125 protein-coding genes (2 of these 125 only partly in view) are annotated in these 114,535 nt (G+C 40.3%); 32 read left to right on the top strand and 93 right to left on the bottom strand.

What is annotated here, in order from left to right:
* Positions 1-1,159, top strand: partial view of a sporulation integral membrane protein YlbJ gene (ylbJ, locus tag EKQ44_RS02535; RefSeq protein WP_237661942.1) — the 3' portion only. Its footprint begins 83 nt before the window's first position; 1,159 of the gene's 1,242 nt are visible here — the last part of the coding sequence; its start codon lies off the left edge, out of view; its stop codon occupies positions 1,157-1,159.
* 29 nt (positions 1,160-1,188) lie between these two features.
* Here the strand turns inward: ylbJ and coaD are convergent, their stop codons facing one another.
* From coaD to EKQ44_RS02520, 3 genes are all read right to left on the bottom strand, one after another.
* Positions 1,189-1,674, bottom strand: a complete 486-nt coding sequence (gene coaD / locus EKQ44_RS02530; protein ID WP_237661941.1) for a pantetheine-phosphate adenylyltransferase — start codon at positions 1,672-1,674, stop codon at positions 1,189-1,191.
* Between the two features lies 1 nt (position 1,675).
* Positions 1,676-2,248, bottom strand: coding sequence for a 16S rRNA (guanine(966)-N(2))-methyltransferase RsmD (gene rsmD, locus EKQ44_RS02525; protein ID WP_237662544.1), 573 nt, complete (start codon positions 2,246-2,248; stop codon positions 1,676-1,678).
* Positions 2,249-2,795: 547 nt separating this feature from the next.
* Complete coding sequence (locus EKQ44_RS02520; protein ID WP_237661940.1) at positions 2,796-3,116, bottom strand: hypothetical protein; 321 nt, start codon at positions 3,114-3,116, stop codon at positions 2,796-2,798.
* 107 nt (positions 3,117-3,223) lie between these two features.
* Between EKQ44_RS02520 and EKQ44_RS02515 the strand changes: the two genes are divergently transcribed.
* Positions 3,224-3,613 (top strand): DUF7147 family protein, encoded by a 390-nt coding sequence (locus EKQ44_RS02515; RefSeq protein WP_237661939.1) that lies wholly within the window; start codon positions 3,224-3,226, stop codon positions 3,611-3,613.
* Between the two features lie 220 nt (positions 3,614-3,833).
* Here EKQ44_RS02515 and EKQ44_RS02510 read toward each other — a convergent pair whose 3' ends face one another.
* The gene (locus EKQ44_RS02510) at positions 3,834-4,109 is read right to left on the bottom strand and encodes a YlbG family protein (RefSeq protein ID WP_237661938.1); all 276 of its coding nucleotides are present in this window, start codon (positions 4,107-4,109) and stop codon (positions 3,834-3,836) included.
* A 146-nt stretch (positions 4,110-4,255) separates the two neighbouring features.
* Between EKQ44_RS02510 and EKQ44_RS02505 the strand changes: the two genes are divergently transcribed.
* Positions 4,256-4,591, top strand: coding sequence for a hypothetical protein (locus EKQ44_RS02505; protein WP_237661937.1), 336 nt, complete (start codon positions 4,256-4,258; stop codon positions 4,589-4,591).
* A gap of 38 nt (positions 4,592-4,629) precedes the next feature.
* Here the strand turns inward: EKQ44_RS02505 and EKQ44_RS02500 are convergent, their stop codons facing one another.
* The 4 genes from EKQ44_RS02500 to ylbD all read right to left on the bottom strand — a co-directional run bounded on the left by EKQ44_RS02500 (position 4,630) and on the right by ylbD (position 6,349).
* Complete coding sequence (locus tag EKQ44_RS02500) at positions 4,630-5,079, bottom strand: YlbF/YmcA family competence regulator (protein WP_237662543.1); 450 nt, start codon at positions 5,077-5,079, stop codon at positions 4,630-4,632.
* A gap of 70 nt (positions 5,080-5,149) precedes the next feature.
* Entirely contained in the window at positions 5,150-5,575 is a 426-nt protein-coding gene (locus tag EKQ44_RS02495) for a hypothetical protein (protein WP_237661936.1), read from the bottom strand.
* A 117-nt stretch (positions 5,576-5,692) separates the two neighbouring features.
* Positions 5,693-5,932: a YlbE-like family protein gene (locus EKQ44_RS02490; protein WP_063561234.1), complete on the bottom strand. Its 240-nt coding sequence runs from the start codon at positions 5,930-5,932 to the stop codon at positions 5,693-5,695.
* 15 nt (positions 5,933-5,947) lie between these two features.
* Entirely contained in the window at positions 5,948-6,349 is a 402-nt protein-coding gene (ylbD, locus tag EKQ44_RS02485) for a YlbD family protein (protein WP_237661935.1), read from the bottom strand.
* Positions 6,350-6,487: 138 nt separating this feature from the next.
* On the opposite strand from ylbD, the gene EKQ44_RS02480 reads away from it, so the two are divergent.
* Together EKQ44_RS02480 and EKQ44_RS02475 are read left to right on the top strand one after the other, a co-directional pair.
* On the top strand, positions 6,488-6,973 hold the full coding sequence (locus EKQ44_RS02480; RefSeq protein WP_237661934.1) for a PaaI family thioesterase: 486 nt from the start codon (positions 6,488-6,490) through the stop codon (positions 6,971-6,973).
* Positions 6,974-6,987: 14 nt separating this feature from the next.
* Positions 6,988-7,365 (top strand): hypothetical protein, encoded by a 378-nt coding sequence (locus tag EKQ44_RS02475; protein ID WP_237661933.1) that lies wholly within the window; start codon positions 6,988-6,990, stop codon positions 7,363-7,365.
* Positions 7,366-7,386: 21 nt separating this feature from the next.
* On the opposite strand, the gene EKQ44_RS02470 is transcribed toward EKQ44_RS02475, so the two are convergent.
* Positions 7,387-8,448: a CAP domain-containing protein gene (locus EKQ44_RS02470; protein ID WP_237661932.1), complete on the bottom strand. Its 1,062-nt coding sequence runs from the start codon at positions 8,446-8,448 to the stop codon at positions 7,387-7,389.
* Between the two features lie 367 nt (positions 8,449-8,815).
* Positions 8,816-9,229, bottom strand: a complete 414-nt coding sequence (locus EKQ44_RS02465) for a CBS domain-containing protein (RefSeq protein ID WP_237661931.1) — start codon at positions 9,227-9,229, stop codon at positions 8,816-8,818.
* Positions 9,230-9,466: 237 nt separating this feature from the next.
* On the opposite strand from EKQ44_RS02465, the gene EKQ44_RS02460 reads away from it, so the two are divergent.
* Positions 9,467-9,823 carry a YugN family protein gene (locus tag EKQ44_RS02460; protein WP_237661930.1) on the top strand — a complete coding sequence of 119 codons (357 nt, stop codon included), beginning with the start codon at positions 9,467-9,469 and terminating at the stop codon, positions 9,821-9,823.
* A gap of 64 nt (positions 9,824-9,887) precedes the next feature.
* Here EKQ44_RS02460 and EKQ44_RS02455 read toward each other — a convergent pair whose 3' ends face one another.
* Positions 9,888-10,229: an Asp23/Gls24 family envelope stress response protein gene (locus EKQ44_RS02455; RefSeq protein WP_237661929.1), complete on the bottom strand. Its 342-nt coding sequence runs from the start codon at positions 10,227-10,229 to the stop codon at positions 9,888-9,890.
* A 208-nt stretch (positions 10,230-10,437) separates the two neighbouring features.
* Here EKQ44_RS02455 and ytvI point away from each other — a divergent pair, with 208 nt between their 5' ends.
* A complete protein-coding gene (gene ytvI, locus EKQ44_RS02450) occupies positions 10,438-11,496 on the top strand; it encodes a sporulation integral membrane protein YtvI (protein ID WP_237661928.1) in 1,059 nt (352 codons plus the stop codon).
* Between the two features lie 40 nt (positions 11,497-11,536).
* On the opposite strand, the gene EKQ44_RS02445 is transcribed toward ytvI, so the two are convergent.
* From EKQ44_RS02445 to cyoE, 7 genes are all read right to left on the bottom strand, one after another.
* Positions 11,537-12,004, bottom strand: a complete 468-nt coding sequence (locus tag EKQ44_RS02445; RefSeq protein ID WP_237661927.1) for a DUF420 domain-containing protein — start codon at positions 12,002-12,004, stop codon at positions 11,537-11,539.
* A gap of 40 nt (positions 12,005-12,044) precedes the next feature.
* Positions 12,045-12,953 (bottom strand): cytochrome c oxidase assembly factor CtaG, encoded by a 909-nt coding sequence (gene ctaG / locus EKQ44_RS02440; protein WP_237661926.1) that lies wholly within the window; start codon positions 12,951-12,953, stop codon positions 12,045-12,047.
* A gap of 201 nt (positions 12,954-13,154) precedes the next feature.
* Complete coding sequence (ctaF, locus tag EKQ44_RS02435) at positions 13,155-13,487, bottom strand: cytochrome c oxidase subunit IVB (RefSeq protein WP_237661925.1); 333 nt, start codon at positions 13,485-13,487, stop codon at positions 13,155-13,157.
* 6 nt (positions 13,488-13,493) lie between these two features.
* Positions 13,494-14,117 carry a cytochrome (ubi)quinol oxidase subunit III gene (locus EKQ44_RS02430; RefSeq protein ID WP_237661924.1) on the bottom strand — a complete coding sequence of 208 codons (624 nt, stop codon included), beginning with the start codon at positions 14,115-14,117 and terminating at the stop codon, positions 13,494-13,496.
* A complete protein-coding gene (gene ctaD / locus EKQ44_RS02425; protein ID WP_237661923.1) occupies positions 14,117-16,000 on the bottom strand; it encodes a cytochrome c oxidase subunit I in 1,884 nt (627 codons plus the stop codon). The genes EKQ44_RS02430 and ctaD overlap by 1 nt, the downstream gene beginning before the upstream one ends.
* Positions 16,001-16,025: 25 nt before the next feature.
* Positions 16,026-17,090 carry a cytochrome c oxidase subunit II gene (gene coxB, locus EKQ44_RS02420; protein ID WP_237661922.1) on the bottom strand — a complete coding sequence of 355 codons (1,065 nt, stop codon included), beginning with the start codon at positions 17,088-17,090 and terminating at the stop codon, positions 16,026-16,028.
* A gap of 282 nt (positions 17,091-17,372) precedes the next feature.
* Positions 17,373-18,314 (bottom strand): heme o synthase, encoded by a 942-nt coding sequence (gene cyoE / locus EKQ44_RS02415; RefSeq protein ID WP_414491239.1) that lies wholly within the window; start codon positions 18,312-18,314, stop codon positions 17,373-17,375.
* A 492-nt stretch (positions 18,315-18,806) separates the two neighbouring features.
* Between cyoE and EKQ44_RS02410 the strand changes: the two genes are divergently transcribed.
* On the top strand, positions 18,807-19,745 hold the full coding sequence (locus EKQ44_RS02410) for a COX15/CtaA family protein (protein WP_237661921.1): 939 nt from the start codon (positions 18,807-18,809) through the stop codon (positions 19,743-19,745).
* Between the two features lie 186 nt (positions 19,746-19,931).
* Here the strand turns inward: EKQ44_RS02410 and EKQ44_RS02405 are convergent, their stop codons facing one another.
* The 4 genes from EKQ44_RS02405 to glsA form a co-directional block, all read right to left on the bottom strand.
* The gene (locus EKQ44_RS02405; protein ID WP_237661920.1) at positions 19,932-21,359 is read right to left on the bottom strand and encodes a cryptochrome/photolyase family protein; all 1,428 of its coding nucleotides are present in this window, start codon (positions 21,357-21,359) and stop codon (positions 19,932-19,934) included.
* 145 nt (positions 21,360-21,504) lie between these two features.
* Positions 21,505-24,948 carry a pyruvate carboxylase gene (gene pyc, locus EKQ44_RS02400; protein WP_237661919.1) on the bottom strand — a complete coding sequence of 1,148 codons (3,444 nt, stop codon included), beginning with the start codon at positions 24,946-24,948 and terminating at the stop codon, positions 21,505-21,507.
* A gap of 360 nt (positions 24,949-25,308) precedes the next feature.
* Positions 25,309-25,590 (bottom strand): Fpa/YlaN family protein, encoded by a 282-nt coding sequence (locus EKQ44_RS02395; protein WP_237661918.1) that lies wholly within the window; start codon positions 25,588-25,590, stop codon positions 25,309-25,311.
* A gap of 92 nt (positions 25,591-25,682) precedes the next feature.
* On the bottom strand, positions 25,683-26,612 hold the full coding sequence (gene glsA, locus EKQ44_RS02390) for a glutaminase A (RefSeq protein ID WP_237661917.1): 930 nt from the start codon (positions 26,610-26,612) through the stop codon (positions 25,683-25,685).
* Positions 26,613-26,745: 133 nt separating this feature from the next.
* Here glsA and EKQ44_RS02385 point away from each other — a divergent pair, with 133 nt between their 5' ends.
* On the top strand, positions 26,746-27,246 hold the full coding sequence (locus EKQ44_RS02385) for a peptidyl-prolyl cis-trans isomerase (protein WP_237661916.1): 501 nt from the start codon (positions 26,746-26,748) through the stop codon (positions 27,244-27,246).
* Between the two features lie 65 nt (positions 27,247-27,311).
* Here EKQ44_RS02385 and EKQ44_RS02380 read toward each other — a convergent pair whose 3' ends face one another.
* Entirely contained in the window at positions 27,312-28,640 is a 1,329-nt protein-coding gene (locus tag EKQ44_RS02380) for a PhoH family protein (protein ID WP_237661915.1), read from the bottom strand.
* 228 nt (positions 28,641-28,868) lie between these two features.
* Between EKQ44_RS02380 and EKQ44_RS02375 the strand changes: the two genes are divergently transcribed.
* Complete coding sequence (locus EKQ44_RS02375) at positions 28,869-29,498, top strand: YhcN/YlaJ family sporulation lipoprotein (protein ID WP_237661914.1); 630 nt, start codon at positions 28,869-28,871, stop codon at positions 29,496-29,498.
* A gap of 586 nt (positions 29,499-30,084) precedes the next feature.
* Here the strand turns inward: EKQ44_RS02375 and EKQ44_RS02370 are convergent.
* Positions 30,085-30,543 (bottom strand): pyridoxamine 5'-phosphate oxidase family protein, encoded by a 459-nt coding sequence (locus EKQ44_RS02370; RefSeq protein ID WP_237661913.1) that lies wholly within the window; start codon positions 30,541-30,543, stop codon positions 30,085-30,087.
* 160 nt (positions 30,544-30,703) lie between these two features.
* On the opposite strand from EKQ44_RS02370, the gene EKQ44_RS02365 reads away from it, so the two are divergent.
* Entirely contained in the window at positions 30,704-30,904 is a 201-nt protein-coding gene (locus EKQ44_RS02365) for a YlaI family protein (RefSeq protein ID WP_237661912.1), read from the top strand.
* Positions 30,905-30,907: 3 nt separating this feature from the next.
* Entirely contained in the window at positions 30,908-31,342 is a 435-nt protein-coding gene (locus tag EKQ44_RS02360) for a hypothetical protein (RefSeq protein WP_237661911.1), read from the top strand.
* Positions 31,343-31,386: 44 nt separating this feature from the next.
* On the opposite strand, the gene EKQ44_RS02355 is transcribed toward EKQ44_RS02360, so the two are convergent.
* The 3 genes from EKQ44_RS02355 to typA all read right to left on the bottom strand — a co-directional run bounded on the left by EKQ44_RS02355 (position 31,387) and on the right by typA (position 34,096).
* A complete protein-coding gene (locus tag EKQ44_RS02355) occupies positions 31,387-31,671 on the bottom strand; it encodes a hypothetical protein (protein ID WP_237661910.1) in 285 nt (94 codons plus the stop codon).
* A 14-nt stretch (positions 31,672-31,685) separates the two neighbouring features.
* Positions 31,686-32,000 (bottom strand): YlaH-like family protein, encoded by a 315-nt coding sequence (locus tag EKQ44_RS02350; RefSeq protein WP_237661909.1) that lies wholly within the window; start codon positions 31,998-32,000, stop codon positions 31,686-31,688.
* A 260-nt stretch (positions 32,001-32,260) separates the two neighbouring features.
* On the bottom strand, positions 32,261-34,096 hold the full coding sequence (gene typA / locus EKQ44_RS02345) for a translational GTPase TypA (RefSeq protein WP_237661908.1): 1,836 nt from the start codon (positions 34,094-34,096) through the stop codon (positions 32,261-32,263).
* Between the two features lie 128 nt (positions 34,097-34,224).
* Between typA and EKQ44_RS02340 the strand changes: the two genes are divergently transcribed.
* Entirely contained in the window at positions 34,225-34,410 is a 186-nt protein-coding gene (locus tag EKQ44_RS02340; RefSeq protein ID WP_237661907.1) for a YlaF family protein, read from the top strand.
* Positions 34,411-34,559: 149 nt separating this feature from the next.
* Here EKQ44_RS02340 and EKQ44_RS02335 read toward each other — a convergent pair whose 3' ends face one another.
* Positions 34,560-35,357 (bottom strand): inositol monophosphatase family protein, encoded by a 798-nt coding sequence (locus tag EKQ44_RS02335; protein WP_237661906.1) that lies wholly within the window; start codon positions 35,355-35,357, stop codon positions 34,560-34,562.
* Between the two features lie 154 nt (positions 35,358-35,511).
* Positions 35,512-35,700: a hypothetical protein gene (locus tag EKQ44_RS02330; RefSeq protein WP_237661905.1), complete on the bottom strand. Its 189-nt coding sequence runs from the start codon at positions 35,698-35,700 to the stop codon at positions 35,512-35,514.
* A gap of 217 nt (positions 35,701-35,917) precedes the next feature.
* Between EKQ44_RS02330 and EKQ44_RS02325 the strand changes: the two genes are divergently transcribed.
* Positions 35,918-36,559 (top strand): YktB family protein, encoded by a 642-nt coding sequence (locus EKQ44_RS02325; RefSeq protein WP_237662541.1) that lies wholly within the window; start codon positions 35,918-35,920, stop codon positions 36,557-36,559.
* Positions 36,560-36,618: 59 nt separating this feature from the next.
* Here EKQ44_RS02325 and EKQ44_RS02320 read toward each other — a convergent pair whose 3' ends face one another.
* Positions 36,619-36,894: a UPF0223 family protein gene (locus EKQ44_RS02320; RefSeq protein WP_237661904.1), complete on the bottom strand. Its 276-nt coding sequence runs from the start codon at positions 36,892-36,894 to the stop codon at positions 36,619-36,621.
* Between the two features lie 122 nt (positions 36,895-37,016).
* Positions 37,017-37,976, bottom strand: coding sequence for an NAD(P)H-dependent flavin oxidoreductase (locus tag EKQ44_RS02315; RefSeq protein ID WP_237661903.1), 960 nt, complete (start codon positions 37,974-37,976; stop codon positions 37,017-37,019).
* A 211-nt stretch (positions 37,977-38,187) separates the two neighbouring features.
* Between EKQ44_RS02315 and EKQ44_RS02310 the strand changes: the two genes are divergently transcribed.
* A complete protein-coding gene (locus EKQ44_RS02310; RefSeq protein ID WP_237661902.1) occupies positions 38,188-39,669 on the top strand; it encodes an aminotransferase class I/II-fold pyridoxal phosphate-dependent enzyme in 1,482 nt (493 codons plus the stop codon).
* 64 nt (positions 39,670-39,733) lie between these two features.
* Here EKQ44_RS02310 and EKQ44_RS02305 read toward each other — a convergent pair whose 3' ends face one another.
* Together EKQ44_RS02305 and EKQ44_RS02300 are read right to left on the bottom strand one after the other, a co-directional pair.
* Positions 39,734-39,859 carry a GapA-binding peptide SR1P gene (locus EKQ44_RS02305; RefSeq protein ID WP_082380950.1) on the bottom strand — a complete coding sequence of 42 codons (126 nt, stop codon included), beginning with the start codon at positions 39,857-39,859 and terminating at the stop codon, positions 39,734-39,736.
* 232 nt (positions 39,860-40,091) lie between these two features.
* Positions 40,092-40,391 (bottom strand): DUF3055 domain-containing protein, encoded by a 300-nt coding sequence (locus tag EKQ44_RS02300; protein WP_237661901.1) that lies wholly within the window; start codon positions 40,389-40,391, stop codon positions 40,092-40,094.
* 154 nt (positions 40,392-40,545) lie between these two features.
* Here EKQ44_RS02300 and EKQ44_RS02295 point away from each other — a divergent pair, with 154 nt between their 5' ends.
* A complete protein-coding gene (locus tag EKQ44_RS02295) occupies positions 40,546-40,971 on the top strand; it encodes a DUF1885 family protein (protein WP_237661900.1) in 426 nt (141 codons plus the stop codon).
* Positions 40,972-41,013: 42 nt separating this feature from the next.
* Here the strand turns inward: EKQ44_RS02295 and EKQ44_RS02290 are convergent, their stop codons facing one another.
* Both EKQ44_RS02290 and EKQ44_RS02285 read right to left on the bottom strand, forming a co-directional pair.
* The gene (locus EKQ44_RS02290) at positions 41,014-41,955 is read right to left on the bottom strand and encodes a polysaccharide deacetylase family protein (protein ID WP_237661899.1); all 942 of its coding nucleotides are present in this window, start codon (positions 41,953-41,955) and stop codon (positions 41,014-41,016) included.
* Positions 41,956-42,085: 130 nt separating this feature from the next.
* The gene (locus EKQ44_RS02285; protein WP_063561270.1) at positions 42,086-42,331 is read right to left on the bottom strand and encodes a hypothetical protein; all 246 of its coding nucleotides are present in this window, start codon (positions 42,329-42,331) and stop codon (positions 42,086-42,088) included.
* A gap of 234 nt (positions 42,332-42,565) precedes the next feature.
* On the opposite strand from EKQ44_RS02285, the gene EKQ44_RS02280 reads away from it, so the two are divergent.
* Complete coding sequence (locus EKQ44_RS02280) at positions 42,566-42,958, top strand: YbbN family protein (protein WP_237661898.1); 393 nt, start codon at positions 42,566-42,568, stop codon at positions 42,956-42,958.
* Between the two features lie 146 nt (positions 42,959-43,104).
* On the opposite strand, the gene lpdA is transcribed toward EKQ44_RS02280, so the two are convergent.
* From lpdA to EKQ44_RS02255, 5 genes are all read right to left on the bottom strand, one after another.
* Positions 43,105-44,517, bottom strand: a complete 1,413-nt coding sequence (lpdA, locus tag EKQ44_RS02275; protein WP_237661897.1) for a dihydrolipoyl dehydrogenase — start codon at positions 44,515-44,517, stop codon at positions 43,105-43,107.
* A 3-nt stretch (positions 44,518-44,520) separates the two neighbouring features.
* Positions 44,521-45,897, bottom strand: a complete 1,377-nt coding sequence (locus EKQ44_RS02270) for a dihydrolipoamide acetyltransferase family protein (protein WP_237661896.1) — start codon at positions 45,895-45,897, stop codon at positions 44,521-44,523.
* 362 nt (positions 45,898-46,259) lie between these two features.
* Complete coding sequence (locus tag EKQ44_RS02265) at positions 46,260-47,237, bottom strand: alpha-ketoacid dehydrogenase subunit beta (protein ID WP_237661895.1); 978 nt, start codon at positions 47,235-47,237, stop codon at positions 46,260-46,262.
* Between the two features lie 3 nt (positions 47,238-47,240).
* Positions 47,241-48,356: a pyruvate dehydrogenase (acetyl-transferring) E1 component subunit alpha gene (pdhA, locus tag EKQ44_RS02260; RefSeq protein WP_237661894.1), complete on the bottom strand. Its 1,116-nt coding sequence runs from the start codon at positions 48,354-48,356 to the stop codon at positions 47,241-47,243.
* 587 nt (positions 48,357-48,943) lie between these two features.
* Positions 48,944-49,609 (bottom strand): YkyA family protein, encoded by a 666-nt coding sequence (locus EKQ44_RS02255; protein ID WP_237661893.1) that lies wholly within the window; start codon positions 49,607-49,609, stop codon positions 48,944-48,946.
* A 211-nt stretch (positions 49,610-49,820) separates the two neighbouring features.
* Here EKQ44_RS02255 and def point away from each other — a divergent pair, with 211 nt between their 5' ends.
* Entirely contained in the window at positions 49,821-50,375 is a 555-nt protein-coding gene (gene def / locus EKQ44_RS02250) for a peptide deformylase (protein WP_237661892.1), read from the top strand.
* Between the two features lie 117 nt (positions 50,376-50,492).
* On the opposite strand, the gene EKQ44_RS02245 is transcribed toward def, so the two are convergent.
* Entirely contained in the window at positions 50,493-51,290 is a 798-nt protein-coding gene (locus tag EKQ44_RS02245) for a Cof-type HAD-IIB family hydrolase (protein ID WP_237661891.1), read from the bottom strand.
* A gap of 19 nt (positions 51,291-51,309) precedes the next feature.
* On the bottom strand, positions 51,310-52,215 hold the full coding sequence (locus EKQ44_RS02240; protein ID WP_237661890.1) for a DMT family transporter: 906 nt from the start codon (positions 52,213-52,215) through the stop codon (positions 51,310-51,312).
* Positions 52,216-53,041: 826 nt separating this feature from the next.
* Between EKQ44_RS02240 and EKQ44_RS02235 the strand changes: the two genes are divergently transcribed.
* On the top strand, positions 53,042-53,251 hold the full coding sequence (locus EKQ44_RS02235) for a DNA-dependent RNA polymerase subunit epsilon (RefSeq protein ID WP_237661889.1): 210 nt from the start codon (positions 53,042-53,044) through the stop codon (positions 53,249-53,251).
* Between the two features lie 6 nt (positions 53,252-53,257).
* Entirely contained in the window at positions 53,258-54,925 is a 1,668-nt protein-coding gene (rnjA, locus tag EKQ44_RS02230; protein ID WP_237661888.1) for a ribonuclease J1, read from the top strand.
* A 374-nt stretch (positions 54,926-55,299) separates the two neighbouring features.
* Here the strand turns inward: rnjA and EKQ44_RS02225 are convergent, their stop codons facing one another.
* Positions 55,300-55,980: a potassium channel family protein gene (locus EKQ44_RS02225; RefSeq protein WP_237661887.1), complete on the bottom strand. Its 681-nt coding sequence runs from the start codon at positions 55,978-55,980 to the stop codon at positions 55,300-55,302.
* Positions 55,981-56,137: 157 nt separating this feature from the next.
* Between EKQ44_RS02225 and EKQ44_RS02220 the strand changes: the two genes are divergently transcribed.
* Complete coding sequence (locus EKQ44_RS02220; protein WP_237662540.1) at positions 56,138-56,602, top strand: helix-turn-helix transcriptional regulator; 465 nt, start codon at positions 56,138-56,140, stop codon at positions 56,600-56,602.
* A gap of 404 nt (positions 56,603-57,006) precedes the next feature.
* On the opposite strand, the gene EKQ44_RS02215 is transcribed toward EKQ44_RS02220, so the two are convergent.
* The 4 genes from EKQ44_RS02215 to EKQ44_RS02200 form a co-directional block, all read right to left on the bottom strand.
* Positions 57,007-58,854 (bottom strand): ABC transporter ATP-binding protein, encoded by a 1,848-nt coding sequence (locus EKQ44_RS02215; protein WP_237661886.1) that lies wholly within the window; start codon positions 58,852-58,854, stop codon positions 57,007-57,009.
* Between the two features lie 16 nt (positions 58,855-58,870).
* Positions 58,871-60,625, bottom strand: coding sequence for an ABC transporter ATP-binding protein (locus tag EKQ44_RS02210; protein WP_237661885.1), 1,755 nt, complete (start codon positions 60,623-60,625; stop codon positions 58,871-58,873).
* Between the two features lie 307 nt (positions 60,626-60,932).
* Positions 60,933-61,382: a TlpA family protein disulfide reductase gene (locus EKQ44_RS02205; protein ID WP_237661884.1), complete on the bottom strand. Its 450-nt coding sequence runs from the start codon at positions 61,380-61,382 to the stop codon at positions 60,933-60,935.
* A gap of 85 nt (positions 61,383-61,467) precedes the next feature.
* Positions 61,468-62,010, bottom strand: coding sequence for a peroxiredoxin (locus EKQ44_RS02200; protein WP_010192747.1), 543 nt, complete (start codon positions 62,008-62,010; stop codon positions 61,468-61,470).
* 376 nt (positions 62,011-62,386) lie between these two features.
* Between EKQ44_RS02200 and EKQ44_RS02195 the strand changes: the two genes are divergently transcribed.
* Positions 62,387-63,226, top strand: a complete 840-nt coding sequence (locus tag EKQ44_RS02195; RefSeq protein ID WP_237661883.1) for a mechanosensitive ion channel family protein — start codon at positions 62,387-62,389, stop codon at positions 63,224-63,226.
* 222 nt (positions 63,227-63,448) lie between these two features.
* On the opposite strand, the gene EKQ44_RS02190 is transcribed toward EKQ44_RS02195, so the two are convergent.
* The 5 genes from EKQ44_RS02190 to EKQ44_RS02170 form a co-directional block, all read right to left on the bottom strand.
* Positions 63,449-63,694, bottom strand: a complete 246-nt coding sequence (locus EKQ44_RS02190; RefSeq protein WP_063561288.1) for a YkuS family protein — start codon at positions 63,692-63,694, stop codon at positions 63,449-63,451.
* Between the two features lie 71 nt (positions 63,695-63,765).
* Complete coding sequence (locus EKQ44_RS02185) at positions 63,766-64,887, bottom strand: N-acetyldiaminopimelate deacetylase (RefSeq protein WP_269151551.1); 1,122 nt, start codon at positions 64,885-64,887, stop codon at positions 63,766-63,768.
* Positions 64,888-64,961: 74 nt separating this feature from the next.
* The gene (dapD, locus tag EKQ44_RS02180; protein WP_237661881.1) at positions 64,962-65,672 is read right to left on the bottom strand and encodes a 2,3,4,5-tetrahydropyridine-2,6-dicarboxylate N-acetyltransferase; all 711 of its coding nucleotides are present in this window, start codon (positions 65,670-65,672) and stop codon (positions 64,962-64,964) included.
* Between the two features lie 110 nt (positions 65,673-65,782).
* Positions 65,783-66,616, bottom strand: coding sequence for a DUF368 domain-containing protein (locus EKQ44_RS02175; protein ID WP_237661880.1), 834 nt, complete (start codon positions 66,614-66,616; stop codon positions 65,783-65,785).
* Between the two features lie 82 nt (positions 66,617-66,698).
* Positions 66,699-67,583: a LysR family transcriptional regulator gene (locus tag EKQ44_RS02170; protein WP_237661879.1), complete on the bottom strand. Its 885-nt coding sequence runs from the start codon at positions 67,581-67,583 to the stop codon at positions 66,699-66,701.
* A 108-nt stretch (positions 67,584-67,691) separates the two neighbouring features.
* On the opposite strand from EKQ44_RS02170, the gene EKQ44_RS02165 reads away from it, so the two are divergent.
* Positions 67,692-68,435: a sulfite exporter TauE/SafE family protein gene (locus EKQ44_RS02165; protein WP_237661878.1), complete on the top strand. Its 744-nt coding sequence runs from the start codon at positions 67,692-67,694 to the stop codon at positions 68,433-68,435.
* A gap of 243 nt (positions 68,436-68,678) precedes the next feature.
* Here the strand turns inward: EKQ44_RS02165 and EKQ44_RS02160 are convergent, their stop codons facing one another.
* From EKQ44_RS02160 to EKQ44_RS02130, 7 genes are all read right to left on the bottom strand, one after another.
* Positions 68,679-70,187: an MDR family MFS transporter gene (locus tag EKQ44_RS02160; RefSeq protein ID WP_237661877.1), complete on the bottom strand. Its 1,509-nt coding sequence runs from the start codon at positions 70,185-70,187 to the stop codon at positions 68,679-68,681.
* Between the two features lie 114 nt (positions 70,188-70,301).
* A complete protein-coding gene (cbpB, locus tag EKQ44_RS02155) occupies positions 70,302-70,763 on the bottom strand; it encodes a cyclic-di-AMP-binding protein CbpB (protein WP_237661876.1) in 462 nt (153 codons plus the stop codon).
* A gap of 186 nt (positions 70,764-70,949) precedes the next feature.
* Positions 70,950-71,120: an antirepressor AbbA gene (gene abbA / locus EKQ44_RS02150; RefSeq protein ID WP_237661875.1), complete on the bottom strand. Its 171-nt coding sequence runs from the start codon at positions 71,118-71,120 to the stop codon at positions 70,950-70,952.
* A 32-nt stretch (positions 71,121-71,152) separates the two neighbouring features.
* A complete protein-coding gene (locus tag EKQ44_RS02145; RefSeq protein WP_237661874.1) occupies positions 71,153-71,671 on the bottom strand; it encodes a ribonuclease H-like YkuK family protein in 519 nt (172 codons plus the stop codon).
* 191 nt (positions 71,672-71,862) lie between these two features.
* Entirely contained in the window at positions 71,863-72,006 is a 144-nt protein-coding gene (locus tag EKQ44_RS02140) for a hypothetical protein (protein WP_237661873.1), read from the bottom strand.
* 15 nt (positions 72,007-72,021) lie between these two features.
* Positions 72,022-72,408, bottom strand: a complete 387-nt coding sequence (locus EKQ44_RS02135) for a YueI family protein (protein ID WP_237661872.1) — start codon at positions 72,406-72,408, stop codon at positions 72,022-72,024.
* Between the two features lie 45 nt (positions 72,409-72,453).
* Positions 72,454-72,693 (bottom strand): YkuJ family protein, encoded by a 240-nt coding sequence (locus EKQ44_RS02130; protein WP_237661871.1) that lies wholly within the window; start codon positions 72,691-72,693, stop codon positions 72,454-72,456.
* A gap of 214 nt (positions 72,694-72,907) precedes the next feature.
* Here EKQ44_RS02130 and EKQ44_RS02125 point away from each other — a divergent pair, with 214 nt between their 5' ends.
* A complete protein-coding gene (locus EKQ44_RS02125) occupies positions 72,908-73,144 on the top strand; it encodes a glutaredoxin domain-containing protein (RefSeq protein ID WP_237661870.1) in 237 nt (78 codons plus the stop codon).
* Between the two features lie 579 nt (positions 73,145-73,723).
* Here EKQ44_RS02125 and EKQ44_RS02120 read toward each other — a convergent pair.
* The 5 genes from EKQ44_RS02120 to fadH form a co-directional block, all read right to left on the bottom strand.
* Positions 73,724-74,410: a DUF3993 domain-containing protein gene (locus EKQ44_RS02120; protein ID WP_237661869.1), complete on the bottom strand. Its 687-nt coding sequence runs from the start codon at positions 74,408-74,410 to the stop codon at positions 73,724-73,726.
* A 215-nt stretch (positions 74,411-74,625) separates the two neighbouring features.
* The gene (locus tag EKQ44_RS02115; protein WP_237661868.1) at positions 74,626-74,886 is read right to left on the bottom strand and encodes a hypothetical protein; all 261 of its coding nucleotides are present in this window, start codon (positions 74,884-74,886) and stop codon (positions 74,626-74,628) included.
* A gap of 44 nt (positions 74,887-74,930) precedes the next feature.
* Complete coding sequence (locus EKQ44_RS02110) at positions 74,931-76,148, bottom strand: EAL domain-containing protein (protein WP_237661867.1); 1,218 nt, start codon at positions 76,146-76,148, stop codon at positions 74,931-74,933.
* Between the two features lie 106 nt (positions 76,149-76,254).
* On the bottom strand, positions 76,255-76,827 hold the full coding sequence (locus tag EKQ44_RS21535; RefSeq protein WP_237661866.1) for a LysM peptidoglycan-binding domain-containing protein: 573 nt from the start codon (positions 76,825-76,827) through the stop codon (positions 76,255-76,257).
* Between the two features lie 313 nt (positions 76,828-77,140).
* Positions 77,141-77,905 (bottom strand): 2,4-dienoyl-CoA reductase, encoded by a 765-nt coding sequence (gene fadH / locus EKQ44_RS02100; RefSeq protein ID WP_237661865.1) that lies wholly within the window; start codon positions 77,903-77,905, stop codon positions 77,141-77,143.
* Between the two features lie 207 nt (positions 77,906-78,112).
* Here fadH and EKQ44_RS02095 point away from each other — a divergent pair, with 207 nt between their 5' ends.
* The 4 genes from EKQ44_RS02095 to EKQ44_RS02080 all read left to right on the top strand — a co-directional run bounded on the left by EKQ44_RS02095 (position 78,113) and on the right by EKQ44_RS02080 (position 80,437).
* The gene (locus EKQ44_RS02095; protein WP_237661864.1) at positions 78,113-78,973 is read left to right on the top strand and encodes a metallophosphoesterase; all 861 of its coding nucleotides are present in this window, start codon (positions 78,113-78,115) and stop codon (positions 78,971-78,973) included.
* 106 nt (positions 78,974-79,079) lie between these two features.
* Positions 79,080-79,280: a hypothetical protein gene (locus EKQ44_RS02090; RefSeq protein WP_237661863.1), complete on the top strand. Its 201-nt coding sequence runs from the start codon at positions 79,080-79,082 to the stop codon at positions 79,278-79,280.
* 80 nt (positions 79,281-79,360) lie between these two features.
* Positions 79,361-79,861, top strand: coding sequence for a L,D-transpeptidase family protein (locus EKQ44_RS02085; RefSeq protein ID WP_237661862.1), 501 nt, complete (start codon positions 79,361-79,363; stop codon positions 79,859-79,861).
* A 93-nt stretch (positions 79,862-79,954) separates the two neighbouring features.
* Positions 79,955-80,437, top strand: coding sequence for a YkyB family protein (locus EKQ44_RS02080; protein WP_237661861.1), 483 nt, complete (start codon positions 79,955-79,957; stop codon positions 80,435-80,437).
* Between the two features lie 41 nt (positions 80,438-80,478).
* On the opposite strand, the gene EKQ44_RS02075 is transcribed toward EKQ44_RS02080, so the two are convergent.
* From EKQ44_RS02075 to EKQ44_RS01970, 22 genes are all read right to left on the bottom strand, one after another.
* Positions 80,479-81,381 (bottom strand): chemotaxis protein, encoded by a 903-nt coding sequence (locus EKQ44_RS02075; protein WP_269151515.1) that lies wholly within the window; start codon positions 81,379-81,381, stop codon positions 80,479-80,481.
* A gap of 119 nt (positions 81,382-81,500) precedes the next feature.
* The gene (pepF, locus tag EKQ44_RS02070; protein WP_237661859.1) at positions 81,501-83,312 is read right to left on the bottom strand and encodes an oligoendopeptidase F; all 1,812 of its coding nucleotides are present in this window, start codon (positions 83,310-83,312) and stop codon (positions 81,501-81,503) included.
* 158 nt (positions 83,313-83,470) lie between these two features.
* Entirely contained in the window at positions 83,471-84,178 is a 708-nt protein-coding gene (treR, locus tag EKQ44_RS02065; protein WP_237661858.1) for a trehalose operon repressor, read from the bottom strand.
* A 27-nt stretch (positions 84,179-84,205) separates the two neighbouring features.
* Positions 84,206-85,897 carry an alpha,alpha-phosphotrehalase gene (treC, locus tag EKQ44_RS02060; RefSeq protein WP_237662539.1) on the bottom strand — a complete coding sequence of 564 codons (1,692 nt, stop codon included), beginning with the start codon at positions 85,895-85,897 and terminating at the stop codon, positions 84,206-84,208.
* Positions 85,898-85,939: 42 nt separating this feature from the next.
* Entirely contained in the window at positions 85,940-87,622 is a 1,683-nt protein-coding gene (locus EKQ44_RS02055) for a glycoside hydrolase family 13 protein (protein WP_237661857.1), read from the bottom strand.
* Positions 87,623-87,704: 82 nt separating this feature from the next.
* Positions 87,705-89,120 (bottom strand): PTS system trehalose-specific EIIBC component, encoded by a 1,416-nt coding sequence (treP, locus tag EKQ44_RS02050; RefSeq protein WP_237661856.1) that lies wholly within the window; start codon positions 89,118-89,120, stop codon positions 87,705-87,707.
* A gap of 181 nt (positions 89,121-89,301) precedes the next feature.
* Positions 89,302-89,811 carry a PTS sugar transporter subunit IIA gene (locus EKQ44_RS02045; RefSeq protein ID WP_237661855.1) on the bottom strand — a complete coding sequence of 170 codons (510 nt, stop codon included), beginning with the start codon at positions 89,809-89,811 and terminating at the stop codon, positions 89,302-89,304.
* A gap of 163 nt (positions 89,812-89,974) precedes the next feature.
* Complete coding sequence (locus tag EKQ44_RS02040; protein ID WP_237661854.1) at positions 89,975-90,403, bottom strand: CBO0543 family protein; 429 nt, start codon at positions 90,401-90,403, stop codon at positions 89,975-89,977.
* 639 nt (positions 90,404-91,042) lie between these two features.
* Positions 91,043-91,525, bottom strand: a complete 483-nt coding sequence (locus tag EKQ44_RS02035) for a hypothetical protein (protein WP_237661853.1) — start codon at positions 91,523-91,525, stop codon at positions 91,043-91,045.
* 87 nt (positions 91,526-91,612) lie between these two features.
* Entirely contained in the window at positions 91,613-92,878 is a 1,266-nt protein-coding gene (locus EKQ44_RS02030) for an MBL fold metallo-hydrolase (RefSeq protein ID WP_237661852.1), read from the bottom strand.
* A gap of 63 nt (positions 92,879-92,941) precedes the next feature.
* Positions 92,942-95,152, bottom strand: a complete 2,211-nt coding sequence (locus EKQ44_RS02025) for an alpha/beta hydrolase (protein ID WP_237661851.1) — start codon at positions 95,150-95,152, stop codon at positions 92,942-92,944.
* 44 nt (positions 95,153-95,196) lie between these two features.
* Positions 95,197-96,660 carry a sodium/pantothenate symporter gene (panF, locus tag EKQ44_RS02020; RefSeq protein ID WP_237661850.1) on the bottom strand — a complete coding sequence of 488 codons (1,464 nt, stop codon included), beginning with the start codon at positions 96,658-96,660 and terminating at the stop codon, positions 95,197-95,199.
* The gene (locus EKQ44_RS02015) at positions 96,657-96,956 is read right to left on the bottom strand and encodes a YhdT family protein (RefSeq protein ID WP_237661849.1); all 300 of its coding nucleotides are present in this window, start codon (positions 96,954-96,956) and stop codon (positions 96,657-96,659) included. The genes panF and EKQ44_RS02015 overlap by 4 nt, the downstream gene beginning before the upstream one ends.
* 20 nt (positions 96,957-96,976) lie before the next feature.
* Positions 96,977-98,146, bottom strand: coding sequence for an acyl-CoA dehydrogenase family protein (locus EKQ44_RS02010; protein WP_237661848.1), 1,170 nt, complete (start codon positions 98,144-98,146; stop codon positions 96,977-96,979).
* A 261-nt stretch (positions 98,147-98,407) separates the two neighbouring features.
* On the bottom strand, positions 98,408-98,947 hold the full coding sequence (locus EKQ44_RS02005) for a DUF6241 domain-containing protein (RefSeq protein ID WP_237661847.1): 540 nt from the start codon (positions 98,945-98,947) through the stop codon (positions 98,408-98,410).
* A gap of 129 nt (positions 98,948-99,076) precedes the next feature.
* On the bottom strand, positions 99,077-99,523 hold the full coding sequence (locus tag EKQ44_RS02000; RefSeq protein ID WP_237661846.1) for a pyridoxamine 5'-phosphate oxidase family protein: 447 nt from the start codon (positions 99,521-99,523) through the stop codon (positions 99,077-99,079).
* A gap of 147 nt (positions 99,524-99,670) precedes the next feature.
* Positions 99,671-100,912 carry a D-alanyl-D-alanine carboxypeptidase family protein gene (locus tag EKQ44_RS01995; RefSeq protein ID WP_237661845.1) on the bottom strand — a complete coding sequence of 414 codons (1,242 nt, stop codon included), beginning with the start codon at positions 100,910-100,912 and terminating at the stop codon, positions 99,671-99,673.
* A gap of 413 nt (positions 100,913-101,325) precedes the next feature.
* Positions 101,326-102,918: a M2 family metallopeptidase gene (locus EKQ44_RS01990; protein WP_237661844.1), complete on the bottom strand. Its 1,593-nt coding sequence runs from the start codon at positions 102,916-102,918 to the stop codon at positions 101,326-101,328.
* Between the two features lie 47 nt (positions 102,919-102,965).
* Positions 102,966-103,865 carry a GNAT family N-acetyltransferase gene (locus tag EKQ44_RS01985; RefSeq protein ID WP_237661843.1) on the bottom strand — a complete coding sequence of 300 codons (900 nt, stop codon included), beginning with the start codon at positions 103,863-103,865 and terminating at the stop codon, positions 102,966-102,968.
* A 151-nt stretch (positions 103,866-104,016) separates the two neighbouring features.
* Positions 104,017-104,571, bottom strand: coding sequence for a GNAT family N-acetyltransferase (locus tag EKQ44_RS01980; protein ID WP_237661842.1), 555 nt, complete (start codon positions 104,569-104,571; stop codon positions 104,017-104,019).
* Between the two features lie 8 nt (positions 104,572-104,579).
* Positions 104,580-104,918 carry a hypothetical protein gene (locus tag EKQ44_RS01975; RefSeq protein ID WP_237661841.1) on the bottom strand — a complete coding sequence of 113 codons (339 nt, stop codon included), beginning with the start codon at positions 104,916-104,918 and terminating at the stop codon, positions 104,580-104,582.
* A 10-nt stretch (positions 104,919-104,928) separates the two neighbouring features.
* Positions 104,929-105,435, bottom strand: coding sequence for a GNAT family N-acetyltransferase (locus tag EKQ44_RS01970; protein WP_237661840.1), 507 nt, complete (start codon positions 105,433-105,435; stop codon positions 104,929-104,931).
* Between the two features lie 199 nt (positions 105,436-105,634).
* Between EKQ44_RS01970 and nagA the strand changes: the two genes are divergently transcribed.
* Genes nagA through EKQ44_RS01950 form a run of 4 tightly spaced genes read left to right on the top strand, consistent with a single transcriptional unit; the run spans position 105,635 to position 109,060 of the window.
* Positions 105,635-106,825 (top strand): N-acetylglucosamine-6-phosphate deacetylase, encoded by a 1,191-nt coding sequence (gene nagA / locus EKQ44_RS01965; protein ID WP_237661839.1) that lies wholly within the window; start codon positions 105,635-105,637, stop codon positions 106,823-106,825.
* A 5-nt stretch (positions 106,826-106,830) separates the two neighbouring features.
* Positions 106,831-107,568 carry a glucosamine-6-phosphate deaminase gene (nagB, locus tag EKQ44_RS01960; protein ID WP_237661838.1) on the top strand — a complete coding sequence of 246 codons (738 nt, stop codon included), beginning with the start codon at positions 106,831-106,833 and terminating at the stop codon, positions 107,566-107,568.
* Between the two features lie 19 nt (positions 107,569-107,587).
* Positions 107,588-108,319, top strand: a complete 732-nt coding sequence (locus tag EKQ44_RS01955) for a GntR family transcriptional regulator (RefSeq protein ID WP_237661837.1) — start codon at positions 107,588-107,590, stop codon at positions 108,317-108,319.
* A gap of 12 nt (positions 108,320-108,331) precedes the next feature.
* On the top strand, positions 108,332-109,060 hold the full coding sequence (locus EKQ44_RS01950) for an SIS domain-containing protein (protein ID WP_237661836.1): 729 nt from the start codon (positions 108,332-108,334) through the stop codon (positions 109,058-109,060).
* A gap of 228 nt (positions 109,061-109,288) precedes the next feature.
* On the opposite strand, the gene safA is transcribed toward EKQ44_RS01950, so the two are convergent.
* From safA to EKQ44_RS01915, 7 genes are all read right to left on the bottom strand, one after another.
* A complete protein-coding gene (safA, locus tag EKQ44_RS01945; protein WP_237661835.1) occupies positions 109,289-109,909 on the bottom strand; it encodes a SafA/ExsA family spore coat assembly protein in 621 nt (206 codons plus the stop codon).
* Positions 109,910-110,137: 228 nt separating this feature from the next.
* The gene (locus tag EKQ44_RS01940) at positions 110,138-110,881 is read right to left on the bottom strand and encodes a threonine/serine exporter family protein (protein WP_237662538.1); all 744 of its coding nucleotides are present in this window, start codon (positions 110,879-110,881) and stop codon (positions 110,138-110,140) included.
* Between the two features lie 12 nt (positions 110,882-110,893).
* Entirely contained in the window at positions 110,894-111,361 is a 468-nt protein-coding gene (locus EKQ44_RS01935) for a threonine/serine exporter family protein (RefSeq protein ID WP_237661834.1), read from the bottom strand.
* A 261-nt stretch (positions 111,362-111,622) separates the two neighbouring features.
* Entirely contained in the window at positions 111,623-112,201 is a 579-nt protein-coding gene (locus tag EKQ44_RS01930; RefSeq protein WP_237661833.1) for a YdcF family protein, read from the bottom strand.
* A gap of 337 nt (positions 112,202-112,538) precedes the next feature.
* Positions 112,539-113,183: an SDR family oxidoreductase gene (locus EKQ44_RS01925; RefSeq protein ID WP_237661832.1), complete on the bottom strand. Its 645-nt coding sequence runs from the start codon at positions 113,181-113,183 to the stop codon at positions 112,539-112,541.
* Positions 113,184-113,321: 138 nt separating this feature from the next.
* On the bottom strand, positions 113,322-114,158 hold the full coding sequence (locus tag EKQ44_RS01920) for a nucleotidyltransferase domain-containing protein (protein WP_237661831.1): 837 nt from the start codon (positions 114,156-114,158) through the stop codon (positions 113,322-113,324).
* Between the two features lie 282 nt (positions 114,159-114,440).
* A protein-coding gene (locus EKQ44_RS01915; protein ID WP_237661830.1) for a hypothetical protein crosses the window boundary here: on the bottom strand, positions 114,441-114,535 show its 3' portion. 67 nt of this gene lie beyond the right edge of the window; the window shows 95 of its 162 coding nt (coding positions 68-162); its start codon lies beyond the right edge, outside the window — the gene reads right to left on this strand; its stop codon occupies positions 114,441-114,443.

The following is a 114,535-nucleotide window of genomic DNA, read 5'->3' as shown; positions in this document are numbered from 1 at the left end:
TTCTTTTCAAGCGAGTGTTAGGGGACTTAATATGTGGTGGGATATTGTATTCCCCTCCCTCCTTCCATTCTTGATCATCAGTGAACTACTGATCGGTTTTGGGGTAGTGGCATTTATCGGGGTCCTGCTCGAGCCATTTATGCGTCCTCTTTTCCGGGTACCGGGAGTAGGAGGCTTTGTTTGGGCGATGGGAATGGCATCCGGCTATCCTTCCGGGGCAAAACTCACTGTAAGGCTACGGCAGGAAAATCAGATCACTCAGGTGGAAGGGGAAAGACTTGTGTCTTTTACCAACTCATCCAATCCCCTTTTCATATTCGGTGCAATTGCAGTGGGTTTTTTTCATAACCCCAAGGTGGGAATCATTCTGGCTGCTGCGCATTACATCGGGAATATTTGTGTTGGACTGGTCATGAGGTTTCATGGGCCATATTATAAGTCTAAACGGCAAGATGAACTATCTAGGACCAGACAGAGGGTTTCTTTGAGAAAGGCCTTCTCAGAGCTTCATAGGACCCGTTTAAAGAACAATAAACCTTTAGGGAAACTGCTTGGTGATGCAGTTCTGTCGTCAGTACAGACATTGCTCATGGTCGGAGGCTTCCTTATCCTGTTTTCCGTTCTGAACAGTATGCTGTCACTCATATCTGTTACCGCTATACTTGCTGGCATCATCAGTCTATTGCTGACAGTGTTTGATATTTCAAAGGATCTCAGCTATCCGCTCATTTCCGGTCTTTTTGAAATCACACTAGGAGGCAAGCTGACAAGTGAGGTGAAAGGTGTAAGCTTGATGGAGCAGATCATCGTGACGAGCTTCTTCCTTGCCTTCAGTGGATTCTCCGTTCAGGCACAGGTCGCAAGTATATTGGCAGAGTCCGATATCCGATTTAAACCTTTCTTCTTTGCACGTATACTGCACGGGACATTTGCAGCAGTCATTACTTTTATCTTATGGCATCCCCTGGATCGGAAGCTGGAGGGCTTTGAAACTGTCAGCGGAGATATACCGGTTTTTTCTCCATTGATACCTGATGGTTTTTGGGAAAACATGTTGAAACTTTTTCAAGTGTACGGCCCGCTTTTCACCTTATCCATGTTATGGATCTACCTTTTTCTGTTATTTAGAAAGAGGAAAAATGTAAAAAACCAGCACTGAGAAGTTCAACAGTGCTGGTAATGTGCTTTCTATTCTTTTCGGAACTTTTTACGTAACGCCTCTTCCACAGTTGGCGGCACCAACTCCGATACAGATCCATCATATTTCGCTACTTCTTTCACAATACTTGAACTCAGGAAAGAGTATTGATTGTTGGTCATCATGAACAAGGTTTCAATACTTTCATCGAGCACCCTGTTCATCGAAGTAATCTGCATTTCGTATTCAAAATCAGAGACCGCACGCAGTCCTCTGACAATGGAACTCGCATTTTTACTGTGGGCATAGTCTATCAAGAGACCATGAAACTCTTCCACTTCTACATTACCGAACTCTCTTGTCACTTCTTGTATCATTCCTACCCTCTCATCTACTGTAAAAAGAGGCTTTTTAGATGAATTGTTCAATACACAAACATATACCTTGTCGAAGACTTTCGATGCTCTCTTGATAATATCCAAATGACCAAATGTGACCGGATCAAAACTGCCCGGACAGACCGCTACACTTGCCACATTAATTTCCCCCTTCTTCTACACGGCTAGGTCGATAAACGGAAATGACCGTCAACCCATAATCCTCCTGCCTTGTTCTAATGAATCCCCCCATATGTTCAGGCAGTTTGACGTCATTGCTATGCTCTGCCATGATAAGTCCTGTCGGGGACAATAGTCCATATTCACTTATTTTATGTATTAGATCTTCCAAATGATGTTTTTTATAAGGTGGATCTAAAAGAATAAGATCAAATTGAATTTCCCGTTTTTTCAATGCATTCAGTGCTCTTATTGCGTCATTACGGTAGACTTCAACCTGTTCATTCAAGTCAAAAGCCTCTACATTCTGCTTGATTGTCTGTATGGCTTTTCCATCCTTGTCCACAAAAATCGCCTTATCCATTCCCCTGCTGATCGCTTCAATACCGAGTGACCCGCTTCCACCAAAAAGGTCTAAAGCAAGTCCGCCGTCAAAATACGGACCGATAATATTAAAAACCGCCTCTTTTACTTTATCAGTTGTCGGTCTAGTATTCATCCCTGGAACCGCTTTCAACTGTCTACCTTTCCATTTCCCCGAAACAACTCTCATTGTATCACCATACTTTAATTCTAGTTTGTCAATCATGAATATCCTATCATATTCGACAAGAAATTCAAAAGTATTTCTCAAGCACCATGAAAGGAGACTCCCGAGCACAAGTAATGATTAAACCAATTTCTATAAGATTAAACTAATGTGTATAGCATTCTCTAATTCTGTTCATACTAAGTTTTAACAACATCCTTTCGTGTGATGTTGTTGCCAACCGCGGAGAAGACTTACGTTTCCCCATAAGTTCTTCCTCCGGTTTCTCCTCTCCCTTTGCCTTCTTAACCTTGATTATGTCAAGGGATGGAAGGACCCTGCCCGGACATCCGAGCAGGGTTTTTTTTTGGGCTCTTTTCTTAAAGATTGTTGCTATTCAATAGTAAAAAGTCGGCAGTTGGACTTTTTACTGCTTAGATACCTAAAAAAAGCAGCAGTGAATGTTGTATCACAGGGAAAAGAGCACGACAATTAGATATATAACGGTTGGTTTATGAGTACGTAAAAGCAACAAAGTTTACGAAAAAAGCCTTTTTATATTTCGAATAAATTAAGCCAGGCTGTCAAAATCGAAGCCACCATCCTGTTGTGCTTCACAAAGGTTCAAGCAAATCTCGCTCCATTCCAGTTCAGTCATTACACCCATTTTGAAAACATAGCTTTCTATTTCTTCTATGCTCTTATCTTCCAAGAGCTTTTCCTCTTCTTTTGAGAGTAACCCTTTTGAAACCAGATAATATAGAATGCCTGTGACAAGCATTCCTTTAATCGGCAACCCATGATTCTTATCTGTAGACTTTTTACCATAGAAATGATCATAGACATACATTATAATCATGCTTGCAATGAGTATCAGGGTAAACCACATCATTAGCAAACCTCCTTCTTCATTTGGATTCTCTTCAAATTTTCAAGGTTACATGGTAAAGTATGTTTGAGTATAAATAAGAGTAAGAGCTGCTTTGAGAGGAGAAGAAAATGATACAACGTTTTATAGAACTTGGTGAAGGTTATTCTGATATATATGAACTCATGGAGTTGACAAGAAGCAATAAGGGTCGTCTACAACACCTTATCATGCTACATACAGTAAAAAACGGAAGGGATATGTCTTCCTTTGTGGCTGTGATGAAACCCACAAACCCTGGGGATTTCCAAGCCCTTTATATCTGTTTGGAGGGGATTCCCAATCACAAGTTCCAACCGAATAAGCGGGCCGAATTATTTCAAGAGGTTGCAAAAGAACTTGGCAAGGAAATCATACAGTTCGATGTAAAACCGACAGAAACCTTTGCTGAAAAGGAGCTGTATTTTCAATATTTAATTGGGATACTTCGGTTAAACCATTATATTCCCGCATTAAGATAATCATGAAACATAAAAAAGCAGTACAAAACCTAATTTCTTAAGTTTGTACTGCTTTTTTATTATAACCTGTTTCCAACTGTTGATTGGAGCATAATGGTTATCCTCCAGCCGGTGAGTAGCGACAATCTTGAGAGACCTCCATTGATGCAAAGAGACAACGGTCGCCAATCAACAAGCGAAGTCTTACTGCGGAAAGCAACAGCAACGTTTACAAAACTTGTTATAGACCCATTTTATAATCATATTCCTTCGCTTTATCCGGTCTTGAATTTTCATAATGCGTTTTAATGGAAGGTTTATGGGAAACCTCCACTTTCTTCACATAGGATTGCCTGTTCAGCTTTTCCACAAGTGAATCTGTATCTTCGCTGTTACAATAGAACAGGACATATTTTAATTTCTTGGATATATATATGACATTTCCATAACGTCTTAATAATTTGGCTTGTTTTAGAGAATGAAGCCATACGACAATGCCTTGTCTTTGTGATAGCATAGAATTTACCCCTTTATCATGAATCTTTCACTTTTATACAAACGTATTATTTTATAGTTTAGCATGAATGGAAATATTATGACATAGTTAAAGCAACGGAAATATGAGAATATTCCTTCACTAATGTTTAGGAAAGGGTGTTTGTGGTGGAACTGGAGCAGATCTGGGATACATTTCTGGAAGAACTAAATAAAAATGATCTAGTAGTTCATTGTTTTCGTAAAAAAGTAGCCGGCATTCCTTTTTTATATGTGCAAATCGATTCTGACCATATTTACGACTGGGAGGAGAAGGGGCAATCTTTTATACATGTTTGTTCCAAAAAAGCGATGTTCAAGAAAAAGGTAACGGTGGAGACTCATTTTTTTCGGTGTCAGGATAATCTTTTTGTTTACCGCCATCGGTTCTATGTACCCCAGGAAAAGATGTTCTGCTGTGGTAACCTGTGTGAAGATTGTATCCGATTGAAGAAAAAAGCCTAAAAAAGAAGCTGCAAATGTGCAGCTTCATGGGTAACAATCTAGCTTGCTTTGCAGCCACATCCGCCACCGGAACCACAGCCACCACCGCAGCTTGTCATGGAGTCGAAAAACGGATTGCCTGTAGGCACTTTTACGTTCTTTGAAACCGCTTTTCCAATCATGACACTGATTTCATCCAAAGTTTTTTGGATGGCATCCTCTGCTTGCTTGAACGCGTGAATAGTCTCGTGGAGATCCACTTTCCGCTTCAATTCACGAGTTTCGAGGGTTACTTTACGATAATCAGGATGATACTTCCCGAATCTCTGTACTTCCTCATATCTTTCTTTTATAGAATCAAAAGCACGTATAAGTTCTTGTGCTTCTTGGTCATGTTGTAAATTATATAGACAGCGATGATAGTCTTCAGCAAGTTCGGACTGCCAAATCATCTTCGCTAATTCTTCCGCTTTTTCGACCATTTGAACATGCTCAAAAGTAGCAATCATCATGGAATACACCTCCAAGACCATCATACCATGTTTTACTACGGAAGTGTAATGCTCTGTTTAAGGGAAATCAGATTTCTACTTGGAAGCCTTCTTCAATACCATACTCTGATCGATCATTATGAAGCAGCTTCACCTTGATCTCATGCCTGCCTTGTGGAACTCCCTTTAGTATGAAAGCTCCACTTGTAAAAGTTTCCCATCGTTTATTATCCAGGTAAACTGCCACCTGTCCCTCTCCGTGTTTCTTTCCGCTAGCAGTAGACTGGAAGTGAAAATTAGGTGTAACGATGCATTCCATATAGATGTTAGTACCTTTAATTTGATGATGAACAGTCATGGATAAAGCGTTTTGTTTGGTTAAGGTTGAATGGGAGAGTACCTCCATCACTTCCCCATTGGAACCCACTTCACTCTCTGGTTTTTGCTGCTCTTCCTTGCATCCACCTAGTACCAACGTAAATAGACAGATAAATAAAATTGCCATTTTTTTCACTGCGTATTCTCCTTTCTTATACTTGTTTAGCTTTAGTTTGAGAAAGGAGGTATCATTCTATTCGAATCGAAATCAAAATAATACGCCCCCACTACATTTGGGAGCGTAATGATGCTATTAATCCATGTTTTTCATTGTTTGAAACATATGAACCATCATGGAAGCCATTTGAACGGAATTTTGAAATTTCTCCACTTTATGAGGGATTGTCTGCTTGTAATAATGCATAGAAGATAATTCAAAGTCATTCAGTTTCTCGGGGTTCCTTGTCAATGTCCGATACCACACTGGCTGTTCTCTTAAGTAGCTCTTCAACGTCTTCTTTTTTTGAATGTATTCATAGATATCTTTTCGCATGTATCTCATCCATTCCTAATCTTTTCGAAACGAAAACGGATTCTTTGCTCCTTGGGAAGGAGAACTTCCTTTTGATGCGTTGGGGAGGAATTGTTGGATCAGTTGTTGAATATTTCCGATAGCTGAATTGACATTTGTTAGATGATATTGCATTTGGTTCATATCCATCTTCTTCAATGATTGCAGCAATTGAGGAATAACATCAGATTTTGCCCCTTTGTCAACCTTATCAACTTGGGCCGCACCGTCCTGCCGGAAGCTCTTCCAACTCTCATCCTCTTCCCCGAGCAAATACCATTCCTCGAACAAATCCTGCCAAGTCTTTTTCTTGTTTCTTACTTCCTCTGACAGCTTAGGGTGCCTTTTTACAAAGTCCTTGAACTTTTCAATACTTGGATGTTTTTGTTTAGTTGCCATTCTCTCACCTCTTTTCTGCATATATGCCTAGTTTATTTTATTGTAAAAAAGAAAAAGCGTTCGCCTATTTTTCTTTTCTTCCGTGCTTTCCATTGTTAAGATGTAGATAGACTTTTGAGTAGAAAGAAGGACAAGAGAATGGATATCAGTCAGCAATGGGAAGATTTTTTAAGAGATGCAACCGAAGAGGAGCGCGATGTGGCTTCTTTATTCCTTCATAGTCTAAAAAGGAAAAGAGATGGAGTCAACGGTACTCATATCGGGGCACTTATGGAAATTAAGAGTGAGTTTCAAGAACCTGACACGTTAACAATGGAAATCCCGAATACATCACTGTTACAAAACTCCCTGGACATATTGCATGGGGGCTTGACGGCGACTTTGCTTGATTCGGCAATGGGAACACTCGCCTTCAAATTGATTCCGGAGGACAAGGCGGCTGTTACCACCGAAATGAAGGTGAATTATGTAGCAAAAGGAGTAGGCGATCATTTTACCTGTGTGGCCACAGTGATACACAAAGGCTCTAAGCTGCTTGTCATGGAAGGGAAGGTCTATCGTAGTGACGGTACTCTAATTGCACATGCTACCGGAAGTTTCTTTGTCATTCCCAAAAGAAGTTAGAAAGGGAGGGGAAAATGGTTACTGCTATTGTCATTCCTGTTCTGATCTTATATTTTTATTGGATAACAAGAAAAGAGGCAGCCAAACAGAAGGAACGTTGGGAAAACCTTTGCGAAATCCCCCTTGAATCGAGGGTGGAAGGCAAAGTGGTAGATCTGCATACGGAAAAGAAGCGGTTTTACCATCAATTATTTACCCAGGACACAATTATCCGGATACAGAATAATAATAAGATCATCAACATTGTCTACAAACAGCCCTATACAGAGTCCAATAGCCCCCCCTCCCTGATGCCTGGAGATGAGATAAGGATACATGGCATGTGGGAGGATGACTTGTTTCGGGCAGGAGAGATCCTTACAATCAAGAGAAAAGACAGCCCTGGGGAATAAGGCTGTCTTCTTTCTATATTCTTACCATGTTTCAATAAAATTCTGGGTATAATATTTCTCATTAACACCTACACCCAAATGAGTAAACCGAGAATTTAGTAATGTGTTTCTGTGACCTTCACTATTGAGCCAACCTTCAACAGCAGCAACCCCGTCCACATATTTTGCAGCAATGTTCTCTCCGGCAAGGCGAAACGTTATCTGCCCTTCCATTAACCTATCCGTCAACGTTCCTCTAGTAGGGGAGGTATGTGAAAAATAATTGCCCTCCCTCATGTCCTTACTATGTAAGTAGGCGACTTCAGCAGTATCTCCATCCCACTCCACAGCTTCAAGGTCAAAACGGGCTCTGATGATGTTGGTAAAATCAATGATTTGCTGTGCATTGCCTTCTTCAACCCTTGTCCACTCCTCTTCTGTCAGCTCTTTGGCATCAAGTAAAGGACCTCTATACACAAGCTCGTACGGTCGTTGTTTGATCAATGTTTCATCATTCATATATCGTACACTCGACAGCTGTTGTTCAAAATCGTCAAAATATAATTGAACATAAATATCCTCCACCTTTATCAAGGGGCGGGTCTTCATTTCTTCAGGCTTCAGCTGAAACTGATAGGAACCTTCCTTATGATCCACTGTTACACTATCAGGAAAATCATATTTTTCGTTCAATGATTCATAGGATTGTCCTATTTCAAATAGTTCATGTTTGCTCTCATTTCCTGTCCCAAAGACGGTCACTACTTTCCCATCACTTACACCAAATTGCATGTAATTTTCTAGATTCTTGTTGTATATCCACCATTCATAATCATAAGAAGATAAATCTTTTCGGTTAGGGTCACCAAAAGTATCTAGCAGTTCATTCGCATCTTTTCCCACAAAGGAGGCTAAACCTTCTATATTATCATTCATCTGAATTTCAGATTGAACAAATGCTTTTTCTTCAGATTCTCTTTTTTCCGGAGTAATCTGTCCGCTAAGAGGTTGTTCCTTTATGAAACTCTCTATTTCGTGAGGTTCAACATTTACAAATAGATACAAACAAAAAGCAATAAATAGCAAGAAAAATAAACCTCTCATCCACTGTTTCCCTCCCTTTTCTATCATTATATTTAATAGGAATCTTTTCATTCCACTTTTACGATTTACTAGACACTGGTAGAGTTATCCTATGTATACCCTTTTTGAAAAAAATGAATACTTCATAAGCATAATTAATAAAAGGTTCGTCCGTTAATCCACCGCTGTTTGATTCCAAAACGGCCTCCGTTTTCCACTGGACGCATGCGGAGCCTCTTTGGCATGCTGGGGGGTCTCCATTAGGCGCTACCTTCCGCAGGAGTCTTCCCCCATTACTACCATCAACATAGAATATTCGTAACCATCCAAATGCCTGACAGAACATAAAAAAAACTGGATTCTTTAACAATCCAGCTTTCCTTAGATGCTATTTTTCTGATATGTCACTAAGCGCTTCTCCTGCTTGATCATCGGAATAGTCGCGTATTGCCAAATCACCCAGTGAAACAATTCCGATTAGTGCTCCATTCTCCACTACAGGCAGCCTTCTTATCTGATGCTCAGCCATCTTATGAGCGGCTTCTTCAATAGAAGCATCGGGTCCGATGGTAATTAAGTGGTCACTCATGACATTGGTTACAGAATTGGAACCGGGATGCTTTTCAGCAATCCCTCTAACCACAAGATCTCTATCCGTAATCATTCCAAGTAGCTCATTGTTTTCAACAATCGGAATTGCTCCTACATTTAGATCTTTCATTTTGGTTGCGACCTCAAAAACATTATCAAGCGGTGTGCAAAAATCAACATTTGTTGTCATGACTTCACGTACAGTTTGCATAATCTGACCTCCATTAATATTCATACATAGCAGTTCATTAAATAGAGGAGGATAAGAGTATCCCTTCTCTCATCCTTAGGTTCACCATTTTCTACAAAATCATGACTTTTTCCAAAAAACTTTCTATGACAAGGATAGTTATTCTATTCCTTATTGAAAGTTATCCGCTTTCGTACTATTATTAACAGGGAGCATACTTATTTCGAGATGTAGAGATAGAAAAAGGAGTGTACATACATGAAAATTGAAAATACAGGTTTTGAAAATGAAAAAGTAGAATTATCCCGTTTAACGGACATTTTTGAGGATTTAGGCTTTGACCTTGCTGGTCAGTGGGATTACGAGCGAGTTACATTCGACCGTAAATTCGAAACAAAAGAAGGTGTATTTTACCTTCGCGTTCAAGGGTTTGCAGTAGAAGGTGATATTGGTGGTTCCCATGCCATGATCAACTTGCTTACACCGCTTTTAGGCAAACATTACTACCCACATGGTGTGGAATACGGTGAAGGTGAAACATTCCCATCCAATGTTGTTTCCACTTCTAAATCATTGTTAAAACAAGCGAAAGAACGCATGGATGCATTAAAATAATACAAGCTGCGAATGAAGGTGATTTGCTGGTATAAAACCTGCTGTCACCTTTTTTATTTGGAATTTATTTAACCCAGATTCCATCTACGTACACGTTCACTTCTTTTACTGTGTACCCGGTAATTACTTCAATTTCTTTTTTTATTAACTGCTGGAGTTCCTGAACCTTCATCGGTATACGTTGGTTATATTCGACTTCAATAAAGATATCGATGATAATATTATTATCCATGTCATATTGGATAACAGCATTATTCAATTGATCCTTGCTAAGTATGGAATAGAATTTACCCAGCAACCTTGGAGGAAGGCTTTTTATTCCACCGATATCAGTGACACATATGGATATGACTGTTTGGAGCAACATATTACTCATGTCTGTTTGACTTTTCTTAAGCTCCAACATATGATGAACCTCCTTTTTGTGGTTTTATTATTTTATGTGCATACACTAAACATGGTGCCTGTATGACTTATCTTTCCCATTTCCCTTTCTTTATCAAAAAAATCATAATTACGATCTAGACACATATTTATTTTCTTACATACTGTTATTTCAATAAAATCCGTACTATAATTAATATAGGAGTATGGTATTAGAAAGGAGACATCCATTGTCAACGCTGTTTAGTATTCGAACACTTTTTATTCTAATCATCATTGCGGTAATAGCCGTAATTGCATTTTTTATATTGCCTGTTTCCATTCCCATTATCATTGCGTTAATTACTGCTCTTTTTCTTGAACCTCTTGTAAGGCTGATTCAAGAACGTGCCAAACTAAAAAGGAACCTTTCTGTTTTTATCGTATTTTTGATGTTTGTCACGAGCATTGGAATCATGGGCTACTTTCTGACAACTAAAGTGATTACAGAAGCAATCAACCTAGTAGAAAATGCACCATCCTACATAAATGAAGTGAATCGGGTATGGAGGGATTTCCAGGAAGATATGACTAATGCTTCTGAAGACCTACCACCTGAATTTGTCAGTGAAATTAGCCTGCAGGTAGATAAATTGCTTTATGATCTGAGGATATACTTAACTGACCTTTTCAATATCCAAAATGTAAAGAATATCTTTACCAACATACCGAATTATCTCGTCAGTTTCATTGTCTACTTGATAGCCTTGTTTCTGTTTCTTCTGGATATGCCTCGCTTGAAAGCCGGCCTCTATTCACATTTGAAAGAAGAAACGGCAGATAAGGTCCACTTTATGAGTTCCAGGTTATCTTATGTAATTTTCGGATTTTTTAAAGCCCAGTTTTTAGTGAGCATTATCATATTTTTCATTACACTTATAGGTTTACTATTCATAGCCCCTGAGGTTGCTTTACTCATGGCCTTCATAATCTGGGTCATTGATTTCATTCCGATTATCGGCTCAATTGTCATACTAGGACCATGGGCATTGTTCCACCTTATAACAGGTGATATCAGTCTCGGGACGCAGTTGGCTATACTAGCAGTCGTATTGCTAATCATCAGAAGGACAGTTGAACCGAAAGTGATGGGCAGCCATATTGGTCTTTCACCATTAGCTACACTGATTGCCATGTATTTAGGTTTAAAGTTGATTGGTATCTTAGGATTCATTGTCGGTCCACTCTTGTTGATTGCGTTCAACTCGGCCCGTGAGGCAGGAATTATCAAAATGAACTTTAAGATATAACTTAAAAAAGGTGTTCGGACATTTGTCCAAACACCTTTTTTTATAGTCCCAGTATTGCTTTGAAAACAGATGTGGTTTCTCCACCTTGATAGATAACGTATAACAATAGGTATACGGCAACTCCTGTGATAGCTGTCGTAAACCATATAATACTGGTAATAGGCCCAAGCTTTCTGTGTCTATCCAGACGATTTTTATATCCTGTCCATAATGTAATGATTCCCATCACAGCACCTACTGTCGCAAGTGTAATATGGAACAGAAGAAAAATAGTATAATACACTTTTATATCATCAGGTCCTCCAAAGCTAGTGTTTCCGACAAAAATGGTCCTTGAAGCATATATAATAAAGAAGATGATAGCAAAGATTGCTGCTAAAAACATCACTTTTTTATGCGCTTCAATCTTTCTTTTAATAATCAGATACCAGCCTATCGCAACAAAAATTGCACTCAGTACAATAAAAAACGTACTGATTGTTGGCATAATTGGAATTGAATAATCCATTTCTTTCTCCCCTCGTACTAACTTGTTGCTGTCTATCCAGTCATTCTGCTACTTTTGGATGCATTGCCTTGTTCAGATCCATTTCATCCTTTTCACGCTCTCGTCTGGCCCATCCAAAGAAAACATAGGCAAGTATGCTTCCATACATGATTTCCTGAATGATCTTCATGATGACACCGCCGAGCTGTTGATCTTCCACCAGTGGCAACGCATTAAATAACTCAGGGCCTCCAAGGTCAAGGCCTGCCAACGTTCCCGCCGGCACACACAATTCAAGCGCAGCAAGCCAAGCCGTCATCTCTGAGTAGGTTGCATATAAAGGCTGATCCGCGAAAATGATCAGCGCACACGCAGGCGTAAGCAGCATCCCGTCAGCCATGATATATCCAATCTTTTTAATTCCGGATAAACGTTGCTCCTCAGGTAGCGGATTGACAAGCGGCCACCACATGATAAATGCTCCAACGAACATAACGGTTGTATAGGTTGTATGATAGACCATGTCGACTTTTATTGTATCAAATACAACAGGTATATGGTAAAGAGAGAAAAGCACATTAAACACCAATAATGCTATCAGTGGCTTGGAGATAAATCTGAATACCGGCTTAACAACCGGTAGATTGATGACTTTTCTTAATATCCATGCGGGCATTCCCATCAACAAGATAGGAGGTATTACCAGATAGAGTATGGCCATTTGTGTCATATGTGCACTAAGCATCAAATGGCTTAACAGATCCACCGGGGAACCTTTTACCAAGTAGAACAAGATCATACTGCTTAGAAAAAATGCACGTTGCTTATTAGATATCTCTTCCGAATCCTTGAAGCGGTGTCGTCCTTTTCCAGTAATATAAAAATACAGAATTGTTATAAGTATGGTTGTCGCCAATAAATATGGACTCCATAACGCTTGAAATCCAAACATATCCAAGTTGCCGATCATTATGCTGTCACCTCAATTTTTTAAAGCTTCATCACTTTCACTTTACATACATATTATACTATACAAGGATAAGCCCATTCAATGAAGTGTGAAAAAGGATGGTTCCATAAACAGTAAGTGTCATTATTTAGACAAGGTTCAAGTGTGTTTATTAAACAAAGCAAAAAGGCAGCCTATGGAGGCTGCCTTTTCCATTTGATATTACCACCAAATGATAGTCGTGAAAGCTAAGATTGTAATCAATCCAACTGCCAAACCAGAGTATAAGAACAACGCTGGCGTTTCATGCCCTTTGTGGTTCATGTGCATGAAATAGTAAAGCTGGAAGATACACTGAACGATTGCAAGCAAGATGATGAATGGTACGATAAAGTACTTGGACATCTCTGCACCAACCGCCAAGAAAGCAAGTAGAGTAAGGAAGATCATTAATACGAAGGAAACAACTTGGTATTTCATTTCTTCCTTATTCTTTTTACGACGGTATTCTAAATCTACTTTTGGGTTACCTGTATTTGATTGAGTATTTGCCATCAGTCATCACACCAATCCCATTAAATATACTACAGTAAAGATGAATAACCATACAACGTCGATAAAGTGCCAGTAAAGTGATGCTACATAGAACTTAGGAGCATTGTACAGATCCAATCCACGTCTCATGTTACGGATCAAAAGTGTACCGATCCATAATAATCCGAAGAATACGTGGGCACCGTGAGTACCAACTAATACATAGAATGCAGATCCAAATGCACTACTAGTAATCGTATGGCCTAAATGGATATAATGATTGAACTCATAAATCTCTAGGATTAAGAACGCTAATCCTAGGAGCCATGTGATACCCATCCATAATTGCATCTTTTTGAAGTTAAAGTTTTTCATGTGGTACATAGCGTACACACTTGTTAAAGAACTTGTCAAAAGAATCATCGTTGCGGCAAATACAAGCCCAAGGTCAAATAATTCTTTTTGGTCCGGACCGGAAACAATGGAATCTGGTCCACTAAGAGCTAAATAAGTTGCAAACAATGAAGCAAATAAAACAGTCTCTCCGCCTAGAAATAACCAGAAACCTAAGAACTTGTTTTTACCTTCAAGGGTTGCCTTTTCAGGCGAAGCTGGGAAAGTTTCTGCTGTTAATTTCTCTTCTGTATGCATTATAGCTTCGCCCCCTTGTCCTCATCTTCACCAAGAAGATCCTCTTTATGAATATGATATCCATGATCGTCGATTATAGAACGGAAGAACATGGCACCAAATGTTACTAACAATCCAATGATCATTACCGGGATACCCCAAGCGTATTCATTCTTGAATAGTACACCGAATGCTGCAATGAACAATCCAAATGAAATGATAAAAGGAAGAATGGAACCGTTAGGCATGTGAATATCACCAATTGGTTCTGCAGGCGTCATGCCTTTTTTGCCTTCCATCTTCTCAACCCATAAAGGATCAAGTCCACGAACAAGCGGAGTTTGTGTAAAGTTGTGCTCTGGTGGTGGTGAAGGAATGGACCATTCTAACGTACGGCCATAACCCCAAGCATCCCCAGCAACTGTTTGCTTGCTTAAAGAAGTTTTTACGATATTAATGAACAATACAACTGTTGCAAGTGCCATGAAAATTGCTCCCACGGAACTGATAAGGTTGGCAAGATCCCATCCTAAATCCTTACCGAATGTAAATACACGACGTGGCATACCCATTAGGCCAAGGAAATGCTGGATGAAGAAAGTTAAATGGAAACCGAAGAAGAACAACCAAAACGTGATCTTTCCTAGCTTCTCATCTAAAATCTTACCAAAAATCTTCGGCCACCAGTAGTGAAGTCCAGCAAATAGACCGAACACTACCCCACCAACGATTACATAGTGGAAGTGGGCTACTACAAAGTAGGAATCATGGTACTGATAATCAGCAGCTGCTGAAGCTAACATAACCCCTGTAACCCCACCAAGTACGAAAGTAGGAATGAATGCTACAGACCAAAGCATGGCAGTATTGATTTGTAACTGTCCGCCCCACATGGTGAACATCCAGTTAAAGATTTTGATACCTGTTGGTACGGCAATTGCCATTGTAGCTACCGCAAAGATCGCGTTCGCAATTGGTCCAAGACCGGTTGTGAACATGTGGTGAGCCCATACCATGAATCCTAAGAAACCGATTAGTACTGTTGCGAATACCATGGAAGAGTATCCGAATAAGCGTTTCTTGGAGAAAGTTGAGAATACATCAGAGAAAATACCGAATGCAGGTAAGATCAATATGTATACCTCAGGATGTCCAAAAATCCAGAATAGATGTTCCCAGATTACTGTGTTACCACCTAGGTTCGGATCAAAGAATGCTGTACCGAATAGACGGTCGAACATTAACAGTGCCAACCCTACAGTTAATGGAGGGAAAGCAAAAAGAATTAATGCAGATGCTACAAATGTGGACCATGTGAATAATGGCATACGCATATATGTCATACCAGGTGCACGCATATTGATGATTGTAACAAGGAAGTTGATTCCCCCGATTAGAGTACCAATACCCGATATCTGGAGTCCTAATGCGTAAAAGTCGATACCAGACCCCTCAGATGCAAGGGAAAGTGACGCATAAGACGTCCACCCAGCATCAGGAGCACCAGGGCCATCAACACCAATAAACCAACTAAGGTTAAGAAAAACTCCTCCAAAGAAGAATAACCAAAATCCTAATGCGTTGATAAATGGGAATGCAACGTCACGTGCTCCGATTTGTAAAGGAACAGCTGCGTTCATGAACGCGAACAATAATGGCATCGCTGCCAGGAAAATCATTGTTGTTCCGTGCATAGTAAGTATTTCATTATAAAGGCCAGCAGCTAAAAAATCATTATTAGGTACAGCCAATTGGATACGAATGAACATCGCTTCCAGGCCACCAACGATAAAGAAGAATCCGCCGGCAATAAGGTAAAGGATGGCGATTTTCTTATGGTCAACCGTTGTCAGGTAGTCCCAAACCGTTGCGCCAAAGCCTTTTTTCTGTGCTAACGTACTCACAATGTAACCTCCCTTTCTTAAAAATCTATTCTTCGTCTACTTTTAATGACATTAAGTATTCAACAAGAGCGTCTACTTCTTCCTGATTCAAGTCCCCGTATTTTCCTGTCATCAGGTTACCAGGCTTGATTGCTTCAGGATCTTTAATCCATCTTTCCAACTCTCCAGGTGTATGATCTAAGATACCAGCGATCTTAGTTCGATCTCCGAAGTTTGTTAAGTTTGGTCCTACGTTTGCATCGGCCTGAGGATCTGCTCCGATTGCGTGACACGCAATACAGCTTTGAGCGAAGATTTCTTCCCCAGCTTGTGCAAGTTCCGTATCATCAGCTGCATGCTCTGTTCCTTGCATGTCTTCAATCCACTGATCAAACTCTTCACGAGGCATTGTTTTAACTTTGAAGTCCATCAATGCATGGGAAGGTCCGCATAACTCGGCACATTTTCCGTGGAATAGGTTTTCTGCCTGTCCTACACGCTCTGAGTCAAAGTTTAACCAGAATCGGTTTGTGTTGTCAGTATTTGTATCCATTTTCCCTCCAGCAGAAGGAATCCAGAAGGAGTGTTTTACTTGACTTGCTTCCAAGTTGAAGTAAATATTCTCATCTGTTGGAACATATAAATCTTGACTTGTCACCACTCCATACTCTGGGTATTCAAACTCCCACCAGTATAGATGTGCCGTAACATTTACTACAAGTGCATCCGTATCTTCCTCATCCATTTTGCTTACATCAGCTAGGTGGAAAGTGTAAGATACAGTTGGAACTGCTAAGATTAATAGTAATAAAATCGGAATAACAGTCCAGGTGATTTCAAGCTTGTGGCTTCCCTCCACTTGCTTTGGAATAATTTCTTTATCGCCTTTACGCTGACGGAATTTTACTACAACGTAAATGAAGATAATAGAAACCACAACTACTACAAGAGTCATAATTGCTGTGCTTAACAAAATCAGTGATTTTTGCATATCTGCCACTTCACCTACCGGCTGAAGTGCAGATAAGAATGGTTTACCACAGCCTGATAAGAATAGCGCCATTACACTGAAAAGTGATACTATACGCCAATTAGGTAGCCATTTCTTCATAGCCTAATCAAACCCCTCTTTCATATTTAGTGAGTGAAGTAGAATGTATTGATAAATTCCTTCAAAGCTTTTAGAAAGAATCTAATCACGAAGTTAGATGTAGATCCGATTCGTCACCGGACCTTCACATGCTTTCACCTCAATAGACAAAATTCGCACTCAATGATTACTATACCACAGCTTGCGTTATTTCACCCTTTAAATTTGAGGGAATAGCGTGAAAACAGACAGCCACTCTAAGTAAGCAATAGCTGTCATGTTCATTTCTTCATTTTTACCTGATTAAAAGATTGTCACAATAATCATAGAGACAAAAAGAATGGTCAAATAATTCAACGAGTAGACAAACATCAGCGTTGCCCATTTCATTCCATCTTTCATCTTAAATCCAGCTATGCTTAAAGCAAGCCAGCCCAGATTCAATAAAGTTGCCAAGATGATCAATGCCCCTCCCAGGTCGAAAAGCCAGAAAGGAAGTGGCAACAGACAGGCAACCCACACAAGCATTTGCCTTCTAGTAATATCAAAGCCATGCACAACAGGTAGCATCGGGATGCCAGCATTCCGATATTCTTCACACCTTCTAATCGCAATGGCAAGGAAATGCGGAATCTGCCATACAAACATGATGAAAAATAATATCCATGCGATCAAGGAAAGGCTCGGATCGACAGCTGCCCATCCAATCAGAGGCGGAACCGCTCCTGATATACTTCCGATGACCGTGTTAAGGGTGTTTTTCCTTTTAGACCACATTGTATATAAAACCACATAGGTGAAAGCCCCAATAAGTCCGATTACAGCAGCCATAATCGTAGTAAAAGCCAATACTACCGTACCGACAGCTGTAAGGATCAGTCCGAGGTAAAGTGCCCCTTTTGGGTCCATCCTACCAGTTACAGTCGGTCGGTTTTTTGTTCTCGTCATTAGATGATCGATATCCCGGTCTATATAGTTATTTAAACTACAGGAACCTGCTACAACAAGAGATGAGCCAATCATTGTAAGGAACACGATATCCAAATTAGCGATAAAACCATCTGTCTGGGTAAAATATATGGCTAACCAGAGGCCGGTAAACGTAGTGATGAAATTGGAATTAACGATCCCAATTTTTATTAGCGCTAAGAAGTCTTTCCATTTAGAAGGAGCAACTTCCATACCTTGAGGACGTTCATCTGATAATGAAGCAGGCGCTTGGTCCAAAGTCCTCAAATCTGCCATTTATATTCCTCCTTTGAACCTGAATGCAAACTTTCCACTTTAGAAAGGGTGAAGTGAATGCGTTTTCACCACCGCAGTTTAAAAGCAGTTCTTTGCATGTATGAAGCAACAGGTGCTTACGTTACATTCTCTCTGTATATTAAATCATATTTGCTAAATACATTGTGAATTATATTTGAAGAAAATATGACTAATTTGTGTCACCTAGAAAGAATAGCACCCGCACTTTATAAAACGGTATATAATAAGATTTGTTGAAGCTGTTCACATTGGTGAATAAGCTTTTATCACACTTCCCTTATATATTTCTAGCAGACTCCACACCATTATTCAACCTTTTTCACGATAATAATTTCCTCGTTTATAACTGCACGGGGATGTTGTCAATTACCGTCAGATTGTGTAGTATTGGGAGGACGTTTACTATTTTAACATTTTTACTCTTTTTTTTATATAAGGGAGATAGAAATTCTTTCTAAGAAGGTGAATCTAGTGTACAAATTATTGAAATGGTTCGCCGTTTGCACGTCTATTGTCATGCTATTTGTTTTAATTGGGGGAGCACTTGTTACAAAAACTGGATCAGGTATGGGCTGTGGAAGATCTTGGCCTCTCTGTCATGGTGAGCTTATTCCAAGTAATATTGATTTTGCCCTAATAGTGGAGTTAAGTCACCGTTTAGTTTCCGGTGTTGCTGCTCTTATGGTATTGACACTTGCAATCTGGGCATGGAGAACCATCGGACATAAAAGAGAAACAAAATTCTTGGCACTATTATCGTTTCTGGTTTTAATCTTACAGGCACTAATTGGTGCTGCAGCTGTTATGTGGGGACAATCCTCCGCAGTGCTGGCACTTCACTTCGGTATATCTTTAGTGTCCTTTGCTTCTGTATTCCTTCTTACCCTCCTGATTTTTGAAGTAGATAAGAAGTTCGATGCAGAAACGATGATTGTAGACCGCCGAATGTCCTTCCATATTATCGGAATAATCGTCTATTGTTATATGGTTGTATATAGTGGTGCCTTAGTAAGACACGTTGGTGCAAGTTTAGCTTGCCCAAGTTGGCCAAGCTGTACACGAAATGGACTGGGAATTCCAACCCAAATGCATGAATGGATTCAAATGGGACACCGTGCTGCCGCTGGACTGATTGTGGTGTGGATTGTTTATGTAACCATCCTGGCCATAAAAAAATACAAACACCAGCCTGTTATTCATTTCGGCTGGGTGATCTGTTCCATCCTGGTTTTATTACAAGCAACAACAGGCGCCCTAGTTGTCGTAACCAATCTTAATATCTTTGTCGCCTTGCTTCATGCACTTATCATCTCCTGTTTATTTGGAGTTCTAAGTTACTTCTTGATGCTTGTGACACGAAATAAAAGCAATCGCATAAAATTGGGAAATGACACAACAAAATCAATGTAAAAAAGAGCGGGAGCTTATTCCCACTCTTTTTTCAACTTTGTAAAGCAACTATTACCAGAATGATTGTATTACCTGTAGCTCCACGGATCTCCATATTCTGCGACTTACATGGAGCAGTCTTAGTACTGCGACTACAATCAACTTGCTATTTGCTTATCCTATTAAATGATTAGAACTACCCTTTGGTCAGGTTAAATTTTTAAACATTTGAATCGCCCTTTTTCTTTGCAGACTATGGTCCACAATAGGTTCTGGGTAATCCTTGCCAATGATGCAATTTGCTTTTTCTTGATCTTGGTCACTCATTTTCCATGGTTCATGTATGAATGCTTCCGGGACTCCACTCATTTCAGGAACGTATTTTCTGATATACTCTCCTCTAGGATCAAACCGTTTTGACTGGGTGATTGGATTAAAAATCCGAAAATATGGCACTGCATCCGTTCCAACTGATGCAGCCCATTGCCAGCCTCCGATATTGGACGACTCATCATAATCATGCAGCATCTCCTCAAAATATAATTCCCCGAACCTCCAATCCATCAGTAAATCTTTCGTGAGAAAAGAAGCGGTAATCATTCTGATCCGGTTTTGCATCCAACCCTCCTGCTTCAATTGTCTCATTCCTGCATCAACTATCGGAAAGCCCGTGTTTCCCTCTTTCCACTTTTGGAGGAGGTTTTCATCCATACTCCAATCAAGCTGATGATATTTCTCATCGATTTCTTGCGATTTACTATTAGGATAATGATGATAAATCATATTGTAAAAGTCACGCCAGGCGAGTTCTTTCACAAATGTATCCATCCCAGTGCTGTAAGACGTCAGTTGTTTTTCCTGGATATAATAGAGGATGGTCCGGGCAGAAATGGCACCTGTCCTTAAAAATACAGACAGTTTAGAAGTTCCATTTGCTGCAGGCAGGTCCCTTAACCGGTCGTAATGATCAACCTTGTCCTTTAGAAAGCTTTGAAGCAGCTTGAATGCTTGTTCTTCCTGTGGATTATCCTCTTGTGCAGGCAACCTTTTAGCTATCTTGGATAAACTTTCTAGGCCTTCGTTATACAACCCATCATCTTTGACCGAGATATTTTTTATAGTTTCTTCATTAACAGTTACAGGATCCTTTTTAGGGAGAGAGTTCCATTTTTTAAAATAAGGTGTAAATATTTTATAAATGCTGTTGTCCGCCTTCTTCACTTCATCCGCATGATGAATGTTGTAATCATCATAAGAATGAACCCTAATATTCTTTTGACATAAAAATCTCTCAATCTCTTTATCCCTTTTATACCCTTCTCCTACTTCGTCCTTATTTAAATATAAAGAAGTCATGTCGGGAAAATGATTTAATAATTTTAAAAAAGCATCTTTCCAGGTCCCTTCTAATACGTGGACAAAGATTCCCTTTGCTTCACCATGCTTAATGAATTCTTGTAAGGCAGTAAAGAAGAACCGATGATTCGGTGTATCCTTGCTGGTGAATTTCGGGTCTAGATGGTACATAAACAATATAAGTTCTTTTCTATGTTGCGCTTCCTTTACCGCGTGGTATAAAGCTGTGTTGTCCTGTAGCCGGAAATCCCTTCGAAACCACATCACAGATAAAGTCATTAGTACGTCACCTCGTCCATTATTATAGTGGCGCATTGGTATAAAGAAAAGTTTAGATGGGCTGAGGAAAACAAGCCTTATATAAAAATAATAAAACCCGAGAGACAGGATCACTCTCGGGTTTGCAAGCAGTAGTATTCAATTCTTAAATTTTATCTACCTCAATCAATAGATCTCCCGTTGCTATGCCTTCACCGGCCGCTGCGTGAATTTCTTTTACAGTACCGCTGAATGGCGCTTGTACAGTCGTTTCCATTTTCATGGCTTCGGTGATCATCAAGTGATCTCCTTTGGACACTTTCTCACCTTTTTCCACGAGAACCTTTATGACGGTTCCAGGCATGGTTGCTCCAATATGTGTAGGGTTTGTTGCATCCATTTTAGGCTTGGACACAACATCCGATTTAACACTCTCGTCTTTGATGTTCACTTCACGAGGTTGTCCATTTAATTCAAAGTAGACAACGCGGGTGCCATCTTTTTGTGGTTGGCCAATTGAGACAAGCTTCACCATCAAGGTTTTTCCTTGTTCAATTTCAACTTGAATTTCTTCTCCTAATCTCATACCGAAGAAGAAGGTCGGCGTGTCCAGAACGGATACATTTCCGTATTGTTCATATTTTTTCTGATAATCAAGAAATACCTTCGGATAAAGCGCATAAGCAATCATCTCATGGCTTGTCACTTGTCGATTAAGTGTTTCGAAAAGCTTCTCACGAATCTCTTCAAAATTCACATCGTCCAACAGCTCACCTGGTCTAACGGTTATCGGTGACTTCCCTTTCAGGATGACCCTTTGAAGGTCTTCAGGGAACCCTCCGTGCGGCTGACCGAGATACCCTTCAAAAAGTTCGATGACAGAGTCCGGAAAATCGACCGATTCACCCTTTTCAAGTACATCCTGTTCGGAAAGGTTGTTTTGAACCATGAACAATGCCATATCCCCTACCACTTTGGAAGATGGAGTCACTTTGACAATATCACCAAACATATCATTAACCCGGCGATACATCTCTTTCACTTCTTCCCAACGAGCCCCTAACCCTACCGCTTTTGCCTGCTGTTGGAGATTACTGTATTGACCTCCAGGCATTTCATGCATATATACTTCGGAGTGAGGACTATTCATACCGCTTTCGAAGTCGCTATAGTATTTTCTGACATCCTCCCAATAGTGAGAGAGCTGTTCCAAAGCTTTGACAGAAACATCTGGCTTACGGTTCGTTTCTTCTAGCGCATAGTACAGGGAGTTGGCACTTGGCTGTGATGTCAGTCCGGCCATGGAACTGACGGCAACATCGACAATATCTACACCCGCTTCGATTGCTTTCGCATACATGTAAATACCATTGCCACTTGTATCATGGGTATGAAGATGGATTGGAATATCAACCGTCTCTTTTAATGTAGAAATCAGACGATATGCCGATTGTGGTTTCAAAAGACCTGCCATATCTTTGATTGCAAGGATATGTGCTCCGCTTCGCTCTAACTCTTTCGCCATATCACAATAATATTGCAAATCATACTTTGTTCTGCTTGGATCATTGATGTCTCCTGTATAACAAATTGCCGCTTCCGCCAATTTCCCTGAATCTCGCACAGCATCAATAGCTAATGTCATGCCTTTCACCCAGTTTAAGCTGTCAAAGATACGGAAAACATCGATTCCTGCATAAGCTGATTTTTCTACAAACTCCTTAATCAGGTTATCAGGGTAGTTTTTATAACCAACTGCATTGGACGCACGAAGCAGCATCTGGAATAGGACATTCGGTGCCTTTTCACGTAGTGTAAGAAGTCGGTCCCACGGATTTTCACTCAAGAAGCGATATGCAACATCAAATGTAGCCCCTCCCCACATCTCCATGGAAAAAAGGTTAGGTAGTAATTTTGCTGTAGGCTCTGCAATCTGTTTCATATCGTTGGTACGGAGGCGAGTAGCCAGTAATGATTGGTGAGCATCCCTGAACGTTGTATCTGTCAGTAACACTTCTTTCTGATCGTTCACCCATCTAACCAATCCATCCGCTCCACGCTCGTCCAAGATTTGTTTCGTACCTCTTGGCACCTCATCGATCCCTGACACATCAGGCATTCTTGGGTTCGTGAAAATTGGTTTTTTCCTCTTTTCCACCCCAGGGAATCCGTTAACGGTCACAGTTCCGATATAAGAGAGCATCTTCGTTCCGCGGTCTTTTCGCTTTGGGAACACGAAAAGTTCAGGAGTGGTATCAATAAAAGACGTATCATATTCCCCATTCATAAATTGTGGATGCTTCACTACATTTTCCAAGAACGGGATATTCGTCTTTATTCCACGAATACGGAATTCTTTCAAGTTACGTTCCATTTTGGAAGCTGCCTGTTCAAAAGTTAACGCCCATGTAGAAAGCTTCACAAGTAATGAGTCATAATAAGGCGTGATGACTGCCCCTTGATAACCATTTCCTGCATCCAAACGAACTCCAAATCCACCACCGGAACGATAAGCCATGATTTTTCCAGTATCAGGCATGAATCCATTCAAAGGATCCTCCGTGGTTACACGGGACTGGATGGCAAAACCATGTACGCGGATGTCTTCTTGCTTAGGAATCCCAAGCTTGCTGCTATGTAGGGCATGACCTTCTGCAATCATGATTTGAGATTGAACAATATCCACTCCAGTGACCATTTCGGTAATAGTGTGTTCCACCTGGACCCTTGGATTTACTTCAATGAAATAAAACTCTTCCCCAGCTACTAGAAATTCAACCGTTCCTGCATTGATATAATCCACATTTTTCATTAATTCTACTGCAGCCTGACAAATCCGATCACGCAAGTCATCCGTAAGGGATACGCTTGGAGCAATTTCCACGACTTTTTGGTGACGTCTTTGAATGGAGCAATCACGTTCAAATAAATGAACGATTTCACCGTGCTGATCCCCAAGAATTTGAACTTCGATATGTTTTGGGTTTTCAATTAACTTCTCCACATAAACATCATCGTTTCCAAAAGCGGCCTTCGCTTCCGATTTTGCCCTATCAAAAGAATCTCGTAATTCGGACTTGCTACGGACGATACGCATTCCACGCCCTCCACCACCCAGGGCAGCTTTGATCATCAAAGGATAGCCATATGTAGCCGCGAAATCCATCACTTCATCCAATGAATGAACAGGTCCATCCGTACCGGGAATTACCGGAATGTTGGCAAGTTGGGCCTGTGTTCTTGCCTTCACCTTGTCCCCGAACATATCGAGGTGCTTGGATGTTGGTCCGATAAAGATGATACCTTCTTCTTCGCACTTCTTGGCAAAATGGATGTTCTCGGAAAGGAATCCATATCCAGGATGTATGGCATCTACATCATTTGCTTTTGCAATTTCAATGATTCCATCAATATCCAGATAGGCATCTATCGGTTTTTTTCCTTCTCCTACCAGATACGCTTCATCTGCTTTGTATCGATGAAAAGATCCGATATCTTCATTTGAGTAAATAGCAACTGTGCGAATGTTTAATTCTGTACATGCTCGAAAAACACGAATTGCGATCTCGCCGCGATTGGCAACGAGGACCTTATTAATTTTTCTTGTCATATTGTCTCCCCCTAGTAGCTACTTCTCACATTGGAAAAGTTTAGAATATTTTATCAATTATATATGCCATTATACATTATTTTTCGATAACTTTCCTCTTTTTCTTATTATTCAGGTAAATTATGTAGAATTATGCGATTTTCTTATATAAGTATTTATTGCATGTTTAATTAGTTTTATAAGCTTCATTACTAAGGGATTACAACTCTTACTTTTAAAAAGTAGGCAATTAAACTTAATACAATTTAGAACTTTATATCTGTGGGGTAGTAAGTATGTAAAACCAACAAAGTATACGAAAAGAGCCTTTAATAAAAACGCCCAACCAACTTTTTAAAAGTTGATTGAGCGTTTTTATCATTAATTTTTTTCCCAGGCTTCATAAAGTGCAGAAAGTTCCTTTTCCAGCTTGGAAAGGATATCTTTCCCCTCTTTTTCGCTAATCAAGCCTAAGCGAACGGCAAAATCCATTTCTCGGGACAAACCGAACATTTGCGTGTCCAGCACTTCCTCGTACAATGGACATTGTGGCATGGTAAGATTGTCCATTTGGACTTGAATAAGTTTCAGTATTTTATCTGAATCAGCTTTTAAAAGCGAAATAGCTTTATCACGATGATCGACCACGATATCTGATGCCAATATCGATCCCTCCGTTTACGTACAATTGCCTATCTTATCTATAAATTTTATCGTTATTTTAAAAAAATTGCAAGGAGGATCCGTTCCGTATATTAAAACATGCTTAAATCATATTTATCCTGTAGTAATTCCAGGAGTTTAAGCCCTGTATGGCTGTTTCCAACTTCATTCAGAGCTGGTCCGAATATGCCTATCCCCATTCTACCCGGAACAGATCCCATAATTCCCCCTGATACTCCACTTTTGGCCGGAATTCCAATCCTTATTGCAAATTCTCCAGAGGCATTATACATCCCGCATGTTACCATAAACGTTTTACAGATCCTTGCTACTTCTTTCGGCATGACCTGCTCGTTCGTTACAGGATTAAGCCCATCCATTGCAAAGACCACCCCCATTCTTGCCAATTGAAGACAATTCATCCGGATGGCACACTGTTTCGTATAGACCTCCATGATTTCTTCCACATTACCGTGAATCACTCCATCCCCTTTCATGTAAAAACATAAAGATCTATTTAAGAAAGATGTTGTGAATTCGGATATTGCTACCTCCTCACAATAGTCTATATCTGGTTCATTGGTGAGCTTTCTCACAAAATCCATTATGTATTCCACTTTTTCCTCTGCATTAGATCCTTTGATCATCGATGTAACAGCCAGTGCCCCAGCATTTATCATTGGATTTAATGGTTTGGCCTTTGAAGAAGTTTCAAGCTTAATAATGGAATTAAAGGGATCTCCTGTTGGTTCCATCCCAACTCTATGAAAAACATGCTCTGGCCCATAATCCATGAGCACTATTGCAAGTGTAATTATTTTTGATATGCTTTGGAGAGTGAATTTCCGTTGTATATCTCCAGCGGAAAAGCAGTCCCCATCCGGGTAAACCAATGCACAAGACAAGTGATCGGGACTTTCTTTTTGTAGTGCAGGTATGTAATTTGCCACTTTCCCTTCAAAAGAGACCTTTCTCGCTTCCTTGACCAACGCATCCAATATTTCCTCACTTCTGCATGCCATTCTCCCACATCCTTCTTTATCAAGGGTCATTCAACCTCTGATGATATAATCTACCAATAGATTCCCCGAGAACATGACAAAAAAACATACAAGTTATATAATAATGAAAAGGATTACACAAGAGGGGGACAACATGGAAAATATCATCAGAATAGAAGGCAAGGTCAATTTTTCAATAACGCTTGATCCAGGTGTATGGATCTTTGACGATAGAAGGATTGATTTAGATACATATTTCGCAGAAGAAACGCACGAAAAAAAGGACGAACTCGAGGAATATACAAAAGCGGTATCCAAGCATTGGGAACGTGAGATCAGGGAAGGCGCCATCTACCCACCAACATTGAAGTCAGAGCGAAAGTTTGAAAAGGAAAAGCTTTTAAACGGGACATTCGGAATTAAGTTTGGGCCATTTCTGCATAATGCCGAACCTCAATCGGATTCTTCAAAGGTAGTGTTTGTCGGTCAAGGAAGGGAATTGGAAGTGGATATCCCCACAGCTCAAGAAATGATATTGGCCTTTTCCAAAAACGGAAAGCCGCTAAAGGAAAATGGACCTGTTCATGCGTACTTTGAGGATGGATCCAACCAAGATGCCCCTTTGACCCATATTCATAAAATTATTGTAAAGTAATTGCTTGTAAGGATTCCGCAATAGTGCCGCAAATAACTGCGGCACTATTTTTTGTTCGGAAATTATTATAATAGATCTGCAGCAAGTTTTGCGAGCATGGAGCGTTCACCTTTAACAAACTTCACATGCCCAGCGAGCTTTTGGTCTTTGAAGCGTTCCACTACATAGGTTAATCCATTGTTGTATTCATCAAGGTAAGGATGATCAATCTGTTCCGGATCTCCCATAAGGACAATCTTACTCCGCTCCCCCACTCTTGTCAGGATCGTCTTGACCTCATGCTTTGTCAGGTTCTGCGCTTCATCTATGATGATGAATTGTTCCGGTATGCTTCTTCCCCTTATATACGTCAGTGCTTCCACTTCAATGGAACCCATCCCTGCCAAAATCGCATCAAGTTCCCCTGGCTTTTTTGTATTGAAAAGATATTCCAAGTTATCATATATTGGTTGCATCCAAGGTCGTAATTTTTCCTCTTTTTCACCTGGCAGAAATCCGATATCTTTTCCAACCGGCACGATTGGCCGGGCAACTAGCAGTTTTTTATAACGATTCAAATCTTCCGTTTGCATAAGCCCTGCAGCCAGTGCCAGAAGAGTTTTTCCCGTTCCTGCCTTGCCCGTCAAGGTAACCAATGGAATATCGGTTCGAAGTAGCATTTCAAACGCCATTGTTTGTTGTACATTCCGCGGTCTGATTCCCCATATATGGTCCTGATCAAAAATCAGCTTTTTCACTTTTCTTCCTGTTGCATCAATAATGCCCAAGGCTGAAGCAGAACCCCCAAGTGCATCCTTCATTATGATAAACTGATTCGCATAAAAAGATGAGTCAGCCAGCTCCGATACAGCAATCTCCCCTTTTAGGTAAAAAGCATTAAGTGTATCAGCCTGTACATAAACCTCTAGAAACCCTTTGTAAATATGGTCCACTTCCACAACCCGATCGTTGAGGAAGTCCTCTGAAATCAATCCGATGGCATCCGCCTTCACACGGACAAGCGCATCCTTACTTACCAAAATGACTAAGCGGCCATCCTCTTTGGTTTGTTCTTCCAAAGAAAGATTTTTCGCCACAGCAAGAATCCTATTATCATTTGTCTTTTCTACAAATATTTCCTGCAGCTGATGAAAACTGCGATGATTCAATTCAATGCGAAGTGCGCCTCCATTGTGCAATGGAATCTTTTCGTGCAGCTTGCCTGTTGCTCTTAGCGAATCGATGATCTTTGAAACCTGCCTTGCATTCCTTCCTATTTCATCCATATATCTTTTTTTCGAATCCACTTCTTCCAATACTACTGCAGGAATAACTACCTCATTATCTGCAAATGAATAAATTGCATATGGATCCTGTAACAGGACATTCGTATCTAATACATAAATTTTACCCAACCTGCCGCCTCCTACTCTCAGCCCTTCTATTGTCTTTCTGGAGTGAATCAAGGCATCCTCCCTTTCAGTATATGGCCCCAATACAATTAGTGTGTTACTACTTGACCATAAAAGAGGGACGGACCGTTGTTAAAATATATGTCGGAATGAATAAAGATAGAAGAACAAATAAACAATAAAATCAAGACAGATGAAAATGGGATCATCCTAGAGAAGGAGTGAAATAAATTGAAAAGATATTTAGTAGTGACTGCCATTGTTTCCTTGGCACTTACCGGTTGTATGAACAATCAAACGCGGAATATTTCAAATGACAAAGAAAACTCACAGGTCATCCACGTTAGGGACTCTGCAGATGTACAGGTAGATAGAAAAACTGGACAAGAAGTTTCTGCCCATCTTGTGGAATTGGCTACGAGGGTGCCAAATGTAAACGATGCGACTGCTGTAGTATTAGGTCCATATGCAGTAGTTGGAATCGATGTGAACTCCGATTTAAATCGGGAAAGGGTAAGTACCATTAAATACTCTGTTGCAGAAAGCTTAAAAAGTGATCCATACGGCGCAACTGCTGTCATCCTTGCAGATGCAGATTCCTTTGTAAGGTTACAGGAGATGGGCAGGGATATCCAAAATGGCAGGCCTTTAACGGGGATCATGGAAGAACTGGCAGAAATCGTAGGCCGGGTTATGCCGGAGATTCCAATTGACTTAAAAGAGCCTACCGCACCAAATCCGACCGAGCAAAACAACCCTCAACTCCCGGACGATCAAGAAAAACAACTAGAACAAAAACAGCAAAATCAGTCCAATCATTATAAGGATGAAGAGCGAAATAAGAAAGTGAAACAGAACTAACGTTGATTGCTGTCCTGGAGGGAGAACTCCACTCTTGGACAGCTTTTTTAATGGTTGGGGGTAGAGGACAGAGAGTCGGAATTGGTGTGGGAAGGGGTTTATCAAGATTTCCGGAATTTTTTGGGAGGTATCATGATTTACAGAGGGGGTTCCGCAATTTTTGGGAGGTATCATGATTTACAGAGGGATTTGTGGAATTTCTGGGTTTTATCATGAATTCTCGAGAAATATCTAGAATTTCTAGGTTATATCATGAATTCTCGTCAGAGGGATATCCGGAATTGGGCTTTATCATGAATTTCCATGAGATATCCGGAATTTCTAGGTTATATCATGAATTCCCGAGATATATCATGAATTTTTAGGATTTATCATGAATTCCCGAGATATATCATGAATTTTTAGGATTTATCATGAATTTCCTAAACTTATCATGAAATTTTAGAATATATCATGAATTCCCTAAACATATCATGAATTCCCGAGACATATCTTATCACCACTTTCCGAAATGCATCCGAAAATCGACGTTTACTCCAAACCCCACAAAAAATAGCAGGTCTCCCTGCTACCCTTCAATCAACACCTATGAATGCTTCCGTATCGCCGTCATTACCTGATCATCCAACTTTTTGGCCGCATCTATGTCGTAGGTTTTTTCAAACTTTGGCTCCACACTTATTTTAGCTCCATAAAACATGACATCCCGCACTTCTTTTACCTCAAGATGTAATAAAGCCAATTTCAAAGGAACCTCTTCCAGCTTCTCCACTTTTACAGTTGCTTTGGTATGAATGGCATAAACGGAATCATTGGCCATCAGGTTTACCACTAGTTCGCTGTTATGTATCACATTTTTCACTATGCGAGATTCCGCATTGACAGCAAGTAGAACGGATTTCTCATCAGGGGCATATAGCCAGGAGATTGCACTGACATTCGGTCCGCCTTTTTCATGATCTACAGTACTTATTGTAACAAGTGTTTCTTTTTGCAGTGCGGCCTTAAGCGGTTCTAAAAGAACATATTCTACCAAGTTTGGCATTGTTCATCCCCCCACTGTATTTTTATTTATCTTACCATATCTCCATTTCCATAGAAAGAAACGGTTATTTACTATCCTCATTAGCCCGGTTACCAATTAATTCTTAATTTTCCCCCTTTATGCTATACTATTGATAAAGATTGAATAAATGAGGTGGACCATGAGAGTCAAGTGTGTAATATGCGATAAAATCGAAAGTATAAATGATGAAACATTAGTAGCGAAAAGGCTTCGCAACAGACCAATACATACATATATGTGCGATGAATGTGCTGAGAGAATAGAAAAAAGAACAAACGAGAGAAAAGCTTCAGGTAATTTCAAACTGTATGAACAAAAACAAAATCAGGATGAGTGGTAGACCTTGATAGTAAGAGGGGCATTTACAGGCTTAATAAGCGGGATCTTGATGGGCTTATTTATAAAGGTGCTTGAAATAGTTTCAGGAAAGAAAATTTACGTACTTTTGTTAAATCTCGATTTTATTCCAGGTTTCAAAAATGCAAGTTTTTCGGAATTGACTGAGTTTACCTTCCATCTACTAGTTGCCATTCCTATCGGCATCCTCTTTGCATTCCTAGTGAAACGTTTCCATTTGGATGATAAAAGAAAGCAATATCTGGTCGCAATAGGCATCACCCTTCCTACTGTTTTTTTGTATTTTCCATTAACAATTCTGGCTATTAAAGAAACACCTGCTCCTTTCGATGGGATAGCCATCTTCTTATGGTCCATGGGGCACATAGCATTTGCTTTATTCCTTCCTATATTTTATAAAACAACGAAGCAAAAAGGATAGCTCCCTCGCAAGTGTCAAGCACTCGGGAAGGAGCTATCCTTTTTCTATTCATAATTATGATACTTATCAGGTTCGTTTTGAATTTGTTCAAGCATCACGTCGATGAGTTCGATTGGAAACCTAGCCTTATGGCGCTCCCCATCTTTATCGTATTCCACATAATACATCGGATCCTCTTTGGAAACGACGATGTTTGTCAGCTTGTGATCCTCAAGGAGAATCCCTTCAAAAAGTTCTTTTGTATCTTGGGCGGACTTATCATCTGGCCTTGCTTCGGCCACAACTTTTATGGTCAGCCAATTGTATAATGTATCTTGTAAGGACCTCACACAGAACGCCCCCTTTAAGATTCTGTACTTTCCGCTTGCTTGGAACGATGAAGTCGAATTTTATAGATTATCAATATTAAAGCAGCAACCACCAATCCTTCTGCTACGGGAAGAAAGATTCCCAGAAAAGTCAGGACTGTACTTCCAAATCCGAGGAAGAGATAAATAACCACAGATTTTAATAGAGGCAGCTTCAAGGCGAAGCCAAGCTTGTACACTAATATGGATAGACCCAGAATAGTAAAGTATAGCATCCACATGCCTAAGTCAGGGTTTTCATCGACACGGTATAGACTAGCAAAAAAGGATAGTCTTTGTGTAACATCCATTGCCTACTCCCCATTTCTAACTTTTTTGTTATAGAATCTGTTAAACGCTGCTATTAATTTCAGCACATGATTTCGCTTATCCAAAGGGTGCCAGTGGAGACTTCTCGACTTTGCCATCAGAATCTCATACGCGCTACATCCCGCTGGTGCCTTAGACCTGTGCGCCAATCAATAAGCTGCCTAACAGATCCTTAGAAAAAAAGGATAGCGAGGGTCGCTATAGACGTAAAAGCAACCCTGCCTCCTTCTTAAATTAATTCTTAAGCTTCAGCGTATTTTTTCTTTTTCGCTGCTCTTTCACGTTCGTTTTTATCAAGAAGTTTTTTACGCAAACGGATGGATTGTGGCGTGATTTCACAATATTCATCGTCGTTCAAGTATTCTAAAGACTCCTCTAATGTCATTAAACGAGGTTTTTTCATACTTACTGTTTGATCCTTCGTTGCAGAACGTACGTTAGTCGCTTGCTTCATCTTACAAACGTTAACAACAAGGTCATTCTCACGGTTATGCTCTCCCACGATCATTCCTTCGTAAACCTCAGTTCCAGGCTCAACAAAGATAACTCCGCGGTCTTCAATACCCATGATACCATAAGTAGATGCTTTACCTGATTCCATTGAAACAAGAACTCCTTGGCGACGTCCACCTACTTGACCTGCTGCCATTGGTTGGTAGCTGTCAAATGTGTGGTTGATGATTCCGTAACCACGAGTAAGGGAAAGGAATTCCGTCGTATACCCAATCAATCCACGGGAAGGTACCATAAAGATCAGACGAACTTGACCGTTACCGTTGTTGATCATGTCTACCATTTCACCTTTACGGGCACCAATGGATTCCATGATGGAACCAGTGTAATCTTCCGGTACATCGATTTGTACACGCTCAACCGGCTCAGATTTAACACCATCAACATTTTTGATGATTACTTCAGGTTTTGACACTTGAAGCTCAAATCCTTCACGGCGCATGTTCTCAATTAAAATGGAAAGGTGAAGCTCTCCACGACCTGAAACAACCCATGCATCCGGAGAATCAGTTGGATCTACACGTAAACTTACATCTGTCTCCAACTGAGCTTCTAAACGCTCTTCAATTTTACGAGAAGTAACAAATTTACCTTCTTTACCAGCAAATGGACTGTTGTTTACCAAGAAAGTCATTTGAAGAGTAGGCTCGTCAATACGAAGAACAGGAAGTGCATCTTGGTTGTCAACCGGGCAAACCGTTTCCCCTACGTTGATGTCTTCCATTCCGGAAACAGCAACAAGGTCTCCAGCTTTTGCTTCTTCGATTTCCACACGTTTAAGACCGATGAAACCAAATAGCTTCGATACACGGAATTGTTTCACAGAACCGTCAAGCTTCATTAAAGCAACTTGTTGGCCAACTTTCATCGTTCCACGGAAGATACGTCCAACTCCGATACGGCCCACATAGTCATTGTAGTCAAGAAGCGCTACTTGGAATTGAAGCGGCTCATCACTGTTATCAACTGGAGCTGGGATATGTTCAACGATGGACTCATAGATTGCTTCCATGTTTTCATCTTGTTTTTCAGGATTTGTACTAGCTGTACCGTTAATTGCAGATGCATATACAACCGGGAATTCCAATTGCTCTTCATTAGCACCCAATTCGATGAATAAATCGATTACTTCGTCAACCACTTCTGTAGGACGAGCAAAGTCACGGTCAATTTTGTTCACAACTACGATTGGTGTGAGGTTCTGCTCTAACGCTTTTTTCAATACAAAGCGCGTCTGAGGCATACAGCCTTCATAAGCATCTACTACTAAAAGTACACCATCAACCATTTTCATAATACGTTCCACTTCTCCACCAAAGTCGGCATGTCCAGGTGTGTCCATGATGTTAATGCGCGTATCTTTATAGTTAATTGCCGTATTTTTAGCTAATATAGTAATCCCACGTTCTCTTTCTAAATCATTAGAGTCCATGGCACGTTCTGCTACCTGCTCGTTCGTTCTAAACGTCCCAGCTTGATGTAGCAATTTGTCCACTAACGTTGTTTTACCATGGTCTACGTGAGCGATAATTGCGATGTTTCTGATATCATTGCGGATGTTCACTATTTCATCTCCCTAATTTTACAACTTAATAACTTTAGTATTATACCACAAACATGGTAGAAAAGAGAAAGGGACTTATGTAAAATATAAGTTATACGTTCTTAGCTTCATCAGGAGGAGTTGATTTTATGAAAAATATCAAGTGGATTTTTATGGTATATGCCATTTTGGCAGCGGTTTCTTTGGGCTTGGTCGGAATTGCGATTGGAGAGCGAAACACCATGGGTATGGTATTGGCGTTTGTTTTATTCGGGGTAGTAATGGGTCTTGGATTCAAAACAAAAAGAAAAATGCGTGAAAACGGACAATTATAAAACAAAAGACATAATATTGCTATAATTTACCTTTTGTTACACTCTTAGGATAAGTGAAAACCCTATAAGGGAAGTCTACAGTAAACTCAAGACAATCTCACACTTAAATGGTAAAAACCCACGGCTCCATAAAATCCGTGGGTTTTTACTCATTTCTTCAACTTATATAAATAGTCCTTCATGATTACTTCATGCAAACCCGGTTTACTGACAAATACACTGTTCTGTCCCAGCAAATCCAAAGGTTCGCCATGAAGTGTCGTTACTTTTCCTCCAAGCTCGTTTACAAGTATTAGTCCCGCTGCAAAATCCCAAGGGGAAAGTCTCAGAGTAATATATGCATCTATACGGCCCGTTGCCACATAAGCCATCTCAAGTGCCGCAGAACCATAAGAGCGAGTCCCTCTTACTTTTTTTACGAGAGGAGCCAAAATGGTAGGATCTATGCGTTTATTCTCCGTAATCCAGGTAGCATTCAATGCGATGACAGCACGCTCCACCGTAACCTCTTCCAATTCAGGTAGTTTTGTATCATTTAGATAGGCGCCTTCTCCAAGCTTTGCATGATAAAGTTCGTCATGTACCACATCATAAATCAAGCCAATCTTCCCGACCCCGTCTTCGTAAACGGCAACGGAAATTGCAAAGTTTCGTTGTTGATGAACAAAATTCATCGTGCCATCAATTGGATCGATAATCCACACTGTGCCATCTAATTTATCCAATTCATCACCAAATCCTTCTTCACCAAGAATCTGATGTTCCGGATATGTCTCCCTGATCCGCTCTATAAAAAATTGCTCTGTTTCTCGGTCAATATTTGTTACAAGATCGTCAGCAGAGCTTTTCGTATCTATCATCAGTTCGTTGCTGAACGAAGCACGGATCCTTTCACCAGCTTCTCTTGTCCATTTTTTTGCGTTTTCATCTATTTCCCGCCACTTCATGTCGTCTCCTGCCCTTCTTCACCAATTAAATTTCCCATCTCAACTGAAATTCGAATTATGTATGTCTTAGATTACTGAAACGGTTCGGTAAAAGCAAGTAATCCGAAGCATAGAAAAACGAACCTCATACAGGTTCGTCTGGTAGCATATGCCACTAAACCTCTAGACTTAACATTTCTTTTCGAAATTGCTCTAACTTGGACTTAGACTTTTTAATTTTATCCTGATCGCTTTCTTGTATCGCTTCATACAAGACCGCCAGTTCATAATCTATTTCCATTCGCAAAACCGCACGTTGATTTTCTTCTTTTTTCTTCTTCCACGGTGTTGCCACTTGTTTCATCCTAATTACCTCCCTCAAATATAAGTTTCTCGTTTCCAAAAGGTTTAATATTAAATGGTTGCTATATCATATGAAGGTAATGAAAGTTGGTAACTAAAATGTGCAGTTACCCAAAAAGAAAACTGTTAGTACAAATCTAATATTTTGGCATGGAAAAATGGCTATGATAAAATTAGAAGAATCATTAAACCAACCATACGAGAAACGGAGCGATTTCATGGCTAATAGGAAATTCACCGGCTTTAAGAAAAAAGACTTTCAAGTTTTCACAATAGATGGACTAGAAGAAAGAATGGAAGCATTAAAAAATCAGATTCAGCCTAAGTTCGAACAACTCGGCCAGTATTTTGCTCCCTCATTGTCAGCAATGACAGGGGAAGAAATGCATTACCATGTTGCCAAGCACGCAAGAAGGACCAAAAATCCGCCAAAGGATTCCTGGGTGGCATTCGGGAGCAACCCTAGAGGATATAAGATGCTCCCACACTTCCAAATCGGTTTATGGGAAACGCATGTATTTGTTTGGTTTGCGGTAATTTATGAAGCGCCGATGAAGGAAGCTTTCGGGGAAACCTTGCTCAAGGAGGTTAAGGCAATCCGAAAAGAGATCCCATCCAATTATGTTTGGTCAAAGGACCATACCAAACCTGAGGTGATTCGCCAAAGCGAGTTAACAGAGGAAGCCCATCAGGATCTGTTTGAACGGTTGATCAATGTGAAAAAGGCAGAAATACTATGTGGCATTCAAATCCCTAAAGAAGAAGCAGTCAAGCTCTCGGGAGATGAAACCATCGCTAGGATCGAAGAAGCGTTTCAAACATTGCGAAGACTATATGACCTTTCTAAACAAGCCGTATAAGAGTGCAATCAAAAATCCCAGAGTCATGTTGACTCTGGGATTTTTGATGAACATTCAGTTTACTTGGACATAATGACCCGATCGCCAGTTTGCATGTCTTTTGCTTTTTTGATCGTTCTATAGACAGAGAATCCACTTAATTCTTCATACTCATTTGCCAGATTTCGTTCTTCCGCCTTGCCGGGGACTATTTCTTTGAAGCGCCGATATGCCGCTAATAGCCTTTCACGTTCAACGCCTTTGCTATAAGTGAGTTCCACCGCTTCATATAATGCGATGACATCGACTATTTCATCTGTGGACCATTCATAGGAAATAGGGTAAGAGAAGTCCATTTGTTCACCTCTTTTAATATGTAGATTGGAAAACAACGTTGTTGTTATAACGGACCGCAATTGGACTTAGATCGGACTTAGATTACTAAAACAGCCAAAGTAAAGTATATCACTTTCTCTGTCTAGTTTGTCCACTTGCTTCTTATTTTTTCCCCCTCATTTATCATTCTTGAAAAGAGCTTCCCAACCGTGGGAACATCATTTATTAATCCCATGACTTGCCCCGCCCATGCATATCCTGCATCTGTTTTCCCATCGTAGATGAACCGCTTATTGGCAGTGCCAGCAATAAAGTCCTTTAGTTCTTCATATCCCTTAGCTTCCTGTTCTAACTTCAATATTTCTTCGGTCCAGGAATTATGAATGGCCCTTGCAGGAGATCCTAAACTTCTTTTGATAACCACTGTATCATTTTCGGATCCATTCACAAGCAATTCTTTATAAATAGGATGCGCTTGGAAACATTCCTTTGTTGCAATAAATCTCGTTCCCATTTCTATCCCTTCCGCTCCCAAGGCTAAAGCTGCCATCAATCCACGGCCATCCCCTATCCCACCTGAAGCGATTACTGGTATGCTCAAAGCATCCACAACTTTTGGCACGAGGACCATGGTTCCCAAGTCGTTTTTGCCTAGATGCCCCCCTCCCTCTTGCCCAACGACCATTACTGCGTCCGCACCGAGTTCTTCCGCCTTTTCGGCTTGCCTTCGAGCTGCAACTAGCACCAACTTCTTGCAACTTGCCCCTTCAAGCCTTTTGAAAATGGGAGCCGGGTTACCTCCTGTCATAGAGATGACTGGAACATTCTCCTCCAAAGCTACATCAAGCATATGCTCAAATGGTCTTCCATGTTGACCAATGGCATAGTTCACACCAAAGGGGTTTTCTGTCATCGTCCTGACTTTCCTGATCTCCTCCCTTAACTGTTCAGGAGTATCAAGGCTCATCGCCGTAATTTGCCCAAGGCCCCCTGCATTGGAAACCGCCGCCGCAAGATCTGCATACGCGAGATATGCTAACCCTCCTTGAATGATTGGGTATTTAATATTTAGAAGTTCTGTTACTCTAGTTTTCCAATTCATCTACATCCTTCCCCTTTCTTTTTCTCTTTAAATGTTTCTTTCTTCGTTGACAAATTCCTGTTTTTTTCAACAAAATATCTAAAAGAAAAATCTATGCAATCATGAAGATAAATGCTATAATTTCATTTGTTTTATATGAATGTTTGTACTGCGTTTCTACATGCGTTAAGATAAACGAAATCAAGTTTAATTAAAGAGGTGCATAATTAAGTTGACATATTCCCAAATTGATACACCATTATTTACCGGACTACTGAATCATGCTAAAAAAAATCCAATACAATTTCATATTCCTGGTCATAAAAAAGGGGCGGGAATCGACCCGGAATTTCGAGAATTCATCGGCGAGAATGCCCTTTCCATCGATTTGATTAATATTGGGCCACTAGATGACCTGCATCAACCTAAAGGGATGATCAAAGAGGCACAGGACCTCGCTGCCAAAGCCTTCGGTGCGGATCACACTTTCTTTTCCGTGCAAGGTACCAGCGGGGCTATCATGACCATGGTGATGGCTGTTTGCGGTCCTGGGGAAAAAATCATCGTGCCTAGGAATGTGCACAAATCCGTCATGTCGGCCATCGTTTTTTCAGGTGCCGTGCCTATTTTCATTCATCCCGAGGTAGATAAAGAACTTGGGATCTCACATGGCATTACCACAGATTCAGTGGAAAAAGCTTTGAAACAGCACCCTGATGCGAAGGGTGTACTTGTGATTAATCCCACTTATTTCGGCATTTCAGCCGATTTGAGTCAGATTGTTGAAATAGCTCATTCCTTTAATGTACCGGTACTTGTCGATGAAGCCCATGGCGTGCATATCCACTTCCACGAGGAACTTCCTTTGTCTGCCATGCAAGCTGGTGCAGATATGGCTGCAACAAGTGTACATAAACTTGGCGGCTCCATGACCCAGAGTTCCATCTTAAACGTCCGAGAAGGTCTTGTGAATGTGAACCGAATTCAAGGTATCCTGAGTATGTTGACAACCACATCCACCTCCTACCTTCTTCTTGCCTCATTGGATGTGGCACGTAAGCGTCTTGCTACGGAAGGACATATACTCATCGAAAAGACGATTGAATTGGCCAACCAAACGAGAAATGCAATAAATGAAATCGAATATCTTCATTGCATAGGTCCTGAAATCCTTGGAAGAAAAGCGACCTTCGATTATGATCCGACTAAGTTGATCATTTCCGTCAAGAAGCTCAACCTGACCGGCTATGATGTGGAGAAATGGCTTCGTCAAAAGTATAACATTGAAGTGGAGTTATCTGACCTTTACAATATTCTCTGCATCATTACACCTGGTGACTCAGAGGTGGAAACCGGAACCCTTTTACAAGCATTAAAAGAGCTTTCAGAGGAGTTCAAACACCAGGCGGGGGATTCGGAGAAAGAAGTTAAAGTACTACTTCCTGATATTCCTGTACTTGCCATTGCACCACGCGATGCATTTTATTCTGAAACGGAAATCGTGCCCTTTGAAGAATCTGCAGGACGTATCATAGCTGAATTTATTATGGTCTATCCACCAGGCATCCCGATTTTCACTCCTGGTGAAATCATTACCGAAGATAACCTGGCTTATATCACCAAAACATTGGAAGTTGGGCTTCCTGTTCAAGGACCGGAAGATTATGAATTGAAAACCTTGCGAGTCATTAAAGAACATAAAGCTATTCAATAAGGAAAAGAGCAGGTCCCCTTGCCGGGGACCTGCTCTTCCTTTTTCCATCTATTAATCTATGATTCTAGGCTAAATCTTCGCTTTTTTCAGAGCACTGACAATCTGCACATTTTGCATAGTAAGTCGTAACTTTTTCATCCTCAAAGTGATCTACCGCGCTGTTACAAGTTTGACAAATGATTGTACCCATACCCTTCAACCTCTTTCCGTAAAGAAATTTTTATTGCAAAGTCGCCATAAAATGAAAGCGCTTTATGTTGTTAAATACATCATAAACCTTTAAATGTGTTATGTCAATAGATATATTGTATAACACATTTATTTTTATAGTCTTATAGATGTTAAAATCTTAAAAAAAATGGCTGACATGTAAAAGGTCACCGTCCAATACCAGACGATGACCTCTAACATACAATTAGGTTCTATTCATATTGTTCTTGAAATGGACTGGAAGGGATGGCTTCTGTAAAGAATTCTGCAAGATCTTCTGCCTGCTCTTGAGAATCAATTCGGAATACATGTTGAAGGTGGTTTAAGTCAGTAATGTCTTTAGGGTCGAGGAGTGTGGAACGGCCAGTTTGCATACAGATGACGAGAGGCTTACCAAAAAACATATTCGTGTAAACAATACCAAAATCATATCTAACATCTTTAGTCGTAAAACCAACAAATCGAACAGGGACATTCTCATTGTTATCATAAAGCTTGTCAAATAAGTTCATAAGCTACCTCCTTTTTATTATTTGGTTATTCAGAATATTATTATAACTTATAACAAAGCTGATTTGCAAGAATTTTCACTTAGTGATTGTCAGTTGTTTTACTCTAATGCTAGAATAGTATAAGATGAAATTGTCATATTTAGGAGTGAATCTGATGGCCAGTAGTGCATACATTAACCTTGTCTCCAAATCAAAAGAGAACACGCTCACCACTGAAGATATAATGAATTTATTACAATACTATAAAGAAATAACTGCCAAGACAGGTAAACAGTTAGGGTGGGAATACAGTGAGGCAGCCTTCCCATATGAAATCAAAGAAAAACCGGAAGGAAAAGGACAATGGTTTTACCTAAAAGGTACGGAAGACCGCTATAAAATGATTCTGATCGGAGTTGGAACCCAGCCTGAGAACACAGAAGGAACAGACCCTCTTCCATACATACAAGTCACCCTGCACGATCAAAGTACCCATGGTGACAAAGGTAAAGCCAATGAGATCTGTAAATTCCTTGCCAAGAAACTTGAAGCAGAATTAAAACTTTTTACCGGCAGCATCATGTATTATTATAAGCGCTAAATACAAATGAAAGCCCACTATCAGAGATAGCGGGCTTTTCTGTTACTCTGACTCGGTTTCTTGCTCTTCTGTACCGATAAGAGCCGGGTCCATGATGTCATAATTCTTTGCCTGTAGCCCCTTTACAATATCGGCCAGTGCATCTTTCGTCCATTCTCTATCATGCATGAGAAGGTTGCTGCCACTACTTAGCAATTCTGTGTTTACCATAATATCTGCAAGTGCCTCAGCATCCATGTATTCGGTCTCCCAATCATACCCATACGTCCAATTCATAAGGATCATTCCTTCTTGTTTGACGAGCTCTTTGGCATAATCAGTATTCGTACCAAATGGGGCACGGAAGAAACGAGGACGTTCCCCTGTGATTTCTTCCACCCTGTCACTTAAAGCAACAATTTCTTCATACTGTTCTTCCTCCGTTAACTGCCTTAAAGACTTATGCGTCATCGTATGGTTTCCAATTGGAAATCCCATGTCATAGATTTGCTTGAGTGTGTTCCGTTCTTGTTCCGTTTCCAAGAAATGACCGTTCACAAAGAATATGGCTTGTACATTTAGTTCTTTAAGAATAGTAGCCATTTCCAATGCATATCTATCGGGAGCATCATCAATTGTCAATAATACTACGTCAGGATTTGCATCATTGATCGGTTCTAATGTCCAATTACTCTCATTCACTATGTATTGGGGTTCTTGGGTCTCTTTGGTTCCATCTTCGTTAGTGGTATCTTGGTTTTCTTCTGTTTCTTCTGTTCCCCCACTATCCTCAGATTTATCTGCTTCAGGTTCCTTTTCTTCAGCTAGATCTTCCTGCGCTGTAGCAGGTACCTCATCTTCATCGTCTACTTTATCTTCAGTAGGTTCATTTTCTTCTGTTTGACTATCTACTGCATCAGATCCTTGCTCTTCATCTACTTGTCCAGTTTGCCCGCAAGCTACAAGGAGGAGCAATAACAATGCAGATAGTACCCATTTTTTCATATTCTTTCCTCCATATGTAAGGTTCATCTTTAATCATACAAGCAATCAGTATATGAAGGCAATGTTTTTCATTATTTTTAAGTTATGCATCAAAAACAATGCTTTCTTCATAGGATATACTGGCCTGCATCTAGCTGAAGACCAGATAGTAAAATAGACTCTGGAAACTAAAGTAGAAAATAAAACTAATCGCAGTAGTTAACGCAGCTTGCTTTTTTTTATGAATAATCGACATGGCAAGTGTATAACAAAGATAGATAAAAATACCCAAGAGGATTACTTTTGCCTGCATCTTGTCCCTGGCAGAAAACCATTCAATCAGACTATATGTCCCCCAAAAGATATTTTGTATTAAAAACACCACATAATTTTTCATAAAAGCAGCTCCTTACTGCATATTTCTATTTATGTATCCGTTTTATCGCAAAAGAAAACCTTTGTAATAATTATGCCAGGAAGGAGCATTCTATTTTTCAATTTTGTAACATTTCGATGACAAGCACAGTAACTATAATTTTTAGTGGTAGAATAGCACCAAATAGTAAAACAGATTTTAATAAACAAACTTCCAAAGTTCCTATATATGTTTAAACAGAAAGTGAGGATTGCCATGATTAGAGGCTCTGTCATTTTTTTCACTTTGTCTTTTTTCATTTTGTCTTCTTGCCAAGAAAATCAATCGATTACTCACGTTCAATTTCCGGAAGATGCACACACACTAGTATTCTTTTCAGACGAATCTAACTTACAAGACGAACATACATATTATGATGCCATCATTGATTTAAGAAATTCATTTCCAAATGAAGTGGCTAACTTGAAAGTGGTTCACTCTGAGAACGAGAAAATTTTATATAAGCAATTTAATGTCAAGTCGACCCCTTCTTTAATTGTCGTTCACCATAATGAAGTAGTAACACAGGTGGAAGGCTCCAAACAAAAAGAAGACATTGTCGTTTCCATTGAACAAGCTCTGAACGATGCAGGTAGTTCCACTTATTAAGGTGTGGTTGCCTGCATTTTTGTTATTCCAGCATTGAATTTTGGCAAACCGCCCGCAGCGAAGTGCCTGGAATGGAAATCCAGAGAATTTTATACTTTTCAAAAAAAAAAGCCTCCAGAATGTTAGGAGGCTTTTTAGTCGATCCTTTATTTTACAATGTGAATTGGGCTTCCCATTGCCACTTCTGCAGCTTCCATTGTGATTTCTCCCAACGTTGGATGCGCATGGATAGTCATTGCGATATCTTCCGCTGTCATTCCAGCTTCGATTGCAAGACCAAGTTCAGCGATCATGTCAGATGCGCTGGAACCGGCAATTTGAGCACCAATGATTAATCCATCTTCTTTACGAGTTACTAGCTTCAAGAAACCATCTGTTGCATTCAATGCCAATGCACGGCCGTTCGCAGCAAATGGGAACTTGGCAGCTGTTACTTCGATTCCTTCTTCTTTTGCTTGAGTCTCAGTGTATCCTACAGATGCAAGTTCTGGCTCTGAGAATACTACTGCTGGAATACCTAAGTAGTCGATTTCAGCAGGTTCACCAGCAATTGCTTCTGCAGCGATCTTACCTTCGTAAGAAGCTTTATGTGCAAGAGGCGGTCCATCCACGATGTCACCAATCGCATAGATGTTTGAAACGCTAGTGCGGCACTGCTTGTCGATTTTGACAACGCCGCGGTCTGTCATTTCTACACCAACCTGCTCAAGGCCAAGCTCATCTGTGTTCGGACGACGTCCTACAGTAACCAATACATAATCAGCGTCGATTGTTTGCTCTTCGCCTTTTACTTCAATTGAAACTTTCACGCCATCTTCTGTTTCTTCTACACCTTTAGCCATTGCTTTTGTGAAGATTTCTACGTTGCCTTTTTTCTTCAGGTTACGTTTTACAAGTGAGCTCATTTGCTTTTCAAATCCAGCCAAGATCTCATCTGCTGCTTCCACAATGACAACTTCTGTTCCAAAGTTTGCATAAGCTGTACCTAGCTCAGTACCGATGTAACCTCCGCCGATAACAACTAGTTTCTTTGGAATTTCTTTAAGTGCCAATGCACCTGTAGAGTCAAGAACACGTTTAGAGTACTTGAAAGTCGGGATTTCGATTGGGCGAGAACCTGTTGCAATGATACAGTTATTGAACTTGTAAGTTTGCGCAGAGTTATCATCCATGATACGAACTGTGTTACCGTCTACGAAGTATGCTTCACCAGAAACGATATCTACTTTATTCCCCTTTAGTAGACCTTCTACTCCGCCAGTCAATTTCTTCACAACTCCAGCTTTCCATTCTTGAACTTTTGAGAAATCAACTGTTACGTTCTCAGCTTTGATTCCCATGTCTTCAGAATGTTGAGCTGTTTCAAAGCGGTGACCTGCAGAAATTAACGCTTTAGAAGGGATACATCCAACATTTAGACATACTCCACCAAGTGTGTTCTTTTCTACGATTGTTACTTTTTGTCCCAGTTGAGCCGCGCGGATTGCAGCAACATATCCGCCAGGGCCCGAACCGATGACAAGCGTATCTACATCAATTGCGAAATCTCCTACTACCATTTATTAACCCTCCATTAACAATAATTGTGGATCGTTCAATAGACGCTTGATATGGTTAAGCGCATTTTGAGCAGTAGCGCCATCAATCATACGATGGTCAAAGCTTAGTGATAATGCAAGAACTGGAGCCACTACAATTTCTCCGTCTTTCACTACAGGTTTTTCTGCGATACGACCAATACCTAGAATCGCAACCTCAGGATGGTTAATAACCGGTGTGAACCATTGTCCACCAGCAGATCCGATGTTTGTGATTGTGCAAGATGCACCTTTCATCTCATCAGAAGCCAATTTACCGTCACGCGCTTTTCCAGCAAGTTCGTTGATCTCGTTGGATATGGAGAAGATAGACTTTCTATCCGCATCTTTCACAACAGGAACCAATAAGCCTTTTTCTGTATCAGCAGCGATTCCAATGTTGTAATAATGCTTGTGAACAATCTCATCTGTTGCATCATCTAGAGATGTATTAAGTACAGGGTACTCGCGTAACGCAGATGTAAGTGCTTTAACTACGTATGGTAAGAATGTTAACTTAATACCTTTGTCTGCTGCAACTGATTTGAATTTCTTGCGGTGAGCAACAAGCTCTGTCACATCGATCTCATCCATCAATGTTACGTGAGGTGCAGTGTGTTTAGAGTTAACCATCGCTTTTGCGATTGCACGACGCATACCACTCATTTTCTCACGAGTCTCAGGGTATTGACCAGCAGGAATTGCTTGTTTTTCTTGTTTTGCTTCCGCTTTTGTTTCTTCTTTAGCAGCAGGAACCGCTTCAGTCGTAGTTTCTTCAGCTTTAGCGCCGCCTCCGCTTAAGAATGCGTCAATATCGCTCTTTAGTACACGTCCGTTATCGCCAGAACCAGCTACTTGACGGATTTCAACGCCTTTTTCACGTGCATATTTGCGTACAGAAGGCATTGCGATAACACGTTTGTTAGGATCTACTTCTACTTGCTCCTGAGCGCCTGCGCCTGTTTCCGCTTTTGGCTCTTCTTTAGGTGCTTCTTCTTTTTTCACATCTTGACCAGCTTCAGCTGTCGCTTGAACTTGTCCTTCTGTTTTTTCATCAGATGTCGTTTCAGCCTTTTCGTCATCGCTGCCGTGGTCATCACCTTTGAACTTAAGGTCTTCATAACCTGGAGCGTCAAGTGTGATGATAGTTTGTCCTACAGTAGCAACTGTACCTTCATCCACTTTCAATTCCGTAACTTTCCCTTTTACGGGAGATGGAATCTCTACGACTGCTTTATCATTTTGTACTTCACAAAGTACATCATCTTCTTCGATTTCGTCACCTGGTTTTACGAACCACTTTACGATTTCACCTTCATGGATACCTTCACCGATATCTGGCAGTTTAAATTCGAATGACACAGTTTTCAACCTCCTATGATAGATAGCTTTATCAGGAATCTGTTAACTTCTGTAGATTTCCGTTCCAGGTGTTCGCTTTCCGCGGGACGATGCTTGAGCCTCCTCACTTCGTTGCGGGGTCTCAACCTACCGTTCTCCCCCGCAGGACAAGGAAGGCTTCGGAAGCGATTCGTCGCACGAAGAAAATGCGTTAGCATTTTCGAGGAGTCTCACACCTTGCACTCCAATCTACAGAGATATTACTAAAACGAGATACCCTTCTTCTGCATACTTTGTATAAATTGGAGAGCCCACTCTTTGCAAGGCTAAGAATGGACTTCTCGTGATTTAAATCGGACCTTGCCGATTTTATATATATTAAATTAGAAGTTAAGAACTTTTTTAGCTGTTTCCAATACATCTTTGTGATTTGGCAACCATACGCTCTCAGCTTGAGAGAATGGGAATACCGTATCAGGAGCAGCTACACGCAATACTGGAGCTTCTAGGCTAAGGATCGCACGGTCGTTAATTTCCGCTACGATGCTTGCACCGATACCAGCTTGTTTTTGTGCTTCTTGAACCACAATGGCACGTCCTGTCTTTTCAACAGATGCAATGATTGTGTCGATGTCCAATGGGCTGATTGTACGGATATCAATCACTTCAGCAGAAACGCCGTCCTTTTCAAGCTGGTCAGCAGCTTTTAAGCACTCATGAACCATTGCTCCATAAGTGATCATTGTGATGTCGGAACCTTCACGTTTAACGTCTGCTTTACCGATTTCGATTGTGTACTCTTCTTCCGGTACCTCTTGACGGAAAGAACGATATAATTTCATGTGCTCCAAGAATACAACTGGGTCGTTATCACGGATTGCAGAAATTAAAAGACCTTTCGCATCATATGGAGTTGCAGGAATAACCACTTTAAGACCTGGTTGTTGTGCCATAAGTCCTTCTAAGCTGTCTGCATGAAGTTCAGGTGTGTGAACTCCTCCACCGAATGGAGAGCGGATAGTAACTGGTGCAGTCCAGCGTCCACCTGTACGGTAACGCATACGTGCAAGCTGTCCACTAACAGAGTCCATTACTTCATAAACGAAACCGAAGAATTGGATTTCCATTACAGGACGGAAGCCAGTAACACCGAAGCCGACAGCAAGTCCACCGATTCCTGATTCTGCAAGTGGCGTGTCAAACACGCGGTCTTCTCCGAATTCAGCTTGAAGGCCTTCAGTTGCACGGAAAACCCCACCGTTTTGACCAACGTCTTCACCGAAAAGCAAGACGTTTTCGTCATTTTTCAATTCTGTGCGTAACGCATCAGTGATTGCTTGAATCATAGTCATTTGCGCCATGGCTTACTTCGACTCCTTCTCTTTGTAGATTTCATTTTGCTCTTTTAGGTTATGAGGAAGCTCTTCGTACATGAAAGAGATTAAGTCTGTGACTTTCTGTTTAGGTTGGTCATCCGCTTTCTTGATAGCAACCTTGATATCTTCTTTCGCTTCTTCGATTACTTTGTTCTCTTCGTCCTCGCTCCAGATCCCTTTGTTTTCAAGGAATTTACGGAAGCGTACCAATGGATCTTTCTTTTCCCACTCATCATCTAGTTCAGAAGTACGGTAACGAGTTGGGTCATCCCCAGCCATTGTATGTGGACCATAACGGTACGTTAACGTTTCAATCAATGTTGGCCCTTCTCCATTAACTGCGCGCTCACGTGCATCACGAGTTGCCGCGTAAACAGCAAGTGCATCCATTCCGTCGACCTGGATACCAGGAATACCTGCAGCTACAGCTTTCTGTGCAATCGTGCCCGCTGCAGATTGCTTTTCAACAGGTGTGGAAATAGCAAAACGGTTGTTTTGCACAACAAAGATTGCTGGTGCTTGATATGCTCCTGCGAAGTTCAAACCTTCATAGAAGTCACCCTGGGATGCTCCACCGTCTCCTGTGTATGTAATCGCAACAGTCTTTTTCCCTTTTTTCTTCAGTCCAAGTGCAACACCTGCAGTTTGGATGATTTGTGCACCGATGATGATTTGAGGAGGTAACAGGTTAACGCCCTCTGGCATCTGGTTTCCGTGGAAGTGTCCACGTGAGAATAAGAATGCTTGATATAAAGGAAGACCATGCCAGATCATTTGTGGCACATCACGGTATCCTGGTAATATGAAGTCATCGCTTTCCAATGCAAATTGAGAAGCCAGTTGAGATGCTTCCTGACCTGCTGTCGGAGCGTAGAATCCTAAGCGTCCTTGTCTGTTCAAACTGATAGAACGTTGATCAAGCACGCGAGTATATACCATACGACGCATTAATTCTTTTAATTGGTCATCACTTAGCTCAGGCATTGCAGCTTCATTTACTACTTCGCCTTCTTCATTCAAGATTTGGAACGTTTGGAATTGTTCTTCCACTTTTGCTTTCTGCTGCTTTGGATCAAATTTAGCATTTTTAGTTTTTGCAGCCATCTACGTCACCTCTTCCTTTCTATTAAGAGAACTATTTAATACATCATTACATACAAAGATAGGTTACCCAAAAACATGTTTTAAAAGACATTTTTCTGTTTGTGATGCAAAAACGTATCTTTCCTCTTCTTTAACTTGCCAGTAATTTTCCTACCAAGCAAAAAATATCCTGTATTAATGTTTCCAAGAAAAATATTAATACAACTTTTAACCAAGGTCAAGTTTACAACAACCTCAATAATCCCGTCAATCTCTTTGCTTACATTCAGTTTTTACAACCCAATAAATGTAAAATATATTTTTATAAAGAGCATCTGTACTAATACAATTAGAACATCTGTATTATATTCCTAACCCCTCTACCCGCACCATATTATCTTTTAATAATAAATTGACACTATATATTCCTTTCCCACTATCATTCAAACTTAATCATTGAAAGGGAAATGACTATTCTGGCATATGAATATTAGTACATTTTGCCCTTGTTGTTATAAAACAATTTTCGCCAAAAAGTATTTTTCACGAACAAAACAAAAACCCACAGAAGCATTGACGCCCCATGGGTTACTCTGGTAAGGATCCTGTTAATTATTATAGGTTACATCCAAACCTGCTTTTTTATAAAATTCAAGTTTGGCTTCATTATATTGCACAGTATAATCATTGAAAGAATCATTTGCTTCATTGATCTTATCGTATTTTTCATTTAGATTATTGATTTGCATTTGCAGTTCTTCCAATGTAAGGTCTTCTGTCTGAAAAAGCTCATACATGTCCTTTTCAATTACCATCGATTCCTTATAGTGATTCCATAACGTCATATAAGCTTCATAACGTTGCTCCATAAGTTGATATAAGGACTGAGCCTCTTTTTTAAGCTCTTCGTCCTCCAACGACTCCATGGAAGCCTTCACTTCTTCAAATTGTTCACGTGCTGCCTCAATACTCTTTTTCTCTTCTTCCATTGCGGCTTCTTTTTCCTCTACCAACCCAAGTCCTTCTTGTGAAAGCTTGACAATCTGATCAAATTCTTTCATCCCAAGGCTTAAGATCTCTTCATAAATGGCAGATTCTTTTTTTTCCAATTCCAATAAAGGTTCCTGTTGTTCTTCAAAGCTTGCCTCTAGCTCCACTACCTTTTCCAATGTCTCAAAGATCTCCTGCTCTGGAGATTCCCCGTTCGAACATCCTGATAATAGTAGTGAAAAAGCAAGAGCACCAGAACATATACTACTTTTCCACAAACGCAATTTAAATCCCCCTTACATTTCTTCTCTTTAACTATAAATTTTATTGCTAATTTTGACAATATTAAATTGATATAGAATAAAATAACCTTTGAACATCTGAATTATTTTATCTACACCTATGCTTTTGATAAAATATATCATGATTTATATTAGTTACCATATATACTGATGTATAGAGTATAGTATATGTATTAAAGATAGGAGTGAAGTCATGCTTACAACCAATGATATTATAAAAGAAGGACACCCTACATTACGGTCTGTAGCGAGTGATGTCGCACTTCCCCCTTCACAGGAAGATGCAGCTATCCTTGCAAAAATGATGGAGTATCTTCAAAATAGCCAAAATCCAGAAGTTTCCTTGCAGCATAACTTACGACCAGGAGTGGGATTGGCAGCACCGCAAATCAATGTGGCAAAAAAAATGATTGCTGTTCATATCACAGATGAATCAGGGAAATTACATAGCTATGCACTCTTCAACCCAAGAATCATCAGCCACTCAGTAGAAAGAAGCTACCTGACTACTGGAGAAGGGTGCCTTTCAGTGGAAAGGGACGTTCCAGGACTTGTACCTAGATATGCAAGAGTCACGGTGAAAGCAACCAATTTGCAGGGGGAAGAGTTGAAACTGCGTCTCAAAGGCTTGGTTGCCATCGTATTTCAACACGAAATTGATCATTTGCATGGAGTCATGTTCTATGATCATATAGACAAGGAGAATCCATTCCAGCCACCTGAGGGTGCTTTGCCTATTGAAAGGTGAAAGCAAAAATGAAAGCCTGATCTGTTTAGATCAGGCTTTTATTTAGTATTTTGCAGATCGCAGTGGATTTCCCTTCAAGGCGTTTTAACACCTTCTCTTTTAGCCTGCACTTCATTACTATGATTTAACTGACTTGTTTAAAAGCCCCACAAGCTCAAGGCCGTGCATAATTCCATCTTCCCCTACATCCTTCGTAACATGGTTGGCCACTTTCAGTAACTCTGGATGGGCATTCCCCATCGCAACACCCGTACCGACGTAGTCAATCATTTCCACATCATTCAAGCCATCCCCAAAGGCGAATACATTTTCCTTTTTAAAAGGAAGCCTCTCTAGCATCCTTTGGATACCGATTGCCTTTGAGCCACCTCTAGGCAAGATATCGGTGGAATATTGGTGCCACCTGATAAAGTGAAAGTCATTATAGGAATCCACGTAGCTTTGTTGGTCCGTATCTTCAATAAATAATAATGCTTGGTAGATTTCCGTTTCATCAAGGAAAGAAGGTCCAAATTCCGGATGTGTAAACTTCAAGCTTTCCATACTTTTATGGACGAAAGGATGGTCTTCTACATTTGCCTTCATTTTCTCATGGTTTAAATAAACAAGGGGATGAGCCAATTTGTCCGCATTAATTCGCAGCTCATGCATTTTTTCAATATTAAGTGGGTTTTTGTATATGACTTCCCCTTCAAAGACAACATACTGCCCGTTAAAGCTTACAAATGTTTGGATATCCAACTCTTTACGTAAATCCTCGAACATAAAAGGGGCCCTTCCTGTAGCAATCGCTACATACACGCCACTTTCCTTTAACCCTTTAATAGCCCTCTTTGTTGATTCAGGCAATTCCTTTTGATGATCCAGTAGTGTACCGTCTATATCGAAGAATACTATTTTATCGTTTCTTTCCATCTTAACCACCTTACTCTTTTTAAACTGCAATCTTTTTAGCCACTTTATGTTTACTTGCTTTTGTTTTGTACGAAGACAAATATACACCACTGAAGATAAGAATCAAACCGAAAAGCATATGAGGCGTTATTTTCTCTCCCAATAACAGACTACCCCATATCATGGCAGTGATCGGGACTAAATATGTCACCAAAGAAGCAAATTCAGCACTCCCTTCTTTTACCATGTAATAATAGAGAAGGTAGGCAAAGCCTGATCCAAACACACCCAATCCTATTAAGGAAAGGATGATATCTGTGCTGCCCACTGCCATAAATCCAGATGGTTGGATAATAGCCATCATCAGCCCTGAAATCACACCTGCCATAGCAAGAGTGCTAAAAGATATCACAGTTATAGGGATGTTTTGCAGATATCTTCTACTGAGATGTGCGCCAAATCCATAACATATGGTCGCCCCTAGCATCGTTCCTACACCTAAGAGATTATCGTGAAATAGCTGGAACAAATTCAATTCCAGGAGAACCAAGATTCCAAAAAAGCCAACACCAACACCGATCCATTGCATTTTTTTCATTTGGCTTCCAAAGATAGTAAATCCGATTAAAATGGTCCATATCGGTGTAGTCGCGTTAACAACAGATGCCAGGCTGCTGCTGATCGTCGTTTCGCTAACAGCTATCAGTGCCCATGGCAGTGCATTATTTAGTAGCGCAATGAAAAGTATAGGGATCAACGGGAGCTTCCTTAACGTATTTAGTTTTCGCTGGACTATTAACATTACTAACAGCGTCCCTGCTCCAAAGGCACATCTCCAGAAAACGACACCCCAAACCCCAAGGTCCACAACAAGTAATTTAATAAATAAAAAAGACATTCCCCATATCAAACTTAGTGTAAATAATGCCAAATACAGACGCTTCATCTAGTTTCCCACCTTGTATTCTTAGGGTATCGAAATAATACATGAAGAAAGCGTTTTCTGTCAATGAAAAATTCACGCTTCTACTTCGATTCTCACCTGCCCCAAACGACTTATTCCCAACAAAGCATTTATATGTTAATCTGATAGTAACCATACTTGATTCTACGTACATTGTTCAGAAGTGAAAAGCCATTCCTTATGTACTGAAATTTCGTATATTTACCAGCAACAATTTTATCTGTTTGACACATATTAACTAGTAACAAACAGATCGTACCTTGAGTACAAGGAGTGAATGCTTATGTTAAGGAGACTGAGAAAGAAAATACTGCGTAGAATGAACAATATTCTCAAGCGAAAAACGATTGCTTAGTCCATTCCGTTGATGAGTCCTTCTACTTTGAAGGGCTCTTACATATTTTATCGACGATTAAATTTTACAAAGAAAACATTGGTAACTATAATAGGAATAAGCTTTCGAGAAGTTACTACATAAACACCACTGCTTTTAAATTTATTTTCAATTGGAGAAGATAGAAAAAGCCTCTTTTTAGAAAAACATGAAATCTTCTTTAATATCGTATATAATATAGGTTAATAATGGCTTTTTAGCCAATGACCGGCTATATAGAGATTTCTAGGAAGCATTATTTAGTGACGCGTTGTCTTTTTGTAAGGAGAAGAGCATTGTAGCTTGACACAAGATTGTGGGTCGACGGACACTTCCGCGCCCTTCCCTTACATTAAATAACTATATATACCATTGTCCACTGCTATACAAGAGTTGTGGATTGATGGGCAGAAACTTTTATAAGGAGAGATAGGAATGTTATTTAAAGTGTATTACCAGGAAGACGTTGCAGAAGCACCAGTTAGAGAAAAAACGGAGTCTCTTTATGTAGAAGCTTCTGCAGTCTTTGAAGTCCGCAGGAAACTGAAGGACAAGCCGTATAACATTGAATTCATCCAGGCTGTATCCGGAGACTTCTATGAGTATGAAAAGCAATCTGAAAACTTTAAAGTATTGGAGATCTGATAGACAATGAAATTTGTAAAAAACAATCAAGCAGCGGTATTCGCTTTAGGCGGGCTGGGTGAGATCGGGAAAAACACCTATGCCGTCCAGTTCCAGGATGAGATCATCCTGATTGATGCTGGAATCAAGTTTCCTGAAGACGAATTACTTGGAATCGACTATGTTATACCTGACTATACGTATCTTGTGAAAAACCAAGAAAAAATCAAAGGACTCTTCGTCACTCACGGACACGAAGACCATATTGGGGGCATCCCTTACCTTCTTCGTGAAGTGGACATTCCCGTCTACGGCGGAAAGCTCGCTCTTGGCCTGATCAAAAACAAGCTAGAAGAGCATGGATTGCTACGCAAAGCAAAATTAATTGAAATTCAGGAAGATGATATTATCAAGTTCCGTAAAACTTCGGTAACATTCTTCCGCACTACCCACAGTATCCCGGATTCTTACGGGGTTGTTGTCAAAACACCTCAAGGGAATATTGTTCACACCGGAGACTTCAAGTTTGACTTCACTCCAGTAGGGGAGCCAGCAAACTTGACTAAAATGGCTGAAATCGGAAAAGAAGGCGTCCTATGCCTATTATCTGACAGCACAAACAGTGAAATTCCTGACTTTACCATGTCAGAACGCCGTGTTGGCGAAAGCATCCAAGACATCTTCCGCAAAGTTGATGGCCGTGTGATCTTCGCTACATTCGCATCCAACATCCACCGTCTACAACAAGTGGTAGAAGCAGCTGTAGCACACGGTAGAAAAGTTGCAGTATTTGGACGAAGCATGGAAGCTGCCATCAATATCGGTCAAGAACTTGGCTATATCCAAGCACCTAAAGATACATTTATTGAAACAAACCAGATTAATCGTATGCCGGCCAACAAAGTCACTATCCTTTGTACTGGTAGCCAAGGAGAGCCTATGGCTGCACTATCCAGGATCGCCAACGGTACTCATCGTCAAATTCAAATCATACCTGGAGACACGGTAGTATTTTCTTCTTCCCCTATCCCAGGAAACACATTAAGTGTAAACCGTACGATCAACATGTTGTTCCGCGCAGGCGCTGATGTAATCCACGGTTCATTGAGCGACATCCATACTTCTGGTCATGGTGGTCAACAAGAGCAAAAGCTCATGCTTCGCTTGATAAAACCTAAATACTTCATGCCGATACACGGTGAATACCGCATGCAGATTACACACAAGCAACTTGCTATTGACTGTGGCGTACCTGAAGAAAATTGTTTTATCATGGATAACGGTGAAGTGCTTGCACTTGGTGAAGACGAAGCGTCAGTAGCAGGAAAGATACCATCCGGCAATGTGTACATTGATGGAAATGGTATTGGAGACATCGGAAACATCGTCTTACGTGACCGCCGCATCCTTTCTGAAGAAGGACTTGTAGTTGTGGTTGTAAGTATTAACATGAAAGACTTCCGCATCGCTTCTGGCCCGGACATCATCTCACGTGGCTTCGTTTACATGAGAGAATCTGGTGACCTGATCAATGACGCACAGTCCCTGATTTCTAAACATCTTAATAAAATCATGGAGCGCCGCACCACACAGTGGTCCGAAATCAAGAATGAAATTACAGATACTCTGGCTCCGTTCTTATATGAGAAAACAAAGCGTCGTCCAATGATCCTTCCTATTATCATGGAAGTTTGATGGTGACATACTGAAACGCCCCCGATTTTTCGTCGGGGGCGTTTTTTCTATGGATATTGATTGATTTATCGGTGAAGCTGATGGTAACTGTATCAAATTGTAGAATACGTCGGACACTTAAGGATAATTTATCATTTTATATCCTTTGATTGCTACATTCAGGAGGAGTATTGTGACTTTTCCCGCCTTGATTGTGACTATTTTTCAAGTTATTGTGACATTTTCACTCATCATTGTGATATTTCGGATTCCGATAGATTACTGTCGTACACCAGACAGCCATCATCATGCACTTTCATCCCATCTAACAAACAGACCAAAAAACCAGCAAAGGCCTCCCCTTGCTGGTCCATATAAAAATTAAAAATCCCTCATCATTCTTCCACAACATTCTTCTCAAAACGCGTAATATCTGTATCTGCCCCGATGACAATCAAGATATCACCCTGCCTGATCGCATCTGTCGCCTGAGGAGAGACGATGATATCCTTCCCTCGCTTAATGGCAACAATATTGATGCCATATTTTGCGCGAATGTCTAGATCAATCAACGTATTCCCATCAAGACGTCGACTAGCAACAATTTCCACAATACTATGCTCATCAGATAGCTCCAGATAATCTAATACGTTATTGGACACTATATTATGGGCTATACGCCTTCCCATATCCCTTTCAGGATGGACAACTTGGTCGGCTCCAATACGACTCAATACTTTTTCATGATAGTCATTGGTTGCCTTGACCGTTATATGTTTAACGCCAAGTTCCTTTAAGATCAAGGTCGTCAGAATACTTGCTTGGATATTGTCGCCAATGGCAACGATTACATGATCAAAATTACGGATACCGATACTTTTTAGTACAGCCTCATCCGTTGTATCACCAACCACTGCATGTGAGGCAATATTTGCGAACTGGTTCACTTTTTCTTCATCATTATCAATCGCAAGAACTTCTACTCCCTCGTCACTTAATGCCTGTACCATACTTCCCCCAAAACGCCCTAGGCCTATTACGGCAAATTCTTTTTTCTTCAACGGTTCTTCCCCCATTTATAAAGGTTATGTATAAATACTATTGTATCATAATCTTATTTTTCCTATGTTAAAAATGTATTTTTCTAATTATTTTTATGGATACAGTTGTACAGTTGTAATAAAAAGTGTAAAATTACACATATATTATAAAAAGGAGCACTTTCCCTAAATGATGAATCATACAGAAGCAATATCCTTGATATCAAGTAAAATAAAGCTCATTCGTACGGAATTTGATTATACTCAAGATAAAATGGCGGAAATATTGGGGATCTCCAAGAAAACGTTGGTCCAGATCGAAAAAGGAAGGAGCCAAGCAGGCTGGACCGTTTGTGCAGCCACCTGCGCCCTGTTTAGGGAGAGTCAAGTATTAGCCTCTGTACTCGGTGCTGACCCATTAGAAGTCCTAGAAACAATCGCTCACGAGAAGATTGATGCCCCTAAGGATAAGACATTGGGAGGAAAAGTCTGGTGGAAAGAGATAAAAATGCAGGGCTCTTTCCGTCTTCAGCAAAATGTCATCAGTCAGCACTATCGAATTTTGGATGAGATGGATTTCCGCTGGTACAGCTCTTTTGAAAAAGCGGATGCGTTACAAAGGCTGAAAGAGCTATCAAAACCAAAGAGGGGAGATTAAGTAAATGGATGTCAATATTGTCGTTCTGATCACTGTACTATGTCCCATTTTTCTGGTTGCTTGCTATATAACAGAAAAGCTTGAGTATCATTGACTAAACTATGTATAGCGCCGACTCTGGTTAAAGTTTAAATCTCATTTAAACTCCACATTTATTACATATACTTCCATAATCAAAAGAGTCCTTGTGGGAATATATGGATGTCCGTTAATTTGAAGTGATTTATTGAATAATTGGAGAGGTTTATTGCATACTTTGACCACTTTATTGAATAAATCCACCCGTTTTTTGAATAATCCATATTAGAGCTAATTTGGCGGCCAACATTATTAAGCACCTTCCTAGAGGTACACAATACACAAAAAGACATCGGTCCCAATAAAACCGATGTCTTTTCTTATTCTCAGCTCACATCCTGCATCGTAAACTGTGCTTTTACCAAGTGATAATAGATGCCTCCGTGCTCCATCAGCTTATCGTGATTGCCCTGCTCCATGATATTCCCATGATCAAGGACAATGATGTTATCTGCTTCGCGGATAGTTGATAGACGGTGAGCGATAATGATGGCCGTACGACCTTTCAGAAGCTGCTTGAGTGCAGTCTGTATCTTCACTTCCGTTTCCGTATCAATACTAGCTGTTGCTTCATCTAAAATGATGATGCTAGGATCGGCTAGTAACGCACGTGCAAAGGAAATCAATTGTCTTTCTCCGACAGAAAGGACATTACCTCTTTCCTCAACTTCTGTATCATACCCATTTTTCAAGCGCTCGATAAATTCATTTGCGCCGACTGCTTCAGCAGCAGCCTTTACCTCTTCGTCGGTGGCGGTAGGGCGACCGAAGCGTATATTATCATTGATAGTCCCTGAGAAAATAAAGGTATCCTGTAAGACTACACTGATTTGTGAACGTAAGCTTTGAAGGGAAATGTCGCGGATATCGTAACCATCTATCTTCACTTCTCCGCCTGTTGCATCATAGAATCGTGAAATTAAGTTAGCGATGGTGGTTTTACCAGAACCCGTATGCCCCACCAATGCGACAGTTTGCCCTGCTTCCATTTTCAATGAAATGCGGTTCAAGGCCGTGCGCTTGCTGTCATAGGAGAACTCCACATTTTTAAATTCAATTTCTCCGCGGATCGTTTCCAGATTGACTGCATTATCCTTCTCATCCACTATCGGTTTTTCATCCAAAAATTCAAAAATGCGTTCAGATGAAGCCATCCCGACAAGAAGCATATTATAAAGTTGGCCTAATCGTGAAATCGGCTCCCAGAACATCCCTAAATAGAATGCAAAGGAAATGAAGATACCGACTGTTAGAGTACTGGAACCACCCGTCATACTTAGTTGGATAAGATAGGCTCCAAACCAGATAAGAATTGCTGTTCCAACCGCATTGGTCATTTCAACGAACGGACGGAAAATCGCATTCTGCCTTGTCGCATTTTTCCAAGATTCGAAGTTTTCCGTATTGATGCGGTCGAAGAACCCCATATTCTCTCTTTCTTGCGTAAAAGATTGTGTAACACGAACTCCTTGGATACTTTCATTTAAATGGGAGTTCAGCATGGATTGCTTTATACGAACGTCCTGCCATGCTCTTCTGATCTTTCTACGCAAGCTTGTAGAAATGAAAAACATGATTGGTAGGATAACCAATATGGCTGTTGCTAATTCCGGACTTAAAGTAAATAAGATGACCACGATACCAATCAATAAAATAAAATCCATAAGTAGATTGATAACACCGTTTGTAAACAATTCCTGCAATGAGTTGATATCATTCATGATACGGACAAGGATCGAACCAGCCGAACGTTGATCGAAAAAGCGGTGGGACAGACCTTGTACATGTGTAAAAAGGTGCTTCCTTAAATCATAGATGACATTTTGCCCAAGCATGTTCATCCAACGTATCCTCAATGCATTTGCTACATACGAAATAATATATAAAACGGAAACAATTACCGCGAGCTGGACAAGCATATCCATATCTTTCTGTTTTATGGCAACATCATATAGGTATTTACCGATTATGATTGGAATAGCCAACCTTACTGCTGTTGCAATTAGCATTGTAATGATTGCTAACGGCAACAAGGTCTTGGAATATGGTTTCATATAAGAGAAAAGTCTCCACATCTGTTGCCAGTTGAACGGTTTTTCGATTGCCTGGTCAGTAGAATAGTAGAATCTCTTTTTTACATTGTCATTCAATTCTATTTTTTGTTTTTTTCGCACTTTGTTTCACCTGCCTTCAGTTAGTCTGAGCTTCCAAAACCGTTTTTTGGTCCTTGTATTGGATATCATAGATTCTACGATATGCCCCATTCTTTTGGACAAGCTCGTCATGTGTTCCGCGCTCTACCACTTTTCCTTCTTCTAATACGAGGATTTCATCCGCATGTTTAAGAGAGGAAATACGGTGAGCGATGATAAAGGTTGTTCGCCCAGCCAATGCAGCCTTTAATTCTCTTTGGATATTAAACTCTGTCTGCATATCAACTGCACTTGTTGCATCATCCAAAACTAAGATACTTGGATCAAGGATTAACGCACGCGCGATGGCGATACGTTGTTTCTGTCCTCCGGAAAGACCCATTCCGCGTTCTCCAAGCATCGTGTCATAGCCATCAGGAAGTTCCATGATAAAATCATGCGCCTGCGCCATTTTAGCAGCTCGAACGATTTCTTCCATAGAAGCATTCGGACGACCGTAAGCGATATTTGATTTTATAGTGGAAGAGAATAGGAAAGATTCTTGTAGCACAAAACCGATTTGATTTCGAAGGGAATACAGCGAGTATTTATTGACCTCTTCCCCATCAATTAATATGCGCCCGGATTGTGGCTCATAAAATCTTGTAATAAGTTGGGTGATACTTGTTTTACCAGAGCCTGTCGCTCCTATCAATCCAATCTGCTTTCCAGGAGGTGCATCAAAAGATACATTTTCAAGCGCCGTTTTGTCTTCATTTGGATAACGGAATGTAACATCTTCGAACGTTACATGCCCATTCAAATTAGGGACATCCTTCGCATCTGGTGTGTCTTGAATATCTTCTTCTGCCTCTAAAATCTCCAATAATCGTTCTCCGGATGCTTTTGCTTGGGAGAACTGATTGATGACGAACCCTAAGTTCGCAATCGGCCAAACGATATACCATACTAAACTGAAGAATGCTACTAGTGCACCTTCTGACAGTTGGCCATTGATTACCAAATAACCTCCAAACGCCAGCAGACCCACCACACAGGCATTACCGATGAATTCCATTAGCGGGAAGAACTTTGCCCAGACATTAGAAGTAGTAATATATTTCTCCTTGTAGTCTACATTGGAATTATTGAATTTATTAATTTGATAATCTTCACGGGATAAAGATTTAACCGTGTTGATTCCACTGATATTCTCCTGTACATTCGTATTTAGTTTCCCAAATGATTTACGAATTCCACGGAATGCTGGGTGCACTCTTTTATCAAAACGATATGTGACAAAGGCTAGAAAAGGCATAGCCAGTAATGTAACAAACGTTAATGCTACAGAATAATAGAACATTAGGCCTAAGCTAATGGTTACTAACAATACGAATCGAATCAATTCGGCAAATCCAAATGATAAGAAAAACCTGAAACCCTCTACATCTGCTGTCAGCCTTGACATCAAGTCCCCTGTTTTCGCATTATCATAATAACGAAAAGGCAGGAATTGTAGTTTTTCGTACAGTTCGTTTCTTAAGCGGTACACCGATCTAATTCCAAATAGGTCACCTAAAAACTGATTGAAGTACGTAAATAACCCCTTTAATGCCATTATTCCAATGAATCCAAGTGCAATATATGGTACGTATTGGAATTGTTGTTTTTCAATAACTTCATCAATGGTCACCTGCAAAATAACAGGATAAATGACGGTGATGACCGTTACTAAAAGCAAAAATATCAAGGAAATATAGAAATTTTTGCGATAAGGCCAATAAAACTCTTTAAGTTTCTTAAAAGTCTCCACATGTATTCCCTCCCTTTGTTAACTCATGCTGGAAAATATAAGATAGTATCTAATATATCGAGTTTCGAAATATTTATCCAGTCTTTTTTGGAAAAATTTAAATTATTTATACTATTATTTTATTTCTTTGTATGGGACATCGTAAGTGACACAAAGACGGAAATTCCCTACATCTTTAGACGGAGAAAAGAACAACTTTAGAGTATATGAGTATGGGTCTGCTAAATAGAATCAGTAGTTGGTTTGCGGTAAATAGAAAAAAGGATCACCCTTTACTTTAAGGCAATCCTTAGTTCATTCAAAATACTTATTTCTCCATTTCACCCAATACACGATTTACACGCTTTTCAAGCATTTTCATCCCACTTCCGCCAGCCTGGAAGTGGCGAAGATTACCCTCTGCATCAAATACATAATAAGCAGGTACATATTGATTTTCAAAAGAATCTGTTAATTTATGTTCACTGTCAACGAAGATCGGTTGAGTGATATCATGTTCACTCGCTGTCTTCTTGATGGAATCGAGATTCAAGTCGTCCTCAGAGCGGGGCATGTGAACGGCAATTACGTTTAACTTTTCTTTGTAGTTATCGCGAAACTCATTTACTTGTGGCATCGCCTCTTTACATAGATGGCAGCTTACTGACCAGAAATGTATAAGTGTCGGCTTTTCACCAATCAGGTCCTCTTTGGTTACCTGTCCATTCAACCATTCTGTCGCGCCTGTTAATTCAGGCATCGGAGAGCGCAATTTCATCCTTTTAAACCTCCTATAACTTATCTATGTATTGCAAAGAAAAGGCCTAACGAAAACGTTAGACCTTATTCTTGGTTGCATCAAATTATAATGTAGCTTGTCCAGGCTTCCAGTTAGCTGGGCAAAGTCCACCAGTTTGTAATGCTTGAAGTACACGTAGTGTTTCTTCTACATCACGGCCGATGTTGTTGTGGAATACTGTTTGGTATTGTAATTCGCCTTCTGGGCTGATGATGTATAATCCACGTAGCGCGATACCTTCATCTTCAATAAGAACTCCGTAGTCGCGAGATACAACGTGATTAGTGTCAGCAGCTAAAGGATATCTTAATTCGCCAAGACCGTTGTCTTTGCGATCTGTATTGATCCAAGCTAAGTGAGTGTGGATAGTATCAGTAGATACTCCAATGATTTCTGCATCTAAGTCTTCGAACTCTTCGTAGCGATCAGACATTGCAGTGATTTCAGTCGGGCAAACGAACGTGAAATCCATTGGGTAGAAGAAAAGTACTGTCCACTTATCGTTTTTCATGTTTTCTTCTAAGCTTACTTTTCCAAATTCTTTGTTTGGTAATACAGCGTCCATTTCAAAACGTGGAGCTTGTTTACCTACCATGCGTTCTGCCATTTGTAAATCCCTCCAAGTTGTAATTTCAAATGAGAATATTTATTAATAATTCTCATTTAGTTATTTAATCAACATCAACTATTATAAACCACTCTTTATTTTTAGTCAATGTTAAATAATAATTAATTTAATTTAGACTATGTGTTAGTCAATATTTTCACCTTGTTGGTATTCCCTTAAGAGTGATAATGTAATCTAAGTGTAAAATGGGAATTTTTTCTCCATCCTTATAATAACATTCTTTACTTTTAGGACAAAATGATAAGCTTATCCATGCACATCTTTTAAATTATTTGGTTTTCAGTTCTGAATACTTTATAATGCCTTATTAGAACTAATTATCATTTTATCCGCATCAGAGAAGGGAGTTTAAGTTATGGTATTTGATTTATCTAACATTGACATTTATGCTATCTTGATTGCCGCAGGGGTTATTTTACTCAAATTACTAGTAATTTTAATCGTGTATGCAATCGTGAAATCTATTGGGACTAAAATAATTTCCCGCACCTTCAATAGGGCCACAGAAAGACAAGGCATTTCACCAGGAAGAGCCAAGACACTTGAGAAACTTACGATAAACATTTTTACATATGCTTTAATATTTTTCTTAGTGATAATGGTACTTGAAAACGTATTTGCAGTTGAAACCACTGCTATCCTGGCTGGGGCTGGGGTTGTCGGCCTTGCCATTGGATTCGGCGCTCAAGGCATCGTCAGTGATGTCGTGACTGGGTTCTTCTTATTATTAGAAAAGCAGGTTGATGTGGATGACTATGTCACAACCGCAGGCTTTTCGGGAATTGTGGAAGAGGTTGGTTTGCGCACCACTAAGATCAGGGATTTTGATGGTTCCCTGCATTATGTACCTAACCGTGAAATATCTAATTTAACCAATCATTCCAGAGGAAATATGCGTGCTCTCGTCGATATAGGCATCTCTTATGATGACAATATTGATACTGCCATCCAAGTAATGCAAACCGTATGTGACCAGGTTGCTGCAGAAGATGAAACAATCATTGAAGGACCAAACGTAGTAGGTGTCCAAGGCCTTGGTGACTCTGATGTAGTCATCCGCATTATCGCCAAAACGGAGAACATGCAACAATGGGCAGTAGAGCGCAAGTTGCGCAAAACCATTAAAGAAGCGCTTGACGCAAATGGAATCGACATACCGTTTCCTCATCAAGTCTATATTGAGAAAAAGGATTAAATAGTTCATTGGAAGTCCAGAGTACACATTCTGGACTTTTTTTGTTTACCTATGCTGGTCGATTAGTTAAAATGTCCGAACTACTTTTCTCAGCAAAAATAACGCCAATTTCTCCTACTATTAAAGCACTTCTTCCCACCTTTGATGAGTTAAGTTCATCCAAGTCCAGCGAACCAAATAGCCGAATCATATAAACAAAAAAAGAGCCAGCACGGCTCTTTTTTAATGGTTGATTCTGCTTTCCACCTGTTGGCAAATCTGGTCAGCTGTCATTCCGCTGGCTTCAATTACAGAACCAGCCGTGACACTATTGGAGATACCCATTACATTATTGTCTATACCCGTTACCACACAGCAGTCACAGCCCTTAGCATCGTTTTCGTTCGTCAATTGAACAACATCGTAGCCTTTTTGCTGCAAAGCTTCTTGAACATCTGTCAAGGATTGTTCTACACCGATTTTTGGCATATGTAATCCACCTCCTCTTTGTTAATGTGGCTTGAATTCGCCTTTTTATACTAAAGAGAAGATGGATTTTATCAGTTCGCTTTAAAATTAATGTAGGAAATAATCGTGCTGATGGCAACACCGATTGCATCTTCATTCGGATTTAGCTTTGAATGATGCAGTCCATACGGAGATTCTGCCCCAAGCCAGAACATAAATCCAGGAATATTTTCAATCATGTACCCGTAATCTTCGCCTGTCATGGCCTCCTTACATTGGACCACATTTACATTTGTCTGTTCCCCGACATACTGCATGAACTCTTCTGTCAGGGCATGATCGTTATCCACTTGATGGTACATGCTACCATAGTCTATGGACGTTTCGCAGTTATAGCCGACCTCTACACCATGGACCAGTGCTTCTATACGCTCTTTGACCTTTTTCATACTTTCAACAGAAAGTGTACGTATGGTTCCTTCCAGTCTTGAACGTTCGGCTATGATATTTTGAACAGTACCGCCTGTGATCTTCCCTATAGTTATTACAGCGCTATCAAGTGGATCTACATTTCGTGCAATGACAGTCTGTAATTGCGTTACTAATGAACACGCGGCAACCACCATGTCATTTGTTTGATGCGGGTAAGCGGCATGCCCCCCCCTGCCTTTGAGATCAATGAATAATTCGGATGTATTGGCAAACAGCAAACCTGGTTTTGTCGCAATCGTCCCTACCGGATATTCGGGAGCGATGTGGAGAGCAACTATCATATCAGGCTTCCATGCTTTGAAAGTATCTGACTGAATCATTGGCAGAGCCCCACCCGGTCCTTCTTCAGCTGGCTGAAACATGAACAGCAGGTTATCTTTTGGGGGATGTTGAGAAAAATGCGTAAGGATCCCTAATGCTATACTCATATGCATATCATGGCCACATGCATGCATCATCCCATCATGAAGCGAATGAAAAGGTAAGTCTGTCTCTTCTGTAATTGGCAAGCCATCAATATCCGCTCTGTAACCGATCGTTTTAGAAGGATTGGTTCCCTTCACTCTTACAAAAATCCCAGTCTTCCACATTCTTATTTCCATATCATCTTGTGGGAGATTCTGAATGTATTGGAGCAAGTATCCTTGCGTTTTTGTTTCTTGAAATCCCTTTTCCGGAATTTGATGTAAGTCTCTTCTTATCTGTATGAAGGGATTGATCAAATTTGACACAAGCCTTCCTCTCTTTCTAAGAAAAAGACGTGGAGTCATCACCCACGCCTTTTCTCATCGATATTTTAAAGTTGACGAAGTTCTTGTTTAATTTCTGTTTTGGATTTCGTCTTTTCATCAATTTCTTTGATTTTCTTTGCAGGTGTTCCCGCAACCACCGTGTATGGTGCCACATCGTCAATAACGATGGCACCAGCAGCTACAACTGCGCCTTTTCCAACTGTTACACCCTCAAGTACTACTGCATTTGCTCCGATTACCACGTCGTCTTCAATGACAACCGGCTTTGCGGAAGGCGGCTCGATTACTCCAGCAAGTACAGACCCTGCACCAATGTGGCAGTTTTTACCGACAGTAGCGCGTCCACCTAGTACTACGTTCATATCAATCATGGTTCCTTCTCCAACTACAGAACCGATATTGATAGAAGCTCCCATCATGATGACAGCATTGTCGCCGATTTCTACTTGGTCACGAATGATAGCGCCAGGCTCAATACGAGCTTTTACCCCTTTCATGTCCAGAAGTGGAATAGCAGAGTTGCGTCGGTCGTTTTCCACGACATAGTCTTCAATCTTATTTTCGTTTGCTTTTAGTGCCGCTTCAATTTCAGCCCACTCACCAAAAATGACACCACTATTGCCATTTAAAAAAGTTTTGGAAGAAGCACCAAAGTCGATACCTTCTACCTCCCCTTTCACATAAACCTTTACAGGTGTAGATTTAGTACTGTTTTGAATAAAAGAAATAATCTCGTTTGCATCCATCATTTTCATTATGTATTCCTCCTAAAACAATAAAGTCTTTATCCCTTTACTCTATCAAACAAAGAAAAGTGTGACAAGTAAAAAAATACCTCACTTATTTCCATTAAAAAAAGAGAGGTTTAAACCTCTCTTTTTTGTACCATTCTATCATTTGTTCTTGCGATGAATTGGACAATGATGACACCTGCGATGAACGTCAGCACACAAACGACATTGACAAGCATACTCGGTGAAAAGCCTTGGTACACCACTGCAGTGGAACCCATCACTAGCCCGATAATCGCAGCAAAGGTCATCTTAGGATAATGGTGAAGAACATACTTTATAACTTTACTTGATACGATGAACCCGATCGCAACACCTGCACCGATTACAAGAATGATCGGCAAGTTCAACCCCTTCAAAGCAGCTATTGCTGTCGCATAATATCCTAAAATCAATAGAACAAGTGATCCGCTTATCCCCGGAAGCAACATACTCATACTTGCCAGCCACCCTGCAAAAAACAAACTAATGGCAGAACTAAGTGTAAGTGTTTCAATGACTGGCCGGCTGGACTCTTGTAAAAACGCCATGGATGCCACCAAAACAAGGGGAATTAAAAGTGCAATATAGTGGCGGGCAGTAAATGTGTTCTTCATGTCGGACTCTTTCGCCAATAAGGGCAGTACACCGATAATCAACCCTAAAAATAAGAAGTGCGTTGGTTCTGGGTATGTTTTTAATAAATAGTCCAAAATATGACTGAAAAGCAACAGTGCTGATACAATCCCAATTCCTAAAGGTATAAGGAACTTAAGATGCTTGGCCCAATCCTTACTGAAAAAACCACTGATCGCTTCAATCAACCGATCATAAATTCCCAAGATAAAAGCTATGGTACCACCACTCACTCCAGGGACTACATCACAAATTCCCATTAAAATACCACGATAAATATTCTTCCATTCCATATACAATCGTTCCACCTTAAACTTCAGTCTAGTTTCTCAAGTTTATATATTACTACTAGTGAGAGGGATTATCCAATAATATCTATTCCAAATTGTTTGCTAGTTGGTATTCCGTTACGATATCCATGAATGCTTGCACCTGCTTCAGGTTAAATGCAGACTCATATCCGATCAGCCAGGTATCTCGGTGAAGGTTGTAAACATCATCTTCTTCAAGGGGAATTTTTTTGATGTTCTCATAATCATCCTTCAATGTTATGGAAGGTAATATCGCATATCCAATCCCGTTAAGAGCCATTTGCTTACATGTTTCAATTTGATCCACCACTATTGTTCGTTTAGGCGGCGCTTGAAATTTTTTGTGCCACCAAACCTGAATCTCTTGGTAATAGGTAGAATCACTTTTGAACTGTATAAAAGGCCTTTCTGTATGCTCCAGTTCTGAAAGCTCTTCAATCTCTGTATCCACCAAGTATAAATTGTCTTTAAGAAGATGTTTCTTTACACCTTTCCATTCCGGATTCCCACGAATAATCCCGACATGCACCTCATCTTCATACAGACTTTTTACAATATCACTACTCCAACCTGTTACAAGGGAAACTTTTGCATTTGGATATTTTTGTATAAATCTTTTTAGAACTTTTGGCAGCCAGTACTGGCCAATGATCGTCGCAACAGCAATTTTCAGTGTTCCGTACACTTCTTTATCGAGTGATGTTATTTCCTCTCTTACTTTTGCATCCTTTGCCAATACCTCTTCAGCAAACTCCACTATTTTCTCTCCTGCAGGTGTAATCAACAACCCTTTTTGTGTCCTGATAAAGATTTTGGTATTCCAGGCCTTCTCTATAGATTGTAATCTCTGAGAGAGTGCAGGTTGAGAGACAAATAGGCGCTCTGCAGCTTTTCTCATGTTCTTCTCTTTGGCTAGAACGGCCAAGATCTGAAATTCTGATGTATTCATGCTATAACCTCGATATAAGTTTTTCTTATAGTATATCTTAATTTTTATGTAATTTCATTATGACTTTAAAAACCATACAATAAAGCAGGAGGGAAGGAGGAGAAAATAATGGAAACACCTTTTTATATTTTTATTTTAATCGGATTTATCGCAACATTCATCGGGACATTTGGAGGAGGGGGAGGCCTTATCAACCTTCCGTCCATGTTGCTGCTTGGAGTTCCGATCCATACCGCTATCGCAGCCAACAAATTTTCCAATACATTCAGCTCGTTCTCTAGCTTCTATACAATTTGGAAAAGGAAAGAAGTTAACGTCAAGCTCGGATTATCCATTGTACCGTTCACCATTATTGGTGGAATAATGGGTGCATTGCTTGCATCCTTTCTTACGGAAGAAATCCTACTAAGGGTGGCTTTGGCACTAATGTTTATAGCCACATCGCTGAATATCTTAAAATCACGCCTTACTCCTAAACAAAATGACGGCTCCCCGCCAAAACTCTTTTATCCCACCTATATCGGAATAGGTGCTTTTGACGGATTATTCGGGCCTGGGCAAGCCACACTGCTCATGCATTCCTTCTTAAATGCAGGATACTCTTTCCTTACTAGCATTGGGCTTACCAGACTACAAACCTTTTCAAGCTGTTTTGTCTCCTTTATCATTTACTTTTCAATGGGTCATTTTGATTGGAGGGTAGGATTGGCTCTTGGCACGGGGTCTTTACTGGGAGCTCAGACAGCAGTTAGACTAGCGGACAGGGTCTCATTTCTTCCATGGAAAAAGATACTTAGTGGTTTCTCCGTTATTCTTTTAGGTTACTTGGTAGTGAGAATACTAGTCTTATAATTTGTTTATCGCAGGTTTCCTTTCACAAATGGTTCCTCTTCTGATACGCTGCTGAAGGCCTCTTCCAGTCCATTCCTGGTCGAGAAAGATTTTCATTGAATGAGAACCTCTCTTCCTTCGCTTCCTTACCAATGAGGTCCTCATCTATTCCTTCAATAACCCCCTTCTCTTAAGTATTGATTCCATCCATTTTTTCATCTATCAAAAAAATACCGGCATTCCTAGTGAATACCGGTACCTCTACTATTCTTTTTTAGGCAGGAGTAAAATCAATAAGAAGCTTATGACAGCAAACCCTGCAACAACCAGATAAACCGTATGCAACGCTGAAGTCAGCCCGTCTTGCAGAAGGACCTTCATGGAGTCAGATAATTGATTTCGTTGTTCTTCGTTCAACAACAGTGTCGTAGAATCAAGAGAAAACTGTTCAATCGCCCCATTCTCTCGCAAATGCTCTTGAATGCGCGAATTTAATATTCCCCCAAGTAATGCGGCACCAATCGTACTTCCGAGTGTTCTCATAAACATGTTCGAAGCGGTTGCCACCCCACGCTTCTGCCATGGAACATTACTTTGGATGGAAACGATAAATGCCGTTGTGGAAAAGCCCATTCCGACTCCAATCATAAAGGAACCAAACGCCGCCCACACAGGCCCATCATCAGGGCTTAGTGTCATAAATATGATACTTCCCATAATCAACGCTATTCCTCCAATTATGGATGTGGTCCTGAAGCCTATTTTCAGTAAGAGCCTGCCCGCTATCATGGCGGCAATCGGCCACCCGATGGACATGGTTGTCAGAGTAAAGCCTGCAACAATCGGCGGCCTTTCCATTACACCTTGTACAAAAGCAGGAAGAAAACTTGAAATCCCTATCAGCATGACTCCTGTCGTCAGAGAGGTTGTATTGGCAATTAGGATGGACCGTTCCTGCCAAATATCAAATGGCATCATCGGGTCCTTCGCTCTTCTTTCCTGAAAAACAAACAAAGTGAAGGTCACCGCAGATAGGGCGATAAGAGATAGGACAGGACCAGATGTCCATGTCCATCTCACCCCACCTTCCACCATCACAAGCATAAAAGAGCTGACCGCCAGAAACAACAGCCCGGCACCTGCATAATCAATGGAGTGCTTTTTCTTTTCCACTCCCTCATGAAGAAATAAGTATAATCCTACGATAGCCAATATTCCAAGTGGGATATTGACCCAGAATACAAACCTCCAGCTAACAAATTGAACAAGCAATCCCCCTATTGCAGGGCCAAGTATCGCCGAGATCCCCCATACGCTGGATAGATACCCTTGTATTTTTGCTCTTTCTTCCTTTGTGTACATGTCCCCGACAATAGTGGAGGCAATCGGCATCACAGCCCCTGCACCAAATCCTTGAATAAACCGGAAGACAATCAGCATCTCAATGGATGTTGCCATTCCACATAATAGTGAACCGATTAAAAATACAATGATACCAAAAGTAAGAATCGGCTTCCTTCCAAATAAATCGGAGAGCTTGCCATATATCAAAACTGTTACAGCATTCATCAATAAATAAGATGAGAATACCCAGCTGTATAATGAGAAGCCTCCCAAATCAGCCGCAATGGCAGGCATAGCTGTAGAAACGATGGTAGCCTCGATGGCAGCCATGAACATCGCAAGCATTATTGCTGCCAATACAAAAGGCCTCTTTGTTTTATTAGGAGAGTCTTGTTCCACTACTTGTCTCTCTAAAGTTGCTGTTCCCATGTCTTCCCCTTCTCTCTGTATTAGTCAAACGAACTATTTCGTGCCTCTATGTAAATTGTACCCATTAACAAATTTATTGCAACCGTCAGCTTGTGGCTGCAAGAAAAAAAGACCTTACAATTCAAGGTCTTTTTCATTATTATTCATTTGAAAGTGTGTATGCAAACGATCTAATATAGTACGTCTAGTCAAAATTCCTTCAAACACATTGTCCTCATCCTGAACACATACAAAAGGATGGTCCACAAGTAATTCCAAACCTTTTTCGACCGTGTCGTTCACATTTAAACACGGAAGTTCTTTGTTCATTACATCCTCTACCAGCATGTGCTCCAATTTGTCAAACTCTATTCGTTCCAAGCCCAATATGGAATCCATGATATGAGTTGTACTGACCAAGCCATGTAATCTATACTTGGGATCTAAGACCGGTACAGCAGTATATCCCGTTTTTGTAAGAACCAATAATGCATGTTCCAGATTATTTTTCACCTGTACATGTGCCACACGTTCTGCGGGAATGATTAAATCTTTTATCGTTGCTCCTAAAACCTTGCTACTTTGGAGGCTGATCATAAATGTTCTTCCTCTCTTTATTTACTCTCTAATACTATATGCTGAATCATGTAATTGACCAATATCATTGTAGCATACATTGGACTTGGACTCGAATTTTAATAAAGAGAAAGTTGTCGTCTTTCTTCGACATGTTTCTACGCATAAAAAAACTGCCCTATAAGGCAGCCCGTTTCCATTATATAATTATGATATCTTATCGTACAATTCGATAAGCTGCTGATAGGTTTTTGTTTCCAGTTTTTTATCTCCAATCTCAATATCATTTATTTCACTAATTACCAATTCTTTGGCAACATCTGTTGATATCAATAAGGTCACCAGCAGTTCTTTTTCCTCCTGTGTTAAAGTCACCATTCCTACTTTACAACTCCTTTCCATGATAAGCTTTACTTTGTATAACGGTTTGCATAACAGAAGGCTGTATATGCATCCGGCTTTATTTTGGCATCCAGCCCCATGGCCGTGATCCTACCTGTCATTTCTTGTATAAAATCTTTGGTCGCACCTTTTTGCCCTATGTCCAGATGAATCTCAAAATGAAAATCAGCTCCGTGTTCCAAGTGGGGCAGTAACAGGTTCTGTATCTTTTCGAGCTTCTCCACTGTAAATTGCATCGCAATTTCCTGACTTAATGCAGTTTCAAGCGATATCTTTTCATGAAGGCTTCTAATGGCCCTATTGACGATATAAGGCCTTACGCACCCCCACGCGCCTTTCCCCACTCTATGGAGATGAACAGCCGTCATGAATTTTGTCTCCTGTTGATGAACATGGGAATCGGTACCGATGGACAGTAAGTAAGGTGCTCTTACATCTTTTTGGATAAACAAAAGGATCTTTTCATAAGCTTGTTCAAAAGTAAGGTAGCCGTGGGTAATATTTATAAACTTACTGGGGTTATCCATTTATCCACTTCCTTTTCCATACTTCCTATATACTTATATGTTCCTTCCTCCAAAAAAATTAATATTTTCTTCCATTGATGTTAGGTTGAATGACAAATATATCTACATTATGGTCTCGATTCTTGTTGATTTATACCTTCCAAAAAGGATTTTTGCCCACAAAAAAAAACCAAGCTGAAAGCTCAGCTTGGTTATCCTTTACTTGTTTGGATTTGAGATTTGGAATAGGCGCAATGTGGGCAACGATACATGACATTTTGATTGGAATGTGCAGTTAGCACTTTATCCATCACTTCATCCTTCTTACACTTAGGACAATGAACTGTTGGCATCATAGAAACCACTCCTAATTATAAATGTCTTTTAAATTCATCCTTGCTGACAAATATATCTTCCTTATCTATCGCTGTCGGATTTGAAAGCACCAGTCCAATATTAGTGGTGGATGCTTTGTCATCCACGATGGTAAAAGGAATATTATGATCATTTGCAATGCGGATATATTTAGATAGATGCATGTAATCCAGATCTCCATCCAAGTACAATCGTGAAGAAGGATATCTTTTCATCAGGTCCCCGATTGGTTTATAGGGTTTTTGTTGTATAACTTGGCCATTTGTTAATGCCAGGATAATACGCTCACGCAATTGCGAAAGATATTCCCTTCTCTCACTGGGTTTGGTTTCCGGTGTTCCCTTCAAGCCCCTATCTATATAATCATCAATATTTTTACCCATATCACTCATCCTTCCCAATGGAAATAACAGGTTGTCCTGCTTTCCTTAATGGATCAGGTCAAAAATTTCAATGGCAATCATATCAATATTATCGAATTGATATGTTTTAGGTTGCTCCCCTTTTAGGAAAACTTCCAATTCATATGTATTGGTTTTATCAAAGAATTTCACACTGCATACTTTCTCGCCATTCACTTCGAAAAAGCGTTGTGCCGGCTCATTTCCAGCCTCAGATGTTTCTTTTAAATCATTTAGTCTTTTTACAATCCCTACTAATAGTGACATGTAACAACTCTCCTTCTATTCCTTCCTAACTATATCATTCACCTTGAGATGTAAGGCCATTCGTATTTTTGTACAAAACCTTTTAATTTCCGGTAAAATAGAGATAGGAATACATTTATAATAGTGTTCGAACATAACTTCTCTTTTATTGTAGTCTAAAATCACGAATAAAACATAAGAAGTTGTGAAATTTTTCTTACGAGGAGCAGTATCCATGAATATAACCGTCTACACCCAGCCGGACTGTCCGCCATGTCAAGTGGTTAAACAATTCTTAACACATCATAATATAACCTATAAAGTAATTGATATTACCGAAGACCTTCAGGCAAGAGATTATTTAGTGCATGAATTACAGTCTTTTTCCACTCCTACTGTAACAGTGAATGAGCATGTTGTAAAAGGATTTGACCTTCAACAGCTTCAGCAGCTTCTAGGTATAGAGGAATAACGGTCCAACTCTCTTTTTGCAAGAGAATACATCATACCATTAATTTATCCTGAGATGAAAGCTTTTTTAACGTTCCAATAAAAAAAGAGCACCAAGCGCTCTTTTCAGACTGTTGACAAACCCTAATAATCTTTAGATTTGTATTTAACTGTTGATCTTCGTTCCAGGCGCTTCGCTTATCCGTAGGGCGGTCCGGAAGCCTCCTCGGGCTACGCCCAGGCCACTGAAAAAGTTCATAATTTTAGAACCTGTTCCATACCGCTGTTGATTTCCGCACTAGGCTTCGCTTTCCGCGGGGCGACCTTGAGCCTCCTCGGGCTACGCCCTGCGGGGTCTCAAGAATGTCGCTATCCCCCCGCAGGGAGTCTTCGCCTATTGCTGCAATCAACAGCTAGAAAACGTAATAAAGATAAGTTTTCGGGTTTTTCAGTGGGCTCGGCTTCGCCCTGCGGGGTCTTCCCTGTACCTTCCTCCCGCGGGAGTCTTCGCGCCTTCCACTACGATCAACTTGAAAACTGCTATATATTTTCCTTTGTCTACACACTGAAAAGAGCGCCAAGCGCTCTTTTTTCATTGATTTTATCTAGCGACCATAAAAGTATTGTAATGTTTTTTTTGAAGCATTTGAGCTGCCTTCAAAGGGGCATAGAATTTATAGGAGTGATTATTGAAGGGCGGAGCAAGTACACCGAAAGTAAGCATGCGCGAAATCAACACTTTATGGTTCATGACTCCCAAGTTCATTTCTTTCTCAACACTAACGCTTACCACCCCATTAATAAAATCGGGTTCATCATAATCAAAACCCCACTCCATAACCTTCCACCCTGATTCATTTGGTAGTAACTTTACAAACTCATAGTGATCATCATAAAGACTTGGCATATCCTCGTCTGACGGAAAAAATTCATAAACGATCAGCACACCATCTTCACTTTCGATAATCTTTGTTTCATCTGTGTAGGAAAAGAAAGGAATATAGTATGCTGGAAAGTCTGTCCCATATGTAATATATCCATCCTTTTCTTCAAAGAGATGTTCCTCTAGAAAATTGTCCTGATATTCCTTTGTAAAATAAGGGGCTAATATTTCTTGGATTTCTCCCAACGTGTGATGACTTTCGCCTAATGAAAGTTGGGACTGGAACGCTTCTTGTAAAAATAATACAAAAACCTCTTCCTCCGCCTGCTCCTGGGCAGATGCTGGACTCAAACCTACAAATAAAATAGTTATGATGGCTATGATACCCGTCCAATTTTTCAGCATGGAATTCTCCTCCTCAGATGATGTGTTCTAATTGTATCAAGAACCGCAGGTGACAGGGATTGAAACCGTTCGCAAAATTAATTGGAAAACTGACAATTTATTCACTATAGTTACTACTACCCTTCTCCCCGAACACAAAACAAAAAGACCCCCTGATCATTTATTAGCGGGTCTTTTTGTGTAATCACCTTGTTGATTGAATCCCTTACGTTGTATTACCAATTCGTGTTTAGAGCAGCATAGGCGATATACATCAATATTAATACAGCTGCTACCAGATAGGCTAAAAAGACCGGATTCCTAAGCACGTGATGATCTTGAACTTTTTCACTAATGGAAGAATCTTGGGTTGTTGCCTGTGTATCTGTTTGACGCCCAATTTTATACGTATAGACCATCGCACCTGCAACAATAATTAATGCTAAGATTGCCAAAATAAAATCAAAAGAACCCATTTCACTCACCTCACCGAGCAAATTATACTCTTAAGGTAAACAAACGGATAAATTCTATTCACTTCTTATAAAAGATCTTGATTTTCATATAGATACTCATAAGAAATATCAATATATAGGAACCGATCTTGTGTGATTAAACAAGAAAAGGTCCTTACATTCTCACCTGATTCAATATCATTGTATAAGTCCGATAAGATTCCTTTTTTCTCCATGCTCATTTTCATGACATGCTCAAGAAAGTAAGGTCTCCAACTCCAATTTTTTCCATTAAAAGTCCTATCTGCTCTCCACTTCCCATTGTCTCTCAATAGATTTGAGGAAAGCTGGAATCCATTTTCATCACAAACATACATACGGAAGCTGATGTTTGAAAGTTCGTCGGCGATAGAATGCAACCATTCATCATATTCTTTGAGGTTTTGCCCTTTCAAAATGAGGGGTTGAAGCCTATTTTGAAGCATCCCGGTAAATTGGTGAATGGCATGCAATTTCCTTTTCTCATAACGAATAAACTGTTGGAATTTTTCTACAAGTATTTTCTTTGCATGGTCAATCTCAATAAAAGTCGGCCCAGGTTTATGCAGATAGAAACCCTGATAATACCTGCCTCCATTTCTCCAAGCATACTGCAGCTGGAAGGACGTTTCCATATTTTCATACAAAAGAGCAGCACCAATTTTTCTAGATAGAACGGCTAATGAGTGCAGGATATCTTGATGGGCAGTCACTTCATAAGTTTGTCTAAGAATGTCTAGATTCACCTTCAATATGTTAGGACTTAGGCGGCCAATTCTGTCCATATTTAAACCCGCATCTCCAATATTGGTAACAGAAATCTGAATGCCATACGTTTTATAGTAATTAAAAAGATGTTGCAGGTATTCATTGTCTTGATTAGAAGTCCGTTCATCCATTTCAATAACAATATTCTCTAGTTTCAAGCCTTTCGGAACATAAGAGAGAAGAAGTTCCAATAAGGATTCCCCTTGATCTTTCAAAAGAAGTTCAGCACTTTGGTTAAAAAACAATTTCAGTTCGCATTCATTGGCTAAATAGTAAGTTATTGCCTTGTTGATTAGCACCTTATCCACTTCAAGATGGTATTCTTCAGGGACCGTCGTGTCCCTGAAGAACTGTCCAAGGCTTGTCACCTCACCAGTCTCTTTCAGGTATCTCCCCAGTACTTCAAATCCGATCACTTCTTGGGCTTCAGCACTGAATATAGCTTGATAATAGGGGGTGACCCTCTCTAAGTTGGTCATGATATCAAGTGGATCCATCTTCTAACCCCCCTTTGCTTTTGTTTGAAATGATTATACCATGGCAAATAAGAAAATATGATGCCACACGTATAATAGATCAAAAATTTTAAAGGAAAGTCGTGAATCAATATAACCTTTTCGGAATTTTCAGCTCTTGTCCAATTTTGAGGCAATCTGTTCGAAGGCTGTTCAGTTTTCTTATGGAATCCTTCGATATGTCATATCTTTGCGCAATTTTCAAGATGCTATCAGACGTAACGACAGTATGAAGATAGCAGGGTACTTTTAAGTTCATCCCTACAAATACAGTATCTCCTTCCATTTGATTGGCCTTTTTTAGAGAGGCGTCATCGATGGTAAGCATTTGAGCTATGTCTTTGAGGGTTTCATCGTTTTTGACTAAATAGTTTGCCTGGGCAGGCCCTTCCATTAATTCTCTTGTAGCCCCATTTTTCTCATCTAAAACTGCAACAAGAAATTGTTGGAATTTCACTCGATAGCTCCCTACAACCGTGCCTTCAGGAAGTACGCGTTGTGCAAATTTCCTTGCTGAATCTAAGAGGCTTTTTCTTTTTGGCACATGGTGGTCATTAGGGGCATATTCGGCCGCAAATTCATAGAAAGCTTCCGTCGGATTGATAAAAACGGTCAATTCTTTGTTTTCTTCATCCCATTCATACTTATAGAAAATGCTCACTTGTTTTCCTCCTTTTTTGCTTAGTATGAACAAAACTTATATGTAAATATGAGTAAAAGCTCATGTAAGGCATCCTGATGACGATGCTTTACATGAGCTTTATAATATTGACAGCGCTTTAATTTAAAGTTCTTTTTTCCAAGATTGTTACTTTCACTAGTAAAAAGTCGGTAATTGGACTTTTTGCTGCTTACTTATTCTGATATGCACGTAGCATACTAAGTATTGTAAGGAAAAGAGCACGACAGTAAGGAATATAACGGTCGTATTAAAAATACGCAATAGCAACAAAGTTTACGAAAAGAGCCTTATTTTAAAATGGAAATGGTTGAAGCCACTGACCACCATCCATGGTGACACATTCCCCATTTATGTAGGCAGCTTTATCCGAACTTAGAAAAAATGCGAGTTCCGCGATTTCCTCGGGTGTACCAAATCGCTTCAACGGCACACTCTCGGCAACCTTTTTGGCCTCTTCCTCCGATTGCATCAACTTGTCTGCCCCACCTGTCCTTTCAATGGGACCTGGTGCAATAGCATTGACTCTGATCCCATACTTTGTCCCCCACTCAACGGCAAGCGTCCTAGTAAGGGACAGCACACCCGCTTTTGCTGCAGCGGAATGAACAACCCCTGCTCCTGCATTCCAGGCATAGGTTGCAACCATATTGATCATACTACCATTGACTTTCCGTTCCATCCAGTAGTTCCCCACTGCAGAACTGCAATAGAAAGTACCATTCAGAACAATATCAATGACAGACTTCCATCCGTTTACCGATAATTTTTCGGCAGGACATATAAAGTTTCCGGCTGCATTGTTAACGAGGACGTCAATCCTGCCAAAAGCTTCATCCGTCAGTTTGACCATCCTCTCCACATGGGCCGGTTCTCTTACATCCATCTGTATAGTCAATACTTGGCCTTCAGAACACTGAATTTCTTCCTTTGCCTGTGCAAGTCGATCTAAATCTCGACCTGTAATGACTACATTATAGTCTTCTTTCGCATACTTCATGGCCATATATTTCCCCATGCCACTGGAACCGCCGGTAATGATAACAACCTTTTTCTCCATTGTAGCCTCTCCCCCAATCCTATGTCTCTATATTATTTTAACCTAATATTCAAAATAATTGAAATGTTTTATAAGATTCCGTCAAACTTCTTCCAACATCTGTAGAATAATAGAATGAGAAATTTATATGTAAATGGTGCTATAATAGGTATGCATTTAGAATACTTCTCTTAAACAATCATTAAATATATAGATAGGTTGATAGATATGGCTAAAGTAACCCGAAGAGGTTTTTTCAAAAAAATATTTACCCTGGCTTTTACCGCTCTTTTGACAAGTGGAGTCGGCTATTATTACGCAAGATACATCGAACCCAAACAGATGAAGAAATTAAAACATACAATTACACATTCGAGTATTCCTGAAAGTTTTTCTGGTATAAAAATTGCTCAATTCTCTGATACCCATATCGGGCATCATTTTGATAAAGCCGATTTGGAAAAAGTGATTCGTAAAATAAACGAAGAGGAACCGGACATCGTAGTTTTCACAGGAGATTTAATGGACAATCCGTTGGAATATGACCGTTCTTACAATCTCATAGAAATTCTCCGAAAGGTGAAGGCCCCTTTAGGGAAATTTGCTATTTTCGGTAACCATGACCATGGGGGATATGGTACAGAAACTTATGAGGAAATCATGGAAAAATCTGAATTTACTGTCTTAAAAAATGAGAATATACAGGTGGAGTTAATAGATGGTAGCAAGATTTATATTGCAGGTGTTGATGACTTAATGCTTGGTCGACCCGACTTTCGTGAAACACTGCGTAATATCCCTGATGATGCATACACCATCCTGTTGGCACATGAAGGGGATGCAGCTGATTCCATTTCAGAGCAATTCCATGTGAACCTTCAGCTATCCGGGCATTCACATGGCGGACAAGTACAGATTCCATTTTTGGGCCCACTGATCACTCCCCCCCTCGGTTCAAAGTTTTATGAAGGATTTTATCAGTTGGATGATCTTACGCTTTATGTGAACAAAGGGCTCGGGACAACCAGGCAGCCTTATCGTTTTTTGGCTCCTCCTGAAATTAGTTTTTTCACGCTAGAAAATAAATAGGCATAGACACCATGAATAGCTCTTACATTTGGGCTATTAGGTACAAGCGCACAGCCTTCTTATCTCCCATACACTATAGGGACCCTATAAAGGAGGCGTATGTCTTATGAATCGAAACTTTCCACTTAACAGAAACGTGTCAAACAACAGATTAATTGGGGGATTTGGTTTCGGCTTTCCTTTCTTTCCGTTTTTGGGAGGATTAGCTGTAGGATCCTTACTGGCCCCAAGGCCATATTATTATCCACCACCATATCCTTATCCATATTACCCACCATATCGTCCATATCCTTATTATTATAGATAAAGGTGATAGATATAAAGCCGCTGCATCCCCTGCAACGGCTTTTTAGGATAAAATCTTTTTAGAAGAAAGTGGTGAAATGGTTGGCCATCCATATTGTTAAGGCCGGAGAAACATTGAGCTTAATTGCGCGGGATTACAGAAGAACTTTAACGGAAGTATTGGCTGTCAATCGTCTAATAAATCCCAATATCATCATCCCCGGGCAGCAGATTATCATTCCAGGCTTACCTGATGCAAATACTATTCCATACACAATTGAAATTTCCATAGCTAATAGAAGGCTTGTATTAAAAGATAAAGGAATTGTCATGAAAACATACCCTATTGCTGTTGGTAGAATGTTGTATGATACACCAGTAGGTGATTTCATCATCGTAAACCGACAACCAAACCCAGGAGGTCCTTTTGGAGCAATGTGGCTTTCCCTTTCCAAGTTATCATATGGCATCCATGGTACAAATGATCCCAGTTCCATTGGCAATGCTGTATCAAAGGGGTGTGTACGCATGTACAATCAAGATGTATTAGACTTGGCGTCCATCGTACCTAATGGGACTCGTGTGTTTATTCGCCCACAATAGATATATTCGATGTAGATTCCTATGCTGAATTGGAGCTCCTCTTCCATTTTCATTAAAGGAACAGTATAATAAGGAAAAGGAAAGGAGACTATTATGCATAAACAAAGTTATACAAATCAAAGAAAAAACGATTCCTCCATCGAATCTTCTATCGAAAACCTCTCACGTGCCATCTTTACAGTAAATCGGCATGCCAAAACCGCGCCGGATCCAAAGTTTCTCTACTCTCTTAAAAGAAAAGCCCTGGAGAAGCTTTTAACAGAAGGAAAGGCGACCAAAAAAGGTTTACACTTTTCAAGAAACCCCAAAAACAGCAGACAGCAATCCGATGTACTCGTATCGGCAGGGGAATATTTTTTTCACCTTCCACCTACTAAGGAAGACTTTGCGGAGCTTCCACACCTTGGAGAGTTAAACGACCATTACCGTAATCCCAAAGCGAATATGTCTTTGTCTGTCGCTAAGAATTTACTTCAACGGTATACAAACTTCCATCCCACAGATGGTAAGAAACAACCTCCAAAGAGACAGTATCAAAAGCCGGTATTCAAGAAACTCGGAGAAAGCTACCTCTGATAGGAATGACAAGGAGCCCAATAAATTGTTGGGCTCCTTTTCTAGGTTTTTAATAAATGCGAATCCATTAAATCTATCAACTTCGTCAATTGTGGTTTGCTGATTTGTGCATCTGCCCCAACTTGTTCCCCTTTATGTTTTAAATGCTCCGTAATCAGTGAGGAGAAGATGATGACTGGAATTTCGGATAAGGAGCTATCCTCTTTTATCCTTTTGGTAAGATGATGGCCATCCATCTGAGGCATTTCAATGTCCGTGATTAAAAGATCTATCCGTTCCTTCCCGTTTCTCACTACTCCCACCATATATTCCCATGCTTCTTTCCCATTTTCAAAGAAAAAGATCTGTTCATAGCCTGCAGCGTGTAGCGTCTCTCCCAGAAGCCTTCTTAACATCGAAGAATCTTCTGCTATCATTATTCTTTTTTCCCTTCTTGCAGGATTTTTATCATTACTGATTCTGATGCTCTCCTTATCAAGGCCTGGATAGAGATCAAACAGTATTTTTTCCACATCCACAAGAAGAATCAACTTTGATTCCAGTTTGATTACACCCGTTATATGATCTTCGAATCCTTGCTGGACAGAGGTTGGCTTTTCCATATCCGACCAGGATAGCCGATGGATTTGAGTGACATGATCCACCCTCAAGATCACCTTCATTCCATTAAATTCTGAAACGATAAACTTCTGTTCGGAATATTGGCTGAGACCGTCTATATTTAACGCCTTCCTTAAGTTTATTACTGCCAGAACTTCACCCCGTAACTCTACAATTCCCTCCACATTATAATGGGAATGTGGGATTTTAGTAATATTTACAGGCTTGATAATCTCCCTAACCTTGAGGACATTTATCCCGAAGCTAGTCGCTCCTAACATAAATTCTAAAAATTCTACTTCATTAGTACCTGAATCTAAGAGTATCTCACTTTTATTTTCCAAAACCATTACGCCCTTCCATTCCTATCAATTCTTATTCTACTAGTATTATCGGAGGAAAATATAAAGTGTTGATAGTCAAAAAGAAACACCTTGCCAATGGGCTAAGGTGTTTCTGTGTTTTAATTGAAGCTTTTCTCCAACTCATCCACTAACGAGCCGACATAAGCTACCGCTTCCTCGATTGGTGCAGCGGTTGTCATGTCTACCCCTGCTAATTGCATTAATTTCTGTGGTTTTAATGTACCACCGGCTTTCAATGCAGACAGCCAAGCATCGACTGCAGGCTTTCCTTCTTTCTCTATCTTTTTGGCTGCCGCTGTTGAAGCTGTCAGCCCTGCTGAGTAGGTGTATGGATAGAGACCCATATAATAGTGAGGTTGACGCATCCATGTTAATCCGGCGCCTTCGTCCAATACCACCGAATCTCCCCAGAAATCAGTTAAAAGATCTGTCTTCTGCTCACAAAGGACATTAGCGGTAATTGGAGTTCCCTTGTCTGCAAGGTCATATACACGTCGTTGTAGTTCACCTTCCAAAATATGTGTCACAAAATTATGATAGTATGTTCCAAGGGATTGCAGAATTACCCAGCGGCGCATCCTCTCATCATTTGGTTTGGAAAGAATATGCTGGCTTAATAACATTTCATTCATGGTGGATGGTGCTTCTACAAAATACCTGGATGGACGGGTGTTGGAAATACGTTGATAACGACCTGCTAAACGGAAATGACCTGCATGTCCCAATTCATGTGCAAGGGTATAGGCATTTCTCATGGAGTCACTCCATGTCATCAGGATATATGGATGTACTCCATATGGACTTGAACAGAAAGCTCCGGATCCTTTCCCGACATTATCCGCCAGGTCGACCCAACGATTATTCAGTCCTTCCTCCATGATTTCCATATATTCAGGACCCATTACTTCAAGTGATTCCAAAATAAGTTTGGAAGCCTCCTCATAAGTAATCTCCGGATTGAAGTCTGGGTCAAGCGGAGCCTTCAAGTCACAGAAATGCATTTTATCAAGTCCTAATACTCGCTGTTTCAATTTTGCATATCTCCGCATATGCGGAGCCAACTCTCGTTGTATGGTATCTAATTGGTTATGGTACATTTCTTTTGTTACTTGCTGGTCATGAAGAAGCATATCTGTTACAGAATCATAGTTACGTAATTTTGCTTCCACCACTTGTTTCTTCACTTCTGTCGCATAAGTTGCAGCATATGTATGCTTATACTGTTTTAATGTTTTAATATAAGAATCGTAGGCTTTTCGTCGCAGTTCCGTATTCGCCGATCCCTCGTAATTCGGAAAGGAGTTGAATGATAAAGGATATGTTTCCCCATCATCTGTTTTAAAGGAGGAAAATGTCATATCAGAGATTAAGCTTCTTTGATAAATCATATATGGAGCATTATGGACTTCACTAAAGGCGGAAAGTACTTCCTCTGCTTCTGGTGAAAGTTTATGCGGCTTTGTTTCCAATATGTCTAACAAGGTCTTTTGAAAATCAGCCAGCTCTGGCTCTTCACCAATGAAGGTTTTTATCTTATTCTCATCCAATTGAAGAATCTCAGATTGTAGGAATGAAGTGCTTGCACTGAATTTGGCTAGCATCCCACCTACTCTCGTTGAGTTTGCCTGGTTTTCAGGGTTGGTTCCATCCTCTGATTGTTTCAAGGAAGCATAAGTCATTACCCTTGCCACTCTTTCTGTTAAAGCATCCTTATCTTTAAGACATGCAAGAAGTGTTTTCGCATCAGCTACTACTCTGCCTCGATAACGTGTTACGTATGACAGATCTGTTTGGACAGCTTCCAGCTCCTTCTCCCAAGATTCTGTGGAGTCATATAAATCACTTAAGTTCCAAGTCTGATCCAATGGAACTTCTTCTCTTTTTACTGCACCTTTCATCATTTGCGCCATCTCTATTCCCTCCATTTATTTCGAAAATCGAATTATTACTTTCTATTATATACGAACCGAGTTTCCATTTGTATATTTTTTAGAAAATTATAATAAGTTGTTTCTTTCCTAAAAAAAAGACACTCCCTATTTAGGTAAGTGTCTCCTTTAAATTTGATTTACTTCATCCTTCTTGCAAAATCAACAAATCGGAACTTGTCTAATCGATGGCGCGACTCGGTATATTGAAATGGGCTTGCATCATCCAAGTGTACAATGCTTTTTACGACTACAACATGTGTTAAACCTTGCAAATCAAGGATTTCCTTATCTTCCTCTGTCGCTTCTTCCACCGTCACTTCTTTGTCGGCAAAGGCTATTTGCAATCCTACTTCTTTTTCCAAGTAGTCATAGATGGAGTGGCTACAAATTTCTTGATTAAGATAAGGAACCTGACTTTTTATAAAATAATCCTTGTCCAAAATGATGCTCTCTCCATCAACTTTCCGTGAACGAACCACTTTCCAAAGGTCTAACTCTCCCAATTTATCTTGTAAATCCGAAGATCCCACAACAGTATCCAGTTCATGTACAATGGTTTCCCAAGGTCTACCCATTTTCTCCGCCAATTCTTTAAAGCTGACCAAACCGGAAATGGGAAAGTCAAACTTATCACGATCGAGCACAACAGATCCCTTACCTCGAATTTTTTGAATATAACCGTTTTGAGCAAGCTGATTTAATGCTTTTCTAACCGTCTCTCTGGATGTATCAAAAAGCTCTAACAATTCATGTTCAGAAGGAAGTTTATCTCCGGCGACAAGCTCGTGCCGCTCTATTTTAGAGACTAGTTTTTGATAAATCACCTGATATTTATTGTTTTTCATTTTCTACCACCTACAACTATTGTAGCATTACTTTTTAAGGTGATAAACGATGGATTCGTATGGACGTAAAGAAAGCTTTTTATATTCTAGTGCAGAATCTTCATAGTTACTCAATAATATTTCCGCTCTGTATCCATCAACATCCACATCTTCCGGTAATATAAATGATGCGTTTTTACCATAATAGTTGCTAACTACAAGCAGCTTTTCATTTTCACTATTTCGGATGTAAGCAAAAATTTCTGTATGGTCACCTTCAATCAGTTGAAAATCTCCATGTGTAACGACATCATATTTTTTGCGAAGTTCTATTAATTTTTTGTAGTGGTAGAAAACCGAATCTTCGTCTTTCAATGCTACTTCCGCATTGATTTTCGGATAATTACTTGCAACACCGATCCATGGTGTACCTTTAGTAAACCCAGCATATTCTTCTGAGTTCCATTGTACTGGTGTTCTAGAATTATCACGTGATTTATGACGAAGGATTTCTAGTATTTCCTCCTCATTCATACCCTCTTCTTTTTTTAGCTTAAAAGTGTTTAACGATTCCACATCACGATAGTCGCTTATCTTGACAAACCCGGGGTTGGTCATTCCGAATTCTTCCCCCTGATAGATATAAGGAGTACCACGCATCATGTGCATGCTTGTTGCAAGCATTTTAGCGGACTTGTTGTGGTATTCTTTGTCGTCACCATAACGGGAGACAACCCGGGGCTGGTCATGATTGCACCAGAACAAGGCATTCCAGCCACCGCCTTTTTCCATTTCAATCTGCCAAGTTGAAAGGATATCTTTCAACTGTTGAAAGTCAAAGTCGGCGACAGACCACTTTTCTCCATTCGGATAATCTACTTTCAGGTGATGGAAATTGAAAGTCATGCTAAGTTCATTTCGGTCAGGACGTGTATATTTAATACAATGGTCGATCGTGGTGGAGGACATTTCCCCTACTGTCATGCTGTCATACTTAGAGAACACTTTTTCGTACATTTCATTCATGTACTCATGAACGCGAGGTCCATCTGTGTAAAATTTCCGACCATCTCCAGGCGGCACGGAGCCATCATCATCAGGAAAATCCTGATTTTTGGAAATAAGATTAATGACATCCAACCTAAAACCGTCCACTCCCTTTTCAAACCAAAAGGTCATCATGTCATAAACCTGCTTGCGTACCTCTTCATTTTCCCAGTTCAGATCCGCTTGGGTGACATCAAATAGGTGGAGGTACCATTGTTCTGTCTTCTCATCATATTGCCAAGCATTCCCTCCAAATTTGGACTCCCAGTTCGTCGGTTCACTTCCATCTTCCTTGGAATCCTTCCAAATATAAAAATCACGATATGGGTTATTTTTTTTCGCCTCTTTTGATTTTTGGAACCATTCATGCTCTGTCGAGGTATGATTTACAACAATATCCATGATCACTTTAATGCCCTTACTATGCGCTTCTGATAAAAGTTGATCGAAATCCTCCATCGTCCCATATTCTTCGTGGATGGAAAAATAGTCACTAATATCGTAGCCATTGTCTTTTTGGGGTGATTTATAAATAGGAGTCAACCAAATGACGTCGATACCTAGCTCTTTCAAGTAATCCAATTTCTCAATGATTCCTTGAATATCGCCTACACCATTTCCTGTTGTATCATTGAAGCTCTTGGGATAGATCTGATAGACGACCGATCTCTTCCACCAAGGTTCTTTTTCCATTTTTGTCATTTAAAACACCTCTGTTCATTTAGATAAAATATATTAATTTAATAAGTAAACTCTAGCTTCATAAGGCTGCATGCTAAACTCAGATATACTCATCTGTTCATCGACTTTATAGTTACTCAAAAGGAGCTGCTTTGTCATGAAATTTATATCCCTTGGAAGCTTGAATGTCGGCTCCCCTTTATAAAAGTTGCATATAACCAGAAGCTTCTTACCCTGATACGTTCTTACATAAGCAAAGATTTCAGGTTCTTCCTCAAGGATCAATTGATAGCTACCGTAAACGATCAAGTCATTTTGTCTTCGAAGCTGGATAAGCTGTTTGTAATAGTGGAAAATAGAGGCTTCATTGGCCATCTCTGCTTCGGCATTGATAGAAGTATAATTAGGGTTAACAGCTAACCATGGCTCAGAGATGGAGAAGCCTGCATATTCCTCTGCATTCCACTGCATGGGGGTTCTGGCATTGTCCCTGCTTTTATGATGGATGCTCTTCATCACTTCTTCTTCACTAAACCCCTGTTCCTTCAATTCGGTATATGCTTGAAGCGTTTCAATATCTTTGTAGGAGTCAATCGATTCGAATGCAACATTAGTCATTCCTAATTCTTCCCCTTGATACACATAGGGGGTACCTTTCATCATGTGAAGAAGCGTGGCAAGCATTTTTGCTGACTCCATCCGATACTTTCCGTCGTTCCCAAACCTTGATAAAGATCGCGGTTGATCATGATTATTGAAATAGAGGCTATTCCACCCACTTTCCCCTAGGGCATATTGCCAGCGCGACAGGCTTTGTTTAAGTTCCATTAGATCAAGTGGCTTCAAATCCCATTTACCATTTGGACCATTGTCAAGGCCAACATGCTCGAATTGAAAAACCATGTTCAACTCGTTCCGGTCTTCCCCTGTATACTCTTTTGCCTGGTCAGGTGTCACACCAGGCATTTCTCCTACCGTCATGAGATCGTAGTGAGATAACACCTTCTGGTTCATTTCTCGTAAATAATGATGTATTTTAGGACCGTTTCGATAATGTCTGCTTCCGGAAGCATATGGACGGCCAGGCTGAATTTCCCCATTTGGGAGACCTTCACCTTTTGAAATAAAATTGATCACATCCATCCGGAATCCATCAATTCCTTTATCAAGCCACCATTTCATCATGCTAAATATTTCGTCTCGGAGCTTTTCATTTTCCCAATTTAAGTCAGGCTGTTTTTTGGAAAAGAGGTGCAAGTAGTAGTCCTCGGTCTGTTCATTATATTCCCATGCTGATCCTCCAAAATTGGATGCCCAGTTGTTCGGTTCACTACCATCTTCTTTAGGGTCTCTCCATATGTAGTAATCACGGTAAGGATTATCTTTCGAGGATTTGGCCTGGACAAACCATTCATGCTCATCAGAGGTATGGTTTACCACAAGATCCATGATCAATTTCATATCCCGCATATGTACCTGATGTAACAGTTCTTCCCAATCTTCCATTGTACCGAATTCATCCATGATCTTGTGATAATTGCTGATATCATAGCCGTTATCATCGTTAGGCGATTCGTAAACAGGTGAAAGCCATATGGTATCGATACCAAGTTCCTTTAGATAGTCTAGTTTCAATATGATCCCTTGAATATCACCGATGCCATCTCCGTTAGAATCCATAAAACTGCGAGGATAAATTTGATATACGACACTTTCCTTCCACCAGGAATGCTTCATCAATCAACCTCTCCCTTCAAGTTTATATAAGGCTTTTAACTTAAAAAAATTGTAAAAAGGGGGCGACCCCTTCTTACAATTCTTATGCTTCTTTTCTCATTTTCACTTTTGCTATTAAGAAGGTAATCGCGAATGGCACGACAAGTACGATCCCCATTCCAAGGAAGAAGATTGGCCAGTATTCCGCCATAATAGAGAAGAATGCTGGAATCCCACCAACCCCAATGGATGGAGCCTTTACTCCTGCCAATGTAATGATAATACCAGCTATGGCTGAACCAATCATTGCAGCGAAGAATGGGTAGCGGAATCGTAAGTTTACCCCGAACATAGCCGGTTCTGTAATCCCCAACCATGCTGAGATGGACGATGTTAACGCTAAACCTTTCAGCTTTTCATCCTTCGTAGCCAACATCATGGCAAAAGCAGCAGAACCTTGCGCAATGTTAGACAAGGCAACCATTGGCCATAAGAATGTCCCACCGATTGTTGCAATCAGTTGGAAATCTACCGCAAGAAAGGTATGATGCATCCCCGTAATGACAAGTGGTGCATAAAGTCCGCCATAAATCAAACCACCAAGTGCAGGGACAGCATCAAAGATACTAACAAATCCGTTAGTTAGGAAATTACCAATTGCAAAAGTAACAGGTCCTATAGCAACAAAGGTTACAAAGCCTGTAAGTAATAAGGTAATCGGAGGGACAATAAGCATGTGAAATGCATCGCTCACCCGCTTAGATAAGAACTGTTCCACTTTAGCTAATACATAAGCTGCCACCAGAACTGGCAGTACTTGTCCCTGGTATCCCACTTTCTCAATTTCCAAACCGAAGAACTTCCAAGTTTCAACGGCACCATCTTCCTGTGCCTCAGCATAGCCCCAGGCATTAAGTAAATCCGGATGGACTAGCATGAGCCCCAACACAATACCCAGCAGTTCGCTTCCACCAAACCGTTTGGCTGCTGACCAACCAATCAATCCTGGCAGAAAGACGAAAGCAGTATTTGCTATAAGATTGATGATACTTGCAATATCAGCCCATTGTGGATGTACATCAATGACAGATTGCCCATTATAGAAAATGCCTTCACCCGTCAGAAGATTGTTAATACCCATGAGCAGACCGGCCGTCACGATGGCTGGTAATATTGGAATGAAGATATCTGCCAATGTTTTGATCGCACGCTGTAGTGGATTCAAGTTGGATTCTGCAGCTTTTTTCACTTCATCCTTGGAAGCCTCTCCAACACCAGTTAGATCAACAAATTCCTTATACACTTTATTGACTGTTCCTTGTCCAATTACGACCTGAAACTGGCCATTTGTTGAGAAGGAGCCTTTCACCACATCGATATTATCCAAGGCATCTTGATCCACTTTGCTTTCATCATGCAAAGCCAAACGAAGGCGAGTCACACAATGTGTGGCTGCACTTACGTTTTCTTTTCCCCCTAAGGCTTGGACAATTTCTTCCGCCTGTTTTCTTATGTCCATATCTGTATTCCTCCTGTTTGCCTACTCTATCTTTATAAAAGTGCTGGCGCTCTACGCATTGGGCAATTGGGAAGCTTCCTCGGCTTGCATGCAAGTGCTACCTCCATAGCAAAAGGAATCGAATCTCTAGCTTGCATCCCAATCCAGCTTCGTTATCTTACTTAATGTAAATAAGGATTCTTTATGCTTTTGTTTTTAGATGGAATATTTCTGTTTGTCCTTTCACCGCTTGATCTGAAAGTTTTTTGTCTAAGTTTTCCACCTTTTCTCCGTTCGTAATGACGATTGGAGTAATGGTACTTGCAGCTTTTTCATTGATTAAATGAAGGTCAAAAGTGATTAGCTTATCACCGGCTTTCACTTTATCCCCTTCCCTTACATGGCCCTCGAAGCCCTCACCATTCATGGAAACTGTTTCAAGACCCACATGGATTAAAATCTCCGCCCCGCTTTGGGAACGGATGCCAATAGCATGTTTTGTGTGGAAGAACTGTATTACCTCCCCATCGACAGGTGAAACAACCTCCCCTTCGGTCGGAACAATCGCTAAACCGTCCCCCATCATCTTTTGTGAAAATGTAGGATCAGGAACTTCGTTCAATTCTGTAACCCTACCACTTAGTGGGGCTAGAATCACTTCCTCGGTAGGAGCTTCGGTTGTATCTTTCATGCCAAATAACTTTTTGAACATCTTAAATCCCTCCAGTAATTTTGTATTGGTCGAATTTTTTATGTTTAACTTCCTTTAATAAACGCTTACATTTAAATTTCAACTTGTATATACATGCTAACGATTACAAGTCTAACTTGTATATACATGTTCGTCAACTAAAAAGTTTCTACGAAAATCAACTCTATTTCTTGTTAGTTCTTAAAAAAATAAAGATTGCCTTAGTGATGATTGCTAGTAGAAAAAAGGAAACTAGAGACTCCGTATGCGACCAGGTTATTAGTTCGAACATCTGAAATAGTATAAACAAGGGTTCAAAGATAAAGGATAATATCACCGCAATGAAGATACTTCCGAAAGCATAAGCCTTCCAAGTAGATGAGAACTGATAAAGTAGCATGTACATCACTGGGATGACCGAAACGTCTGCGGGAAGAAGTGTTGTAGTATGTTCATTTAACTTGAATGGATAGCTCCACATATTATAGGAAGTGCCCAGCAAATCCAGCCAAGTGGCCATTGCTGCCCAAAAAAGCCCAAATGATAGTATCTCAAACAGCCTTGATCTATCCACAACTTTCCACCAAATTAACCAAGGAAAAAAAATTGACACAAATAACAGCCACCAACGCGGGTCCGATACGGATCCTAAAATTATCCAACTGTTAATGTAGTCGTATTTGACAATCTCCATTATGTACATTCCCTCTCTTTATCGCCTTAAACACTAAAGATTTCAAAAAGATTCCGTTACCTAGCCATAACTTATCTTAATTTCCCCGAACTTAGGCATTTTTAATCTAAGATTTCAAGTCTACTTCAACAAAAATAGCGCTGCATTTAGCAGCGCTCAGACTGTGGACAAACTATAAATTAGTTAGGTTATCTGTTGGAGGAGTTGATCTTCGTTGCAGGAACTTTGCTTTCCGCGGGCGGTCCGGAAGCCTCCTCGGGCTACGCCCAGGCCACTGAAAAAGTTCATAATTTTAGTAATCTGTTCCATACCGCTGTTGATTTCCGCACTAGGCTTCGCTTTCCGCGGGGCGACCTTGAGCCTCCTCGGGCTACGCCCTGCGGGGTCTTCCATGTCCCTTCCTCCCGCAGGACAAGGAATACTTCGACAGCGATTCATCGCACGAAGAAAATGCGTTAGCATTTTCGAGGAGTCTCCGCTTCTTCCACTGCGATCAACTAGAGATTTTTATCATTTTTGGACTTTGTCTACACACTGAGCGCTGCATTTAGCAGCGCTTCAGATGGAAATGGTGGTGGTAAAGGGTAGGAATGAAAACACTTTGAATGATACTGTTACTTTTTCTGCATTGACTACCGTCTTATCACCTTTTGAATCCTTAAGATAGATATTGTAAATTTTATCAGATTTTGAGGCGTCACTAGGGATTGTCACTTCATCCAACTCCTTGAATTCTTCTGTCTGGGTTGACATGAATGATTCGTCGACACTGGAATCCCCACCACTATAAACTCCACTCAACTGGATATTGTACACCGTGATAGGCAATTCGTTTTTATTGGCATCAATCATGGAGGCCTTATAAATTTTTATCGGCATTATGTATGGATTTTGCACGCTTAATGAAACGCCGTTTTGATTGGACTCCCTTACCACAGAGGCAATTACTTCTTCCTTGGTCGAATGAATATAGGAAATAAACAAAAAGACACTAATCAATAAGGCTAGCACTAAACGAACTGGTTTTTTTAGCTTTTTCAATGTCATGGCTCCTTATTATTTTCTCGCAGTGATAAACATAAAAAGTATCTTACCATCTTATTTAACACAAATCGAGAGAAATGAAACCTATTCTCCTTCTACCACCACTTCAAATTCATCTACCAGTTCGCCCTTATCGTCGTAAAGTTGTGCCTTGTCGCCATCATTGTTCCATAAGTAGTCACTTAACCAATGTATATAACGTCTAAGGTGTTGCTTCTGTGCACCAGAGGCAATATAAATTGTTTCTCCTGACTGAAGCTTGTAACCTACTGGGAAATCATATGTTTGGTAACCTTTTTTGCTTACAAGTTTCCAGTACGACATATCAACCGTTTTATCACTTTTATTTTCAATGGTCACCATTTCCCCTTTTACATCCAAATCCGTAATGACGACCGACTTCGAAGAGTCCTTTTTGTTTTGGTTGGCATAAAGCCAAGGGCGATTGTTCACATACAACAGTTTTCCATCTGTTGAGAAAACAATGGTTCCGGATTCCGCTGTATTATAGATATCTGCCCCACTCTCAATCAATCTGCTAACGACAGGAAGATGTGGATGGTGAAAATCATTATTTTTCCCAGCAGAGATGACGGCTATTTTCGGTTGCACATCCGTTAAAAATGATGCTGTCGAAGAGCTGTTTGATCCGTGGTGTGCCACTTTAAGGATAGTGGATTCAAGGTTGTATTTCCTGCTAAGTCTTTTCTCCTCCTCTTCCTCCGTGTCGCCCATCAACAGAAATTGAATATCTCCATAGGTGAGATGGAGGACAATAGAGGCATTGTTCGTCTCTTTTTCCTCCGATCCACTGTTTAGCACTCTAATCTTTAGGTCTGGATCCACCTGCAGCTTCATTTTTTCTTTAGCATATTGTACAGGGACGATATTGTTCCATACGTATTGTTTGTATTGGATAAATGTTAAAGTCGTATGAGCCTTTCCACTATCCAAGATTTTTTTTACTGGAATTTTTTCCAATAAAGAAGGTATTCCTCCAATATGATCGAAGTCCGGGTGTGTTATCACCAAAAGATCTATAAAGTTGACCTTAATTTTTTTCAAATAGGCTAATAATTGTGCAGCTGATTTTTTGGGACCTGTATCTACCAAAATGTTAGACCCGTTCGGCGTTTGTAAAAGGATGGCATCCCCTTGCCCAACATCAATGAAGTGTACAAGAAGGGGCGCTTTCACCTCCTTTTCTTTAGGTTTTTCAATATCATAGAGAATATGTCGGGATGGTTTGTTTAGCTGAATTGTAGTAGGATTCGGCAGCACGCTTGATTCTGCTGCACCTAGAGGAAATAAAATAATAGTGATCATAAACAGGAGCTGTATTTTTCTCATATTCTACCCACTCTCCCCATGGTCGTTAGCTACTATCATTACTATGGGGGAGAGTGGGTAAATTTATTCATTTTGAAAGCCGATGTTATCTAAAAATAGTAAACCGCTTTCCGTTTGATTAAATTCAAATGTTACTTCATTAATGGTCGTGTAATCCAAACCAGGAAAAGCTTCCTCGAGAAAATTCAGTGGCACCTCGTATGTTTGGAGCATATGCTCAAATTGATTGCCAATGCGCTCATTCCACCAATCAAATCGATAGAGCTTGGTAGTATAGGTTGGCTCAATATATACTGTCTTTCTAATTCTACTATCTAACCTATTCGTTCCTTTTGGTTTGACCGTTATTGTGATAGGGATGGCAGCATCCTTATATCCTTTGGGAATCGGTATATGATAAAACTCATATCTTGTGGAATGCGCTTGTATCGCATCAAATCTTAACACTGTTTCTTTTTTCAACCCAGCTGATAAGTCTTCTGGCAAGACCACATTATAACGACTGTTGCCATTCTTCCACCCTAGTTTGACAACTTGGTTATCCTGGTGTTCTTTATTTCTTTGAAGCAAGTTTACTTCTTTCCACACATGAAGATTGTATCCTTGTAGCCTGCCATCCTCGTGGGTTGTACTTGTAACATCTACATCTTCTTCAAATGTAGTAATAGGCTGAAAGTCACTATCATCGTATCTTATCCTAAGGGGATCAACCGGTAAATACGATGCCACAGCATGTTTATCAGAAAAGAATTTTCGATATTCCCTATGCCCTTTTAATGTGGCATCAAGGAATGACGACACATATAGCTTGGTAATATCCCTTTGCATTTCTGGTTCCATCAATTCTCTTCTATTCATAAACCACCAATAGGGACTTGGCTGATCCACTTCCCAGTCTGAATTGAATTGACCATGGTTTCCACCATTTATGTAGATGCTACTTTTAAATCCGTCAAAATCATCTGAGAAGTTCACCCTCTGGAATTGCCTCATCCCCCAATAACTCGTATGATCCGTATCATTTCCTCCATGAATGGTGAGATAATTCACATCTTCTAAAACAACTGGCTGGTCGCCTGGCTTAAACCGACCATCTCCTGGGGATAAACCAATTAAGGACTTGATGGAGAAATCAAAATTCATACTGATCTTTGCATTGTTAGGAAAGCGGTCCAATTCATTGAACAATGAGGCAATGCTAACGGCTTCCCCTCCCCGTGAATGGCCGATCAGGGCAATATTTTCCATATCTACTTTGTTAAAGAGCGCATGTGCTTTGTCGGCATTCCAGTTTTGCCACAGCTCCAAATGCTTCAACAACAACCAAGCCCTACCAGCATTATCCCACCCGATATGTCCTGTTTTTCCTGAATTAATAAAATTCTGATCTACAGAAACAACGATATATCCCTTGCTAGAAAGCAGTTCTCCAAGATAGGAGTAACCACCATCTGAAAAATCAGCCATGTTATGGTTCCCATGGACAATAAGTACTAAAGGAAATCTTTCTTCTTCCTCGCTTTTGGGCATCCATACCCTTCCATTCAACGGAGCGTTTTTAAGATCAAACCCCCATAACCATTCCCTGTACCGTTTATTCAATCCTTTAGGATGAACAATAAAAGGGGACATATTGACTGTATGAGTTTTAAACATAACATCTGAATACTCTTCCCTTTGCTTATCTTCACCACTTCCATATGTAAAATATTGAATGTTGTAGTTGCCTTTGTTAGCAGGGTTCTCTAGCGATGATTCGCCTTGTGAAAGACCTAAGGACCATGGTCCTTCCTTACCATCTGTAAGTGTAAAATACATCAGAATTCCGTGCACCACTAATATGAAAATAGAAAAGGTAAGAAAAAGGGCTTTCCCGCCCCTTTTATATAAAAATGTTGCTACACCAATAAGGGCACCCAGCACGATAACGGTAACCCCCATTAACCGGAAGAAAGGGCCCATAAAAGTACCTACGCTATAGACAACGCAAATCGCCCCAATGATGACCGCTACTAGAAGCTTCGGTATCCTCTCCAATATTTTCAGCAGTAGAAGGGTCAGTAACACCCCAAGCACCAAAGCAAGAGCCCCTGTTCCTATGACAAAAACCATATCAAACCATTTCCCCGCTCCTGTATAAAAAAAATAACTCATAAACAAAACGAAGATGGTTATGTAGAATAATAGACCCGATAACATAAATCTCCAGCTTGATGATACAAAGCCAACAACAAATTCTATGCTTTTGAAATACAGGTTTTTGAGCTTATTCATTGTAATCCCCTAGTCCTCTGTATTTTCTCCCATTTCTTTCGTGTCTAAATTAGATAGTTATTGATGATGTCTTCATGTTTCGAGTTCCTTCTATTTGGCCCAATCAGACTGAATAGAATATAGGCTGAAAGAGATAGCACTACCGGAAGAACCACACTATGCATACCAAATGCATCTGGAATAAAAAGCGTAATCCCAATATAAGAAAACACCCCTACAAGGATGGAAGCTAATGCACCATCTGCATTTCCATGCTTCCAATAAAGCCCTAAGACCACCGGCCAAATGAAGGCTGCCTCCAGTCCACCAAACGCGAAAAGATTTAGTGTAATTAGAAATTCCGGAGGGTCGATAGCCAAAAAGAAAACAGATATTCCAACTGCGGCCGTAATCCCGATACTTATCCTCTTGATTTTCTGTTCAGGAGCATCCGGACGTATATAGTTCAAGTATACATCTTTCACAATGGAAGAACTGACAATCAACAATAAGGAATCCACCGTCGACATGATGGCAGCCATGGGGGCAGCCAAAACAATACCAGCAAGCCAGGGGGGCAATACATGCAAAGCCAGAAGCGGCATAACGGTATCCGGAGTTTCCAATCCCGGCAGCACCACTCGCCCAAAGACACCCGCCAAGTGCATGCCAAGCATAATGAACCCCACTACAATTGTGCCGATGATCAAGGCGGCATGCATTGCTTTTGCATTTTTATAGGACATGGCCCTGACAGCCACCTGTGGAAGTCCCACAACTCCTACACCGACCAATATCCAGAAAGAGGACACATAAAGTGGAGTCAATGATCCATCTGCGCCAAAAGGAGTGATTAGATTTGGATTTTCCGTAATAAGCTCACTCATAATACCCGGAACCCCACCACCTGCAATGATCGTACCAGCCAAAATGACAATAGTACCGAAAAGCATGATGATCCCCTGCATTCCGTCTGTGATGGCAACAGCACGAAATCCACCGATGATGACATATACCAATACAGATGCCGCAAAAACAAACAGGGCCGAAGTGTAAGAGAGCCCTGTAATGGATTCAATCAGCCTTGCTCCACCGACCCATTGTGCCGCCATGGCAGAAAATAGGAAGATGATAATGCTACAAGCTGACAGCAATACGACCCACTTGCTTCCGTAACGCTCCTTTAAAAAATCAATCAAGGTGATTGCTTTCATTTTCCTGGCCATAATCGCAAATTTCTTCCCAAGTATGGTTAAAACGAAATAGCCAGTTACCACTTGAATCATGGCCAACAGAACCCATCCAAGCCCGGTATGATACGCAATACCTGGACCCCCTATAAAACTGGATGCACTCCCATAGGTGGCCACCATCGTCATTGCAAGCAAAAGCCCTCCAAGTTCTCTGCCTCCAAGGAAATAATCCTGCACGAAAGAGGAAGAATTGGAAAGCTTACGAGAGGCTGTCACCCCGATAAAAAACATGATCAAAAGAAATAATAACAACGGTATGATTACTTGTATATTCATGAATAAGGATCCCCCTTTTCATCTGACTCCAAGGGAATATCCACAAATATGAACTTCACTATCAAAATTACAAGAAAAATGATGACGATGAAACCGACAATACAACTATAGAAAAACCATGTAGGAAAACCAAACACATATGTATAGGATTCTACAGGCTCTGAACCAAAACCGTAGGCAAATCCATACCACCAAGCAAAATGGAAGATAACAAGTGCCATTCCAATCCATGCTTCCTTATGTGCAATGGGATATCGCCAATCTTTTTTCGTATTTTTATTCCATTTTCCATTCATAGTACCACTCTCTTTTTCCATCATTCTGAACCTTTATCAAATGCCTGCTTTGCGAGCATTTCGATGGTAAGTTCGTCAGCAGGTGGATTATGGAGACCTGCACGGACATCCCGGTAATGTCTTTGTAAGGGATGCTCAGCATGAAGGCTTTGTGCACCAACTACTCTCATTGCCTCATCCACTACTTTAATGGCGCTATTGGTTCCAATCAGTTTTGCAGCAGCTAATTCTCCAACGAGCATCTCCCTGTTATGGGGCTGTTCATCCCAAAGTCTAGCCACGCTATAGAGTAGATGTCTTGCAGATGTAAGTTCCAAATCCATCTTGGCCACTCTCTCCCTCACTTTAGCCACCTCTTTTATAGGATGTGGCAAACTATTGGGATGGTATGTATCTGCAAAGGATACAGCTTCATTTCTCGCTGATATGGCTATCCCTAAATAGCAAGCAGGGATGTGTAGCAACCACCCTTGAGGTTTTGGCGCTTGTTTCTTTTTGATGTATAAAAGGGCGTCTTCTGGTGCAATAACGTCCGTTATTAACAAATCGTCACTTCTAGTCGCCCGCATGCTCATTGTGTTCCAAGTTTCTTCAATCGTTATGCCGTCTAGTTCTCGTGGCAAGAGGAACTCACCAACATCATTTGTTCCGTCAATGGATGCTGAGATGATAAAAAAATCCAGTGCTGGAGCAAGGGAAGCAAAATTCTTCCTTCCATTAATTCGCCAATTACCCTCGGGAAGTCTTTTCGCGGTAGTTCCGGGCTTCCCACCTCTTGCCGGACTACCTGTTTTCGCTTCACTATGAGCACTATTGATCAGCTTTTTGTCCTGCACGATTTCCTTGCAAATTTTTTCATACGTATCTTCCGGCCAGGAAGGATTGTTTGCAGCGTTCATCATGATCCCAAGATGCCAACCAAGACTTAAGGCTGTCGGCCCATCTCCCTGTGCTATTGTTTCTTGTAGCAGAAGGAATTCATACAGGCCAGCATCTTGTCCACCGTATTTCTTTGGTATGGTAAGGTTTAAGAATCCTCTATCCTTTAAAGCTTGGAAATTCTCAAATGGAAATTCAGCATTTTGATCATAGAGTGCGGCCCGTTTGGAAAAATCCTTAGCTAAGATTTCCGCGTTTCTAACGATGTCTTGCTGTCTCTTTGTTTGCGCAAAGTTTCTGACTCCGTTCATCCTGAAATAAACCACCTTTTTAAATGCCAATTTAGCCATTATTTTACCATAAGAATGTATTCGTAAACTTTGTTGATTTTTCGTATAAATACACAGGCCGTTATTTTCTTAAATATCGTGCTCTTTTCCTTGCTGTAATTATAAACCTACTTGCGATTTTCTGAGCAAGTGAGCAGTAAAAAGTCCAATTGCCGACTTTTTACGAGTTAATAGAAACAGTCTTTGGGAAAAGAGTCTACCATAACAAGAAAAGGGAAACTTCTATTTAAACTTGATGTTGGGATTTTGAAGGTATTCTTTTTCTTCTTCTTCTGACATTACCCCATACGCTTTACCAACGTTTCCATTAAGTAAGGTCCAAACACGATTATGATCAAGATCTGCTGAAGAAAAGTTACCCTTTTGCCATTTTGTCAGTATTTCGACATATACTTCCTCATGTTCATAATTGCCTTCCTTGACCATCTGTAGAAGCCAGTCCACTCTTTCAGGAGTCAGTTTATAGTGGGTCCATTTACTGTCAGCTTTTACTTTTTGATGTGACATCCAGTGGATGTAGTTTTGGACGTCCCCTTCTTTTAACTTGTTCTTGTGATTGAATGGATTATCTTTTTCCACGGCGATACTATTGGATCCTGATGATTTAGATGTTGACTTGTTACTGTTTTCAAGCACCCCAATGCTGCCTGCTTCCTGAAATGGTTTGGTATTTATGTAATAGGTTACTAACGCCCCCGCCAACAGAAAGACTGCAAAAAAAGGAAAGAGTTTTCGTTTGTTTGTTTTCAACCAGTTTTTCATAACATCCCCCTTTCTTCTTTTATTATAAAACTATCATCCTATCTTTTCCATGTTTCTTCTAAAATTTAGAAATCCTTGCAAATAAAAAACTGCACCATTATATGGTGCAGTGAAATACTTATAAAAATTTTATGCCTTTAATAGATCGTATACTTCCTCGTCCAACTTCTTTGCAAGGTCTGCATCGTATGTTTTTACGTAGTCTGGTTCCTGTGTTATTTTTCCACCGTAGAAAATGACATCCTCCACAGACTCCACTTCAACAGTTACGACACGATACTTCATTGTTTTATCGATTACATCCGATACAGTGCCTTTCCCATTAATAGAATAGCAGCTGCCGGCACCAACCACACCAAGGATTAGGTCCGGGTTCTTCTCGATGTTAAAGGCACTCTCCGCTTTATGTCCAAGTGCAAACTTGATTGTTTTTCCATCCTGGTGGGCAACTAACCATGATACGATACTTAAGTTCGGTTTATTTGTTTCCTTATCGGACGTAATCAGGGAAACAATCTTTTCACCTTGCAATAAATCAATCAATTGTTCATTTAGAGTACTTTCTGTTCTCGGCATTACTAATCCCTCCTATTTTCTACATATCACCATTATATACAATGTTTGGACAACAAGCCAAACACCTTTTCCTCTTATGTCCAAAATACCCCTCATGAGAAAAACAAAACAGCTATTCATCTTGGATAAGATGAATAGCTGAATCAATTATCTGTTATAACTGCTCCTTCTCGAATAGCCAAGAGAATTTGAGTAGCGTTGCTGTAGTTTTTTTCTCCTTCTCCTTTTTTGAAACAAGCCCATGATAAAAATAAATACAAATAGAGATAAAAAGAGGATTACAGTCGAGGCCAAACTGGTTTTTGCCTCAGTCTCACCAGCTGGACCAGAATTTCCAAGAGAGTCCGAGGAAGCGGCGGAAGGTACAGGTGTCAACAAACTCTTTTCCTGTTCCACTAATACATCTTCCCTTATATGCTCTCTGTTACCAACTTTGACCACTAAATCCTTGTCATTATTTACTTTCAGGGCAATTGTCTCTTGTTCCTGCCGTGCAACAAATATGTTTTTAGCTAACATATATTCTCTACCAGCAGCATCAGAAACCATTTCTCCCTTTTCAATTTCTTCCGTCATAAAATTGGCGAAACCATAATCCAATAGGGACATGGTATCCCAATAGCTATAATATTTAGAAGCAGCTTTCAAGGTGACAGTAATAAGTTCCATTCCATCTCTTGTAGCCGAAGTAACCAATGTATGCCCGGCTTCAGGTACAAATCCATTTTTCACACCTGTCGTTCCTTCGTAGTCCCATAATAGACGGTGGTGATTAAATAGGGTGGTTTCCCAACCTTCCCCTTTCCAATACATTTCCTTAGTACTGACTATTTCTCTAAATTTTTCATTTTTCATTGCATATTGAGCTATTTTTGCCATGTCCCTTGCAGTGGTTACATGGTCTGGATGAAAAAGCCCATGTGGGTTTACAAAGTTTGTATTCTCCACTCCCATTTTTTCTTCCATAAACTTATTCATTCGGTTAGCAAATGCTTTTTCATTTCCATCAAAATGTTCCGCAATGGCCGTACCAGCATCATTTCCAGAATTAATCATGAGCCCTTGTACCAATTTCTCCAAGGTTACTTTTTCACCTTCCAGTAAATAAACCCTCGATCCATCTTGATTTCTAGCATTCTCACTTATCGTAACAATATCCTCTAAATCTCCTTCTTCGATTGCAATAATGGCCGTTACAATTTTAGTAATGCTTGCCGGATACATGATTCGTTCACTATCTTTTTCATATAGGACATTTCCTGATTTAGCATCTATCAATAGAACCGATTCACTGAATAGATCTCCAGGCCAGGCAGCAGTTGCCACAGATGTGTTCCCCAAAAGTAAAAACAGGAAGGAGAGGAGTACACAAGGAAAAAATTTCTTCATATAGGAGACAAACCCTTCTTCTAAGTTTGTTATTTAACATTCAATAAATGTCATAATAGGTCGAAAAACCTCAGTCTAATATATTTTATAGTAATTTAGTTGCATTTTCATGCAATTTTTTGAATTTGTTATAAAAGTCATAAAAACTTAATAAAAAAAAGCGGAAGAGAATGAATCCTCTTCCACTTTATCTATCTAATTCCATCTTTTAATGCTCAAATCAACTATTCACTTTATCATTAGGCTCTTTTCTCAAAGAATGTTGCTATTTATTAGTAAAAAGTCGGCAGTTGGACTTTTTACTGCATACAAACTTTAAAGATTGCAAATAGTATTTATAAGTACTGCAGGGAAAAGAGCACCACAGTATGGTATATAACGGTTGATATATTAGCACGAAAAAGTAACAAAGTTTACGAAAACAGCATTTCATTATGACAATATGCTTTTATAAAATGTGCAGGGTTCAACGGTTCTCCTGTTACTTTCTCTATTTTCTTATTCCAGTGATAAGTTGCCCCTGGCGCTAAGAATTCATCACGAATAAATGCTCCTACCTTAAGAGTGAAGAACTCATCCGATATATTCTCTTTTATATATTGATAGAGTTGGGCTGCCGTCAATTCACCTAGCAAATAATTCTGGTAATATACCGGTGCAAGGGTAAAGTGTATTTTTGCCGCCCAATCGGGATTTGTACGATCCTCGGGTGGATTCAACAATTGGATTTTCTCCACTGTTTCCCACCAAAGGGCATTCAAATCCTGATCCGGATTTTCATATAATTGTCTTTCGAAGAATACAAACGTAATAATCCAGCGTCCTGAAATAAGCATCTTCAATTGTTCATGCTTTTCTAGGGATGGCATCATTTCATCCAGCTTCTCATCCTCTAACTTCAGGAACTTGGATAACCATTCCCGGTTTTCGGTCATTTTTCCAAACAGCATGGCAATGGATTCCGTTGTCAGGATATGTGCAAAGCTTCTAAGCAAATATGGAAGATCGCGGTTCACATACTTGTTGTAGGCTGCATGGCCAAACTCATGTAACATGGTCCCCATCCAATAGGTATTGTCTACATTATTACACAGTACCCGTATGTCTCCTTCCCTGTTCATATCCATGCAAAAAGCAGTAGGGTTTTTCCCTTCACGAGGCTCAAGGTCTGAAGATGCATACAATCCCTCTATCGGCATATCCATGGAGTCGAAGGTATCAGCTGTGAGTTTCTCCAGGTCCTTCCCTTTAAAGAAAGCATCCAAATTGGCTTTTTCATTGGCGGGAGCTTCTTGGAAGAATGGATCAACATAGTGCCATGGTTTTAAATCATTGACTTTAATGCCAAACTTTTCGGCCAACCCCTTATCCAGTTCACTTTTCAACTGACGGTACGTATCATCTGACTGTTCCACAAGATCGGAGAACATGGAAAAGACCTCTTCCATATCGAGCTCTTGGTTGGCAAAAGACATTTCGTAATAATTGTCATATCCCAATTGACGCGCGGATTCGTTTCGCTTTTTCACTAACGTCAATAGCTTATCCGAAACCGCCTGTCCCACTTCCTTACTAGCCTTCCAGGCTTTCTCTCGCATTTGTGTATCTAAACTGTTCAACAAGATATCTCGGATATCGTTGGCTGATAGTTTCTTTCCATCCACTTCCGGAGTATATGTATTAAAAAGGTAATTCAATTCTGAAGACAGTGCGGATAGTTCTTCAATCGTTTGTTTCTCTAATTGATTTTCTTTCATGCCATATTCGAGGATTTCTAGCTGTCTTCTTTGTTCTGGTGTTAACCCTGGTTCCTTTAAATAATCCTTCACCTGTTCGTACCTTTCTTTATCTGCATAGAAAAGACTGAATTCGCTCGATGCTCTTCCTGCCTCTTCTGCCCATTTCTTCTCCCCTGTCGTTTGGGCCATCCATCCTGCATGAGTGGACTGTTTCAACAATATTTGAAACTGTTCATTTTGCTCTTGTAAAAACTTTTCAATTAACATGATTATCCCTCCATATAAAAATGCATAAAAATTTCTGTTTGTTTTACCTAAGAATGTTTGATATTCCCAGAGACCTCCATCGAAATCGGCTTTTTCATCCATACTTGCCCGATCTTTTTATTGAAGCCTTTGGTTTTCAGGTACTTATAGACTACTTCATTGGATGTTTGGAAAAAGGCGATGGTACATTGATAAAGTGTAGCAGAAGGCGGAAAGAGATTGGAAAATAAAGCCTCCAATACCCTATCTGTATTAGATAGATTTTCTTCAATAAAACAGTGCGTCACCACAATGGAGTTTAAAGTACCATCGGCAGAATATTGTTTTTTGAACAAGGCATATGCAACTGTCTCCCCCTCATTGCCTAAAAGCTGGATCATTTGACCATCTTTCATGCACCACCATTGACTTTGCCAAGGTGTGTCCTGCTTATAGAGTGGAAGGAATTGGGATGCCTGTGAGGAACTGTACACCGGTTGGTAATCCAATGAATCTTCAAAGTCCACTGGAGTTTCCAAAGTTAGATGAATTACTTCATCCACCACTTTGTATCCCCTGGATTCATATAACGAAATGGCTTGTTTGTTCTCAGAAATGGCTTCAAGAGTAGAAGTCTTAATCCCCTTTTCCAGATATAGCTCACAAGCCTTATCCACCAAAAGTTTGCCAACACCTTTTCTTCGATGACTGGAAGCCACGCCGGTCCCACCATTCCAAGCTATCAACTCATTACCTATTTGTTTATACCCACTTAAAAGAAGCCCAACTGGTTCTTCACCATCAAAAGCGACTATGGAAAGGTCGGCAGAAATACACTCTTGACCAATTCTGGCTGTAAAACGATCCACATCCATTTTTGCGTCAAAGAAATATCCTTCAAAACCTCTATTCCATGCAAGAAGAGCTTGATTTAACGTACAATCCGTCAATCTTCTTATTTGAAACATGTCAACACACCCTTTGCTAGGACTTTACGAAAACAGCCTTAAAATAAAAGCGTTTTTTCGCTGTGTTTAAACTTACTGTAAATTCTAACACTTTTATTATCTATTATTATTTCGTTTAGCACAATTTTTTTCCGTAAAAAAACACAGCAATCTATTGATCCCTGTGTTCCATTACTTCATCTTTTAAGATGGAAAAGACATTTGCGTCATGGTATTTGCCACCTTGGAATAAATAGCCCCTTAAGAGTCCCTCGTGGGTAAAACCCACTTTTTCCAGAACTTTTCTGGAACCAACATTTTCGGGGTACACATTTGCTCCTATGCGGTTAAGTTCCATCGAATCAAACCCGAATTTGACCAATCCTTGAATGGCTTCGGTAGCGTACCCTTTCCCCCAATATGGTAAATCTATTTCATAACCTATTTCAGCCCGTCGGTGTTTATCCGAAACAGCATGAAAGCCGCATGTACCGACCAATGTCCCTGTTTCCTTTTCCACAATGCCCCATCTATACAAAGTCGTGTAGTCATCTATAAAGTCTTTAATAAATTTATCAGCTTCCAGCTTAGACTGGAAGGGTTCCATTCCGTAAAACCTTGTCATTTCTGGATTGGAGAAGTATGAATAAATGATATCTGAATCTCTTAGCGTCAAACTTCTAAGCTGTAATCTTTCCGTTCTAATCATTGGTACCGGTTTTAACATAATCTCCCCTACCCCTTCGTCATTTCTGCCACTATATACTGGTTTGTCCACATTTTTAGCATGATGACGAGACTTTCTTCTCCTCTTGAATAAAGGAACATAGAGCCAACCTGTTCTTCGAATTCCCAGCCATCCGCTTCTACGTGTGATAGTACATCTTGAAACCCTGCTCCGTCATCCATTTTTGCCATGACCGTCCTAGTATCATGCTCAGATGATAGAGTTACAATTGGGGAGGTGGAAATAGCAAGCTTTGCAGCTCCCCTAACATGTTCGTTAAATGCCAGAAGTGTTCCCGTAACAAGAAATATGCCAGTGAAGATGACCATTGCCCATTTCCATTTCATTGCTTTCCCCCTACATTATTATTTTTCTACCCATTATCACTAAATCCCTTTTGACAGAATCAAGTTCCGCCACTTCTGGGAGGAAACCCCACTGTTCAAACCCAAACTTCTTGAATAGTTTAATGCTTGGTATATTGTGTGAAAATATGAAAGCTAGTAAATTTTCAATTTGTAGTGATGGACATTCCTTGATTGCTTTATCCAATAATATAGCGCCAAGTCCTTTGCCTCTTGCATCCTGATGCAGATAAATGCTAACCTCTGCAGTCTTTTGATAGGCCGGGCGACCGTAAAAGTTCTGGTAGCTGATCCAGGCACAAATTTCGTTCTCATATTCCACTACCTGTAATGGCCTCTTTTCATTATGTTGATGGAACCATTCTACTTTACTCTCCACTTTAACTGGTGTAGTATCCGCGGTCACCATTTTGCTTTCTATGGTGGAATTGTATATCTCTACAATCTTTGGAAGGTCATTAAGTTCTGCTGTTCTGATTTTTAGCTGCATGTTAGTCATGATGATTCACCTTTCTAGTATTCTATGCTCTTATTCTGTTTATAGTATATTATTTCGCCGAAAATATGAATAGATGGAATTTGGTTATCCAATTTCCTAATGGTGATTATGTATATACCACTTCCGTGAAAAGTGGTATATACAACTAGACATTCTTTTGCTATCATGAACATATAATAGAGATAAAGGAGATCATTATATGAAAACTGGTTTATCAGGAAGCTTTGTTCTTCTATCAGTAAAAGTCATGTTGGAAGAAGACATCATGGAAAATGCTTTTATAACAATCAAAGAAGGAAAAATCATAGACATTGGGGCTATGGACCAATATACAAACCATGATGATTTAGAGGAAATCCTTTTGCATAAAGAGCTAATAGCACTTCCTGGTTTTATTGATATTCATATACACGGATTGAATGGTTCAGATGTCATGGACGCCACCGAAGAGGCCCTCCATTCTATGGCATCCACCCTCCCAAAGGAAGGCACCACCGCATTCCTTGCTACCACCATCACACAAGAGAAAACCAATATAAGTAAAGCATTGCAAAATATCCACACTTACATGGAAAACCAACCTAAATCTTATGCATGTGAATTGCTTGGTGTCCATTTGGAAGGGCCATTCATCAATGCCAAAAGAGCCGGTGCACAGCCGAAAGCATTTATTATGAAACCGAGTATAGCTGACTTTACTCAATTTCAGTCTGACTCAGGTGGTACGATCAAAATTGTTACCATGGCTCCCGAACAAGAAAATGGGAATGACTTGGTGAAATTTTTGACTGAATCAGGTGTGATCGCCTCCATCGGGCATTCAGATGCACTGTATACGGAAATGCTTGCGGCGATGAGCGCTGGCGCACAACATATTACCCATTTTTATAATGGGATGAGAGGAAATCACCATCGTGAACCGGGTGTTGCCGGGACTGGGCTTGCCCATCCGGAACTTTACTTAGAAATCATCGCAGATGGCATCCATGTTCACCCTGCGGTCGTGAAAGCAACTTATCGAACTAAAGGTCCTGATAAAATACTGTTAATAACAGATTCAATGAGAGCAAAATGGCTAAACAACGGGGAATATGATCTTGGTGGTCAAAAGGTGAAGGTAGAAGATAAAACTGCCTTCCTGGAAGATGGCACCATCGCTGGCAGCGTACTGAAGATGAATGAAGCCGTAAAGAATATGATGGATTACACAGGGTGCAGTATGCAAGAGGCAGTCCAAATGGCCTCGAGCAATCCAGCCAAGCGTTTGAATATCTGGGATCGAAAAGGCAGCATCGCGGTAGGAAAAGATGCAGATCTCGTCATTGTCGACGGAGAGCTGCAAGTGAAAATGACCTTCTGCAATGGAAAACTATCATACAAAGGAGAGTAATCATCATGGATATCATACACACCCCATCCTATGAAGCGTTAAGTAAAGAAGCAGCCTCCTATATTGCAAATCAGGTCAGGAGCAACCCAGACATTGTACTTGGCCTTGCCACAGGAAGTACCCCCACTGGGATGTATAAACATCTATTGGAGGATCATATCATCCATAAGACTTCTTATGACAACGTCACTACCTTTAATTTAGATGAGTATATAGGGTTACCAAAAACGGACCCAAACAGCTATTATTCGTTTATGGAAAAACATTTTTTTCAACATATCAATATCAAAAAAGAAAAAATCTTCATACCCGATGGGTTAGGCGAAAAGCTGGAAGTTGAGTGTAGGAATTACGAAGAAAAATTGATCAAGAATGGGCCGGTAGACATACAGGTTCTTGGCCTTGGAGAAAACGGGCACATTGGCTTCAATGAACCAGGGACCCCCTTCAATAGCCGTACCCATGTGGTGAAACTGACAGAATCTACGCGAAAAGCCAATGCAAGATTTTTTTCCAGTTTAGATGATGTCCCTACCCATGCCATTACAATGGGGATAGCCTCCATCATGAGCGCAAAAGAAATAATCCTCCTTGTAGCAGGCAGAAACAAGGCGAAGGCATTCGAGCAGCTCCTTTACGGAGATATTTCGGAAAGCTTTCCTGCGTCTGTCCTCAAAAAGCATCCATGTGTTAAAATTATCGCAGATAGCACCGTTCTTGAACAATCAAGCATAATCGCCTGAAAGGAGAAAGAAACCATACATGATTGATAAATCCTCTCCGATTCCTATGTATTACCAATTGGAATCTCATATAAAAAATCAAATCAATGCAGGAATTATCCTGCCTGGTGACAGCATCCCCTCCGAAAGAGAATTTGCCGAAAATTATGGCATCAGCAGAATGACTGTAAGGCAAGCGATTAATTCCCTTGTAAACGAAGGGCTTCTCTATCGAAAAAAGGGAAGCGGAACCTTTGTATCCGAGAAAAAGATTGAGCAGCCCCTGCAAGGTCTTACTAGTTTTACGGAAGATATGAAAAAACGCGGCTTGAATCCCACAAGTAAATTGATTCATTTTGAAATCATCCCAGCAAATAGTTTTATTGCAAACGAACTCAAAATCAATGAGTATGCACCAGTCTATGAAATAAAACGAATCCGACTTGCCGATGGTGAACCAATGGCCTTAGAAACAAACTACCTTTCTGCGAACATGGTAAAAGGACTTACAGAGGAAGTCGTGAACGCTTCCATCTATGCATATATTGAGGAAAAATTAAATCTGCGAATCGCACATGCGGACCAATTGATTGAATCCATCAAAGCATCTGTAGAGGATGAAAAGCTATTAAAAATTGAAAAAGGACATCCAATGCTTTATATCCAACGAAACACTTATCTTCAGGATGGTACACCCCTAGAGCTAGTAAAATCGGTGTACAGAGGAGATCGCTATAAATTCCATATAAAAATGAACAGAAACCATCAATAGCGGAGGTTAAAAATGAATAATGGATATTTTTCGGCCATACAGAACCTCTTTACAAAAGTGAACGAGAAGAACAAGCAGGTAATGCAACAAAGTGCTTCCATTCTTGCAGAGTGTTTCGAGCGTGATGGAATCTTGCATGTTTTTGGATGTGGTCACTCACACATGATTGCAGAAGAAGTGTTTTACCGGGCAGGTGGAATCGTACCAGTAAGACCAGTTTTAATAGAGGATGTCATGTTGCATAAAGGTGCTCTTCGCTCCTCGGAAATGGAAAGGGACCCTTGCTTTGCCGATACCTTCTTACCCCTTCAGCCTTTTGAGCCAAATGATGCCTTATTGGTCGTATCGACATCCGGACGGAATCCCGTTCCGATAGAGGTGGCACAATACGGGAAAGAGATCGGGATGAAAGTGATCACCATCTCCTCCCATGCCTATCACTCCTTATCCACAAGGCACTCGTCGGGGATATTTTTATCAGAGACCGCAACCATCGCAATCGATAGTTGCATCCCCCAGGGTGATGCCCTTGTAACAATAGAAGGCCTTGAAACCCCCATCGGACCAGGTTCCACTATAATAAACGCTGCCATTGTCAACGACCTAATAATCAAAACAACAGAGATTTTACATAAAAACGGTATAGCTGTTCCCATATTCAAAAGTGGAAATATTGATGGTGCAGAAGAACACAACGAGAGGGCAATGAGAAAATATCGAGATAGGATTGGGATGTTTTAGTGGGTGAGCTATTAAGAAGTTTTTAAAGCTGTTGATTGGAGCAGTTTGCGTGTAAACTTCCTATGGGAGGTAGTGTGTTAGCGCGAGCCCCGCACGCAAACCGAGGGAGGCTCAACAAACGGCCCGTGAGCAACGAAGCTAGATGCCAGAAAATAACAGCGGTGTTTACAGAACCATATAAAATGATAAAAGCAGTGCCGATTAAAGGCACTGCTTTCTTTTCAATCATCATCTTGAAATAAACATCTGCGTCCAGTAGTGTCCATATTGGCCACCTTTGGCATAGCCTACCCCGATTTCTGTATATTGACTTGATAATATGTTCTTTCTATGGCCTTCACTGTTCATCCAAGCATTCATGACCTCTTGTGGTGTTTTTTGCCCAGCAGCAATATTTTCACCTGCTGTTCGGTAAGAAATACCAAAGTTACGCATCATATCGAATGGAGATCCATATGTTGGTGACGTGTGGCTGAAATATCTTTTATCAATCATATCTTGAGACTTGTATCTTGCAACTCTAGATAACTCCCAGTTAAGCTTTAAAGGCTTAAGCCCGTATTTCGCACGCTCCTGATTCACTAACTTAGCAACCTGCTCTTCGTACGTTTGTCCCTCCCCTTTTTCTGGAATAGTAATTCTTTGACCTGGATAGATTAGGTCGGGATTCTTGAATGTAGAGTTCGCAGCAATAAGTTCGGATACCCCAACTTGATATTTTACCGCTATCTTCCACATCGTATCACCGGATTGAACCGTGTGAGTAGTAGCTGCAAGGGCAGCTGTATTTCCACCTAAGACTAGTGCGACAACCGACAAAGTTATGAGGACTTTCTGTAAAGTTTTCATACTATAAATCTAATATTTTTCGGCAGAATTGAAAACAAGTAATTATTGTAAAATAACGAAATATACTGTTAATTGCTTGTTATGACTGTAATAAGAAATATATTCCATGACTTGCTAGTAACAGTCCTCTTCCAAAAAAATGACTTTCTTCTGGCTTTATTGCAAGTAGTATTGGAGTACATCAAGAAATAGACCGTTGATAAAATCAACAAATTTGCGAAAACAGTCTTAGAGGAAAACAACAGCCACTCCTGCCCCGATGGCAAAGGCTGTAAACAAGGCTTCGGCACCTTTAGAAAGCCCTGACACAAAATGCCCCTGCATCAAATCACGTACTGCATTAGTGATTAATAAACCTGGAACAAGTGGCATGACTGAACCTATGATGATTTTATCAAGTTCCGATCCAAATCCTATCGTAACCATCGAAAATGCTAAGAGACCGATAATCAAGGATGCGAAAAACTCTGCAAAAAATTTAACTTGCGTGTAATGTTGAATTAATAAGAGACCACAGTAACCCATTCCCCCGGCAATCATGGCCGGCAAAAAGTCCGTCCAAACACCCTTGAACATTATGAGAAACGACCCACTGACCAAAGCTGCAGCAATGATCTGGTAGCTGATTGGAAAAAGAAGATGCGATTTTTCGAGGTTGACTAGGGCTTGATTTGCTTCTCTGACACTTAACTCCCCGGCGGCAATCATACGGGAGATATGATTGACCCGTGCCACCTTTTCCAAATCGGTAGTCCGGAAATTTATCCTGACAAGCTGAGTCGGATTATCACCTTTCAAGGAAACGATAATTCCAGTAGGGGTCACAAAACTATGTGTTTCCGTAATGCCATAGGACGCAGCGATCCTAGTCATCGTATCCTCGACTCTATAGGTTTCCGCTCCCCCTTCCATCATGATTCTTCCGGCAAGTAGGCAAACCTGGAGGATTTTCTCCGTTTCATGCTCTGTCATTTCAGTTGTCACCTAGCTCACCTCTCGTTTCGCATTAATGGATAATCTTTTCATAACCTTTACGACAAGCTGCATGATGACTTCAGCAAACACCAGTCCCATTGCTATCGCACCGGAAATCATGAATGCTTTTGCTGCCAACGGGATGGCTGCAAGGTAATCATTTTCAGCAATATTCCTCATCGTATTATAAGCTAGACCTCCAGGAACCAATGGGATAATCCCCGCTACACTGAAAATGATCATCGGCATTCTGAAACGTTTGGCCATAATATGACCAACAAGCGCCACCATAAATGCCCCAACAAAAGAAGCGACTTCCGGATCAACACCTGCATCCGCTAACACTATGTAAAAAATCCAGCCAATCATACCTACCGTACCACAATGGACCAAAGCTCTCCTTGGTGCATTAAATAACACACCAAATCCTGCTGCGGCTATGAAGCTGAACCCCAGTTGTGAAAGAATGTATAGCATATTTTCACCTCATTATTTCTAGTACAGCTTATTATATAGGAAAGTCTGGATAGAAAAAACCTCCTTTTGAGTTATGGAGGTTCAAGCAAGGGGACAATTATGGTCTTTTATTTGATGGGAATGAGATATGATTTCAATGCATGAAGGGTTGCTTGATTCACTATGAGTACCGTTTTCTTCTAATGTTTGATCTTGGGGACTCATACAGCTTGTATGAGTACCGTTTTTTCCTGTTGTTTGCTTTCCGCGTTTCATTCTCCACTACTTATCCACCAACCAAGTTTTCGCCACAGCAAAATACTCCCGTGACCATAACTTAAAAATCGCTATTGTGGGAGTCCTCCCAGCAAGGGTGTGCACTTCAGCAAAATCCAACCTCTTCCCTATTATAGAAGCTCGATATACATGAAAATCATTGCTTACAATGGCAACCGATGCATCTTCTCCAATCAACTCTCGTGAAAAGGAAAGGTTCTCAAAAGTGGTGGTGGAACGGTCTTCCAATAGGATTCTGTCCTCATCAATACCATTTGCTACAAAGTATCTTCTCATTGCTTCTGCTTCGGTAATATCCTCTCCCGGTCCCTGACCACCGGAGGCAATGACTTTCGTATTCGGATTTTCCCGGAGGTATTCCAACGCCGCTTCCACTCTGAATAACAGGGCCTTCGTCATCATTTCCCCTTTGACTCTAGCACCTAACACAATCAGATAATCCACTTCCTCTGGAGGCTCCTGCTTGGCAGATTGATAGATTAACGAGTGTACAATGATAAGGTATATTATCAGGGGAACAAGCGTAATTTTCGTGATTGTTTTCAGTCTCTTTTTTGTTATCATGTTAGTTCTTCCTTATTTGGTATAGTATGTCTATTTACTATAACGAAATGGGGTTCGATTTAGTTTCAATTTTGACTAGGAATGAGAGGGGAATGTTAATGTCTATTTATGGTGTAAATTGTCGAACGGCTCGTATATTTAGCTAATGGCAAATAAATTTCGCTTAACGGCTCATATATTTCGCTAATGGAAAATAAATTCCGCTTAACGGCTCGTATATTTCACTAACGGAAAATAAGTTACCCTTTACGGCTCGTATATCCGATAACGGAAAATAATACGCAAGAATCAAAAAAAAAGGCTGCCTCTTCACTCGAGACAGCCCTTTAAAGGAACATTATATCTTACTCACAGCATGTTCTATGCTATCTTCTCCATCCACCACATCAAATGCAGCACCATACGTGTTTTTCGCTCCTAGTACTTCAAGCAATACTCTTGCTACATCTTCTCTAGCGATGGATCCGGGTTCAACCTTATCGCCGATTTTCACTTTGCCAGTACCTGATTCATTTAACAAACCACCAGGGCGGACGATTGTGTAATCCAAGCCACTTGCCATTAACACCTTATCTGCATAATGCTTGGCTACATAATAGGGACGAAGCTCGTCATTCCAATTTTCCCGATTGTCAGCCTGGAAAGCACTTACCATCACATAACGGGAAATGCCTGCTTTCTCAGCAGCTTCCACAGTTTTGGCCGCACCATCCAAATCTATTAATAACGTTTTATCTAATCCTGTGCTTCCTCCAGACCCGGCAGAAAACACCACTGCATCACTGCCACTAAAGGCCTTAACAAGAGCATCCACAGATCCTTCCAAGTCAGCCAAGACCGATTCAATACCATCTTCTGCAAAACTATCTGCTTGCTCTTCTTTCCGTACCATTGCGATAGGGGTGTATCCATCTTCCTCTTTTAAGAAATGCACAAGCTGTTTGCCAATTTGTCCGTTAGCTCCTACTACTGTTACTTTCATTGATTACACTCTCCCTTATATTTTGTATGCATTATGACAAATGCAAAAAATGATAGCAAATGAATTGCTCACGGATACTATTCCCTAATACAAAAGAAAAGCAACATGCTTGAGCACATGCTGCCTTTCAACCTCTATTCATAGGACCATCTCTATTATTTCGCTTATCCACTCGTCATTGACAGGTACACCTATCCTTTTGGCAAGAACGCGATGGATCCGGATGAACTCTTCTACTTGACTTCTTGCAATTTGAAACAACTTTTCTGCATCACGCTTTCCTACATCCCATTTTACCAACATGTTCAACCGCTCTTCACTCAACGGACTTCTCGGTCCTTCTACCTTAGACCAGTCGCCAAATGAATTGGGGACCTCTCCCATTTCTACATACCAACCTACTACAATGGAATAGCTCATGGAATGTATCAGCTGGAAAGCATAATTAAATTCCCCACGTTGGACACGGCGATACAACTCGTGTAGAAAAGCAAAGAATTTTCCTCGCCACACTTCAAATTCATCTTGTGAAAATGGATAGTTTATTGACTGCGACTCATCCCTTAACTGAGAGACGATCCCCTTAGGATCATGTTCAATCAATAGATGCTTCATATAAGGAGAAGGTTGCAAGTCAGATTGGCGGTAATAAAATGTATCCACTTTGATAAAAGAGCGATAATGCGCAATGGAATAGGACGCCCATGGAAAATCCTCATAATATAACACTTCGCCCCAGAGTTTGGCGCGTTCTTTTTTATTCGAACGATAAGCTTCGAAAGCTTCATCTTTTACTATGACACGAAGGTCTAAGTCAGAAAACACATCTTCGTTTCCCTTTGCGAGTGATCCCCCATAGAAGAAAGCGAATATATTCGCATCACGGACAAGATCCTTATATATGGTTTCCTTTAGTTTCTCCCTCTCTAGAGGTATCCGCGTATCTCGTTGTTCATGTTTAGTTAAAAATCCCATACATTTTCAAATCATCTCCCAATAAGTTATTTATTCTATACTTCTATAAAAATAACAAAATCCCTTTACGACTAGCCTAGCTATTTATCTTAAAATAAGACAAGCTGTAGAAGATTGGACCCAAGTGGTAGAAGTACAGCTGGGAAATGTAGAAATTGCTTCGGGAAATGTAGAAGTCCTCCGTTAAAAGGTAGAAGATGTAGCGTAACCTGTAGAATAGCCTTCTATCTGAAGGATGTATCTCCATACCAATCAAAAGAGCAGAATAATATCCTGCTCCCTTCACTTCGCCATATAAAAATCCTCAAACAACGAAACAGAAATCACAATAACCCCTGCCAAAAAAGAAGCCAATGTAGCAATCCAGTGAAAATAGT

Origin of the sequence: Sutcliffiella horikoshii, assembly GCF_021991925.1 — a bacterium.
In the GTDB taxonomy this organism is placed as follows: Bacteria; Bacillota; Bacilli; order Bacillales; family Bacillaceae_I; genus Sutcliffiella_A; species Sutcliffiella_A horikoshii_F.
This window is presented reverse-complemented; position numbering and strand designations above follow the sequence as displayed.

Bases quoted from the DNA above. Each gene is read 5' to 3' on its own strand.
- rsmD (WP_237662544.1), bottom strand. From the start codon at position 2,248: ATGAGAGTTGTTTCGGGGAAATGGAAAGGTAGACAGTTGAAAGCGGTT.
- EKQ44_RS02520 (WP_237661940.1), bottom strand. From the start codon at position 3,116: ATGATGTGGTTTACCCTGATACTCATTGCAAGCATGATTATAATGTAT.
- EKQ44_RS02515 (WP_237661939.1), top strand. From the start codon at position 3,224: ATGATACAACGTTTTATAGAACTTGGTGAAGGTTATTCTGATATATAT.
- EKQ44_RS02510 (WP_237661938.1), bottom strand. From the start codon at position 4,109: ATGCTATCACAAAGACAAGGCATTGTCGTATGGCTTCATTCTCTAAAA.
- EKQ44_RS02500 (WP_237662543.1), bottom strand. From the start codon at position 5,079: ATGATTGCTACTTTTGAGCATGTTCAAATGGTCGAAAAAGCGGAAGAA.
- EKQ44_RS02490 (WP_063561234.1), bottom strand. From the start codon at position 5,932: ATGCGAAAAGATATCTATGAATACATTCAAAAAAAGAAGACGTTGAAG.
- ylbD (WP_237661935.1), bottom strand. From the start codon at position 6,349: ATGGCAACTAAACAAAAACATCCAAGTATTGAAAAGTTCAAGGACTTT.
- EKQ44_RS02480 (WP_237661934.1), top strand. From the start codon at position 6,488: ATGGATATCAGTCAGCAATGGGAAGATTTTTTAAGAGATGCAACCGAA.
- EKQ44_RS02475 (WP_237661933.1), top strand. From the start codon at position 6,988: ATGGTTACTGCTATTGTCATTCCTGTTCTGATCTTATATTTTTATTGG.
- EKQ44_RS02470 (WP_237661932.1), bottom strand. From the start codon at position 8,448: ATGAGAGGTTTATTTTTCTTGCTATTTATTGCTTTTTGTTTGTATCTA.
- EKQ44_RS02465 (WP_237661931.1), bottom strand. From the start codon at position 9,229: ATGCAAACTGTACGTGAAGTCATGACAACAAATGTTGATTTTTGCACA.
- EKQ44_RS02460 (WP_237661930.1), top strand. From the start codon at position 9,467: ATGAAAATTGAAAATACAGGTTTTGAAAATGAAAAAGTAGAATTATCC.
- EKQ44_RS02455 (WP_237661929.1), bottom strand. From the start codon at position 10,229: ATGTTGGAGCTTAAGAAAAGTCAAACAGACATGAGTAATATGTTGCTC.
- EKQ44_RS02445 (WP_237661927.1), bottom strand. From the start codon at position 12,004: ATGGATTATTCAATTCCAATTATGCCAACAATCAGTACGTTTTTTATT.
- ctaG (WP_237661926.1), bottom strand. From the start codon at position 12,953: ATGATCGGCAACTTGGATATGTTTGGATTTCAAGCGTTATGGAGTCCA.
- ctaF (WP_237661925.1), bottom strand. From the start codon at position 13,487: ATGGCAAATACTCAATCAAATACAGGTAACCCAAAAGTAGATTTAGAA.
- EKQ44_RS02430 (WP_237661924.1), bottom strand. From the start codon at position 14,117: ATGCATACAGAAGAGAAATTAACAGCAGAAACTTTCCCAGCTTCGCCT.
- coxB (WP_237661922.1), bottom strand. From the start codon at position 17,090: ATGAAGAAATGGCTACCTAATTGGCGTATAGTATCACTTTTCAGTGTA.
- cyoE (WP_414491239.1), bottom strand. From the start codon at position 18,314: ATGGCAGATTTGAGGACTTTGGACCAAGCGCCTGCTTCATTATCAGAT.
- EKQ44_RS02405 (WP_237661920.1), bottom strand. From the start codon at position 21,359: ATGACTTTATCTGTGATGTGGTTTCGAAGGGATTTCCGGCTACAGGAC.
- pyc (WP_237661919.1), bottom strand. From the start codon at position 24,948: ATGACAAGAAAAATTAATAAGGTCCTCGTTGCCAATCGCGGCGAGATC.
- glsA (WP_237661917.1), bottom strand. From the start codon at position 26,612: ATGGCATGCAGAAGTGAGGAAATATTGGATGCGTTGGTCAAGGAAGCG.
- EKQ44_RS02385 (WP_237661916.1), top strand. From the start codon at position 26,746: ATGGAAAATATCATCAGAATAGAAGGCAAGGTCAATTTTTCAATAACG.
- EKQ44_RS02370 (WP_237661913.1), bottom strand. From the start codon at position 30,543: ATGCCAAACTTGGTAGAATATGTTCTTTTAGAACCGCTTAAGGCCGCA.
- EKQ44_RS02365 (WP_237661912.1), top strand. From the start codon at position 30,704: ATGAGAGTCAAGTGTGTAATATGCGATAAAATCGAAAGTATAAATGAT.
- EKQ44_RS02350 (WP_237661909.1), bottom strand. From the start codon at position 32,000: ATGGATGTTACACAAAGACTATCCTTTTTTGCTAGTCTATACCGTGTC.
- EKQ44_RS02340 (WP_237661907.1), top strand. From the start codon at position 34,225: ATGAAAAATATCAAGTGGATTTTTATGGTATATGCCATTTTGGCAGCG.
- EKQ44_RS02335 (WP_237661906.1), bottom strand. From the start codon at position 35,357: ATGAAGTGGCGGGAAATAGATGAAAACGCAAAAAAATGGACAAGAGAA.
- EKQ44_RS02330 (WP_237661905.1), bottom strand. From the start codon at position 35,700: ATGAAACAAGTGGCAACACCGTGGAAGAAGAAAAAAGAAGAAAATCAA.
- EKQ44_RS02325 (WP_237662541.1), top strand. From the start codon at position 35,918: ATGGCTAATAGGAAATTCACCGGCTTTAAGAAAAAAGACTTTCAAGTT.
- EKQ44_RS02320 (WP_237661904.1), bottom strand. From the start codon at position 36,894: ATGGACTTCTCTTACCCTATTTCCTATGAATGGTCCACAGATGAAATA.
- EKQ44_RS02315 (WP_237661903.1), bottom strand. From the start codon at position 37,976: ATGAATTGGAAAACTAGAGTAACAGAACTTCTAAATATTAAATACCCA.
- EKQ44_RS02305 (WP_082380950.1), bottom strand. From the start codon at position 39,859: ATGGGTACAATCATTTGTCAAACTTGTAACAGCGCGGTAGATCACTTT.
- EKQ44_RS02300 (WP_237661901.1), bottom strand. From the start codon at position 40,391: ATGAACTTATTTGACAAGCTTTATGATAACAATGAGAATGTCCCTGTT.
- EKQ44_RS02295 (WP_237661900.1), top strand. From the start codon at position 40,546: ATGGCCAGTAGTGCATACATTAACCTTGTCTCCAAATCAAAAGAGAAC.
- EKQ44_RS02290 (WP_237661899.1), bottom strand. From the start codon at position 41,955: ATGAAAAAATGGGTACTATCTGCATTGTTATTGCTCCTCCTTGTAGCT.
- EKQ44_RS02285 (WP_063561270.1), bottom strand. From the start codon at position 42,331: ATGAAAAATTATGTGGTGTTTTTAATACAAAATATCTTTTGGGGGACA.
- EKQ44_RS02280 (WP_237661898.1), top strand. From the start codon at position 42,566: ATGATTAGAGGCTCTGTCATTTTTTTCACTTTGTCTTTTTTCATTTTG.
- lpdA (WP_237661897.1), bottom strand. From the start codon at position 44,517: ATGGTAGTAGGAGATTTCGCAATTGATGTAGATACGCTTGTCATCGGT.
- EKQ44_RS02265 (WP_237661895.1), bottom strand. From the start codon at position 47,237: ATGGCGCAAATGACTATGATTCAAGCAATCACTGATGCGTTACGCACA.
- pdhA (WP_237661894.1), bottom strand. From the start codon at position 48,356: ATGGCTGCAAAAACTAAAAATGCTAAATTTGATCCAAAGCAGCAGAAA.
- def (WP_237661892.1), top strand. From the start codon at position 49,821: ATGCTTACAACCAATGATATTATAAAAGAAGGACACCCTACATTACGG.
- EKQ44_RS02245 (WP_237661891.1), bottom strand. From the start codon at position 51,290: ATGGAAAGAAACGATAAAATAGTATTCTTCGATATAGACGGTACACTA.
- EKQ44_RS02240 (WP_237661890.1), bottom strand. From the start codon at position 52,215: ATGAAGCGTCTGTATTTGGCATTATTTACACTAAGTTTGATATGGGGA.
- EKQ44_RS02235 (WP_237661889.1), top strand. From the start codon at position 53,042: ATGTTATTTAAAGTGTATTACCAGGAAGACGTTGCAGAAGCACCAGTT.
- rnjA (WP_237661888.1), top strand. From the start codon at position 53,258: ATGAAATTTGTAAAAAACAATCAAGCAGCGGTATTCGCTTTAGGCGGG.
- EKQ44_RS02225 (WP_237661887.1), bottom strand. From the start codon at position 55,980: ATGGGGGAAGAACCGTTGAAGAAAAAAGAATTTGCCGTAATAGGCCTA.
- EKQ44_RS02220 (WP_237662540.1), top strand. From the start codon at position 56,138: ATGAATCATACAGAAGCAATATCCTTGATATCAAGTAAAATAAAGCTC.
- EKQ44_RS02205 (WP_237661884.1), bottom strand. From the start codon at position 61,382: ATGAAATTGCGCTCTCCGATGCCTGAATTAACAGGCGCGACAGAATGG.
- EKQ44_RS02200 (WP_010192747.1), bottom strand. From the start codon at position 62,010: ATGGCAGAACGCATGGTAGGTAAACAAGCTCCACGTTTTGAAATGGAC.
- EKQ44_RS02195 (WP_237661883.1), top strand. From the start codon at position 62,387: ATGGTATTTGATTTATCTAACATTGACATTTATGCTATCTTGATTGCC.
- EKQ44_RS02190 (WP_063561288.1), bottom strand. From the start codon at position 63,694: ATGCCAAAAATCGGTGTAGAACAATCCTTGACAGATGTTCAAGAAGCT.
- dapD (WP_237661881.1), bottom strand. From the start codon at position 65,672: ATGAAAATGATGGATGCAAACGAGATTATTTCTTTTATTCAAAACAGT.
- EKQ44_RS02175 (WP_237661880.1), bottom strand. From the start codon at position 66,616: ATGGAATGGAAGAATATTTATCGTGGTATTTTAATGGGAATTTGTGAT.
- EKQ44_RS02170 (WP_237661879.1), bottom strand. From the start codon at position 67,583: ATGAATACATCAGAATTTCAGATCTTGGCCGTTCTAGCCAAAGAGAAG.
- EKQ44_RS02165 (WP_237661878.1), top strand. From the start codon at position 67,692: ATGGAAACACCTTTTTATATTTTTATTTTAATCGGATTTATCGCAACA.
- EKQ44_RS02160 (WP_237661877.1), bottom strand. From the start codon at position 70,187: ATGGGAACAGCAACTTTAGAGAGACAAGTAGTGGAACAAGACTCTCCT.
- cbpB (WP_237661876.1), bottom strand. From the start codon at position 70,763: ATGATCAGCCTCCAAAGTAGCAAGGTTTTAGGAGCAACGATAAAAGAT.
- abbA (WP_237661875.1), bottom strand. From the start codon at position 71,120: ATGGTGACTTTAACACAGGAGGAAAAAGAACTGCTGGTGACCTTATTG.
- EKQ44_RS02145 (WP_237661874.1), bottom strand. From the start codon at position 71,671: ATGGATAACCCCAGTAAGTTTATAAATATTACCCACGGCTACCTTACT.
- EKQ44_RS02140 (WP_237661873.1), bottom strand. From the start codon at position 72,006: ATGATGCCAACAGTTCATTGTCCTAAGTGTAAGAAGGATGAAGTGATG.
- EKQ44_RS02135 (WP_237661872.1), bottom strand. From the start codon at position 72,408: ATGGGTAAAAATATTGATGATTATATAGATAGGGGCTTGAAGGGAACA.
- EKQ44_RS02130 (WP_237661871.1), bottom strand. From the start codon at position 72,693: ATGTCACTATTAGTAGGGATTGTAAAAAGACTAAATGATTTAAAAGAA.
- EKQ44_RS02125 (WP_237661870.1), top strand. From the start codon at position 72,908: ATGAATATAACCGTCTACACCCAGCCGGACTGTCCGCCATGTCAAGTG.
- EKQ44_RS02120 (WP_237661869.1), bottom strand. From the start codon at position 74,410: ATGCTGAAAAATTGGACGGGTATCATAGCCATCATAACTATTTTATTT.
- EKQ44_RS02110 (WP_237661867.1), bottom strand. From the start codon at position 76,148: ATGGATCCACTTGATATCATGACCAACTTAGAGAGGGTCACCCCCTAT.
- fadH (WP_237661865.1), bottom strand. From the start codon at position 77,905: ATGGAGAAAAAGGTTGTTATCATTACCGGCGGTTCCAGTGGCATGGGG.
- EKQ44_RS02095 (WP_237661864.1), top strand. From the start codon at position 78,113: ATGGCTAAAGTAACCCGAAGAGGTTTTTTCAAAAAAATATTTACCCTG.
- EKQ44_RS02090 (WP_237661863.1), top strand. From the start codon at position 79,080: ATGAATCGAAACTTTCCACTTAACAGAAACGTGTCAAACAACAGATTA.
- EKQ44_RS02080 (WP_237661861.1), top strand. From the start codon at position 79,955: ATGCATAAACAAAGTTATACAAATCAAAGAAAAAACGATTCCTCCATC.
- pepF (WP_237661859.1), bottom strand. From the start codon at position 83,312: ATGGCGCAAATGATGAAAGGTGCAGTAAAAAGAGAAGAAGTTCCATTG.
- treR (WP_237661858.1), bottom strand. From the start codon at position 84,178: ATGAAAAACAATAAATATCAGGTGATTTATCAAAAACTAGTCTCTAAA.
- treC (WP_237662539.1), bottom strand. From the start codon at position 85,897: ATGGAAAAAGAACCTTGGTGGAAGAGATCGGTCGTCTATCAGATCTAT.
- EKQ44_RS02055 (WP_237661857.1), bottom strand. From the start codon at position 87,622: ATGAAGCATTCCTGGTGGAAGGAAAGTGTCGTATATCAAATTTATCCT.
- treP (WP_237661856.1), bottom strand. From the start codon at position 89,120: ATGGACATAAGAAAACAGGCGGAAGAAATTGTCCAAGCCTTAGGGGGA.
- EKQ44_RS02045 (WP_237661855.1), bottom strand. From the start codon at position 89,811: ATGTTCAAAAAGTTATTTGGCATGAAAGATACAACCGAAGCTCCTACC.
- EKQ44_RS02030 (WP_237661852.1), bottom strand. From the start codon at position 92,878: ATGAGAAAAATACAGCTCCTGTTTATGATCACTATTATTTTATTTCCT.
- EKQ44_RS02025 (WP_237661851.1), bottom strand. From the start codon at position 95,152: ATGAATAAGCTCAAAAACCTGTATTTCAAAAGCATAGAATTTGTTGTT.
- panF (WP_237661850.1), bottom strand. From the start codon at position 96,660: ATGAATATACAAGTAATCATACCGTTGTTATTATTTCTTTTGATCATG.
- EKQ44_RS02015 (WP_237661849.1), bottom strand. From the start codon at position 96,956: ATGAATGGAAAATGGAATAAAAATACGAAAAAAGATTGGCGATATCCC.
- EKQ44_RS02010 (WP_237661848.1), bottom strand. From the start codon at position 98,146: ATGAACGGAGTCAGAAACTTTGCGCAAACAAAGAGACAGCAAGACATC.
- EKQ44_RS02005 (WP_237661847.1), bottom strand. From the start codon at position 98,947: ATGAAAAACTGGTTGAAAACAAACAAACGAAAACTCTTTCCTTTTTTT.
- EKQ44_RS02000 (WP_237661846.1), bottom strand. From the start codon at position 99,523: ATGCCGAGAACAGAAAGTACTCTAAATGAACAATTGATTGATTTATTG.
- EKQ44_RS01995 (WP_237661845.1), bottom strand. From the start codon at position 100,912: ATGAAGAAATTTTTTCCTTGTGTACTCCTCTCCTTCCTGTTTTTACTT.
- EKQ44_RS01990 (WP_237661844.1), bottom strand. From the start codon at position 102,918: ATGTTAATTGAAAAGTTTTTACAAGAGCAAAATGAACAGTTTCAAATA.
- EKQ44_RS01985 (WP_237661843.1), bottom strand. From the start codon at position 103,865: ATGTTTCAAATAAGAAGATTGACGGATTGTACGTTAAATCAAGCTCTT.
- EKQ44_RS01980 (WP_237661842.1), bottom strand. From the start codon at position 104,571: ATGTTAAAACCGGTACCAATGATTAGAACGGAAAGATTACAGCTTAGA.
- EKQ44_RS01975 (WP_237661841.1), bottom strand. From the start codon at position 104,918: ATGAAATGGAAATGGGCAATGGTCATCTTCACTGGCATATTTCTTGTT.
- EKQ44_RS01970 (WP_237661840.1), bottom strand. From the start codon at position 105,435: ATGACTAACATGCAGCTAAAAATCAGAACAGCAGAACTTAATGACCTT.
- nagA (WP_237661839.1), top strand. From the start codon at position 105,635: ATGAAAACTGGTTTATCAGGAAGCTTTGTTCTTCTATCAGTAAAAGTC.
- nagB (WP_237661838.1), top strand. From the start codon at position 106,831: ATGGATATCATACACACCCCATCCTATGAAGCGTTAAGTAAAGAAGCA.
- EKQ44_RS01955 (WP_237661837.1), top strand. From the start codon at position 107,588: ATGATTGATAAATCCTCTCCGATTCCTATGTATTACCAATTGGAATCT.
- EKQ44_RS01950 (WP_237661836.1), top strand. From the start codon at position 108,332: ATGAATAATGGATATTTTTCGGCCATACAGAACCTCTTTACAAAAGTG.
- safA (WP_237661835.1), bottom strand. From the start codon at position 109,909: ATGAAAACTTTACAGAAAGTCCTCATAACTTTGTCGGTTGTCGCACTA.
- EKQ44_RS01940 (WP_237662538.1), bottom strand. From the start codon at position 110,881: ATGACAGAGCATGAAACGGAGAAAATCCTCCAGGTTTGCCTACTTGCC.
- EKQ44_RS01935 (WP_237661834.1), bottom strand. From the start codon at position 111,361: ATGCTATACATTCTTTCACAACTGGGGTTCAGCTTCATAGCCGCAGCA.
- EKQ44_RS01930 (WP_237661833.1), bottom strand. From the start codon at position 112,201: ATGATAACAAAAAAGAGACTGAAAACAATCACGAAAATTACGCTTGTT.
- EKQ44_RS01925 (WP_237661832.1), bottom strand. From the start codon at position 113,183: ATGAAAGTAACAGTAGTAGGAGCTAACGGACAAATTGGCAAACAGCTT.
- EKQ44_RS01920 (WP_237661831.1), bottom strand. From the start codon at position 114,158: ATGGGATTTTTAACTAAACATGAACAACGAGATACGCGGATACCTCTA.